We start from the raw sequence: 105,503 nt of genomic DNA on the forward strand, positions 1-105,503 counted from the left end.
CCGGCATGAAGCTCGGCTGCAACCATCCGATCGGGCCGCTGGCGCTCGCCGATCTCGTCGGGCTCGACACCATGCTCTCGGTGATGGAGGTCTTCTATAAGGGCTTCAATGACCCCAAATATCGTCCGGCCCCCTTGCTCAAGGAAATGGTCGATGCCGGCCATCTCGGCCGCAAGACCGGCCAGGGCTTCTACACTTACGGTGCCTGATGGCGCCGGCGGCGGGTGCCCAGCATCCGCCGCCCGATCCCCGCAATTTGCGCTGCGACAAAGACGCCGCGCGCAATTGGCCCGACAATGTCGAACGGGCGGCCCGCGGGAACAAATGAACGGATAACGAAGGACATGTCGGATCGACTGAAGGCCGAGCGCGAGGCGGCGGCCGCGCGGCGGAACCTGCTGACCCAGGATGCGATCGAGCGCACCGGGATCACCGAGGAGATGATCGGGGAGCTCGTCACCCGCTTCTACGGACGCGTGCGCGAGGATGCGCTGCTGGGGCCGGTCTTTGCGATCGTGCAGAATTGGGACGAGCATCTCGCCAAACTCAAGGATTTCTGGTCGTCGGTCGTGCTGATGAGCGGCCGCTACCATGGTTCGCCGATGCGGGCGCATGTGCCGCTCAGCCTGGTCGGCGATCATTTCGACCGCTGGCTCGATCTGTTCGAGCAGACCGCGCGCGAGGTCTGTCCGCCGCCGGCGGCCGCGCTCTTCATCGACAAGGCGCGACGCATCGCCGACAGTTTTGAGATGGCGTCGGCGACCATCGCCGGCCGTATCGCTGCGCCGCGTCACGTGCTCCGGTCCTGACGACAGCAAATCTGCCTGTAAAACGTGCAGTTGTGTCGCTCTGAGGTTGCGCTGCGCGGCTAATAACGCGTTGCACCAATTCCCGCATCATCGGTCTGATCTGCAAAATCATCATGCCGATCGCGCGACGCGACGTTGCAATTGCAAATATGCGCTGGAACGCATTCATTTGCGTTCAACCAAAGCGAGCAAAGACACATTGATGCGCTGCGGCGCCAACTCTCCGCCTTTTTTTCGGCAGAGTTCCAGCGCCTGCTAACGTGCATGTCGCGCGCATCATTCAACACCACTCCCTCATCGTCCGAGAGCACCGCGGAGTCTGAAGTCGACGCGGGTACAGAACAGACGCGGCGAACGCTGCTGCTTGGCGCGCTCGCCACGACCGCCTGCCTTGGTTGTTCCACGCAGACGCGCGCGGGCGAGGATCCGCCAGGCTCCGATGAACGTCCGCAGAAGGGTGATCTGCTCGTCTTCTCCGAAGGCGACCAGGAGGGAAAGCTCATCACTGCGGCCGATCTCCCGGCCGGTGGACCGCCGGTCCATGCGTGGCCGAAGGATCCCAACACATCGGTGGTGCGCAGCGCATCGCGCCTCAACGAAATCCTGATCATCCGGCTCGATCCCGCCGAGCTCGACGAGAAGACCCGCGCGCGGGCCGTCGATGGCATCCTGGCCTATTCGGCGATCTGCTCGCATGCAGGCTGTCCCGTCACTGCCTGGGTCAAGAGCGATGTCGGCGACAAGGACGTGTTCAAGTGCATGTGTCACAACTCCGAATACGATCCCCGCGAGGGCGCGCAGGTCGTGTTCGGACCGGCGCCGCGGCGGCTTGCCGCGCTGCCGCTCGCGCTCGCTGACGGTTCGCTCAGCGTCGCCGGCAACTTCATCGGAAAGGTAGGTGGCGTGCAGCCAGGATGACGGACGGTGCGGGTTGTGCCCGCGTCACGAGAGGCCGCATCCGCCGATGGGCGGACGACGGGACGAACGACAAGAATGCAAAACAAGAATTCAAACGGATGAAAAAGGGGAACGTTCATGACCAGGAAGCAATGGTTACTGTCCGGCTTCGTCGCCTTCACGTGCCTTGTCTCGACCGTCGCCGTCGCCGGCCCGATCGAGAACTACGCGCCGGTCACCCAGCAGCGGCTGGAAAATCCGGAACCCGGCAACTGGATGCTCTATCGGCGCACCTATGACGGACAGGGCTACAGCCCGCTCGACCAGATCAACACCTCGAACGTCAAGAATCTCACACCGGTCTGGACCTTTGCCACCGGCGTGGTCGAAGGCCACGAGGCGCCGCCGATCGTCAACAATGGCGTGATGTTCGTAACGACCCCGATGGGGCAGGTGATCGCGCTGAACGCGAAGACCGGCGACGAATATTGGCGCTACAAGCGGCAGCTTCCCGACGACCTCTTTCAGCTGCATCCGACCAACCGCGGCGTCGGTCTCTGGGAGGACAAGCTTTATCTCGCCACCACCGACGACCATGTCGTCGCGCTCGACGCCAAGACCGGCAAGGTGGTGTGGGACACCAAGGTGCAGGACTACAAGAAGGGCCAGTACATGACCCTGATGCCGCTTGTCGTCGAGGGCAAGGTCATCGTCGGAGGCTCCGGCGGTGAACTCGGCGTGCGCGGTTACGTCGCCGCATACGATGCCAAGGACGGCAAGGAGTTGTGGCGCACCTTCACCATCCCCGGCGAGGGCGAGCCCGGTCACGATACCTGGCAGGGCGACGACTGGAAGACCGGCGGTGGCTCCGCCTGGATGACCGGCAATTACGACAAGGACACCAAGACGATCTATTGGGGCGTCGGTAACGCCGCGCCATGGCCTGGCGAGACGCATCCCGGCGACAATCTCTACACCTCCTCGGTGCTCGCGCTCGATCCCAGCAATGGGAAGATCAAGACCTACCACCAGTACCACCAGAACGATTCCTGGGACTGGGACGAGGTCGAAGCACCGATCCTGGTCGACCTGCAACGCGACGGTCGCACCATCAAGAGCCTGATCCATCCGGGCCGCGACGCGATCTTCTGGGTGCTCGAGCGCACCCCGACCAAGATCAACTACGTCGCAGGCTGGCCCTTCGTCGCGACCGATGTCTGGAAGGGCATCGACGCCGAGAGCGGCAAGCCGATCGTCGATCCTGCGCACAAGCCGGTCATCGGCAAGCGGGTCGAGTTCTGTCCGTCGCTGTGGGGTGGCAAGGACTGGCCGTCGGCGGCCTACAGCCAGAGGACCGGCCTCGTCTACGTGCCCGCCAACGAGAATTTCTGCGGCGGCTTCACCGGAGAGAAGGTTCCGCTCAAGGCGGGCGAACTCTGGCTCGGCACCAAGCCGGAGGACATCGGCCTAACGACGAAGCCCGGCGCCGATCATTTCGGCGAACTCCAGGCTTGGGATCCCGCCACCGGCAAGAAGGTGTGGCAGCACAATTTCCCGAAATCGCAGTTGTTCGGTTCGGTAACGGCGACGGCAGGCGATCTCGTCTTCGTCGGCGGCACCAACGACCGCAACTTCCGCGCCTTCCACGCCAAGACCGGCGAACTCTTGTGGGAGCAGAAGACCAACTCCGGCATCATGGGCATGCCGGTGTCCTATGAGATCGACGGCACGCAATACATCTCGATCCAGTCGGGGTGGGGCGTGGACGCGCAACGCATCCAGGATGCGCTCGCGACCAACAATATCGGCATCGAATCCAATGTGCCGCAGGGCGGCGTGATCTGGGTGTTCGCGCTGAAGAAATAAGCTCCGCGGGCGAATCGAAGGAAGCGGAGCGTCAGGGGGCAAATGCGGCGGACGGCGCGTCCGCCGCATTTTGCGTGTGCGGTGCTCGCGCCACGAACCCGTCATGCCCGGGCTTGTCCCGGGCATCCACGTTCTTCGTGCCGCGGCAGAGGTCGTGGATGGCCGGGACAAGCCCGGCCATGACGGCGAGCGGCGGTTTGTGGGCGCAGGCGCTGGACCGCTACTTCCCCTGCCGATCAACCTTGTCCTTTTCCTTCTGGTTCATCTCCTGAACCTTCGGATCGGAGCTGGTCTGCCCGGTGGTCTGTGTGGTCGAAGGCGGCGGGGCTCCGGCGTTGGGAAGCGAGTTCTGCTCCGGCGCGGTGGGGCGCGTGGCGGTGGTCGGCGGGGTGGTGTTGCTTTGAGCGAACGCAGCCGTGGTCGTCATGAAAAAGGCGCCCGACAGCAACGAGACTGCGAGCGCCTTTGAGATGTTGGTCATCGATCTGCTCCTGTCAGATCGATGGAAACGGCGCGAGGCCGCTCAATGTTCCGCCTTAAGCCTCCAATTGCTTACCGAGCGGAAGGCTGCGGATACGCTTTCCGGTCGCGGCGAAGATCGCGTTCGTCAGCGCGGGTGCGAACGGCGGAACACCGGGCTCGCCGACGCCGCTCGGCGGCGTGTCGGGTCCGGGCGGGACGATGTAGACGTTGGTTACAAGAGGAGATTCATCCATCCTGAGGACCTGGAAGTCGTCGAAGTTCTTCTGCTCCACCTTGCCGTCCTTGAAGGTGATCGCGCCGTATTTGGCGACGCTCAGCCCCATGATCGCCGCGCCCTCCATCTGCGAGGCGATGCGCTCGGGATTGACATAAGTGCCGCAGTCGATCGCGGTGTCGACCCGCGGCACCGTCAGCTTGCCCTTCTCGTCGACGGCCACCTCGACGATGGTCGCGATGTAGCTGACGAAGCTGCGGTGCACGGCAATGCCGAGGCCATGGCCTTTCGGTACCTGACGGCCCCATTCGCCCTTCTCGGCGACCAGCTCGACCACCTTGCGGAGACGCGCGGTGTCGATCGGGTAGCTGTCATAGGGCTCGCCGTAGTTCCACATGTCCTTCACCGCCGGCTTGACGATGCGGGGACTGCCGATCAGCGCGAGCAACGTCTCCTTCTGGTCGCGCCCGGTCGCCTGCGCGATCTCGCCGACCATCGACTGCACCGCAAAGGCCCGCGGGATGTTCGAGACCGAACGGAACCAGCCGATGCGGGTGAACGCCGCGGCTTCCGGGTTCTCGCAGGAGATGTTGGCGATCTCGAACGGCATGTCGACGAGGCCCATGCCGAGCTCGAAGGGTGCCTGGTGGTTTGCACCCGCGGCGAAGGTCGAGGCGATGCTCGGGGCCACGCTGCGGTGGCGCCAGGCGATCACCTTGCCGTTCTTGTCGAGCCCTGCCTCGATCCGCTCGACCGAGACGGTGTGCAGGAAGTCGTGACGGACGTCGTCCTCGCGCGTCCATTGCACCTTCACCGGCGCGCCGAGCTCCTTCGACAGCAGCGCGGCCTCGAGCGCGAAGTCGCATTTCGACTTGCGGCCGAAACCGCCGCCGAGCAGCGTGACATTCACCGTGACGTTGTCCTCGGGAATGCCGAGCGTCTTGGCGACGTCCTCGCGGGTGCCGCCGGGACTCTGCACCGGCGCCCAGATCTCCGCTTTGTCACCCTTGACGTCGGCGACCGCCACCGGCGGCTCCATGCTGACATGGGCGAGGTGCGGCAGATAGTATTCGCCGACGACGACCTTGTCGGCGCTCTTCAGCGCAGCGTCTGCGTCACCCTCCTGGCGTACGACGAGGCCCGGTTTGCGCGAGGCTTCCTCGAGCTCCTTGCGATAGGCGACCGAGTCGTATTTGCCGTTGGCGCCGTCGTCCCAGGTCAGCTTCAGCGCGTCACGGCCCTTGATCGCCGCGCCGGTGTTGCGCGCGATCACCGCGACGCCGCCGAGCGGCTGGAATTTCGACGGCCACGGCCAGCCGCGCACCTGCATCACCTTCTCGACGCCGGGGACCTTCAGCGCCGCGTCCGGATCGAACGAGACCAGCTTGCCGCCGGTCACCGGCGGGCGTGCGATGACCGCATATTTCATGCCTGGCAGGCGTACGTCGGCGCCGTAGCGCGCCTTGCCGGTGGTGATGTCGTGGAGATCGACGATGCTGATCTGGCCCTTGCCGAGATAACGGAAGTCCTTGGGGTCCTTCAGCTTGAGGCCTTCGATGCTCGGCACCGATTCTTTGGCTGCGTCCGCGGCGAGTTCGCCGAAGCCGAGCTTGCGGCCGCTGGCGCTGTGGACGACCTCGTGGTTGACGGCCTTGACCTCGGTCGCCGGCACGCCCCAGCGCTTGGCCGCGGCCTGCTCCAGCATGGTGCGGGCGGAGGCACCGATCTGGCGCATCGGGATCAGATAATGCCGCGTGCTGCGGGAGCCATCGGTGTCCTGGTTGCCGAACTTGACCTCGTCGCCATGGGCCTGCTGCACTTTGACCCTGGACCAGTCAGCCTCCATCTCCTCGGCGACGATCAGCGGAAGGCTGGTGCGCACGCCGGTGCCCATTTCGGCACGATGGGCGAGGATGGTGACGGTGCCGTCGGGCGCAACCGCGACGAAGACGCGGGGATCGACCACGACGCCGTGCGGCATCTTGCCGGCGCCGGTCTCGTAGGCAAACGCCTGGCGCGACATCACGGGGGCGGCGAGCACGAAGCCGCCGGTGATGCCGAGCCCCTTCAGGATGCTGCGGCGCGAGACCTTCTCGACCCGAATGTTCTTCTCGAAGCCACGAAGCTTCCCGGGTTTATCGATGAAATTCATGTCACACTCCCGTCGATGCGAGATGGACTGCGTTCTCGATGCGCTGGTAGCAGCCGCAACGGCAGATGTTGCCGGCCATCGCTTCGCGGATCTGGTCGTGTGACGGCTTGGGATTCTCCATCAACAGCGCGGCGGCCTGCATGATCTGGCCAGCCTGGCAGAAGCCGCATTGGGGCACGTTGACCTGGCGCCAGGCCTTCTGGACGGGGTGGTCGCCGTTCGGATGCAGCCCTTCGATGGTGGTCACCTCGCGCCCGGCGACGTCGTTGATCGACGTGATGCAGGAACGCACGGCCTCCTTGTCGACGATGACGGTGCAGGCGCCGCACAGGGCCTGGCCGCAGCCGAACTTGGTGCCGGTCAGGCCGGCCTCGTCACGCAAGAACCAGAGTAGCGGGAGATCCGGGTCGCCGTCCCAGCTCTGTTCCTGGCCGTTGATCTTCACCTTGATCATGATGGTCCCTCGCTCTTCATAAGCTTGTCGATTGAACATTGCCGACACAGGTCGGCGCACTGCCCGTTTCGTCGTGTCGTCGCATCCCGGCCTGTTCTCCTGCGCGGGCAGATCCCGGCAGCAAGCAGGAATGCGAATCGTGATGTCCGGATGTGCTCGATACCTCCCGTCTTATTCTTGATTGATTGAATTCGCGCGGCATCGTGACGACGCGACCGTAGCAGAGACCGCGCCGGCCCGGCGTTCACAGCCGGGTGTTGTTGAAGGGAAAAGTTGCAACGAAGGTTTGTCAAAAGCAGGGCGCGGCATCACGCCCCTGCGCCTGCGAAATGTGCACGACGAAAAAAGCTTCGTCCGGCAGAGACTGCGCGGACGAAGCAGGATGCCTCAGTCGAGGGAGGGAGAACGCAGCGGCGCGGACTTCGAGGGGGAAGTGGGCGGCACTGCGCAGTCATTCAGAGACCAGGACTGAGGAGCTCATCTGAGGAGCTCATGGCGCTCGCGTCTGCCTCGTGCGATGCGGCGGCATCGCAGCGATTTGGTCGAGGGCCGGACCGTCCGGCTCGCTGGCGATGGTCGGGGCCAGCGAGCGGACGGGCACGGCGAAGGTCTGACGGCCTTGTTCAGGCGGCCTTGTCAGGCAGCCTTGTCAGGCAGCCTTGGCTTTCGCCACGTGGGTCGCGATCGCGTCCATCAGCGCCGGCGATAGGCAGTCATAGGGCTCGAGCCCGATTTCCTTCAGCCGCGAGCGGATGCCTGCCATCTGTTCCGGCTTCACGCCGGATTCAATCACGGAGGAGACGAAGGCGGCGAATTGCGGCGCCTGCGAGCCCTGCTCCTGGAACAGCTCGGGATGGATGAAGTCGAGGCCGTAGAACGGATGGCCCTTGTTCTCGATGCGGCCGTACATGTGGGTGCCGCAAGCCTTGCAGGCGTGCCGCTGGATCACCGCCGAGGGATCGACGATCTGGAGCTTGTCGCCGTTCTCGGTCACGCTGACGTTCTGGCGCGGCACCACGGCGACCACCGAGAAATTCGCGCCTTGCGGCTTCCAGCACTTGGTGCAGCCGCAGGCGTGGTTGTGGGCGACGTCGCCCTTCACGGCGACCTTGACCGGGTGGTCCGTGCATTTGCAAACCAGTGTGCCGCCGGCAAAGCTGCCGCTGCCCTGTTTGACGCCGTTATCGATCGAGGGATGGAGTGCAACAGTCATGGGTCGATCCTCCTTGGGTGTGACGCTTTCGAGCTAGAACACAACGACTGAACGGATGGATTTGCCCTCGTGCATGAGGTCAAAACCCTTGTTGATCTCCTCGAGCTTGAGCACGTGGGTGATCATCGGATCGATCTGGATCTTTCCGTTCATGTACCAGTCGACGATCTTGGGCACGTCGGTGCGGCCGCGCGCGCCGCCGAAGGCCGTGCCGCGCCAGTTGCGCCCGGTGACGAGCTGGAACGGGCGGGTGGCGATCTCCTTGCCGGATTCGGCAACGCCGATGATGATCGAGGTGCCCCAGCCGCGATGGCAGGCTTCCAGCGCCTGGCGCATCACGGTGGTGTTGCCGGTGCAATCGAAGGTGTAGTCGGCACCACCGTCGGTCAGGTTGACCAGATGCGCGACGATGTCGCCGGTGATCTTCTTGGGGTTGACGAACTCGGTCATGCCGAACCGGCGGCCCCAATCCTCCTTGGAGTCGTTGATGTCGACGCCGATGATCTTGTCGGCGCCGGCCATCTTGGCGCCCTGGATCACGTTGAGGCCGATGCCGCCGAGGCCGAACACGACCACGTTGGAGCCCGGCGTGACCTTGGCGGTGTTGACGACGGCGCCGACGCCGGTGGTGACGCCGCAGCCGATGTAGCAGCTCTTGTCGAACGGCGCGTCCTCGCGGATCTTGGCGACGGCGATCTCCGGCAGCACGGTGAAGTTCGAGAAGGTCGAGCAGCCCATGTAGTGGTAGACCGGCTTGCCCTTGTAGGAGAAGCGGCTGGTGCCATCAGGCATCACGCCCTTGCCCTGCGTCGCGCGAATCGCGGTGCAGAGATTGGTCTTCTGGCTCAGGCAGCTTTTGCACTGCCGGCACTCCGGCGTGTAGAGCGGGATGACGTGGTCGCCCGGTTTCACCGAGGTCACGCCCGGTCCGATCTCGCGGATGATACCGGCGCCCTCATGACCCAGGATCGACGGGAAGATTCCTTCGCTGTCGAAGCCGTCGAGCGTGTAGGCGTCGGTATGGCAGATGCCCGTCGCCTTGATCTCGACCAGGACTTCGCCGGCCTTCGGTCCTTCCAGATCGACTTCGACGATCTCGAGTGGTTTCTTGGCTTCGAAAGCAACGGCGGCACGTGTCTTCATCGTAAACTCCTCAAATTCTCGCAGGACGCCACGAGGTGGTATCGGTCCTGGTAACCTTCATTTCTTGCCCATGCAGGCGTCTTCCGCCTTGGTGTAGGTCTCGTTCTTCTCATCCTTCTTGGAGGGACGTTGACGGCCCCACGCCTCGTCGGAGCGGGCGCGCAGATAGACGTAGAGATCGTCCATGTAGCAGGCGACGTTCGGGTTGTCGCCGAAGGCAGGCATGACGTTCTCCTGCGCGGTCGAGATGTTCTTGCGACCGGAGGCGACGACGCCGAGGAAGTCGCCGTAGCTCATGGTCTTGACCGAATCCTTCAACGCCGGTGCGTAGGTGGATCCCATGCCGTCGGGGCCATGGCAGACGTGGCAGTCGGAGTGATAGCGGCGATATCCGGAATAGGTGAACCAGTCCACGGTGCCGTCGGCCGAAATCTTGTAGGTCGGGTTTCCTTCCTTATCGAGCCACTTTCCGTCGTCTTCCTTCTTGACGGCGGCCGGGTCGCCCGGACCGTCCGCAACGGCAATTCCCCCCGAGGTCACGAAGATGGTCGCAGCGATGACAAAGCAGATTTTACGCAAGAGATGATCCTCGAAGGCGTTCGGTGGAGACGAGCCGGCGCGTGGAGTTGATCCACGCGCCGGAGCGACACGAAGGTGAGGCTAGTTCGCCGCTGGCAGCGAGAACACGGTCAGCGTACCGCCGAGTGCCGTGTAGTTGCTGAGAGCCGCGTAGCCACCGACTGCGCCGAGACCGGCGGTCGGATCGGTCAGACCAGCTGCCAGACCGATACCGGCCCAGCCGCCCACGCCGGAGAGCACTGCGACATACTGCTTGCCGCCGTTCTCATAGGTGGTGACGTTGCCGATGATGCCGGAGGGAGTCTTGAACTTGTAGAGCTCCTTACCGGTCTTGGCGTCGACCGCCTTCAGGTAGCCTTCGAGCGTGCCGTAGAACACCACGCCGCCGGCGGTTGCGAGCGCACCCGACCAGACCGAGAACTGCTCCTTGTTCGACCAGACGATCTTGCCGGTCTTGCCGTCCCAGGCGATGAAATTACCCATATGGGTTTCACCCTGCGGCGGATACATCGAGAGCGTCGCACCCACATAGGGCTGGCCCGCGGTGTAGCTCACCTTGAACGGCTCGTAGTCCATGCAGACGTGGTTGGTCGGAACGTAGAACAGCTGCGTGTCCGGCGAGTAGGCTGCCGGCTGCTCGTCCTTGGTACCGAGCGCGGCCGGGCAGATGCCCTTGGTGTTGTGATCCTCGCCGCCCTTTTCAGTCGAGGCCGCGTCGAGAACCTTCGGGCGGCCATAGGTCGGTGAGTTCTTGTCCATGTCGACGCCGGAGGTCCAGTTCACCTTCGGGTCGTATTTCTCGGCGACCAGCAGTTCGCCGGTGACACGATCCATCGTGTAGGCGAGGCCGTTGCGGTCGAAATGGGTCAGCAGCTTGCGCGGTTGGCCGTTGATCGACTGATCCGAGAGGATCATTTCGTTGACGCCGTCATAATCCCACTCATCGTGCGGCGTCATCTGGTAGACCCACTTGGCCACGCCGGTGTCGGCATTGCGGGCCCAGATCGTCATCGACCATTTGTTGTCGCCTGGACGTTGCTTCGGGTTCCAGGTCGAGGGATTGCCTGATCCGTAATAGATCAGGTTCAGCTCAGGATCAAAGGAGATCCAGCCCCAGGTGGCGCCGCCGCCAATCTTCCACTGATCGCCCTGCCAGGTCTTGAGGCTGGAGTCCTTGCCGACCGGCTTGCCGAGAGCGGTGGTCTTCTCGGCATCGACCAGGATTTGATCATCAGGCCCTCCCGAGTAACCGCGCCAAGCCAACTTGCCCGTTTTGAGATCGTAAGCCGTCATGTGAGCCTGGACGCCAAACTCGCCACCGGAAATGCCAACCAGGACCTTGTCCTTGACGACGAGCGCCGCAGAGGTTCCGGTCTCGCCCTTAGTGGGATCGCCGTTCTTCACAGACCAGGCGACCTGGCCGGTCTTGGCGTCGAGCGCAACCAGTGTGGTGTCAGCCTGATGCAGGATGATCTTGCCGTCGCCGTAAGACAGGCCGCGGTTGACCGTGTCGCAGCACATCACCGGGATGACGTTCGGATCCTGCTTCGGCTCGTACTTCCAGATGATCTTGTTCTCGTTGGAAAGGTCAAGAGCATAGACCTTGTTCGGGAACGGTGTATGGACGTACATCACGTTGCCGATGATCAGCGGGCCGCCTTCGTGGCCGCGCAGCACGCCGGTGGAGAAGGTCCAGGCGACCTGGAGCTTGCCTACGTTTTGTGCGTTGATCTGGTTCAGCTTGGAATAGCGGGTATTGGCGTAGTCGCCCGCCGGCATGACCCAGTCTTTGGGATTCTGCGACATCTTGATCAGCTCGTCATTGGCTGACGCGCTGCCGACGGCGAGCATCGCCGCGGAGCCAAGATAGGTCGCCATTAGCACCTTGCGCATAGTCATTCCTCCGTTGGTCTCGTTTATTGTTTCCGAAGCATTGCTTAATCACCGGGCTTCTCGTCCGGCGTCTGCTCGTGCAGGGCGGTCACGTTTGGGACCAGAAACGATGCTGTGCTGTTTCCTCCTCCGGATGAGAGCTACGGGTCCACGTGCAGGAGAGGCCCGTTTTTGTTGTTCCTGCCGCAATCCCTAACGACTTCGTCATCGGGAAACTTGCCCAAGAGGGAAGCCGGTTTGCTTGACAGCGCACGGACGCAAAGTTTTTGATTTTGCAGTAGCGAATTCAGCGGCTTCCGCGCGCCTTCGCGGCGCCTTCGGCGCTCAGGTTCCCCTTGACGGCGCTGCAACTAAGGCGGAGGATTAACCGTCAAGGGTGGCAATGGAACGATCGCGCTCGTTGCAAGAGACCGCTCAAATTCGAGGTAAACGTCACGCAATCATGGCTGAGGGCTCCAGCAGCGCTGGTTGCGATTCGCGTCGAATCTGCAGATGAAACCAGCGGCTGGATTAATGTCCGACACCATTCACACGCTCTCGACGACCGGCCTGACGCCGAAGCGGCAGATCCAGAGCTGGATCGACGGGCTGACAAGCCTGTGTGGGCATTTCGACGTCGATCCGCTCGAGGCGTCCTCGCTCGAGGGCCGCATCGACTACACGAGCGTCTCGCGCCTGAAGCTCTGCCAGATCGAGGTCAGCCAGCATCGCATCGCGCACACGCTGGCGCGCGCCAAGGCCAACGAACACCCGTACATCAAGATCCACTTCCAGACCTACGGCGTGTCCTATTTCGAGCAGGAAGGCCGCCACATCGAGCTGAACCCGGGCGACATCATCGCCTATGACGTCTCGTGTCCGCATTCCATCATCAGCCCCGCCTTCACCCGCCACGACGTGGTGATCGTGCCGAAGGCCTTGCTGCGCGACCGTGGATTCCCGTCGCAGCGGATGCCGGCCTGCAAATTGTCGGCGAAGACCGGGACGGGGAGGATCGCCCATGATTTCGTCCATGCCACCTTCGACGAGGCGGCCAAGCTGTCGGCGAACAGCGCGGTCGGTGTCGCCGATTCGCTGATCGACCTCTTGCTGTTGCCGTTGCGCGAAGCGGACACGATGTTCGATCGCGTCGGGCCCGAGGCAATGTACGTGCGCGCACAATTCTTCATCCGCGAGCACCTGCGCGATCCGGATCTGTGCATCGACCAGATCTCCGCCGAGCTCGGCTGCTCCAAGCGCTATCTGCACATGCTGTTCTCCGAGCGCGGCACCACGGTGAGCGACTACATCTGGCAGGCGCGCTTGCAGAATTGTCGCCAGGAGCTCGAGGCGCACGGCGGCAAGACCATCACCGATGTCGCCTTCTCCTGGGGCTTCTCCAGCTCATCGCATTTCAGCCGCGTGTTCCGGAAATATTTTGGCGTGGTGCCGTCCTCGATCCACAAGGCCCAGCAGGGCGCCGCGGCCTCGGGCGAGCATTAGGCGAGCGCCGCAGCCGACGCAGGCCGCGCGGCGATATCTCTCAGGCCGATATGGCGACGTAGGGAATGCTGGTCACGAGAGCGACCAGCAGCACCGCGTTGCCCAGCATGCCGCTCCAATGCAGCCGGCGCAGCCGGTGCGGGGCCTCAGCATCACCTGCGTCCCTCGCGCGGAGCTGGTCGTCGATCCGTTGCATGAACCAGCGGCGTCCCCAGATCGCCAGGGCCGCGAGCAGGCCGACGCCCATCGCGGCGACCAGGCGACCGTCGAGCAGGAAAGCCAGCGCCCCGATCACGCCGGCGACGCGCATCACCAGAAAATGGGCGTTGAACATCCCACGCAATAGCTGGGCGACGGGCTGGATATCGAGCTTCACCAGCAGGAAGGCGGGCGAGGCCAGCGTGAAGTAGCCCATCGGAAAGAGCAGAGTGATCATGACGGCAACGGCGACGCCATCCGGTGTCATGCGATCGGCCTTTCTTGTCCGCCGGTGAGGGGGCCGGCACCGGCGCACAATCATAGCGGGAAAATGCGCTTCCGACACTAGGCTTTGGTCGGATGCCGGGCTCCGATGGGACAGCCCCGTGCGCCGCGGAAGGTTCAGGCCGGCTCGAGGCCGAGCGACCGCGCGCTCTCGATCCAGATCGGCAACTCGTGCTGATACAGGGCATTGGTCTCCTTGAAGCCGATGGCCGGCTCGAGCACGAAGGTCGCGAGAACCTCCTTCACCTTCGGATCGCTGTTGGCGGCGACGCAGAGCGCCGCCAGGCGGTCGACCACCGGCTGCGGCGTCGCCTTCGGCACGGCCCAGCCGGAGAAGCCGCTCACGGTGAAGAATTTCGACGTTGCGCCCTGCTCCGGGAGGGTCTTGATGGCTGGGATCGCGTCGACCTTCTTCGAATGCACGGCGAACACGGTGCCACGGTCGCTTTGCAGGACGGACTGCGCCGCCGTGTAGCTGCCCATTGCGGCATCGAGCGTGCCTTCCAGCATCCCCGTCCACATCGGCGCTTCGCCGCGGTAGTGAACCGGCTCGATGGAAAGACCGTACTGCTTGTTGAGCTCGTTGATCGTCATGTGCGGGGCCGAGCCCGCGCTATAGGTGCCGAAGTTGACCTTGCCGCTCTTGCGCGCGAAGGCGACGAAATCCTCCAGCGTCTTGACCCCGGTCTTGGGGTTTGCGACCAGCAACAGGCCGGCGCCCGGAATGACGCTGACCAGCGTCAGATCCTTGTCCATGTCGTAGCCGGGATTCTTCATCACGACCCGGTTCATGATGTAGGTGGTCGAGATCGAGCACAGGATGGTGTGGCCGTCGGGCTCGGCGCGGGCGACCTCTGCGGTGCCGATCGCGCCGGAGGCGCCGGGCTTGTTCTCGACCACGACGGTCTTACCGACCTGCTTGGAGATGAATTCGCCATAGGCGCGCGCGAGCAAAGCGGTCTGTCCGCCGGCGGGATAGCTGCAAATCATGCGGATCTGCCGCGAGGGCCAACTGCCTTGCGCCGAGGCGCCGCGCGCGACGAAGGGCATCGCGATTGCACTGGTACCGGCGGCGATGAAGTGGCGGCGATCGAATTTTGCGGGCATGATTCCCTCCTGATTTTTGCCGACCCTACTGCATCAGGCTGGGGTGGTAGGCGAGACAGATTGGCGCATTCGACAAGGCCGCGCGGTGCCCATTTGCGCGTCATCCGGGCGATCGGGTCTTCCGCATCACCCGCAGCCAGACGATCTCGGTCAGGGCCACCGCAATCAGGCCGAACGTGCCGCCGATCAGCACGTTGACGATGCGCTCCTCGGCGATGCCGCTGGCGCCGCCGGCAAAGGATGCGGCGAGCGCGATGAAGCAGCAGCGCAGGCCGAAGCCGACGATGTAGCGGGAGAACGAGATCAGGGTGAGGGTGGCCGCGAGAATCGCGATGGCGTAGCCGACGCGGCTTTGCGGCAGTGCAAGGCCCGCGAGAAAGCCGAGCGGCGCGCCGATGAAGGCGCCGATCGCCCGCTGCTTCAGCTTGCCGGTGGACGCCGTGAGGTCGCCGACCACGACGCTTGCGGCCGACCACATCACCCATTGCCCCTGCGCGAGGTTGAAGATCTCGACCAGGGCGGCTGCGGCAAAGACCGCCATAGCGGTTGCCGCGGCGGGCAGAAACCAGTCGGTCGCGGGCGGTCCGAACGAGGTCGCGGCATTGCCGCGCTGCCGCTGGTCGTAAATCTGGATCGCGCAGACGAGCGCCAGCGCGATCGGAGAGGAGGCGATGACCACGCCGGCATGACGTATCGCTTCCTCGGCGCTCACGCCCTCCCGCACCTCGCAGGCGAGATAGACGGCGGGGATGAAAACCCAATTGCCGAGCGTGCGGAAATGTTCGCCATAGCGCGTTCCCGCCACCGCAAGGAAGCCGGCGAGCGCCGTCAGCACCACGAATAGCGGCTTGACCGGAGCTGCAAGGAAAAGCGCGGCAAAGGTGACGAGGATGGCGAGATAATGCCACGCGACGACTTTTGGCGGAAAGTGCTGCCTGAGCGCCGGAATCAGCAGCGAGACCGCGACGAGCCCCAGGTTCAGCAGCGCCGTCTCGCGCGAGATGAAATAGGCGGCGACCATCGGACCGACGACGATCAGCGCGCGCAGCAGTTCGCTGGTCTTGACTTCGCGGGAGAGGAGATCACGCAAGTTGGTGGCGGAGGGAGTCGTGGGGGGATTCACGGGGCACCAAAGGGGCGAACGAAACACGATGCATACCACGGAAATGTGGTCGGCACTTTGGCGTGTGGAGCGACGGTCGCGCCACACCCTCGCTGTCATCGCCCGGCTTGACCAGGCGATCCAGTATTCCAGAGGCGCTTGCGATTGAATCGAGAGGCCGCAGCGTACTGGATGCCCCGCCTTCGCGGGGCATGACACCGGTGATGTGACGGCACGTGTGGCTACCTCACCGCTGAATGATCTTCGTCCAGACATCGCCGAGGATCGCAGGCTCGCGCGGTGGCAGATAGGTGAGGCCGGCCTGCTTGCCGAATTCGGCGATCTTGCCCTCGGCGGCAAGGCTGGTCAGCGTCTTGTTGACCGCGTCGATCAGTGCGCCGTCGCTGGCGAGCCCGACATAGCCGCGATTGGCGCCGATCGGATAATAATAGCCCGACGCGGTGATCGTCGTGTCGGGATGCGCGGCGCGGTGGGCATCGAAGCGGCCGAGGTCGATCAGCGTCGCGTCATAGTCGCCGCGCTGGAGCGCGCCGAGGAGATCGTCGCGGCCGGGGACGAGATGGGTGATGCTGTCGATCAGGCGGCCCTTTTCGAAGGTCATCAGGATGGCATCGCCCAGCGAGCCGCTCTCGATCGCAAGGCGAAGGCCGCCGAGATCGCCGATGTCGCCGATCTTGCGGCCCTGCGCTTTCGGCCCGAGTACCACCGTCATCGGCGAATAGACGTAAGGCTGGCTGGGCACAAGCACGCCGAGCGCGACGCGGCGGCGCCGGTCGTCGCGCGTGGCCCCGGCGAAGTCGGGCAAGCGTGCCGTCTTCATGCCGGGCTTGACGAGGGAATCCGTCGTCAACGCATAGCCGCCGACCAGCGAGCAGCGCCCATCGGAGAGCAAGGCGTTGGCCTCGAGCTGCGGGCTCGAATCCTCGTCCAGCTTGCTCTCGAACCACTGGATCTTCAGCGGCCGGCCGATCCGGTCCGCGATCGCCTGCGCCAGCAGCACGTCGAAGCCTGAATCCGGCTTGCCCTTGTGATGCACCGAGAGCGGAGGCCGGTCCTCATCGAGGCAAACCTTCAGCGGCTCCTCGGCCGCGCGCGAGGCGGTAGTCGCCGCCGCGAGGATCGCGGCAACGCTCCATGCGGCGAGCCAGGGTCTCATGGCTTTCTCCTGCTCGAGACGAAGGCCCAGAGATTGCCGATCTCGTCGTCGCTCAAAATGTCGGCCCAGGGCGGCATCTTGTTGTTCTTGCCGTTCTTCACCGTCGTGACGAAGCGCGTCTTGTCGTCGGGAAAGGCGCGCAGGTCCGGCGTGATGGTGCCAGAATTCATCATGTTGGGGCCGTGGCAGTGCGAGCATTTCGAAGTATAGGTCGACTTGCCATAGTCGATCTGTGCCTGCACGGGATTGCCGGTTGCATCGTCCGCGGCACGAACGGTCGCCGCAAGCGCGACCGTCAGCACCGCGACGGTGGCGATCGTCGCCACCGTCTTGTGAGATATGTCCTTCAGCATCGGGCCGTGGTTATTGCTTGACCGCAAAAACCCACAGCGAGCCGCCGGGCGGCACCTTGGCAAGCCGCTCGTCGCCGGAGAACAGCGAGTAGACGCCGCCATAGCCGGAGGTGACGGCAACGTACTGCACGCCATCCTGCTGCCAGGTCACCGGTTGTCCCTCGATGCCGGAACCGGTCTGGAACTGCCAGAGCTTCTTGCCGGTGTCGGCGTCGAAGGCCTCGAACTCGCCTGTCAGTGCGCCCGAGAACACGATGCCGCCTGCGGTCGACAGCACGCCCGAGAAGCGCGGGATGTCGCTTGGCGCTTCCCACTTGGCCTTGCCGGTCATGGGATCGATCGCCTTCAGATGACCGCGCGGGCCGTCACCCCACTCCCAGAGGTCGGTGAGGTCCATGCCGAGATACCATTCGCCCTGCTTGAAGGTGACGGGCTCGGTCTTGTACCTGCCGCCGAAGGCGAGCGTGTTGGCATAGGCCAATCCGGTCTGCGGATTGAACGACATCGGCTCCCAGTTCTTGCCGCCGAGGATCGACGGATAGACGGTGACCTTCTTACCGTCGCGCGCGTCCTTCGAGACGTCGGTCTCGATCGGCTTGCCGGTCTTCATGTCGATGCCGGTTGCCCAATTCACCTTCACGTAAGGATTGGCCGCGAGCAGCTTTCCGTTGGTGCGGTCGAGCACATAGAAGAAGCCGTTGCGGTTGGCGTCCATCAGCACCTTGGTCGGCTTGCCCTCGACATTCATGTCGGCGAGGACCATCTCGGCCACCGAGTCATAGTCGAACGGATTGTTCGGCGAGAACTGGTAGTGCCACTTGATCTTGCCGGTCTTGGGATCCATCGCCAGCACGGAGCAGGTGTAGAGGTTGTCGCCGGGACGCACCGCCGAGTTGAACGGTCCGGGATTGCCGATGCCCCAATAGACCGTGTTGAGCTCGGGATCGTAGGACCCGGTGATCCAGGTCGAGCCGCCGCCGAGCTTCCAGGTGTCGCCCTTCCAGGTGTCGCCGCCGGGCTCGTCCGGCGAGGGGATCGAATGGGTACGCCAGAGATGCTTGCCCGTCGCCGGGTCCCAGCCGTCGATGAAGCCGCGGGTGCCGAACTCGGCGCCGGAGATGCCGGTGATGACGACACCGTCGGCGACCAGCGGCGCCACCGTCATCGAATAGCCTTCCTTGATGTCGGCCGCCTTCTGCCGCCACAGCTCCTTGCCGTCCTTGGCATCGAGCGCGATCACGTTGGCGTCGAGCGTGGTACGGAAGACCTTGCCGTCATAGAGCGCGGCGCCGCGGTTGATGATGCCGCAGCAGACGATGCGCGGCGTCTCGGTGGGATACTCGACCTTGGATTTCCAGATCTGCTTGCCGGTCTTGGCGTCGACCGCCATGGTGGCGTTGTGCGAGGTCACGTAGATCACGCCCTGGTACACCAGCGGCTGCGATTCCTCGCTGCGATCGTCGTTGAAACTGTAGTTCCAGACCGGGACGAGATTCTTGACGGTGTCCTTGTTGACCTGGTTCAGCGTCGAGAAGCGCTGCAGATTGTAGCCCATCCCGTAATTGAGAACGTTCGATGTATCGGTCGCACCCTTGACCAGCTGCTCGGTGGTCTGGGCGTTTGCACACGTCGATGCAAGCATGACGAGGCTCGCGGCCATCGCAAAGCGTTTCATCCGTTCCTCCCAATATGCGCGCCTTTTGACGCTGCGGCAGCAACACTCCGCCCGAACGCAAAACACGTCAATACGAAAGTGGTAAGTGCGTCGCCGATATGTTGGATGCCAGATGCCGGTCACCTGACAGAAACCTGACAACCCACTTTCACTTGTGCGCAGACGCTGAAAAAATTCCGTGGCATGAAGCGGAGGCGGCTTCGGCCGCTCTGCTCGGGCCGTCGGGTTCCGCGAGTTGTGCAGTGCGCAGGTTGCAATTCCGGACTTGAACCGGGGCTCGCTTGTAGACTTATGTCGTTTCGATCCCCTGCGAATCGGGGGGCTGGTCAGGAGGGTTTGATGATTTCACGTCGCTCAGTTGCGCTTGCGCTCACGATTGCAGTGCTGTCCGGTCCAGCTTGGGCTGCTTCCGGCAACGCCGTAAAGATGTTCGACACCGACAATGACGGCACGCTCGATCTCGCCGAGGTGAAGAAGGCGGCCGCCGCGCTGTTCGCAAAGCTCGATCCCGATCACGACGGCACGCTTGACGCGCGCGAATTGCGCGGACGGTTAACGGCGAAGGAACTCGCCGCCGCCGATCCCGATCGCGACGGGACTCTCACGCTCGACGAATATCTCGCGGTGGTGGAGCAGCGCTTCAACGCAGCGAATCCCGACAAGGACGGAACGCTGGATGCGAAGGAGCTGAACTCGCGCGCCGGCCGCGCGCTGCTGCGCTTGTTGCGGTGAGAGACGCGGCGCTTGACTGGGAGCGAAGGCGATTTGCCCGAGAGGGAAATTCGCGAGCATAATGCGACAGTTCGCTGTGTTTGCGCTTCGATTCCAGGCTTGCGCTGCACCTGACGCAGCCCTAGGTTTTGCCCCGCGCGATGTCGCGCTCAATACCCTTGGGAGACCCGAATGGCTTGGAAAGCTCCGAAGATCGTGGAAGTGCCGGTCGGCATGGAAATCAACATGTACGCCTGCGCTGCGCGCAAGTAAGACTGACGACCTGCCGCGGCTTCGATGGCGAACGCCGTCGAAGCCGTGGTAGTGTTCGCAATGCGCCTTGGAGCCCACACGATCTGGACGGCAATTGCGTTCGGTGTTGCGCTTGCACCGGCGTGTGTCAGTGCCGAAGAGAGCTTCGATACCGAGCACATCTTCGGCTTCATGATCGGCACCGACGTCGGCAATCCCGGCGAGCGCGAATTCCAGACTCAGACCACGGGACGCTTCGGCAAGGGCGGCACCTATCGCGCCCTCCAGCAGGAGGTCGAGATCGAAGTCGTGCCGCTGCCGAACTTCCGTATCGAGGTCGGCGGCACCGCCACGCTGCATGACATCACCGGCGTTCCCGATATCGACGACCGCCGCCAGTTCAATTTCCAGGGCGCCTCGCTCGACCTGCGTTACCGCCTGCTCGACCGCGGGCGCGCACCATTCGGATTGACTGTCGCCGCCGAACTCCATGGCGATCGCATCGACGAGACCAGCGGCGCGAAGGGGCGGATGTACGGCACCGATTTCACGCTCGCTTTCGACCGCGAGCTGGTCCCGAACTTCGTCATCGGCGCGCTCAATTTGATCTATCAGCCGGAATGGGCGCGCTTCGAGGTGGCAGGTCTGTCCGAGAAGAGTTCGACGATCGGGGCGGCGTTTGGCGGCTTGGTGCGCGTGCGCCCCAATTTTCTGCTCGGTGGGGAGATGCGCTACTTCCGCCAGTATGAGGGCATCGGCCTCGGTGAGCTCTCGGGGCAGGCGCTGTTTGTCGGTCCGACCGCCTATTTCCAGCTATCGGAGAAGTCGCGGCTCACCCTGAGCTGGAGCATGCAGGCCTGGGGCCGCCCGGCCGGATCGGGCGGCAATCTCGACCTCGTCAATTTCGAGCGTCATCAGGCGCGATTGGTGTTCGGGGTAAACTTCTAGGTGTTTGTTCCGCCTCTGCCCGCGCGCTGGGAGAGGGAACATCCCGTCCGTTCGAAACTTCCCGCTCCTCGGAACGTAATCTTTCGTGCTAATCTCGATTGTCCCCTTGCGACAGGATTCCGGCATGAACCCGATTGACCTGGTGGTGACTGTGTGTGCGGTGCTCTCGCCTGCGACCTGCGAGGAGCAGCATCTGGTGTTCAACTTTGCGGGGTCGCCGAGGCAATGCGTGATGGCTGCGCCGCCCTATATCGCGCAATGGGTCGGCGACCATCCGAAGTGGCAGGCGGTGCGGTGGCGCTGCGAATATCCGCACCCGAACGACAAGGCGTGAGCCGCCTTCGTTATTTCGAGCAGTCCTTCAGGTCTTTGTCGGCGATCGAGAACACCGCGTCCGCCTTGATCTCGATGTCGCGGACGATGCACTGCCGCGCATTGGGATAGCTGACCCTGGCGTCATAGCGGCCGGGTTCGACGCCGGTGATGCGCAGCCGCTCGTCGTGGTCGACCTCCTTGTCCTTGTCGTTCAGGCACTGGTTCGGGCCCCACTCGGTCTTGCCGGCGGGCGAGAGCTGGAAGCCGGAGATCGTCTCCGTCGTCAAATTCCAGAGCCGGATGCCCTTGCCCTTGCTTTGGGCGGCGGCTTCGCCGGCCAACGTCAACAACGCGATCAAAGCCAGAAACCAACGCATCAGCCGATCCTCCCAAAGGCGACCTGTTATTCCCTGATCAGGCGCTCGCGGTTCTTTGCCTTGTCGAAATTCCTGGCGCGGTCAAGGCCGATCGGCGCGATCAGCTTCGCCGAGGCAAGATCAGCGCCCTCGAAATCGGCGTCAGTGACGGTGGCTCCGGTCAGGTCGGCGCCGCCGAGCTGAGCATTTTTGAGCGATGCGCCGGTCAGGTCGGCTCCCTTGAGGGAGGCAAATTCGAGATCGACGCGCGACAGGTCGGCATTGCGCGCGTTCAACCCTTCCAGATTGGCGGATCGCAGCACGGCGCGCATCAGCCCCATCGACTGGTTGCGCATATCGGCGCCAAGATGCGCGTTCGCAATCGAGGCGCCGATCAGGCTTGCGCCGGTGAGGTCGGCCGCGATGCGAGCACCGGTCAGGTCCGCGCCGTCCAGACGCGCGCGCGCCATCTGCGAGGCGAACAGATTGGCGCCCTTCAGGCTCGCGCCCGCGAGATCTGCGTCGAGCAGCCACGCCTGATCGAGGATCGCCTGATCAAGACGGGCACCGGCGAGTTTCGTCTTGTTGAGTCGTGCCGCACGGAGAATCGCCGTGGAAAGGTCAAGACCCGAGAGATCGAGCCCCGACAACCGCTTGCCGGTGAAATCGGCCGGCGCCCCGGGGCTGGCTTTGGCCAGGATGGCCTCGACCTCCTGCCGGCTCATTTCCGCGGAGACCATCGCGGGTGACGTGAGGTCGACGTCACGCATCATGTCCTGCGCGCTCGCCATGGTCGCGACGAGAGCGAGGCCAAGCGTCATGAGGGCGACCATTCGCGTCATCATCGGGCTCCGCTACGGGCCCTGTTTAGCACGCGCTTTGCGTGGCTGCCTATGAGGCATCACGCCCGGCGTGTTCGCCGCCATGTTCGCCTTGGATTCTCGCCACGAGGTCCGCCCTGATCGCGGCGATCTCTGCGTCGCCGCGTGCGCCACGCGGGATGCTGATGGGCACTTCTGCCAGAATTCGCGCCGGCTGCGGCGACAGGAAGAACAAGCGGTCGCCGAGGCGGATCGCATCGTCGAGGCTGTGGGTGACGAGCAGCGTCATCATGGGGCGGCTTGCGACCAGCGTCGCGATCTCGTCGCGCAGGCGGCCAGCGAGCGCGTCGTCGAGCGAGGCGAGGGGCTCGTCGAGCACGAGCAGATCGGGCTCGACCGCGAAGGCGCGGGCCAGCGCGACGCGCCGGGCAAGACCCAGGGACAATTCGCCGGGAAAGTGGCTGCGATGCGCTTCCAGCTCCAGGATCCTGAACAGCTCCGACAGCTTCGCCTCGGAGATATCAGGAGCCGCAAGCCGCACATTCTGCTCGACCGAGCGCCACGGCAACAGCCGCGGCTCCTGGAACACCATCCCGATCCGCGCTTCCGGTGGACGCGCGATGGTCCCGTGGAAATCGCGGTCGAGCCCGAGGATGATGCGCAGCATCGTGCTCTTGCCGCAGCCGGAGGGGCCGATCAAAACGCCGACCTCACCGGATTGAAGCGCGAAGCTGACCGGGGCCAGCACCTCGTGCGTTTCGCCCGCGGCACTCCTGAATGTCTTTCCGGAGATATCGACTTCAAGCCGCACGGGGCCGCCACCGTGTTGCGCGGGCTTCGAACGGCTGCACCAGCAAGGTTTCGATGACGAGTACGACGGCCGCGAAGGTGAGCGAATAGGCCAGCAGTCGCGGCGTGTCGAACAGCTGGAAGGCGACGCCGATCTCGAAGCCGACACCGTTCGGCCGTCCCAGCAGCTCGGCCACCAGCACGATCTTCCATACCAGCGACAATCCGGACCGGGCCGAGGCTGCGATATAGGGCGCAAGCTGCGGTAGCACGACGTGGCGGAACGCACGCCAGCGCGGCATCGCGAACACGGTGGCCATCTCGTCGAGCGAACGGTCGAGCGCGCGCGTGCCCTCGCGCAAGGTGACGATGGCGGTCGGCAGCTTGTTGATAGCGATCGCCGCGATCGCGGCCGCTTCGGTCAGGCCGGCCCAGATGTAGGCCAGCACGATCACGACCAGCGCCGGCAGGTTCAGCAGCAGGATCAGCCAGGGATCGCCGAGCCGGTCGGCAAGCTTCACCCGTCCCATCAAGTAGCCGATGGCGCTGCCGAGCGACATCGCTAGCACGAAGGCGAGCGCGACGCGCGCCAGCGTTGCGCCGAGATGCAGGAACAGGGCGCCGCTAGATGCTTCGGCGATGGTGACGTTGAGCACGGCAGGCGGGGAGGGCAGCTTTGCGCCGCCGACGAACAGCGCTGCAATCCACCAGGTCGCGAGGAACAGGGAAAACGAGAGAAGACGCAGCACCTCAGTCTCCGGGGACCGCGTGATAGAAGGTGCCGGGATCGAGCTCGGCCGCCGGCCCGACCAGGTCGCGTCCGCCGATCTCGGCGAGCACGCGATAGAGCACGCGCGCATCCGCCTCCTCGTCCACGATGCTTCGGCGCGGAATGCCGTCGCGATAGCGGTCGCGGTAGGTCTTGAGGATGGCCGGATCGCTCGCGCCGGTGAGCGGAGCGATTTTGTCCCAGGCGGCATCCGAGGTGACCAGCAGCTGCTTGGCCTTGCGGGTCATCGCAATGAAACGCGCCACCGCATCGCGATGGCTTGCGGCCCAGCTCTCGTCGAAGACATAGCCGACCGCGGATACCGCGCCTTTGGCCCCCAGCTTCGGCAAAATGTCCTCGATGCCGGCGAGGCGGCGAAAGCCCTTGGCCTCGAGCTGCGCACAGAAATTCCAGAAGTTGAGGCTTGCATCCATCTCGCCATCGAGCGCCTTGGCGGCGATCAAAGGCGGCGCGCCATAGACGATGCTCGCATCGGACTTCAGGTCGATGCCGTCCTGCTTCATCCGCGCCTGCAGCAGCAGCCAGCTCTTGTCGATCGCGCCGCCGCCGACGCCGAGCTTACGGCCCTTGAGGTCGGCGAGCGTCTTGAGCGGCGACGAGGCCGGCACCATCACCGCGCCGAGCGCGCTGGAATAGGGATAGAAGGTGAGCATGGCGCCGAGCACGCGCTCGCGCGACACCCACAGCCAGTCGGACAGGATGATGTCGGCACTCCCGGCGCGCAGGGCGATCTTGCCGGCCTCGGGGCTCGCGAGCTCGGTGACGTCGAGCGACAGATCGGCTTCCTTGTCGAGCCCGCCGGCGCGGATTGCAGCCAGCTCCCAGGAGAATGTTCCGGTCTTCTGCACTGCAAGGCGGATCGTATCCGCGGCGCGGCCGGGGGCGGCCAGCGACAGCGCCAGCGTCATCGCGAGCGCCAATGTTCGTCCAGGCGCTCTCAAACCAAGTGCTCTCATCACCTTGTGAGCCGTTTCCTCGAAGGGAGTGCTTTTCATGACAATACGCATAGCATAGCTTTCGTCGCAACCAGCGGGAGGACGCTCATGAATCTGGCGGGACAGCTACGACCGATTGTCGCCGCATTGGCGGTGTGGGCTGCGACCGTCTACGCCGCGCGTGCCGAGGAGGCCAATGATTATCCGACCTCAGCGCGTGCCGAGTACGTCTATGGCTGCATGAAGGCCAATGGCGAGAGCCGGCAGTCGATCGAGCAATGCTCCTGCTCGATCGACGTGGTGGCCTCGATCGTGTCCTATGACCGTTACGTCACCGCCGAGACGGCGCTGAGCATGTCCCAGGTGCGCGGCAATCTCGGCGTCCAGTTTCGTACATCCGAGCAGGCAAATTCGGCGGTGAATGATCTCAGGCGCGCGCAGGCGGAAGCCGAGGTGAGGTGTTTCTGACGGCTAGCTTCACGCCAACCGTAGCCGTCATGCCCGGGCTTGTCCCGGGCATCCACGTTCTTAGGATAGGCGCGAAGTCCGTGGATGGCCGGGACATAGGCGAGCAAAGCGACGCCGTCCTTCGGACGGCTATGCCCGGCCATGACGATCGAGAGCCTCACGTCCCCGGCTTCTCCACATCCCATTCATTGCGGAACACGTGCCCATCCGTGTCCTTCGCCTCCGCACGGAAGCGCTTGGCGCCATTGGAGACGTAGGTGAAGCGCAGATTGGGATCTTCCGAGATCGAGATGCCGCCCTCCACCGACAGCACGGGACTGTCGTCCTGCGTCAGCCTCAGTTGGTTGACGAAAAAGGCGGGGATGTAGAGCTGCGTGACCTGGTCCATTTGCAGGCCGGAATTGTTGGGATGGCCGATCATGATCTGCGCCTCGCGGACGCGGCTCGCAGGTGCCTCCTCGCGCGCGAATTGCCGGTAGCGCATCTGGCCGAGCCGGTTCCTGGCTTCCTCGATGTTCTTTCCTGCCGGCGCCGAGCAGCCGCCTGAGGCCTTCACATAGGTCTTGGCGACGTAAAGCTGGCCGTCGCTGAGCTCGGCAACCGCGTGGACGTCGGTATAGTTGTTGACGCGCACGCGCGTGGAGATCTCGGTGACGTTGGCATCTGCGCCGAGCTCGAACTTCGCTGCCATCGGCGCGGGGTTGCGGTCGATCACCAGCGTGATCGAACGGATGCGGCGGCTATCCGCGGGCGACAGTTTGCTGCGCAGGGTCACCGGCACGATCGCCGCGTCCTCGGCGCGATAGGGCATCTCGATGCCGATGACGTCGTTGCCGTCGTTGATCGGACGGTTGCTGAAGATGTCCTGCACCAGGCCCGGCCAGGGATCGTAAGCCTCCTCGGCGCTCGCCGGCACAGCGAAGGCGATGCCAAGCAATGCGGCGATCAGGGGCAGGCGGCGTGTGCATCCCGTCATGGTCGTGGTTCCGTGCGGACGAAGCAGTTTTCTCTGGGGCGGCGCAGCCGATCCCCCGTCCAGCGTAGCGCGTCCACTACTCCCATTCAATTTCCGAAAATGCTGCGGTTGCGTTGCGAGCATTGTAGTCGTCGAACAATTGCCAATGCGGCCGTTCCGATGCGGCCGCCTTGTCGGCGGCAGTCCGGATCGGCTCGCCCTTCTTGTTCGACGCCCGGACGTCCGCCAGCAGGGTCGTGAGATAACGCCGCTCGTCGCCGAGCGCGGCAGGCCAGTCGCTCACAGGCCCGTGACCCGGCACGACGCGCTGCGCCGGAATTTTATCGAGTTCCCCGAGCGTGCCGAGCCAGCCGCGGATGCTGCCGTCCATCACCGGAATATGGCGGAGGAAGACGAGATCGCCCGCGAACAGCGTCTTGCTGGTCTCGTCGAACACGGTCAGATCGTTGTCGCTGTGCCCGGCCGACCAGGCCCGCAAGGTGAGGCGGCGCGACCCGAGATCGAGCTTCAGGGTATCAACGACGAGCAGGGTGGGCGGCACGATCTTCACGGGATCGATCAATTCGCTACCCATGATGCGTCTAAAATTGTCGAGATAATACGGCCCGCGCGTCGCCAGCGCCTGCGGCAGCTTGCTGTGGCCGACGAAGCTGGTTCCTTCTGCGGCAAAGGCCGCATTGCCGAAGACATGGTCGGGATGGCCGTGGGTGTTGATGACGTAGCGGATCGGCTTGGATGTGCGAGCCCGCACCGCCGCCAGCAGCGCCTCGCCCTCACGGAGGCTGCCGCCGGTGTCGATCATGGCTACCGCATCCTCGCCGACGATAAAGCCGACATTGGCGATGTCGCCTTCGTTCTCGCGGGTCATGAGGGCGGTGGTCCCGGAGTGCACGAAGATTCCCGGTGCGACTTCGCTCACAGGCAATTCGGCTGCCCCGGCGCGTGCTAGCGTTGCTGTCCCCAGCAGGGACAGGGCTGCGATCAAGGAAGCGATGCGAGACACTTTTCCGCCTCAGTTCAGATGGCTTGCCGCACTGCACTGCAACAAACCAAAGCCAACACAAAGTTTGGCAAAGCATGGCGCGTCATGCGTTGCATGGCTAGCATTCAAACAAACCGAGGAGGAAGCGCGATGACGGAGGCCGGGCGACATCGTCGCTGGTTGTTTTCACTGTGGGTCCTGGTGGCATCCTGCGCATTCGGCGACGTCGCCATTGCGCAGACCAGCGAGACCGGCGACCTCTCGTTCGAGCTGGTCGATCCAAAAGTGCTGCGCGTCTGTGCAGACCCGCGCAATCTGCCGTTCTCGAACGAGAAGGGCGAGGGGTTCGAGAACAAGCTCGCCGAGCTGCTCGCGGACAAGCTCCAGAAGAAGCTCGACTACGTCTTCTTCCCGCAGGCCACCGGCTTCGTGCGCATGACGCTGGGCGCGCATCGCTGCGACGTCATCATGGGATTTCCGCAAGGCGATGACCTCGTGCAGGGCACCAATCCCTATTACCGCACGACCTATGCGCTGGTCGCCAAGACCGGCAGCGGGCTCGAGGACGTCGATACGCTCGAAGACGCGCGCCTGAAGGGCAAGCATGTCGGCATCGTCGCCGGCACGCCGCCGGCCACCAACATGGCGATCGCCGGCCTGATGGGCGATGCAAAACCCTATCCCCTGATGATCGACACGCGCTTCGATAACTCCGCGCAGGCGATGGTCGACGACCTCGTCGCCGGCAAGATCGACGCAGGCGTGCTGTGGGGTCCGATGGCCGGGTATTATGCGAAGAAGGCTGGCTCGCTTCATGTCACGCCGCTGGTGAAGGAAACCACCGGGCCGAAGCTGGTCTATCGCATCGGCATGGGCGTGCGGCCCGCCGACCAGAACTGGAAGCGGCAGCTCAACAAGCTGATCCAGGAGAACCAGGGCGAGATCAACAAGATCCTGATCGACTTTGGCGTGCCGCTGCTCGACGAGAGCGACAAGCCGCTCGGCGCGGAGACGGCCAAGAAGACGCCATGAGGCGGCGCGTTGCCGCTGCGCTGGTTGCCGCCATTCTGGTGGCGCCGGCGTTGGCGCAGCAGCAGGAGCCGTTCGAGCCCGAGGAATATCGCTCCGACAATTACCGCGCGCCGGTGCCGGCGACGCTCACTGGCGCGCGCGTGCTGACGACTGCGGAGGCCGAAGCAATCTGGCGTGCGAAGAGCGGCGCCTTCATCGACGTGCTGCCGCGCGCGCCGAAGCCGAAGAACCTTCCCGAAGGCACCGTCTGGCGCGATATGCCGCGAAAAAACATACCGGGCAGCACCTGGCTGCCGGACACCGGCTACGGCGTGCTGCCGCCCGCCATGGACGATTATTTCCAGCGCGGCCTCGCCCGCGCCGCGCGCGGCGACAAGGCTGCGCTGCTCGTGATCTATTGCCTGGCCGACTGCTGGATGTCCTGGAACGCCGCCAAGCGCGCCTTGGCTTACGGTTATGCCAACGTCGCCTGGTACCCCGACGGCACAGATGGCTGGGAGCGCGCAAACCTTCCGCTGGACGATGCGCAACCCGAGCCGCGGCCGGAGCAATAGTTCTCTCCTCGTCATTGCGAGCGTAGCGAAGCAATCCGGAGTCCCTCCGTGGAAAGATTCTGGATTGCTTCGCTGCCCTCGCAATGACGGTGTGGGTCGAGCGTCCGCGCACATCGACTAGACGCCTCGCGGAAGCTCCCTTTCGCCGAGAGCGAGGCGGAAGCAAAGCCTACTGCTTCTGCAGCTTCGTCAGCGTGCCTGTACCATTGTTGTCGGTCGCCGAGTACGTCACCCTGTCGCCGGCATGGACGGCATCCAGCATCGCGGCGTCCTTGGCCTTGTACTCCTGAAGCGTGCCGGCGCCGCCTGCGCTGCCGCCGACCGTGCCCTTCTGTGTCTGCTGGATCGAGATCGTGCTGTTGAGCCGGTCGATTCTGGTGACCATCCCGGTCATGTCGTCAGCAAAAGCAGGGGACGCAAGCGTGCTGATGGCTGCAGCGCATGCGAAGATGAATTTTGTTGTTCCCATCGAGGCCTCCCGACGTCTTGGAGTTCACGTCGACAAGCCATCCTAGAGCGATTTGGTTCCGGCTGATAGCGCGGCAAAGGGTAACGATGGCGTTGATATCGCGGGAACCTTCCGAAAGTCGTCGTCAGCGAGGCTGACGCTATTCCATTTCCTGCTGGATCACGCGTCCGAGAGCGAACAGGCGCTGGTCAATCGCGGTCGGAACCTCGCAGACGAACCGCACCACCTTGTGGCGATCTTCGAAAATGCGGGTTTCCCAGATCAACTGGTTGCTGAGCGCATCGACCTTTGCGTCGTCGCGTGGTGTCGCGCTCTGGAGCGCCTGGAGCTGGATCGACTCCTCGCGGATCTTGTCGGCCGCCTCGCGCTGTTTGCGGCTGACGCGTTCGAGCCCGTTCATGACCTGCGAGCGCTGGGCGTTGAGCGTGTCGAACAAGCCGGCGAACAACAGCTTGGCGTTTGCCGTCTTGTCAGCGGCGGAGCCGGCCAAAAACTCCTTCACCGACTTCTCGGCCTCGTCCATCGGCGTCTTCCGCGCCGACAGTTTTGAGACCAGCGCGGTGACCTTTGCGTCGTCCTTCCATTTGGTCTCGGCGTCGTCGAGTGCGGGACCGGCCCAGACGGCGGCGAGCGAGATGTCCGGCACCTTGGCCTGCGTGCAAGGCCAGTTGGGATAGCGCGGATCGGCGGCGCACGCAGCCGTGCTCGCAACGGCGAGCGCAAAAGCGGCCATGGCCAGAACCTTCATCCTTCGCCTCCCGCAGGGCCCCGTCGCGCCAGCCCGCGCGAGGGATCATAGGCCAGAATCGCGCCGATCATGAAGACGATTGTGCAGGCCGCCACTACCGCCAGCGAGATCCAGTTGATTTGCCCGTAGAATGCAAAACGGATCAGTTCGACCGCATGGGTGAACGGGTTGGCCTGGCAGAGATAGTAGAGATAGGGGCTCCCCTCCTGCACGCGCCAGAGCGGGTAGAGCGCGGAGGAGGCGAAGAACATCGGAAAGATCACGAAGTTCATCACGCCGGCGAAGCTTTCAAGCTGCTTGATGCCCGAGGAGATCAGCATGCCGAGCGAGCCCAGCATCAGCCCCGACAGGATCAGCGCCGGCAGCACGGTGAGATAGCCGATCGCGGGAGGGGTGATGTCCCAGAACCAGGCGATCAGCAGGAACGCATAGACCTGGAGCAGCGACACCGCGGTGCCCGCCAGCAGCTTGCAGAACAAGAGGAACCCGCGCGGCAGCGGGCTCACCAGCAGCGTCCGCATATTGCCCATCTCGCGGTCATAGACCATCGAGAGCGAGGACTGCATGCCGTTGAAGAGCTGGATCATCGCCATCAGCCCGGGCGCGATATAGACCTCGTAGAGGATGTAGGTCTCGTAAGGCGGGATGATCGAGATGCCGAGCACCTGGCGGAAGCCGGCGGCGAAGATGAACAGCCACACCAGCGGGCGCACCAGCGCCGAGACGAAGCGCTCGCGCTGATGCAGGAAGCGCAGGCCCTCGCGCCAGACGATGCCGGTGAGGCAAGTCATGTATTCCGCGGCCGAGAAACCGCGCGGTGTATCCCGCGTCGTGATGCTGCTCATGCACCGCCTCCCGGCATCGTCTGCGCACCGGTCAGGCGCATGAAGGCGGTGTTGACGTCCTGTGCGCCGGCATCCGTGATGACGCGGCTCATCGGCCCCTGCGCCAGCACCTTGCCCTGGTGCAGCACCACGAGGTCGTCACCAGGCATGATCTCGTCGAACAGATGCGTGGCCCAGAGCACGCCGATGCCTTGCTCGGTGACGAGCTGGCGGACATGGCTGATGATGTCGGCGCGCGCCTTGACGTCGAGGCCGACGGTCGGCTCGTCCAGCAACAGCAGCCGCGGCCGGTGCAGCAGGGCGCGGGCAATCTCCAGCCGCCGCATCTGGCCGCCCGAGAGATCGCGCACCTTGCTGCCGGCACGCTCCGAGAGGCCGATGCGGCCGAGCAGCTCGCCGCTGCGCGCGGCCGCCTCGCGCCGGTTGATGCCGTGCAGGGCGGCGTGATAGAGCAGGTTCTGCGTCAGCGACAGGTCGAGATCGAGCGTGCGCGGCTGGAATACGACGCCGAGCAGCCGCAGCGCCTCGCCGGGGCTCTTGCTGATGTCGTGGCCGAAGATGCCGACGCGGCCGCTCTGGATGCCGAACAGGCGTGTGATCAGCGAGAACAGCGTGCTCTTGCCGGCGCCGTTGAGCCCGAGCAGCGCAGTGAAGCTCGCAGGCTGCACATTGAAGGAGACGTCCATCAACGCCCGGCGCGGCCCATAGGAATGGCTGACGCCGTCGATCGACAGCGCCGGCACCGCGGCCGCTTCCAGCCTCAGCATCTCCTGCGGCTCGGCGATGGGAGCAGGGCTGGTCATGGCGAGATCGTAATGCCCCAGGGCAGTTCGCCCACCTGAATGGTCTTGATCACCTTTTGCGCGGCGACGTCGATGACCGAGACGTCGTTCGACACGCCGTTGGTGGTGAGCAGGTATTTCTCGTCCGGCGTGAACGCCATGTGCCAGACCCGCTGTCCCACCAGCAGGTATTTCGTCACCTTGCGCGAGGCGACGTCGACCACGGCGACGCGGTTGGCCGGGCCGAGCGCGACGAAGGCGGTCTTGTCGTCTTTGGTCATGCCGATGCCGACCGGCTGGATCGCCTCTTTCCGCAACCCCGGAATCTCGAACGTAACCTTGCCGGTTACCTCGTGCTTTTTGGGATCGATGATCGAGATGGTGCCGCCGATCTCCGAGGACACCCACAGCTCCGAACTGTCGTGCTTGAATTCGGCAAAGCGCGGCCGCGCGTCGACCAGCACGTTGGCGACGATCTGGCGCGACGAGGTGTCGATGAAATGCGCCATGTTGGTCGTCTCGGACGTGTTGATCAATGTCTTGCCGTCGGGGCTGATGGTCATGCCCTCGGGCTCGACGCCGACCTGGATGTCGCCGAGCCGCGCGCGCTTCTCCAGATCGATCACGGTCACCGTGTTGTCGTTCTCGTTGGCGACATAGAGGATTTTTCCGGCCGCATCCTGCGCGAACAATTCCGGGTCGGGCCCGGAGGGCAGGCTGTCCACGATCGCTTGCGTCTTGGCATCGATCACCTGGATGGTGTCGTCGTCGCCGACCGCGACCATCACGAACTTGCCGTCGCGCGTGAAATCGATGCCGCGCGGGCGCTGGCCGACCTTGATGGTCTTGGTCACGGTCCAGCTGTCGGTGTCGATCACCGAGACCGTGTTGCTCTTCTCGTTCGAGACATAGGCGATGAACGCATGCGCGGGCGCGGCCGCAAGCGCCAGTCCGGACAGCAACCCCACACGCCACATGCGCAACATTCGCGTCCTCATTTCAGCTTGCATTTGCTCTCCGGGCGGTCGTAGCCGAGCGTGTCGAGCTCGGAGACCTGGTGCAGAAATCCCTCCTGCGGCGATACCGACACCACCATCCGGCCGTCGACCAGCAGGATCGGCTGGCGCAGCTGCAGGTTCCAGTCGCGCAGGGTCAGTTTCGTGCCCTTGAAGGCAGCGACCGAAAAATCCGGCCCCTTGATGAAGTCGGTGACCTTCTTGACGTCGCCGGAATTGGTGCGCGAGGTGGCCTCGCCGATCATGCGCACCGCCGTCCAGGCCTGCATGTCGAGCGCGGTCATGCGCCGCGAATTCAGCTTGATGAAGCGGTTCTGCATCTGGATCGCGCCCCACTGGTCCTGCGATGCGTCCCAGCTGCGCGGCACGAGGCCGGCCGAGCCCGCGACGGGGCGCGGATCCCAGGTGCGATAGGGCAGGTAGGCGCCGAACACTTCGCTCTCGTCGGCGGCGACCAGCACGTCATAGGCCGGCAACTGTTGCGTGAACACCGGCATCTGGCGCTGGATCAGCGTGACACCGCTATCGGTGCGGCGCGCGCCGCCCTTGTCCTCGAAGGTCTTCTCTTGCACGATCTTGGCGCCGAAGCGTGTGGCGGTACGCCGGAACGCGTCTGCAAACAGCTTGTCCTCGTCATGCGAGCCGACCACGAGCACCCAGCGCTTCCACTGCTTCCACACCAGATATTGGCCGAGCGCATCGGCCAGCATCGCGCGCGTCGGTGCGGTGTGGATGACGTTGGCGCGGCAATCGGCCTCGCGCAGGCGCTCGTCGATCGCGCCGGCGTTGAACAGCAGCGTGCCGCGCTCACGCAGGGCATCCGAGACCTTCAACAGCGCGTCGGCCGGCAGGTCGGCGATGATGAAGCCGTTCTTCTCGGCAAGCGCAGCCGCAGCCTCAACCGGATCTTCGCCTTCCTTGATGCGGCGCTCCTCCAGCGTGAAACGCTGGTTGAGGAATTTTCCCGTGGTGTTGTTGTCCTCGATGGCGAGGCGCGCGCCGGCGACGCCGTCATTCTCCGCGGGCTGCTCGACCAGCGACAGCGTCGATCTGGTGCCGGCGACGCCGAGATAGCCGACGCCGATCTGCACCGGGTCGGCCGCGAGCGCGCTCGTCGCGGCAAGACCCAGGCCGATCAGGCCGACCAACCATCGGATCATGTTTCCTCCAGATGTTCTCCCTGGCTTGACCGCCGGTGGAGAATTGTCTCTGCTAAAGCATGACCGATTTGGCCCGGCTTGCAACCCCGCATTTCGTCCCCGCGCGCGCGAGGCCGGGAATCACGATCATGCGAGCGCTGATCTATTTCGCAGCTTTGCTGTTGACGGGTTCGGTCGCGTTGGCCGATCCGCCCAAGCTCGCTGTGTTCGATTTCGAGCTGATCGACACCAGCCTTCCCGGCGAGTTCTACGGCTCCAGGCCGGAAGAGGCGCGGCTCGAGCGCATCAGCGACCAGCTGCGCAAGGAACTGGCGCTGTCAGGAAGGTTCCAGCTGCTCGACATCGCGCCGATCAGGGATGCCGCCCGTCACGCCAATTTGCAGGCCTGCGGCGGCTGCGACCTCAAGCTTGCCGGCCAGCTTGGCGCCGACCTCGAGATCACCGGCATGGTGCAGAAGGTCTCGAACCTGATCATCAATCTCAACATCTATCTGCGCGACGTGAAGACCGGCAACATGATCACCACCGCCAGCGCCGACATGCGCGGCAACACGGACGAATCGTGGTCGCGCACGATGAGCTACCTGATCCGCAATCGATTGCTGGCGCCGAACTACGGGAAGCCGGAGTAGATTTTCGCCTTTCCCCGCTAGCTCTGCTGCACCCTCGCCCCTTGTGGGAGAGGGTGGCTTCGCGAAGCGAAGACGGGTGAGCGACTGTGTTCGCTGTCAAGCGGGTTGCCATGGTGTTTTCGTCCTGATCATGACGTTGAGGATGGTAAGCAGCTTGCGGGCGACGGCGATCAGGGCAACGAGCTTCGGCTTTCCCTTGGCCACGAGGCGCTCAAAGAAGGCCTTGAGGACGGGGTTGTGACGTCTGGCGGTCATTGCTCCCATGAACAATACCGTTCGCACCGCTTGTCGCCCGCCACCAATGAAGCTTTTTCCGCGCCATTGGCCGGATTGGCGCGTGTAGGGCGCCAAGCCGGCCAGTGCCGCAATCTGCTTGCGGTTCAGGCGGCCGAGCTCTGGCAGTTCGGCCATCAAGGTCCGGGGAATGATGGGCCCAACGCCGGGAACGGAGGCGAGCAAATCCTCTGCTTCGCGCCAGGCCGGCGAAGATCGCACTGCATCGTCGATGTCCGTATCGACGCTGACGAGCTCCTTCTCCAGCGCCTTGATCAGCCGTGTGATGCTCTTTCTTAAATGCTGCGAGGTTGCGCGCTTTTCCCGTTGCCGCTCGGCACCTATCATGTCCACGATTTGACGCCGGCGCGTCACCAAATCCGACAAAAACCGTGTCGCCTCATCCGGCAAAGGCCGGGGTTCGGGCCGTGTCGCTGCGGCAAAGTGAGCGATTACAGAAGCATCGATCGGATCGGTCTTGGCGCGTTGTCCGAGTGCCTTGGCAAAGGCACGGACCTGCGCCGGATTGACAACGACGATAGGAAGGCCGGCGCCGCCAACTGCCGCTGCCGCAATGGTCTCGAAGCCGCCCGTCGCCTCGAGCGCCACAATAGTGGGTGCAAGCTGTTTCAGCCGAGCGGTCAGCTGCTCCAACCCCGCATCGTTGCGTTCTACGACGAACGCCTCACCACCGGGATGAACTGCAACGTCAAGACGGTCCTTCGATACGTCGATACCAACCGCGATGATATCCATGGTCACCCTTCCTTGCCTAATCGGGCTTCGCACTTTGCGGCCCAGGCGACTGTTCGGGTTCAATGGACTAACGGACGGGGCACCTCTCTCTCCCACGGCCTGCAACGACCTGGGGGTTTGCGGGCTCCCGTCCGTCACCGCAACGTCTACAATAGCAGACCTGCGGCGCTTCGACTTACAAGGGGTCTCTCTCCGCGAGTCTAACTCTCATTTGAACGCGCGGTGAGATACCCCTCATCCGGCGCCATAGCCGAAGCTTTGCTTCGGCGTTCTTAAGAACGGCGGCCGTGGGCCGCCTATGCCACCTTCTCCCACAAGGGGAGATTTTGACCCTCACAGGGGCTCATGATATCTCATGGTCTGTTCGTAACTCATTGAAACCCTTGGAATATACCTCATTGAGTGTTTTCTGACCTCATTGAGAAATACCCACACGTTGGGGACATTTTGAGGGACACCCGAGGGGATCATGGCACGCAGCATCTATTCCGACAAACTGAAGAACAGAACCAACAGGCTCAAGCTCGCGATCAGGAAGAAGCCCTACAAGGCGCTGATCGCTCCCGGCATCTTCCTTTGCTATCGGCGCAACGAAGGACCCGGCACGTGGAGCGTTCAAGCCGGATGGCTGAAGCGGTTCGCCATCGCCGACGACTTCGAGAATGCCAACAACAAAAGCGTCATGACGTTCTATCAGGCGCAGGCGCACGCGCTGAAGATGGTTCGCGGCAGTGAAGGCGACAGCGACAAGCCGGTCACCGTCGCCGAAGCGCTCGACGCCTATGAGACCGATCTCGCGGCGCGCGGCGGCAACAAGCACAATGCCATCAGCGTTCGCAAGCATCTGTCGTCATCGATGGCGGCGAAGGTGGTGATGCTGTTGGGCGAGACCGAATTGCGGGACTGGCGCAACGGGCTGGTCGCCAAGGGCCTCAAATTGTCATCCGCCAACAGGATCGGGAAATCGTTCAAGGCGGCGCTGGCGCTGGCCGCCAAGCGCGACAAGCGCATCACCAACGGCATCGCATGGAAGAACGGCCTGAAACCGCTGAAGGCGAAGGGCAGCAACGCCCCACCGCGCGACAATTACTATCTGCCGGACGGAACCATCCTCGCGATCGTCCGCGAATGCTACGTTGAGGACGCCGATTTCGGCGCGCTGATCGACACGCTGGCCGGGACCGGCGTTCGCGAGAGCCAAGCGCTGAAGCTGTGGCCCGATGACTTGCAGGACGACGACACCGAAGCGCCGCGCCTGATGATGTGGTGCAGCGCAAAGGGCCGGGACCGCGATCCCGAACAGCGCGCGTTGCCGGTCACGCCGAAGCTCGCACGGACGCTGCGCGCGCGGGCCATCGCACGCGGGCAGAACCGCCTGCTGTTCGACCGCATCTGGAACCTGTCGGCGCGCTTCCGTGTCGTGCTGGAGCGGCTCGATCTCGATCTGTCGCTGACGCCGTACACATTGCGGCATAGCTCGATCATCCGGCAAATCCGCAAGGGCACGCATCTGCGCATCATCGCCTTCACCCACGACACGTCTGTGGTTGAAATTGAAAAAACTTACGCTCGTTACTTGAACGTCGCAGCGGACGACGCGCGCAAGGGACTGCTCGCCGACGAGGCCGCGCCGCAACTGGACAACGTGGTGAAACTGGCGCGATAAAGGCGACCGGGCCCAGGTGTTGGAAGCACCCCGGCCCGGTCTGACCAACCCAGTGGGATGAACACATGGGCAAGGCTAACGGCGATCATACACCCGCGCGGGCGGCGGGGACGATCGAATTCGAGTTCTTCGCCTACACCGATCAGCAGTGGGATCGGATCAAGGTCGCCGTGGATAGGCTTGGCCTCGATGCCGACCAGATCGAGCGTATTGAGATTGAGCGGACGGTCGGCATCACCAGAGGGCTGCGGAACCACATCGAGACCGCGGCCAGCATGTATCTTTTCCAGAGTGCCAACGCCCGCCAGCGCCCGCGCCGCGCGGAACTGATCGCCCTTCGCAACGATGCCGAGAACCTGCGGAACAGCATCATTGCTGCGCTCGCCGTACAGGTCAAATATGGCGACACCGCGCGCCTGTTGCTGCGACAGGGCGTCGATGGCGACATGGAGACCGCAACCCGCGACTACTTCACCAAGCTGGTGCGCAACCTCGACCGGCAGATCGAGGGGGCTGGACAGCGCGGCGACAACGCACGCAAGACTGCCCGCGATCAGTGCTGGAGCGAATTGCTGGCGATCTGGTGCGATCTCGGCGGCAAACCGCGCGGGCGTGCCGCGGCGGAATTTCTGTGGGTCGCGAGCAAGCCGGTGATGGGCAAAGCAGTTCGTTCCTTCATGTCGGTCGTGCGGTGGCTCGAACGTCGCTTGTCAACCCCGTAGCCGCCGGGTTTCGCGCGACAAACGAGCCCCGAATTTTCGTTTTGTTTGTCGAGGTTTTTGGCCTCCCTAACTCGCCTGCCTCACTGGAATTTTCTACGGCGTGTCTGCATGCTTCTCTCCATCATTTGTCGAGGAGAAGCATCATGGTCTACCGATCGAAAGCCGAGAATGCCGCAGCCGCCGTCGCCGCCTCGATCCCGCGCGGGGCATATTCGCTCGATGAGTTCTGCGCCGCGCACAACCTCTCCATGGGTTTGTATCGAAAGATGCGCCAACTGGGTTTCGGCCCGAAAGAGACGCGCGTCCTGCGGCGCGTGCTTGTTACCGTCGAGGCCGCTGAAGTATGGCGTCGTGAGCGCGAGGCAGCGAGCGCCGCCGAGGCGGATGCGTCATGACCTTCCGTCGCACTCCCGCCTATCGCGCCGCGATCAAGCAACTCGCCGACGCCATCGCCACCATGCCCATCGAGGATTTGGCGGCGGTCCCGCTTGCGCAAGATCTGTACTTCGACTTCCGCGACGCGTTGGAGCGGCGACACCGCAGCTTCGTCACCGAGCTTCGTAAAGCGAGCGTGGCTGACGATAAGCAGCGCAGAGCTGAACGGCGCAAGGCCGGAGCGCGCAAGGCCGCAGCCACGAGAGCGAAGACCAAGGCCAGCGAGATGGCCAACACCTAACGAAAGCGCCAGCCGCGTTACCACGGCTGGCTTCATTTTGGGATGCATCGTCTCGCCTTGGAACGCGAGCGTTGTATCAGAAGCCGGGATTTCTACAATGCCCGCCGACAACGCCAGCCACGTCGCCGCCCGCGAAGATGAGCGTGGACCTCCGCGCGAGGTGACAACGTTCAAACTCCGCGACGAATGGGTGCGCCTCGCAGCAGTGCAGGAATTGTCGCCGATATTGCGCGTCGTCGGCATGAGGCTGGCTCATTTCCGCAACGGGGAAACCGGGCAACTGAACCCGTCCTACGCGACGCTCGCGAAGGAGTGCGGCACCACGGAACGGACAGCGCAAAAGGCGGTCGCCGAATATCGGAAGATCGGGATGATTGCCGACACGCGAGTTCCTGGCGGACGCCATGACGCCACCAACGATTTCACCTTGATCATACCCTATCGACGGGTGTCCAAGCGAACACCCGTGGGATCGAAGTCACGGGTGTCCAAACGAACACCCGTCAAACCGGCATCCGATGCGCCTACGGGTGTCCGTCCAGTTAGCGGACGGGTGTCCAGATCGGTAGCTGACGGGTGTCCACCCGTGCACCCAAATAAGTGTCAAGGAATAGGTGTCATGAATAGCGGGCTCGCCGCTCACGGCGAGCGCACCGCGGATGCGGATAGAGAGAGCGCAAAAACCACCCCCAATGACGCGCCAGTTCCCGCGACGGATAGACCTGTAGCGCGCACCGCTAGCGCGGCGCTCCAACAACCGCTGGCAGAGCAAGAGCAACCACCACCTTGCCGAGCCACTTCTAAAGAAATGGAGCGTCCCGTGAGCACGGACGCGGACCCCGCCTTCGCCGAAGTCTACCAGCGTGGCCGTGAAGTCCTTGGTGACGACGCCGACGCGGTGATCACCGAGTTGCTCGCGGCCCACGACGGCTACGTTGACGCCGCGCTCGACACGCTGGCCGTCGCCGAGGAGGAGAGCGATCCGCGCCAGTACGTCCAGATGGACATTGAGGCTGAGGCGGCTGCGCGCCGCCAAAGGCAGTGACAACAGCGAGAGGAGCGAGAGCATGACCAGCAGCATGATTAGACGAACCGTTGCCGCCGCAAGGCGCGCCGACATTGGGGCCGATGATCGGTTCGAGCATACTGTCCACAAGCCGGACCTGCGCGGCAAGCTGCCCGAGAGCTGGGCGTGCATCGACTGCGGGGTGAACACCGCGCCGGGGTTCTTCAACCGGGAGCAGATGGAGCAGGCGATGGCGCTCGACTGGAATGATCAGGGCGTCAAGCAAACCGTCGATGCCTCGTCGGAGGTCTACACTGTCAAGCCGAAGATTTGGAAAGCTGCGGGCATGGAGGAGATGAGCGGCTGCCTTTGCATCGGGTGCCTTGAACGGCGGATCGGACGGATGCTGGCGGCGGAAGATTTCCCTCGCAACGATCCGTTCAACGCGATGCCGGGAACGGAGCGGCTGCGGTCGCGGCGTTGGCGCAGGGGCCAGAGGCCGAAAGGCTTGAGGCCTTGAAAGCGAGCATCGCCATGAGCGACCGTCAACCAACCAAGCGAGGACACCATGACGAACAACAGCACGAAGAAGGAGCCGCAACCCTGTTTCGCCCCCGGCTGCACCAAGGTCGGACTGATCAAGGTCGAAAACGACAACTGGCTGTGCAGCGAACATATCCAAGAGCGCATCCACAACCCAACGAACATGGCATTGACGCAGGCCGACGAGGACCTTGAGACCTTCCGCGAGGAAGGAGGCAAGCCATCGTAACCTCAAGCCCGATGTGATGTGAGCCAATGCAACCAGCGGCACCAAAGCCGCGCCGATCATCAGCACGATGGAGTATCCGCATGGTTAAATGTGAAGAACTGAAGCAAGCCTATGAAGCAATCTTTCTTGCCGAGTTTCGCGGCAAGATTGATCGGACTGAACGCATCGCTCGCATCATCGCCTTGCGTGACAGCCCGTTAGCTGCCGGGTTCTCTTTCGAGGAACGCGACGCTATCGCAAACGGAGCTGTGAGCACGGTCAGGCGCGCAGGACCGGCAGGCAATGAGGACCGAACGAGAACCGAGAGACACCACCGGCCCGTCTCACGGAGAGCGGGCCGATGATGCCAGCACAGAAGGCGGACTAGCCATCGCTGGACCAGGCCACCACGATCAGACATGATCGCATGAGCAACGCGACTGGGAGGTGGTGACATGAGCGCCCGTCACGAACGTCGCCGTTACCGGCGCGAGGCGTCCGGTGCGCTGTTGACCTATCTGGTCGATATCAATGATCCGCTCGATGCTCATCCACTGTTGCAACGCGCTGCGCGCTACTGGTGTGATGGTCTCTCGACGCCCCCACATAGAGAATGCGTCACCTGCGGCGTTCAGATGTCAGGCAGGAAGTATGTCGGAGCATTGCTGCTCACCAAGCCAGCAATCATTCAACCGACTACCGCCAGCGTCTTCGGGGTCTGTCGCGAGTGCTGGGTTATTCGTGATCTGTCACTGGAGGCGATAGAACGAAAGGCGACGGAGGTGCTGCAGCCGGTGGTGCCCAACGGAAGGTTCGAGCCTCTTCGAGACACGCGGCGATGAAGCCGGTTCGACCATCAGCTTTCGATGCCGCGCCTGCCGATTATCGAGGCAAGCGCTATAATCACACACTGCGGCTGATCCGGGCGCGCGATATTCTGCTGGTCATGGCGGCGGCATACTTTCCCAGTTCGTCTAATCGTGAGACCGCGCGGCTGCTGCTCGACGCGTTGACAATATACGCCGCCGGTCGATGGCAAAGAGATCGCGCCATTGAGGCGTGTCCGCCGCAATATGCTGGCACCTACCGGCTGCTCTTTTGGGCGATCCTCAAGCTGCATGATCGCCTGCCGTGCGACCGGATCGTGAGGGCTGCGGTCGCACGCGCGCGTCAGTGATCTTCCGTTATTCGTTGCCCAACGAAGGGGTCATGCTTGCTCGATCAGTCATCGCGACGATGGAGGAGAGCCATGGCCAACCGCGACCCCAACCAGAGCTGGCGTGAACACGTTCTCGGCATGCTTCCGCGAATGGAAGCGACCAGCGAACAAATAACAGACGGCTTTCAACCAGCAACACCGAGCGACTTTGGGCCGATCATCTTTCGCGGCGACCGAACGCCGGACGATGCGGTGGCGCTGCTGCCCGATGCAGCCGCCACGAAAGCGATAGCGATAGAACAGCGAGCGGCCGATCTTTTCGCGGCGGTGCCGACGTTCGAGGAGGTGCAGGAAGTGCGGCTCGAAGTAATCGGCTACAAAAATCGCATCTCCGATCTCACCCGGCACCGAAGCGAAGGAGGGTTCGAGCAAGACCCGTCAGCGCCTCAGGTGCTTTCTGAAACGCGCAAGCTAGAGCGCGCCGAAAAAGAACTCGCGCGGCGGACCGAGTTGAAGGAAGTCCGCATGGTCAGATCGACTGCTGCCGGTCAACTGCGTCAATCCGTCAATGATTGGGTTTTGCGAGGCGTTCCCGGCGACTGCACGCTCGACGTGGTCGAGGATCAGCCGCTCAGCGAACTGCTGACGAAGGCTGACGGTGGTCGCATCGAGGCGGCGGTCGAGCGTTGCCGGTTGAAGTTGCGAGAAGGCGCTGCAGATTTGCACCGAGTGCACTCCAGCCCTTGGCCATCATCGGTGACGAAGGCCGCAGCGAAAGGACTTATCGACCGGCTCGCCGACCAAGGCCAACCCAATCTTGACGCCGCTATCGAACATGGGATGGACATCGTCTTCGCGACGACGAGGTTGCAGTCGCTAGTCTACAACGCGCGGCCGGGAGCCGTGGCTTACGCGGAAGTCCCCGACGTGCTTGGTCTACTCGCGTGGCTGTTCCGCGATCAGCTACTGGCGAAGATCAACGCCGGGTTCGATGAGATTGCTGATGAAAAGTCGGCGCTGAGCCAGCAGCAGCGCGAAGAAGCGGAGGCGCAGATCGGCGCTGACATGCTGGCTGCTGAGAGAGCCGAGTGCGCGCTGATTTGGCACGCCGATGACAAGGGCGAAGTGATCGATTTCCGCTGCACGACTTCACCTCAAGCGGCGCTTGGCGTGGCGCTTCGAACCGTACCGCGCGCGCCCAGCGGACCATCGTCGCCGAGTGTTGCTGGCTACAACCTGATCGGCGGGCGATGAGCGAGATGCGCGTTCTTCCTCTCGGCTCGTGCCAACGGCTTGGGGACGAATGCGCGGCGGCGGGGATGGATCGGTCAAGCAGTCGATCCCCGTCGCCACACCTATCACGAACCGCGCTTTCGGGCACGCAGCATGCCCGATGGCGCGCATGGCGAGGCACCCGCTGGCGCAGGTGTCTGGCTCCGGGCGGAGCGGTTGCTCCTTGGCCTGCTTCGCCCGATCCAACGCGATGGCGCACCCATCCGGTGTCGAGACCGTCGTGTCGGGCGGCGTGGCCATAGGTCGGGGGCTACGTCGCCCGCCCCATCCAAACCGGAGTGAACAAGATGGATCAACCCGCACCGCCTGCGCGCCCATCAGGACGGCGACGACGAGGGCATCCTGTTGCGGACGCGGATGCCGAACGCGGATGAGGCGGCGACCCTTCGCGGTTATGTGGGCCTCCGCCAGACGCGGAATGTCGGGGCGGACCATGACCACTGGAAGCGGTCGGCCCAGTCGTGGCCGCCCTTGGTGATGAGGCGCACGCGCTTGCTCTCCCGCACCAGTCGAATGCGGCAGCCGTCATGCTTGATCTCGTGGAGCCAATCGGGGCCGGTCGGAACCTTGATGCCTTTGACCGGGATGGCGAACTCGATACGCGGTGCCATGAGCCGCGATCTATCTACGAGGGCAGGAAATCGCAATCGAAGAGCAGGTTAGTCCACGCCCGCCATGGTGGAGGCTCCAGACCTCCCCCAGGGTACCGCGTGATATCCAGCTTGCGCTGTTCTGACGCGGGCCAGGAACCATCGCGACTTTTGCCAAGTTTGCCCAATGCCCAAGCTCGTGAGGGCAAACTCAAGGGTCCCAGCTCATCGCCCCATTTGGGCTGGGGTCTCTCTTATTAATGAGGCGTGATTTCAAGCTCTTGGCGAGTTCCCGCTAACGTTGTATTGAACCAACACTTATGGTGGCGCGTGCAACTTTTTCCCTAAAGCCGGAGGTCGGAAGTAGTGGAGGTGAAGCTCGGTCCGAGGTTCGTGCATATTGTCGATGACAATGCGACCTTCTGCAAAACGATAGGAGATCGCCTAAAGGAATTCGGTTACGAGGTTTCGACCTATCCTTCGGCTCAACACCTACTGGATCACTTGCCGAGCAACGCGGTGCCGAGTTGCATCCTTCTTGACGTGCGGTTGCCGGGAATGAGCGGTCCAGAGCTGCAAGAGCGCCTAATCGAACTTGGCTTAACGCTGCCCATTATATTCCTGACTGGTTACCCTGATTTTCCAGTTACGGTGCGGACCATCAAGGCAGGTGCGCAAGATTTTCTGATCAAGCCGATATCTTCGGACCAGCTTCTTCAAGCGGTCGAACGAGCCTTGGCGCAACACGACGCGGCGCGCCCCCTGAAGAGCATGCGCGAAGCCTTTCTTTCTCATCTTGCGACCTTGAGCCCACGCGAGCGGCAAGTCTTTGAACTGGTCATTCGCGGCAAAATCAACAAGCAGATCGCCAGCGCTCTGGGCACGACCGAGCGCACGATCAAGGCCCATCGTTCTAATGTAATGACAAAAATGCAGGTTCGGTCGTTGCCGGAACTTGTTTCTCTTTCGGAACGGGCTGGCATTCTTGCATCGGGCGGGCCAGACCAGTTAGCAGAATAGGAAGTAGGCCGGATCCCAAGCCGAGCTCGCGCTCACAGGGCACCGAGCAGCACGAGCCAGCCCATCATGACGACTATGCCGCGCGCGAACCGGCTCTTCACCTCACCGCGCCGAGGAGTTCGGGCCGTGACACCAGCACTGCAGCCGCGCCAACCAGCAGCAGCATCGACGAGACCATGATGGCGATCCACTTCCTATCATCCATGGACGCCAATGCACTCGCCGTCTCGTCGTTCCAGTTACAGTGCGGACCATCAAGGCAGGTGCGCAAGTCCACCAGAATAGGAGGTAGGACCTAATCACCAGCCGATCCGCGCCCACATGGCACCGAGCAGCAAGAGCAGGGCGAGCCAGACCAGCATGAGGACCGTCCCGCGGGCGCGTCCGATAAAGGCGACCCGTCCGGCGGGCGTCGCCAGCGTGACGACAAACAGCGTGACGATGACCGCGACGATGACGAGGCCGAAAGGGGTCATTTCCGCTCAAAGCAGGGATAGCTGGATGTCGATCCCGCGCCCGTGGGTTTCGAGGAACGCCTCCAGGGATGCCGGAACCTCGCCGCGCGTGGCGAACCGCTGCTGCAGTTCCTCGGCGATGTCCTCGGAGGCGTCCCGCGACAAGCCTTCGCCAGTGTTGAAACTGACGATGCGCACCGGGTTGCTGTATTGGCCCTCCATCAGGTGCCGCAGCAGCGTTTCGCGATCGGTATGTTCCTCGTCCGTCTCGGTCCATGCCCGGCCCAGGTGGTCGCCGAAATCATCGAACACGAGATAGATTTCCCGGTCGGAGCCAGGAACGATTGACGGGGAAGAACGCATAACACCACTCCACCGAGCCAGAGCATCAATCCAACCGGGGCGCAGCAAGGGCGTCAAGCTCGGCTGCGGTGATGGGCGTTATGCGCAATGGATTGGAACGGCCCCGCCCACAAGGGCTGGAGAAAATGTGGGTCGGGGCCGCCCTTTGCTGGCCCATGCAGCGGCCAGCGGATGCAAACGCGCCCTGTCATCCGTCGTTCCTATGTCCGGCGAGCAGCTCTTCGCTCGACGTCAGCAGGCGCACATAGGTGCTAGGCAACCTCAGTCGAAGAATGCCGAGCGCGGCACGTATCTTCGCCCACTCAGCGTCGGTGCGCTCCGCGCTGCTTTGGAATATCCGTGACGAAAGCGAGATTGCTGCCGTCACGTATAGCAATTCTGCCTGTTCGACATCGTTCGGGTCGCATGCGCGAAATGCGCGAGGTGTGGATCACCTAAGTTCAAAAATGAACCGAGCCACGGCTTCGCTACGGTTTGTTCACCTTGATGTAGGGAACAGCCGAAGCGGCAATAGCCGGGCCTCATTTCGCGCGCTGAGTATAGACCGCTGCTGCTGGGGGCCAAACGGAGATGTCCGATGGGTGTGGCAGGCTTGCGCTTCGCGCAATTGAAAAGATCGCTCCGTGTTCGAGCGGTCCTTGTCGGCCTGGAGTTGCCGTTTGTCTGCGCCGTGGTGGTTGCAGTCGGCTCGACGGTCATGATCCTGATCAAGCTCTGCGAGGATTTGCCGCAGTGAGGCGGGCCGACGGCCAAGGCGCGCTCATGCAGCCCGTACGCCGGTCGTCCGGTCGGCGCGATCAGACAATTTCGATAGCGATATCGTTGCCCGGCCCCACACAATCGAGTGTGGTCTCACTTACATGAATGCGACGCTCCACCACACCTGAAACAATAAGCCAAACCTCGGGCATTTGGCCTTCGCCAATGACCACCATCGCATCATGATTTGGGAGTGCCTTCAACGTCTCAATTAATTCTCGTACGTTCATGACGACCCCCGTGCTTCAACTTCGCTGGGGCACAATCACCATTCGTCCATGCTGGCACTTTGATCGCCCACTAAAGCGGGAGGTCTGCACGTTGCAATTGATCTGCGTCAATTTCGGAGGGGCGGCCTGCACTGGTATGCTAGTCGGTTCGGGTCTCTACCAAACAGGGGAAATTGGGAGCGGGTTCGACCGGCCACCGGAATTTCAGTGACTGCCGGTGGCCCACTGGGATATGCTCGGTCCCGTGCTATTGCAGAGGTCAAAGTGATCAACGGTAGCGTTCCTATTTTGAGCCCGCGTGAGAAGCGCATCTTGCGGCGTCTAGCCCGAGGCTACTCTGATCGTGCCATTGCGGTTCAGATCGGCGGAAGACCAGAACAAGTTGGCGAACAGCGGAAACGCCTGCTGCAGAAACTGCAAATCAGTTCCCAGTCTGAAATTGCAGAAGCCGCCGCGCAGTGGGCGTCTTGGCCATCTTACAAATTCACTACGGCCGTTGACGAGCTGCATGCTTGGCCGAAGCATAGGGAGAACGGCGGCTGCGAACCGCCGTCCTGAACTTCGGCTGCATCAATACCAGTAAGTTTGCTCCGGACAAATGTACTGTCCGTAGCTGTCATGTCCGGCCGGTCCTGCAACTGCAACCACGGATTTTCTAGCAGCAGATATTCTCGACAATCACGGTCGCGCGGTCCCCGCATAAACCCGCGCCCTCAGAAGGACCCGTAGAGGGCCAAGCCGCGCTATCACGCGTCGCCACGTATTAATAGGCGCAAATATAGTTTCCGTACGCATCGTAGCAACTGCGGCGGTACGCAGCAGCGCCAACGGCAGCCGCGCCTACCGCTGCCGCTCCGACACCGTAGCCCCGATAGCCGCCCCGATAGCCGTAGCCCCGGTAGCCTGCGCCGCGCACTGCAACAGCGCCGCCGCCCCGCGGTCCTCGAACTGCGACCGCACCGCCGCGGTAACCGCCGCCACCCCGATAGGCACCTCCGCCGCGCCGAGCCTCGGCATCATCGGGGATCAAGCAGGCGATGAGCAAAACGAAAGCGGCAAGAGGAGCGAGAATATAGCGGAGCATGACAGACATCCTTCCTTAAGCCCCGCTCGCGAGATTGCGGCTCTCTCCGCGCAGGAGGTTGATGTAAATCAATCGAACCCGCGCACTGCGGCGCCTACGCTATGTTCCCGCACCTGAGGCGGCTTCTGCCACCTTTCGGTGACGCAAAGCGAACAGGGAGGTCCGCCATGCATTCGAGGAAGCATTTTTCGATTAAGGCAGCGACTGTTGCCGGGATTGCTGCTAGCGCCCTGTTGGGCCTTACAGGTCTCACTCTCAATTCAGAGCCCGCCAATGCGGTCATATATTGCCAGTACACGGCATACCCGGCGGGCTGCGTTGCCCGGGCAGGCGTCGTGCTGAGGCCTCGTCCGGTGGCGCGCGCTGCGGTTCGGCATAACGCCGGTGGCAACTTAAATGGTGGCGTCAATCGCGTCGGGGTGCGGCGCTAAAGGTTTGTTTCGTGGGTCACGAGCGCGAAAGAAGCCGTTCACCGCTTTGTCCCGGTGGCGGCTTTTTCGTCGCCGATAGCGGACGCCATCACGTCATCGCATCATTCACCAGGCGAACGGCAGGCGACGGACAGGCGTCAGGCGAGGCCGCTGGAACGTCCTAAGCGCCGCAGCGCGCTGGGCTACAGGACACCGGGCAGGCCGCGCCAGCGCACAGGCGGCGACGCGGCGCATGGCAAGCAACGAACGCGCGGCATCGGCATGATGGTGCCGACATAGCGGTTGTTCTCGCGCGATTTGCTGCCCGCCGGGCAGCGATGGACAGGCAAGCCGTTACAGATTGCGGTGGTTGACGTGGCGGGCACAACTGAGGCGGCGGGCACACCCGGCACGGGCGCGGCAAGCGCACAGCGCTCAGACGCGCACCAGGGGTCACCCTATTCGATTTTCGGGTCCCTCGGGGGCCAGGGCTAAACGCACCACTTCGGTATATTTGCAGTTTCCGTTTTTCGGGTTTCGTATGCTGAATTTCGCTTTGGAGGTTCACGCGAGATGCGGCGCACTGATCTGACCGAGGCGACAATGCTGGGCTGGGCGCGGCTCGACGCAGCGCAGCGCGAGAGGTTTTTCCAGGCGTTCCTGGCGGCGGCGCTTCGGCTCGACAGGCTAGAGTTGCGGGCTTGGCTCCGGCGTCGGCTCCGAGAGCCGCCGCTCGTCGCGATTGATCTGGCTCGCTTCACGATTTCGGACAGCGACATTGCCCATCTTCTGAGGGCGGCTGGCGAAGCTGATCCCGCCGCCGACGGCCGCTGACCCTAAGAGGACGAAGCCTACCGGCTGTGGGCCATCAAGCAGCGCGGCAATGGGGGTGATCTAGGTCGTGTACTCCTAAAGGCGAGTGGCCACCGCGCCGGGCCCCTCCCCATTTTGGGTGTACGGGACGAGCAGGTCCTCGTGTGCCATCGGAGATGGGCAATGACCATAAGAACCTTCTGCACACTTGCCGCAGCCATCTTTGCCCTCATCGCGCTTCTGCAGTTGATCCGGATTGTGATGGGTTGGTCCGTCACGTTGAATGGCGTCGATATACCGTTCTGGCCGAGCTGGATTGCCGTCATTGTGGCGGGCGCGTTGAGCTTCGTCGGCTTCCGCGCCGCCGTGCGCAGCTAAAGGTTGGCAGAGAGCCCGCGCCAATCTGTCGCCGGGTCGCGGAGCCGCTTCTCTACTCGCGGGCGCCGAGCCGTCGTGCTCTTCCGCGGTAGCGGTCTGGTGAACGTCTTTACAGGCGTCTCCGGTTGCTCAAATATCTTCTACGGTGGGTCAGGGTATCCTGGAGCCCCCCTCCACATCTGTCACAGATAGGGAGGCTTCTATGATCCTATTCAGGATAGTCTTCGCAGTAACCGCTATCTTGCTAAGCAGAGATGCATTTGCGGAGCCAGGGATGTGGATCGGGACAGCACCAGTTTGCTTTGCGTCGCCAGCAGACTGCACTGATCTGGGAATGACATACGTGAAGAGTGATACAAAAGGGGACGACGGTGGCAAATGCTGGACTGGAACGAAAGTGTATTGTTCAGGTTATCCCGCCCCTGAAATTGCATTCATGGGTTATGATGCTTGTGACGGTTTTCAATGTCATCGAACGATGTGCGGTTACAATCCAAGTCCAGGTCCGAGGGTAATCGCAAGTGAGTATTGGTACTTCTGTCCTGTCTGCGGCAGTGCAAATATTAGAAGGATCATAAGATTGAATAAAGTTCCTAACGCACAGATTGCGCGTGCCTGTCCTTGGCGATATTTCTAGGTTCGTGAGGCAGTGCGTAGGCGCATTCCGGCCCGAACCGTTCGCAGGATGGCCTGACCATTCCGCCTCGACGGCGGCGGCCTCGACCAGTTCGCCGCGCATCTTCGCGCCCTTGACCTCGGCAAGATTGCCTTCGCAACGCAACCCGGAAAACCGCCGGGGCAAATATCTTGAAAGGGGGCCGTTGCGCGGTCCCCCCATCCTTTTCCCTCTCTCAGAGGACCCCAGCCCCGACCTCTCTTAAGACAGTCTCTGGGGCGTGTCTGAGCGTTGCGCCCCCCTTGTGGAGGGACCGCCATCCTTCAGCGGTCAGACCTATGCCGCCGCATTCAACCGCGATACGCTTCATGGTGGCCATCGGAAATTCGGCTTCGATCCAGTAACGGGCCGGGCGATGCGCGGGGGCGAACTCAGATGATACGATTGCTCTTTGCCGCGCTGATAGTCAGCGTGATGACGGCGCCTGCAAGTGCAGCCGAAACCTACGTGTGCGTCGGCGAACAATCGACGGGCTTCAAGTTAACCGGATCGACTTGGGAACGGGCAGGCTTTCTCGCCAATGAGAAGTTTGTGATTTCGCAGGGCGAGACGCAGAACGACTACATAGTAAAGCAAACTGGGTCAGAAAAAATTGTTCATTACTGTCAACGCAAGGCATTGGCCCTTCCGGGAGGAACATTGGCTGACCCGGAAATGATCTGCGGCGGACTGGTATACAATTTTACTTTCAATTTTGACACGCTTCGTTTTCAGCAATTTCACGGCATCGGATATACTAGGGGCGACTTTCCCGGCAACACCCCGTACATCATGATCGGCAAGTGTACGAAGCTGTAACCGGACGGGCGGGCGCGCCAGCGTCGAGGGCCGCAGGAAGGCTCTACAGCCCGCCGCCAGCTCGGATTTAGCGAAGTTTTAGGAGTTTGGGCGCTATCGTTCGGGAGCTTGCGTGCTTTGGTCGCAATCGGTGTCTCGCAGCGCACTGGGCATGTCTCGTCCAACATGCATCGCAAAACAATCATCCATTGCTGAAGGGGGAACGCGATGTTCGCGCTCGAACCCGCCGCGATGCATGCTCTATCCGAGTTGTTCATCGCCTTAGCCGTCCTCGTTGGCTCTATTTGGCCGAATGGCGTTTTCAAGTAAGCGATTGGGGCGGGCAACAACAGCGTTGCCCGCTTCATACTAACCGGGTCGCAGCGCCGAACGGGCGAAGGCGGGGGATAATCGCATCCGTCTATTGCTCATCGCCCGCAATGAACTCTCTAGTGTGACCGACAATTGGGGGAGCGCGCGCACCATGTTCACGCTGATCGGCATTGGCATGATAGTCGTAGTGGCCTTCCTCGCGAACAGAGAGCAGCGCAAGGACACTGGCAGCACCGACGACTACATCCGACATACGCGGCAGGACATCAGAGCGGTGATGTGGCTGCTCGCAGCCGTAGTTGTTATGCTCGGCATCGTCGCCGACCGCATCCAATGATCGCGACGGCAGGTGACAGGATGTCGAGAGACCGCAGGGGACGCTCGTGGTGCGCGTCTGTCCCGTCGTCGCATTCGCCCGTAGACACATCTGAGCGCTCGTGGGAACGTCGCTGGTGGGCGTTCTGCCCGGTCGTGCATGCGATGATCCCGCCCCTTGAACGCACTATCGCCCGTCCCTGCGAACCCCTCGCGGGGGAACCCTGCGATGGGGACACTGTTGGGACACTACTTTTGGTTTCCCGTGCCCGATCAACAGGTTAGATAGAGCCTCATTCTCTCACAAGGGGAGAAGGAAGAAGTCATCACCCCTTCAATCTTTCCGCATGCCAGTGCAGATGATCGCCCATGAAGGTCGAGATGAAATAATAGCTGTGGTCATATCCCGCCTGCCGCCGCAGCGTCAGCGGGATGCCCGCCTTGGTGCAGGCGGCCTGCAGCAGCTCAGGCTTGAGCTGTTCTTTCAGGAAATTGTCGGCCTCGCCGACGTCGACGAGGAAGCCGGAATATTTCGCGCCGTCCTCGATCAGCGCAACGGTGTCGTGGTTGCGCCAGGTCTCCTTGTTCGGTCCGAGATAGCCGGTCAGCGCCTTGATGCCCCAGGGCACGAGCGAGGGCGCCACGATCGGCGCGAATGCGCTGGCGGCGCGATAGCGGTGCGGATTGCGCAGCGCGACCGTCAGTGCGCCGTGGCCGCCCATCGAATGGCCCATCACCGATTGCCGCTTGGCGTCGACCGGAAAATTCTCCGCCACGAGCTTGGGCAGCTCGTCGGTGACATAGCTCCACATGCGATAGTTGCGCGCAAACGGCTCCTGCGTCGCGTCGACATAGAAGCCGGCGCCGAGGCCGAAATCATAGGCATTGTTGGCGTCGCCCGGCACGTCGGGCCCGCGCGGGCTGGTGTCCGGCGCGACGAAGATCAGGCCGAGCTCGGCGCAGGCTTTGCGGAATTCGCCCTTCTCGGTGACGTTGGCATGCGTGCAGGTGAGGCCGGAGAGATACCAGACCACGGGAAGCTTTGCGCCGGCGGAATGTGGGGGAACATAGACCGAGAACACCATGTCGGTTCCGGTCGCCTGGCTGGCATGGCGGTACACGCCCTGCACGCCGCCATAGGATGTGTTGGTCGAGACAGTCTGGATCGTCATGCCGTTATGCTCCGTGGCATCTAACCACATCAAGATTGCAACGCTTGTGTGACTGAATTCGTGGCGGTGTTTGTCAGGCGACGCCGCTGTCGATCGCCAGCCGCACCAGCTCGACCGAGGTCTTCACGCCGAGCTTCTGTCGCATGATCGAGGAGGTGTTGGCGACAGTCTTGTAGGACGACTGCACCAGCCACGCGATCTCGGACAGGCTCTTTCCGGCGCTGAGCAGCCGCAGGATTTCCATCTCGCGTGCGTTCAGCTTCGACAGCGGGCTTTGCGCCAGCGTCGGTCCTGCAAACGCGATGCTGCGCGCGATCGCGGTGGGCAGATAGGTGCCGCCGCCCCCGACGGCGCGGATCGCCTCGACGAGGTCGTCGGGGTCGCCGGTCTTGGAGACGTAGCCCTTGGCCCCGCACTCGATCGCGCGCGCGGCGAATGCAGGGTCGTCGTTCATGCTGAACATGATGATGCGGGCCTCGGGCGCACGTTCGAGGATGCGGCGCGCGAGCTCGAAGCCGGAGACGGTCGGCAGGTTGATGTCGATGATGCAGAGGTCGGGGCGCTCGACAATGAAGACGCATTCGCCGTCCTCGGCGTCGGCGGCCTCCAAAATCTCGATCTCGCCCTCGTCGGCCAGCACGGCACGGCAGCCGGAGGCGACAATGGGATGATCGTCGACGATCAGAATGCGCATAGGCGTTCCCCGTGACAGCCTCGGCCTGCTTTTCCGCCGCATGATCCGAACAAGAACGCTGCGCGCGTCTCATGTCGCCTCATGCAACCCGGCCGGGATTGCTGTACGCTTTCGATTAGATATCGGGCGCTTCGCCTCTGTCAACGTCATCGGACAGGCGCGGGCCAACCTTCGCGAGGCACGGGCAGCACCAATGTGGCAAAATCTATCGTTGCGCGCGCGCATCAACCTTCTGCTGGCGCTGCTGCTGGCGCTGGGGCTCGCCGTCAATATCGGCCGCCAGGTGGCGGAAGCCGGGCCGCGCGTGCAGGCCGAGGACCAGAGCGTGATCCGGCTTGCGCGCGAATTCATCGAGATGATCGTTGCGGATCTGAACGAGGCGCCCGATCCGGATGCCAGGCTGAACCAGATCGCACGCGATCTGAGCCGCCTGCGCCATGTCAGCATCGCGCTTCAGGACGCCGGCGGTAACCCGCTGACGCCGCCCCGGCCTGCCGACGACGACGCGCGCGGACCGCCGGCCTGGTTCGTCGGCCTGGTTCATCCCGAGCAGACCACGGTGAGCGTGCCGGTCTCGGTCCATGGCAAGCCGGGCTCGCTGGTGATCACCGCACATCCCGATGACGAGATCGCAGAGATCTGGGACGCCATCGTGACTCAGCTCGAGGTCGGCTCGGTGATCGCGCTCGCGTTGTTCCTGGTGATGATGACGGTGGTCGGCCGCGCGCTCGCGCCGCTGCAGTCGCTGGCGCAGACGATGACCGCGATCGAGGGCGGGCATTATGACGCGCGCGCCACGCCGGGCGGTGCGCCCGAGCTGGCCGCGATCTGCGGCAAGCTCAATCATCTCGCGGCGGCGCTCGGCGAGGCGGTGGAGGAAAAGCGGCTCCTGGCCGAGCGCGCGGTGTCGCTCCAGGATGTCGAGCGCAAGGAGATCGCGCGCGAGCTGCACGACGAATTCGGGCCGTATCTGTTCTCGCTGCGCGCGCATGCGAGCGCGCTGGCGAAGCTCGCGGACGGGCGCGCGCCGAATGCCGACTCGGTCCGAAAGCACGGCAGCGCCTTGCTGGAACAGATCAACCAGCTCCAGCAGTTCACCCGCCGGGTGCTGGAGCGGCTCCGGCCCGTCGGCCTTGCCGAGCTCGGCCTGCGCCAGGCGCTGGAATCGCTCTCGCGGCTGTGGCGGGAGTCGCATCCCGACGTCGCGATCGAAACCGTGATCTCCGCCACGCTCGGGGTCACCGGCGAGACGGCCGACCTCACCATCTACCGCATCGTGCAGGAGGCGCTCACCAACGTGTTCCGCCACGCCGGCGCGACGTCGGTCAATGTCGTGATCGAGCCCGTCGAGCAGGCCGGCGGCCGCGGCTATGCGCGCGTGCGGGTCAGCGACAACGGCCGCGGCATGGAGCCGGGCCAGAAGCTCGGCTTCGGCCTCGTCGGCATGCGCGAGCGCATTCTGGCGCTGGGCGGCACGCTCAACGTCGTCTCCGGCGACGGCGGCTTGACCGTGGAGGCGCTGGTTCCGACGGCGGCGTCCTGATTGCATCGGGAAAAATTCCCGATTTGGTCGGGAAAACGGGTGCGGATAGTGCCAGACCTTTTGTGGCTGGCGGACTCACTGCCGCCGAATACACTCATCTCAACCAAACGGCGAAAATCAAAACAGCCGGTGGTCACGGATGGGAAGGCAGGGATGGGCAAGCCTCTTTGGTTCAAGCGTCGTTTGTTGATAGCCTCGGTGTCGACGGGGCTGGTGTCGGGCTTGGTCCTTGCAGGCCCCGCCGCAGCCGCGCAGGATGAGGAAACCAACGTCCAGAATCTGCCGGCGGTCGAGATCGCGGCACCACCGCCGTCGGCCGTGAGGCGCAGTGCGCCAACGCGGCCGGTCGCACGGGTAGGGGCGCCGGCGTCCGCCGCTCCGAAGACACGCCTTTACGTCTACCCGACCTCACCGGGCACCGGCCGAGGTCTCGATGTCGACAAGGTGCCGTCCGCGATCAATGCGGTTGATGCCAGCCAGATCAGGCGTACCGCCTCGCCAGATATCGCCGTTGCCCTGCAGCAGTACGTGCCTGGTCTCAGCATCAATGAAGTGACCGGCAATCCATTCCAGCCCGATGTGCAGTTTCGCGGCTTCGTCGCTTCACCTCTGGCCGGCACGCCGCAGGGCCTCGCCGTCTACCAGAACGGCGTGCGCATCAACGAGGCGTTTTCCGACACTGTTAATTGGGATCTGATCCCGACGGCCGCGATCCGATCGGCGCTGGTCGTAACTAACAATCCGGCATACGGCCTTAACGCGCTCGGCGGCGCCATCGATCTGCAGATGAAGAACGGCTTTAACTATCAAGGTGCCGAAATCGACATCATGGGCGGCTCATTCGGCCGCATCCAGGGCTCTGCACAATGGGGCAAGCAGGTCGACAACAATTGGTCGGTCTACGGAGCGCTCGAAGGCGTTCACGACAATGGTTTCCGCAATTTCTCGCAATCGGATGTCCGGCGGTTCTATGGCGATGTCGGGTATCGCTTCGAAGGCAACGAGTTTCACCTCAATGGCGGCGTCGCCAACAATTCCCTGGCAGGACCCAGCACTGTTCCGGCCGAATTGCTCCAGCAATATTGGGGGGCGACCTACACAACGCCGCAAACCATCTCCAACAAGGTCGGCTATCTCAACCTGACCGGCAAGGTGGAGGCGACGCCGACCTGGACCTTTGAGGGCACGGCGCATGTGCGGAGCTTCAAACAGAGCACCGTGGACGGAAACCCGACCGACGCCCAGGCATGTGCCGATCCAACGCTCCTGTGCTTTGGCAATGATACGGTCCCGGCTTTTGGCCTGAATGGCGTTCAGCTCGCCAATACCTTTGCGCCAGACGCCATCCTCAGCGAGATCGATCGCACCAGCACGAAATCGACCACATTTGGCGTATCCGGTCAGGCAACCAACACCGACCAGCTGTTCGGTCATGAGAACCGCTTCGTAGTTGGCGCGAGCTATGATGTCAGCAGCACGCGCTTCACCGGCAGCGCTGAATTAGGAACCATAGGCACGAACTATGTCGTCACGGGCAGCGGCATATTCCTAGGTCCCTCCGGTGATCCGACATCGGTTGGTCCCGTGTCGCTTCGCACCGTCAACCAATATCACGGGCTCTATGCGCTCGACACGTTCAACGTGGACGATCGCTTTGCGGTGACGGCAGGCGGGCGATTCAACGCGGCCCGTGTCACGCTGATGGACCAGCTCGGCACCGCACTCAATGGCGATCATACCTATGATCGGTTCAATCCGATCATCGGCGGCACCTACAAGATCACCTCTGAAGTGACTGCCTATGCCGGCTATTCCGAAGCCAACCGGGTGCCCACGCCACTCGAGCTCGGCTGCGCCGATCCGGCGAGGCCGTGCATCATCGGGCAGTTTCTGATCGCTGACCCCCCACTTCAGCAAGTCGTATCCAAGACGTTCGAAGCGGGCTTCCGCGGTACCAAGGAATTGAACATCGGCTCGCTCGGCTGGAAAATCGGTGCCTACCGTGCCACCAACTACGACGACATCCTCGCGACCCCAATTCCGGGCCTGACTGGCTTCGGCTTCTTCCAGAACGTCGGCCGGACGCGCAGGCAGGGTATCGAAGCCGAGGTGAGCCTGAAGTCGAATGTGCTTCAGTTCCAGGCGAGCTATGCGTTCCTGGACGCGCGCTTCCTCGACGCGCTGACGCTTGGATCAGAGAGCCCGTTCGCCGACGCCGGCAACATCCAGGTCTTGCCGGGCAATCACATTCCGCGCCTCCCTAGCCACCTTATTAAGGCAAGCATCGAATATGCGGTTACCGATGTCTGGAAGGTCGGGGGTGACGCGCTCTTTGTCTCGAGCCAGTATTTCGTCGGCGACGAGTCCAACCAGTTTCCGCAGCTGCCGTCCTACGCGGTGTTCAATCTCCACACCTCCTACCAGATCACCAAGAACCTGCAGATTTACGGTCGCGTCGCCAACATCTTCGACAACCGCTACTCGACCCTTGGCACCTTCTTCGACAGGGAAGCCTTGCCCAACTTCACCAATGGCGGTGCGGAATTTAACGACCCGCGATCGCTGAGCCCGGCAAGGCCCCGTGCGTTCTATGCGGGCATGCGGATGACGTTCTGAGTGTGGCTCCGTTGAGCCACTAGCGTCGGGCACCGGCGCAGGTTTTGCCCTCTCCCCCTTCTTGTGGGAGAGGGCTGATAAGCCATAGGCGACCTAGGAGTTGGGCGGCCCCCAAACCGTTTCCTCCGTCCAGCCCAGATCGGCAAACTCGGATGCCCTCAACGGCGCTTCGGCAGCTGAAAAGAACTCGTCGAGCTGCGGCGGCTTGACGCGTGTTCCCGATAACATCGTATGCACCTGCCCACGGTGGTGAATTTGATGCTGAATGAGATGCATCAGCAGCCGGTCGCGTCGCTCTATCTGGACACCAGGATCTCGATTGATCCGCACGTCTTCGTTCAACGAGGCGGGTGTCAGAGCATCGCAGACGCCGATGAAGCGCCGGTCCATCGATGCTTGAGCTTCCGAGAGCCCTGCAAGAGCTGGAAATGGGATCGGATCCTCCCAGGCCTTCGGCCCAAGCCATCCGTCCTCGAGTGCATCGACGTAAAAGAGGTCGACGACGTAAATGTGGTTCAACGTCCGCTGTAGGCTCGGGAAGAAGCCCGTCCGCTCGACCTCAAATTCGCCTTGGCTCAGCTCGGCGCACGCGCGGAGCAACCGGTGGTTCGCCCAGGCATTATTGTAGGCGAAGGCGCGATAGCTTTGAACGATCGACATTGCAAACCCCGTACACCGACCTGCTTGGCGCCGCGTTCCTTTACCGATCAGAAACCATAGCGAATGATCTGAAAATTGTAACGAAACGACTTGGCTGTTTCCGGGTAGGTTTGCCGGAGGGCCCGTCCGATGACAGAGCACCAGTTGCGAGAGCGGGAATTCCAGATCGCGCGTTACAGGCTTCTGGAGCGCGAAGTCACCGATCCGCTTGCCGCGTGCCTGCTTCACAGCATCATCGAGGAACTGGAAGCCGAGTTGCGAAGGGACAGACCGGATTCGCACGGGCCGCGCGATTAACCGTTTCTTAGCGCTAATCATGCGGATTATTCGCGAGGGAATGTCAAGGGAGACTGCTCCCATGCTGAAGGACGGCACCTACGCGGCGTGGTACAAGACGCCACTGGACCAGGGTACCGGGATCGTCCATGTCGCAGACGGACAAATCTGGGGCTGCGACAGCCTGATGACCTATCACGGCTCCTGCAAGGTCGACGGCGATCGCTTCACCGCCACCGTGTCGACGAAGCGTCACACCGACGGACGTGCAACGGTCTTCGGCATCGACGACGAGCTCACGCTGGACATCGAGGGAAACTGCCCCGGCAAGGTCGCGACCTACACGGCGAAGGCAGCGCAGATGCCGGGAATGATCCTCCAGGGTACGCTCATTCTCACGGAACAGCAGCCGCCCGCGCGTGAGCGAACCGAGCAGGCATCGGCGTTCAATCCCGAGAAGCTTCCGAAATTGCCCAAGCGCTCGCGCTGATCGAGCGAGCCGGGTCGCTCGGCGTGCTCGGTTCAATACAGCATCATGTCGGACAAGGCTTCGCGTTGCCAGCTTGCCAGGCTGGCGCGACGGCCGCAGCAGGACTCGCAATCACTCGGGACCGCGTTTGTGAACGGACGTATGCGTTCTTGCCATCGATGGTGGAGCGTCGGATCGTTCTATCGATGGTTTCGGACGGTCGCTCCTGCATTCGCAGCGCGAAGCTGAAGATCATACCGCCCAACGGCAAGGACCGCGACTTCGTGGTGGATGGTCTGGGCTCGCGAGCCGTGATCAATTCGCTGTTGGCGTGCTTCGACGCGGCTCAGGGCGTGAAGGGCAAAAAGCAGGGCAGGGGGTAAATCCGGGCGTTCTTCTGCATTTTTGCATCCGCAAGTCCCGGAACTCCCGCTTTTCAAGCAGCTTCCGACACGCCATTGTGCCGCCGCAACAATCGTCTCAAGGGGCAGTATCAATGTCGGACAAGGTTTCGCGTCGCCAGTTTGCCAAGCTAGCGGGATTGTCCGCAGCCGGAATCGCAAATCCGCTGGAGGCCGCCGAGGTTAAGCCGGCACCGGCGCCGCGAGGCATGGACGGCTTTCCGGCGGGCTTTGTCTGGGGCACGGCGACCTCGTCCTATCAGGTCGAGGGTGCGGTCGACGTCGACGGGCGGGGGGCTTCGATCTGGGACAAGTTCGTGCGCATCCCCGGCAAGATCGAGGACGGCACCACCGGCGATCGCGCCGTCGAGCATTATCAGCGCTACAAGGAGGACATCGCGCTCATCAAGGAGCTCGGCTGCAAGGCCTACCGCTTCTCGGTGGCATGGCCGCGGGTGTTTCCGGACGGCGACGGCAAGCCGAACCCGAAGGGGCTCGACTTCTACAATCGTCTCGTCGACGAGCTCCTCAAGAACGGCATAGAGCCGTGGCTGACGCTTTATCACTGGGACCTGCCGCAATCGCTCCAGGATCGCTTCGGCGGCTGGCGCTCGACCGAGACGTGCAAGATCTTTGGCGACTATGCGGGCTATGTCGCCGAGCGCCTGACCGATCGCGTCAAGAACGTGTTCACGCTGAACGAGAGCGGACGTTTCGTCCAGTTCGGCTATGGCCTCGGCATCGACGCGCCCGGCGTGACGCTGCCGCAAGCGGAGGTCAACCAGGTCAGGCATAACAGCGCGCTCGCGCACGGGCTCGCGGTGCAGGCGGTGCGGGCGCACGGCCGCCCCGGCACCAGGGTCGGGCCGGCCGAGAATATCGACGTCTGCGTTCCCGCAATCGACACGCCCGAGCATGTCCGTGCGGCCGAGATCGCGCTACGCGAGATGAATGCCGGTTATCTCAACGTCATCATGACCGGCCGGTATACCGACGCCTTCCTGAAATACGCGGGCGCCGATGCGCCGAAATACACCGACGCCGAGCTGAAGATCATCTCCTCGCCGGTCGACTTCCTCGGCCTCAACATCTACGCGCCGCAGAACTATGTGGTGCCTTCCGACCAGGGCGCGGGCTTCATGCCGCTGCCGATCCCGAAATCGTTCCCGCACATGAACTCGAACTGGCTCCGCGTCGCGCCGGAGACGATCTACTGGGTGCCGAAGCTGGCCGCAAAGATCTGGAAGACGGATGCGATCTACATCAGCGAGAACGGCACCTCCGGCGACGACGTGGTGACGCCCGACGGCAAGATCTACGATACCGACCGCATCATGTACCTGCGCAACTATCTCGCGCAGCTCCAGCGCGCCACCGCCGAGGGCGTGCCGGTGCGCGGCTACTTCCTCTGGAGCCTGCTGGACAACTTTGAATGGGTGTTCGGGCTCAACAAGCGTTTCGGGCTCTATCACGTCAATTTCGACACGCAGGTGCGCACGCCAAAGCTCAGCGCGACCTTCTACCGCAACGTGATCGCGAAGAACGCGGCGGGGGCATAGCTTTCTCTCCCTCTCCCGGATTTTCCGCCGCGCGTAAAATCCGACCTCTTCCCGCAGGCGGGGCGAGGTGACGCAAGATCGCGCGGCCACGGCCGTTTAGCCTGACAGGCCAATCGCTTCACCGGTATCACCGCGCCCCATGCGGAACCCGCGCTTCTACTGTGCATGGGGTTGTTTTTCAGTTTTTTGCAAGGAGGCCGCGCGGCACCGCACGTTGACTCCACTCTTCCCCTTATTCAGAAACGACATCAACACCCATAAACAAGAGGACAACGCCAATGGCTGACGCGCTGATCATCGATGCCTGCCGGACCCCGCGGGGCGTCGGCAAGGCCGGCAAGGGAGCACTCTCGGGCATTCATCCGCAGCAGCTCGGCGCGACCGTGCTGCGCGCGCTCGCCGACCGCACCGGCATCGACACCGCCGACGTCGACGACATCGTCTGGGGCTGCAGCGCGCAGGTCGCGACCCAAAGCGGCGACCTCGGCCGCATGTCGGCGCTCGATGCCGGCTACGACGTGCGCGCCAGCGCGGTGACGCTCGACCGCTTCTGCGGAAGCGGCATCACCAGCGCCGCCATGGCGGCGGCCTCGATCATGTCGGGCACCGAAGACCTCGTCATCGCCGGCGGCTGCGAGATGATGTCGATGGAAGGACGCCGCGGCGGCGGTCCGATGATGATGGACAGCGGCAATCTGCGCCTGCGCGCGCGGCATCCGCAGTCGCATCAGGGCGTCTGCGCCGACGCGATCGCGACGCTGGAAGGCATCACGCGAAGCGACGTCGACGCGCTCGGTCTCGAAAGCCAGAAGCGCGCAGCGCAGGCGATTGCCGGCGGTCACTTCAAGAAGAGCCTCGTGCCCGTGCATCGCGAGGACGGCAGCCTCGCGCTCGATCATGAAGAGTATCCGCGGCCGCAGACCACGATGGAAGGGCTGAGCGCATTGAAGCCAGCATTCCCCGCGATCGCCGACTATGCGCTCGACGACAAGGGCACGACCTATCGCGGGCTGATCCTGCAGAAATATCCGGACCTGAACATCGACTTCATGCATCACGCCGGCAATTCCTCCGGCGTCGTCGACGGTGCCGCCGCGATATTGCTCGCATCGCCCGCTTATGCCAGGGCGCGCGGCCTGAAGCCGCGCGCTCGCGTCGTCGCGATGGCCAACATGGGGGACTCGCCGACCCTGATGCTGAACGCGCCGGTGCCGGCGACGCGCAAGGTGCTGGCGAAGGCGGGGCTCTCCATCGACGACATCGACCTGTTCGAGATCAACGAGGCCTTTGCGGTGGTGGCGGAAAAGTACATCCGCGACCTCAAGCTCGACCGCACCAAGGTCAACGTCAATGGCGGCTCGATCGCACTCGGCCATCCCATCGGCGCCACCGGCTCGATCCTGATCGGCACCGTGCTCGACGAGCTCGAACGGCGCGACCTGAAGCGCGGTCTCGTCACCATGTGCGCCGCCGGCGGCATGGCTCCCGCGGTCATCATCGAGCGCGTCTAGCCTTATTTTTCAGGGTGAATCGCGACCGGCCTCTCACAAAGAGGCCGGTCGTCGCTTGTCGAAAGCAGCGAATCAGCTTTAGCAAGGCGGCGTGCGGGCCTTTGAAACAAGGCAAAAACCGCTGCCGGAGGCTCCTTCCGCTCTGGAAGCCGCTGAAAAGCAGGGTTTTTTGCCTCAGAGGGCCAAAAAAGCCCGTAAAATCGCGACAAAACTGTGCAGAAGGCTCTGGGCCTTCAACGGTTGGTCTAATATGCAACCGGCAACGAATCAGAGGAGACACGATGCCAACCCAAATGTCCAAATCGCAGCTGATCGAAAAGATTGCGACCGCCACCGAGCTTTCCAAGCGCGACGTCAAGAGCGTCATGGAGACGCTGACCGACGTCGGTCACAAGGAGCTCAAGAAGAACGGCCTGTTCCTGGTGCCGGGCTTCGCCAAGTTCGTGGTCATCAAGAAGCCCGCGACCAAGGCGCGCAAGGGTACCAACCCGTTCACGGGTGAAGAGATGATGTTCAAGGCCAAGCCGGCCCGGAAGATCGTCCGCGCCCGCCCGGTCAAGGCCGCCAAGGACGCGGTGGGCTAACAACGCAAAGGCCCCCTCAGCTAGGAGGGGGCCTTTTGTTTGGGGCTGCCGCGAGGGCTTGAGACGGAGGGCTCAACCCTTGCGGCGCTTCACCCGGACCGGAACGGGCTGAAGCCGCGGCCCTGGTGCCGCCAGCGCATCGCGAACCCGGTCGATCGCACGATCGAGCAGCTGACGCAGCCGCTGCGTCCTCCGTGATCGCCTCGCTTTTTCCAGCAGTTTCTTCATCGTCTTCACTCCGCCGCTTCGACCTTGGCATCAGCCGGCTCGAGCGCTGCGGCGATGGCCTCGTCGACGCGCTCCAGCCAGATGAATTCGAGGTTGTCCCGCGCGCTCTTCGGGATGTCGTCGTAGTCCCGCTTGTTGCGCGCCGGCAGCATCACCCGCTTCAGTCCGGCGGCGGCCGCAGCCACCACCTTCTCCTTGATGCCGCCGACCGGCAGGACCAGACCGCGCAGCGAGATCTCGCCGGTCATCGCAGTGTCGCTGCGCACCGTGCGATTGGTGAGCAGGGACGTCAACGCCGTGAACATCGCAACGCCCGCGCTCGGTCCGTCCTTCGGGGTTGCGCCCGCCGGCACGTGAACGTGGATGTCGCTCTTCTCGAACACCGACGGATCGATGCCGAGCTGCGTGGCCTTGCTCTTCACCAGCGTCATCGCAGCCTGCACGCTCTCGCGCATGACGTCGCCGAGCTGGCCGGTCAGGATCATGCCGCCCCGGCCGGGCACGCGCGAAGCCTCGATGAACAGGATGTCACCGCCGACCGGCGTCCAGGCAAGGCCGGTGGCCACGCCCGGAATGCTGGTGCGCTGCGCAATCTCGCCCTCGAAGCGCGGCTGGCCGAGCACGATAGCGATGTCCTTCGGGCTCACCACGACCTTGGCAGCGGTGCCCTCGGCGACCTGCACCGCGGCATGGCGGAACAGCTTGCCGATCTCGCGCTCGAGGTTACGCACACCGGCCTCGCGGGTGTAGCCCTTGACCACCAGCTTCAGCGCCTCCGGTTCGATCTCGGCCTGCTCGGCCGTCAGGCCGTTGGCCTCGAGCTGACGCCGCACCAGGTAGCGGCGCGCGATCTCCAGCTTCTCCTCCTCGGTGTAGCCGGCGAGGCTGATCAGCTCCATGCGATCCAGCAGCGGACCTGGAATCTGGTCCAGCATGTTGGCGGTCGCGATGAACACCACGCGTGACAGGTCGAACGGCACGGCCAGGTAGTTGTCCCGGAACGTCCCGTTCTGCTCGGGGTCGAGCACCTCCAGCATGGCGGCCGAGGGATCGCCCTGCACGCCACGGCCCATCTTGTCGATCTCGTCCAGCATCATGACGCAGTTCCGCGTGCCGGCTTTCTTGATGCCCTGGATGATGTTGCCGGGCAGTGCGCCGATATAGGTGCGCCGGTGACCGCGGATCTCGGCCTCGTCATGCACGCCGCCGAGGCTGACGCGCACGAAGGGGCGATCCATTGCGCGTGCGATGGACTGGCCGAGCGAGGTCTTGCCGACACCGGGCGGGCCGACGAAGCACAGGATCGGCGCCTTGCCATGCGGAGCGAGCTTGCGCACCGCCAGATATTCGATGATCCGGCCCTTGATCTTCTCCAGGCCGAAATGGTCGGCATCCAGGATGCGGCGTGCTTCCTTGATGTCGATCGGCTTCTCCGCGGGCAGCGCCCACGGCAGCTCGATCAGCCAGTCGAGATAGGTGCGGACCATGCCGGACTCACCGGCAGCCTCCGGCATGCGCTCGTAGCGCCGCAGCTCCTTCTTGGCGTGCGCCTCCGCTTCCGGCGGCATGTTAGCCTTGGCGATGGCAGCCGTCAGCTCGGCGACCTCGGCCGCCTTGCCGTCGCCTTCGCCGAGCTGGCGCTGGATGGTCGCCATCTGCTCGCGCAGGATCGCCTCGCGCTGCCGCTCGTCGAAGGAGGCCTTGGTCTTCTGGCCGATCTCGTTGGAGATGCGCAGCACCTCCAGCCGCTCGGCCAGATGCTTCGACACCTTCTCGACGCGCAAAGCGAGGTCGATGGTCTCCAGCACCTCCTGCTTGTCCTGCGGCTTGATGTCCATGAACGAGGTCGCCAGGTCCGCCAGCGCGCCGGGCGCGGTGGTGCTCTGGAACATCGCGACCAGCTCGGGCGGCGCCTGCGGCAGCAGCTCGACCGCCTCGATGGCCTGGCGCTGCAGATTCAGCGCGCGCGCCTCGATCTCGGGCGAGCTCGTGGTCGGCTCGGGGATCTGCTGGAAACGTGCGGCCAGGAACGGCGTCCCCGGCAGGAAGTCGAGGATGCGGGCGCGCTGCACGCCCTGGCAGACGATATGATGCGTGCCGTCGGGTGCGGTGATGTAGCGCACGATGTTGGCAATGGTCGCGACCCGGTAGAGATCATCAGGTCCGGGCTCCTCGATCTCGGGGCTGCGCTGCAGGACGATGCCGACCGGCCGCTGCTCGCGCAGCGCCTGCTGCGCGGCGGCGATGGACTTCGCCCGGCCGATCGCGATCGGCGCGATGGCGCCGGGAAACAGCACCATCTCGCGCACCGGGATGACGATCAGCGCGTCTTCGGGAATCTTCACGTCGGGATTATTCTGGGAATTGGTTTGTGCGGTATTCATCTGTTCGGTGGCCATGATCGACCTCAGGATTTGGCGAGGCGCAGCGCGACGCAGCCGTCCATCACGAAGCGGCTGATGGCGTAGCGGCCAACGGGAAGCGCGATGCGCCGCTCGAAGCGGCCCTGCGGCAGCTCGAGCCGGTGGATGCGGGCGTTGCGAAGCTCCGGCGGAAGCGTGCGCTGGCCGGAGATGACGAGCACGCCGTCGAGGATCACCGTCTCGACATTGTCAGGATTGACGCCGGGAAGCGCGACCAGGATCAAAAGCTCATGCTCGGTTTCGAGCACGTCGATAGGCGGCTCCCAGCAGGCTTCCTGGCGGCCGAACTGCTGGCGCAGCCGTTCGGCGCGGGTCAGCGAGTCCAGGGCTTCGGACAGCATCCAGTCGAGGGGATTTTTGGGTTGCATGGCAAAACTCGGGGAAGGCGCTGCGGTTGGAAAACGAGCATATGGGGACGGTTCCCCAAAATTCCAGCATCGCGCGTTTGGAGCATGCCTGGCCTCTCCAACCGGAAGAGGCCCTTGTCGTCGCACGCTTCGACGCCGCGGGGATATTCCGCGGCATCGAAGGCAACAGTAGGGCGCGTCGCGCCGATCAGGCCGCGGCGCGGTACTCCTCTTCCGCTTCGAGGTTGATGACCGACGTCGCGAGCTCGGTCAGCGAGTGATCGGTCGCCTCTTCCTCGTCCAGCGTCTCCTGGAGCAGCCTTGCCGCGTCCGGCATGCCGAGCTCCTCGGCCCAGGTGCGCAGCGTGCCGTAGCGGGAGATCTCGTAGTGCTCGACGGCCTGAGCGGCCGCGAGCAGGCCGGCGTCGAGGGCAGGGGCGTTCTTGAAATCCTTCATGATCTCGGCGCCCTCGTCGGTGATGCCGTTGATCGCTTCGCAGGGCTTGCCGCGGGCCGGCTTGCCCAGCATCTTGAAGATCTGGTCGAGCCGTTTGACCTGGCCCTGCGTCTCGCGCAGATGCTTGTTGAAGGCGGCGGCAAGGTTCTTGGAATGCGCGGCCTTGGCCATCTTCGGCAGCGTCTTGATGATCTTGTTCTCGGCGTAATAGATGTCCTTCAGCGTCTCCAGGAACAGGTCGCTCAACATCTTCGGTGCCTGACGCGGACGGCGCGTCGCGGTCTTTTTCGCGTTCGCACGTTTCTTCGCTCGTTTAGCCATAAATCCTCCTCTTGAGGCGACACGGGAAGGGCGATGCCTTCCTCAATCCTCGCGCGACCAAGACTCTGCGAGGGCAAATGTTCCTCGCGAAGGCCTCCTCCAGCGGTTATGGATTGCGGCTGCACCTCGCGCGAGACCCACCCGCATGCTCGACTTCGCCCTGTCCGCCTTCGTGACGCTGCTGCTGGTGGTCGATCCCGTCGGCCTTGCGCCGGCCTTCCTGGCCGCGACCGGAGGCATGCCCGACAAGGTCAAGCGCACGATCGCGCTGCGCGCGCCGCTGATCGCGGCCTTGATCCTGGTGGTGATCTCGCTGGCCGGAAACTGGCTGTTGCGCCAACTCGGGATCGGCATCCCCGCCTTCCAGATCGCCGGCGGGCTGCTGCTGTTCGGCGTCTCCTACCAGATGATCTTCGGCGACCGTCCGCATCGCGAGGCGCGCGAGGCCGACAAGGCGACCTCGGAGCATGCCTCCGACGTCGCGGTGTTTCCCTTGGCCATCCCGATGATGGCCGGTCCCGGCGCGATCGCGACCACTCTGCTGCTGACGGGCAATGCCGGCTATGGGGCCAAGCTCGCGATCATCATCGCGGTCGTCGTCTCCGTCTGCCTGCTCTGCATGCTGTGCTTCGTCTCCGCGAGCCTGATCGCGCGCACCCTCGGGCGGACCGGAAATGCCGTGCTCTCACGCGTGCTCGGCATGCTGCTCGCGGCCTATTCGGTGCAGTTCGTGATCAACGGAATTGCGGCCGTCCGGGCGAGCTTTTCGTAAACCTGCGACAATCTGCTAATATACTGATTTTACAGCTGGTTTCTTGATGTAACGGTACAGCCGGCAAGGCAGCGGCCAATCCCGGCCGCTTTCTCTTGCGCTGCCACATTGCTTTGACGTACTCCCGGTCTAACAAACGCCCATCGCCAAAAAGTCGAGATGAAATCGGGATGTCGATGACAGCGGACGAGCTCGCAAAGCGACAGGCCATAATCGACGCGTGCCGCCGCATGAACGCGCTCGGCATCAACCAGGGCACCTCGGGCAATATCAGCGTCCGGCATGTGGACGGGCTTCTGGTCACGCCGACCAGCGTGCCCTATGACGCCATGACGCCCGACCAGATCGTGTTCATGGCGATGGACGGCTCGCATGCCCCCAGTCAGAAGCCGTCCAGTGAATGGCGCTTCCACCGCGACATCCTGAAATCGCGGCCCGACGTCAACGCCGTCGTCCACGCTCATCCCACCTATTGCACCATCCTGGCGATCATGGGCATGGAGATTCCGCCCGTGCACTACATGATCGCGGCCGCCGGCGGTGACAGTATCCGTTGCGCACCCTATGCCACCTTCGGAACGGCGGAGCTGTCCGAGCATGCGCTGCGGGCGCTGGAGGGCCGGCTCGCCTGCCTGCTCGACCATCACGGCATGATTGCGGTCGGCAAGACGCTGGACAAGGCGATGTGGCTCGCCGTCGAGGTCGAGACGCTGGCGCGGCAGTATCACGGCTGCCTCCAGATCGGAAAACCGCCGCTGCTGTCGAGTGCCGAGATCGAACGTGTCAGCCAGCGCATGGCCGGCTACGGCATGTCGGAAGGTTAGGGCGGGCAAAAAGGTGTTCGCGCGGATCAGACACATCGCCGATCGCAAGGGATCGAACCGCGTCATGGTTCGCCTGCGCGCGCTCTTGCGCAGCAACGAGTTCTACCTGATCCCGCTGGCGCTCGTGATCGGCACGTTTACCGGTGCCATCGTGACGCTGATGGCCGAGATCGCGCAGATTGCCCATATGATGATCTACGGCATTCCCGTCGACGTTCGCCTATCCGCGCACGCCCGGGTCAGCCCCTGGGCGGCCCTGATCGCGCCCGCGCTCGGCGGATTGGCGCTCGGTATCATGGAGTGGTGGCGGCGGCGGCTGAAGATCTCCAACGCGGTCGACCCGATCGAGGCGAACGCGCTACGCGGCGGCAATCTGTCGATGCGCGACAGCATGGTGGTGTCGAGCCAGACGCTGATCTCGAACGGCTGCGGCGCCTCGGTCGGCCTCGAGGCCGGCTACACCCAGATCGGCTCGGGTATCGCCTCACTGCTCGGCAAGTTCTTCAATCTGCGCCGCAACGATTTGCGCCTGATCGTCGGTTGCGGCGCCGCCGCTGCGATCGCAGCGGCGTTTGGCGCGCCGATCACCGGCGCGTTCTATGCCTGCGAGCTGATCGTCGGCGTCTATTCGGTCGGCAGCGCCGCGCCGATCCTGGCGGCCTCGCTTGCTGGCGCGCTGACCGCGCAATGGCTCGGCGGCGCGCCGTACTCTATCGAGATACCGAAGGTCAGCGCGGTCGGCGTCGAGCAATATCTGGCATTGATCGGGCTTGCGCTCATTACCAGCGGCGTCGGCATCGCCGTGATGCGGTCGTCTTCGATGTTCGAGCGCCTGTTTGTCTGGCTGCCGGTCTGGCTGCGCCCGGTGATCGGCGGCCTTATCGTCGGCAGCTTTGCCATCGTCACGCCGCAGGTGCTCGCGGCCGGCCACGGCGCCATGGTGCTCGATCTCTTTCACGACATGACGATCGGCCTGATCGCGCTGATCATCGCCCTGAAGGTGACGGCCTGCCTGATCTCGCTCGCCTCGGGCTTCCGCGGCGGACTGTTCTTCGCCTCGCTGTTCGTCGGCAGCCTGATCGGAAAATTCTTCGCTGCGGTTCTTTTGCTCATCAGCCCGGAATTCGTGATCGACCCGCTGGTCGCGATGCTGACGGGTATGGCGACGCTCGGCGTCGCCATCGTTGGCGGCCCCTTGACCATGTCGTTCCTCGTGCTGGAAATGACCCGCAATGTCGACGTTACCGCCGTGGTGCTGGCCGGCTGCATCGTCACCTCGATCTGCGTCCGCTTCATGTTCGGTCATTCCTTCTCGACATGGCGCCTGCATCTGCGCGGCGAGACCATCCGCAGCGCCAACGACGTCGGCTGGCTGCGCAACCTCACGGTCGAGCGGCTGATGCGCTCCGACGTCGGCAAGGTGCCATCAACCACGACGATCGCCGCCGTGCGCGGTGAATTCGCGCTGGGCTCGCGGCCCGGCATCGTCATCGTCAACAATGCGGACGAATATGTCGGCCTCGTCCTGCTGCCCGACCTGTTCTCCAGCGACCTCGACAGCATCGCCGACGACATCCAGGTGATCGAGCTCGCCCGCCTGACCGAGATCGTGCTGATCCCGGAAATGAATGTGAAGTCGGCGATGGCCGTGTTCGACGAAGCGGAAGCCGAGATGCTGGCGGTGGTCGATTCCACCGACAGCCGCAAGGTGGTCGGCTTCCTCACCGAGACGTTTGCCCGCCGCCGCTATGTCGAGGAGATCGACAAGGCAACGCGCGGCGTGCTCGGAGCGCTGTCGTAGGATCACTCCCGCAGGCGCAATCATGGAAGCGGGACGGCGTGCTTCGTGTGCCGCCGTCCGCGCCGGCTATCGGCCTGGTTGAGATGGGGAAGCGACGACGCACGCCACGATCCGTCGGACCAGTGGCAGCACCATCAGCAGCGTGGGAAAGGCGACGAGCCATGACAGCGCCCAGGCGCCCGGCCAGGTCGCGAGGAACGCCGGCGTCGCGCCGAGGCTCCGGAGCGTCGAAATGACCGACACCACGGCCGTCATGAGGATGGACAGCACAAATGGCATCACGATCGGCGCATAGCGCGCCGGCAGTTTGCGAACCGCAATCATCTGATTTCTCTTGAGGAAAAGGACGCGTCAGTCACGTTGAACCTGCGAAAATGCATCGATCCCGACGGCGTCGGTTGATGCGTTGGTTCACGTGAAACGCTTACGGCGACCGAAAAACGGCGCGGCTGTTCATTATCCGCTCAGGTTGAGTAGTTCAAGCTGCATCTGGTCGTTCGGTTTACAATCGTTCGAAGCGTGGCAGATTGCCGCGATCACGAAACTTTTCAATGGTTTGCACGTTGTGGATCGTTTCATATTTTGACTTTGAGCGAGAGCAAAGGACGGTGAGATGAGCGATAGGCCCGTAAATTCCAGGTTTGGCCGCAACACCGCATTGGCTGCGTTTGCGAGTCTGGCTCTGGCGACAGCTTCCGTCTCGCCCTCGTCTGCGGCAGCGGCCGGTTCGCCGACCGTCAGCGCGAACTCTGCGACGTCTAGCAGATCCGTTGCGACCGATTTCAGCGCCGCCCGCCGCCACCGCTACTATCGCCGGGGTCCAAATGCGGCAGGGCTTGCCTTCATGGGCGTGGCGGCAGGTCTGATCGGAGGTGCGATCGCAGAGAGCCGGCGCCAGGAGTACTACGAGAATCGCTATTATGACGGCCCGGGTCCTTACTATGGTGGTCAGGGATATTATGGCGGCGGTCCCTATTACGGTCCGCGTGGCTACTATCAGCCTTATTAGGCGCCTGTTCTCGCCGTAGCCCGGATTGCACGGAGCGTGTCATCGTGCGGCGGCTTCGCGCCGACCCGTTGGCTCCGTCCGGGCTACGCGTCTCTGTGTTGCCCGACGGCAAAATACCCGAGAGGGCGTCAACCCGCGCGCTATGAGACGAGCTAGCGACATTGAACGGCATGCTCGGGCTGTCGGAACAAGTTCGTTCGGTGTAGGATGGTGTCGCGAAGGAGAATTCACCCACGTATGGGATGAATGAGCCGCGCCATGGAAGACGCGCCATGGAAGAGAAATCTCCTCAAATGAGATTGGCACAGCCGCGGGGGACTGTGCTGACGAATATGGCCGTCGCAGCGTTGATAATTGCTGCGCTCTATTTCGGTCGTGAAATTTTTGTTCCCTTCGCGTTAGCAGTTCTCCTGAGTTTCGTTATGGCGCCCTTCGTGATGCGCTTACGTTCCTGGCGAATTCCGCGCACGATTTCTGTGCTGGTGGTCGTCTTCATCGGATTCTCGATCATATTTAGTCTAGGCGGTCTTATGGTTTCGCAGGCGACCCGGCTCGCCACCAAGCTGCCAGGCTATCAACAAACATTGAGTGACAAGATCGAAAGCCTGCGCGGCTTAATGGGCGGCGGCTCTGGAACATTGGAGCAGGCGTCGACAGTTCTGAAAGAATTGAAGACAGAGTTGCAGAATCGAGATGGGGCCGGTCGACCTACTGACGGCGAACTCACCAGACAGCCCTCAGACAAGCCGATACCCATACCCGTTGAGGTAAGGCAACCCGATCCTGGTGCTCTGTCGACGTTTGGCGCAATCATCCAGCCACTGATTTCACCTTTAACGACGACAGGGATCGTCGTGATCTTTGTTGTCTTTGTCCTGCTGCAACGGGAAGATCTGAGGAATCGGCTTGTCCGACTGGCCGGATCCGCGGATATTCAACGCACGACTGCGGCCCTGGACGACGCCGGTAAGCGTCTGAGCAAGCTCTTTCTTACCCAGATCGCGTTCAATGGCGTGTTCGGTCTTGCAATAGGCTTAGGTCTTGAATTCATCGGTGTCCCCTCGGCTCCGCTATGGGGTCTGATCGCGATGATTATGCGATTTGTACCGTATATCGGTGCATTGATATCTGCGGTATTCCCTCTCATTCTCGCGGCGGCGGTGGGCACGGGCTGGCAGATGCTGATACTTACGGCGGCATTGTTCGTCGTGCTTGAGTTGCTCGCAGGACAGGTCCTCGAACCCTTGATTTTTGGGCATAGCTCGGGTCTTTCCCCGATTGCAATTATCCTGTCAGCGTCATTCTGGACGTGGCTTTGGGGGCCGGTCGGACTGGTGTTGGCCACGCCATTAACAATTTGTCTCGTCGTCCTTGGGCGGCATGTCGATCGCCTCAAATTTCTTGACGTTATGCTTGGCGACCGACCACCGCTGACGCCGCCGCAACTGGCTTATCAACGAATGCTGGCGGGAGATCCCATTGAAGCGGTGGAACAGGCACATGAATACCTGAATGACTCGTCGCTTGAGAATTATTATGACGACATCCTCTTGAAAGGCCTGAGACTCGCGGAGGCCGACCGTCAATTGGGTCACCTCGATCAGGACCGATTAAATCGGGTAGTCTCAACGGTGGAAGAATTGGTCGCTGAGCTGGGGGCACACCATGACGTGGAAGCAACAGGACCCAGTTCCCCGGATCTAAGCTCAAGCCCCGGAGCTGCCATTACATTCGAGCGAGCAGGCTCCGAGCATGCTTTGATTCCGGAGCCGCCGACCTCGTCTATTTCGGTCGTTTGCATCCCTGGTGCCGGGCGACTCGATGAGGCGACGGCGCTTGTGCTGGCGCAGCTTCTGCGGTACCGCGGGATTCAGGCAATGCGGAAAAGGCTGATGCTTCATCAATGTCGAAATTGCTTTCGCTCGAATTGGCGAACACCGCGCTTGTATGTGTCTGCTATCTGAGTCAGCCGTCCACCGCCAAGATTCAGCACGTCGTTCGAGGGCTCAGTAAAAGGATTGGCGCAACCCGTATCCTGTTCGCTTTGCTGGGAACGGGAGCCGCAGAAACGGTGGGAAACGCTTCCAACGCGTTGGTAGCAAGCGGGTCGTTCGGTGCAGCCTTGGAAGCAGTCGTTCACGTGACCTCCGCGCAACCTGATGCGTCGGATCAGGCGAAGGCAGCTGCTCCGGCGTAAAAACGAATCTTTTGCTCCTCTGGATTGCCGGGCGTCGCTGAGCGACCATCCGCATCGGTCACCGGGTCCTGCGGAGAGCAAAAGGATGGGCGGGGACCGCGCGACGGTGACACTTGCGAATATTTGCCATCGCGCACCGCACATTTGGCCGGACCCAAAAGCTTCAGCAGGGACAATAGCGATCATTGCGACACGCGCGTGGAATGTCCACTCACGCCTCACAAGCAAAACATTCAGTTTGCACGGCCGCCATGACCCTTTGACCTAGGTCAATACTCTCAACGTGGGTTTACCTTGGAAGTAGCAACTATCGGAGCGACTGCACTCTTCGCCTGTATCTTGTGCGTAACGCCGATATCGCTCTTATGTCGCGCAAGCGAAACGTGTCGTGGTCTGTGGCAAGCAGCCTGAGCTAATCACGCAAGGAGGAGCTGTACATGGGTATCCTTGACGAGTTAATGGGCGGTGGGCAACGCCAGAAAGAGTATCGGGATTTCGTTGATCGATACGAACAAGGAAATCCGTCGGAGGGTTATTCCGATCAAGAGGTTCTCAAACGGTATGGTAATGTGTCACACGCCGTGCCGTCTGACCAGTACGCGCAGGCAGCGATAGAAGCGTTGGGCAAGCTTTCGCCGGAAGAACGGGCGGCGTTCGTGAAGATGCTGCAGGAGCGAGCCGCCGCGCGCGGCGTGGCGCTACCGGGACAAGTGGCCCCCGAACCGAAGGAACTGGGCGAGGTGCTCACCGATCTGCATGGGAGGCCCGGTCAGCTCCGGGATATCCTCGCCAGTGGCGATGCCCAGCCTCACGAGCAAGCCCAACCGTCGAACCCGATCATCGACATACTTGCGTCCCCGCAGGCAAAGGCCGTGCTCGCGGGGATCGCGGCCATGGTGGTCAAGCGTGTCATGCAGGGTTCATCCCGAACCGCGTAGCGCATGCGAGGCCCGCAGCCAAAGTCCGGTTGGGGTCATTCGGTTGACCTACCGGCAAGTCCGGGCAAGGTTCGCTATGCCGCCAAAAAAGCGGAAGCGAGTTATCCTGTCGCGACGCAACAGGAATGAACACGATGACCGAGAGCGACGGCCCGCCCATCGCCAAAGGGTCTGCGACTGTCAGCGCGTCGGCCATTGGTGCGTCTGCAGCACTCGCTGTCATCGCCCGGCTTGACCGGGCGATCTAGCATTCCAGAGACGGCTGTGATTGAGCCGAGAGGCCGCGGCGTACTGGATTCCCCGCCTGCGCGGGGAATGACAATGGCACTTGGAGGACGCCGCCGCTGCCTCATACTCCGTCTCGTGCCCCGGACGCAGCGCAGCGCTCTTGCGGTGTGCTGCAGAGCCGCAGCCCATGTCTCCGCATTCTACCGTGTCGCTTTCTCGGTCCCGGCTCTGCGCAGCAACGCTTGCGCGTTGCAGCGCGTCCGGGACACGAGAGACGTCGCAGCAACCGCGTTCTACGCCCGTATCACCGTCCCGCCGGTGCCGACAGCGCGCCGTTGGCGTAGCGCTGCCAGTCGGGTGTGGTCGGCTGCGACGGCCAGAACGCGTTGGAGTCGCGGACCGACTGGGTGATCGGGGCGGGGTGTGCCTTGCTTCTGTGGTGGCGGTCGCTCGCGGCGGCGGTCTGGATGGTGGCGGCGGCAATCAGGGGGGCGCCGAGAATGGCAAAGGTCTTTCGCATGGTTGTTTCTCCCGTGACGGCGATTCAGGCTGCGAGAAAAATGTCGCCTGTGTTCGCGGTCGTGGCTGACATGGCGATGTGTCCTGCCGAATATCAGCCGGGCCGGTTTCACGATCCGACGCGCGGCCATCACGTTGGGGCGATCAAATTTTCTAGCGCCGGTCAAATATTCGGCAATCGCGCCCGCGGCGCCGGTGGACTTGCCCCGGGCAATCCGGTTCAATGAGGCGAATTGACTCCTCAGGCGACAACGATGTCGAAATATCTGCTGGTCCTTCTCCTGATCGCCTCGCCGGCGGCCGCGCAGGTTAAGCTCACGCCAAAGACCTCGGCAGCGCATCCAGATCCCTGCGCCCCGATCGGGCGGACCGCAGACGGCAAGCTGGTCTACTCCATGAGATGCGAGAATCTGCCGGCGCCACCTCCGCCACAGGCGGAACTGAAGGAGGCGCCCCCTTCGGCCGCGCCCGCCGCCGAGCCCGAGCCGGAGGTGCGGCGGAGCGGTATTTTCGGCTGGTCCTACGACCGCAGATGACGGGCCGCGCCACTTGCGCGAAGCCCGATGGAATGCTCTTTGCTTGAAAATTCCCCGTGGGCCTTTGGCCCCCGATCCAGAGAGATGAGATGAGCAAACTCGTTATCCGCGCCGGCGACTTCACCTTCGATGCCCGCTTCGAGGAGCAACTGGCACCCAAGACCGTCGCTGCGTTCCGCAAGGCGCTGCCGTTCGAAAGCCACATCATCCATGTGCGCTGGAGCGGCGAGGGCGTCTGGATGCCGCTCGGCGATCTCGATTTCGGCGTCGGCTACGAGAACCACACCAGCTATCCCGCGCCGGGTCAGATCATCCTCTATCCCGGCGGCATCAGCGAGACCGAGATCCTGCTCGCTTATGGCGGCGTACACTTCGCCAGCAAAATGGGCCAGCTCGCCGGCAACCATTTCATCACGCTGACCTCGGGCCTCGAGAATCTTGCGACCCTCGGCAAGAGCGTGCTCTGGAAGGGTGCCCTGCCGATCCGCTTCGAGGAAGTCTGAGTGACGGATACTCGCTACCCGCGCGATCTCCGCGGTTACGGCCGCAACCCGCCGCATCCGCAATGGCCTGACAACGCGCGGGTCGCGGTGCAGTTCGTCGTCAATTTCGAGGAAGGCGGCGAGAACAACATCTTGCACGGCGATCGCGCCTCCGAAGCGTTTCTGTCCGACGTCCTCGGCGCGCAGCCCTGGCCGGGCCAGCGCCACGCCAATATCGAGTCGATGTTCGAATATGGCTCGCGCGCCGGCTTCTGGCGGCTGTGGCGGATGTTCAACGAGCGGAAGTGGCCGACCACCGTGTTCGGCGTTGCCACCGCGCTGAAGCGGAATCCCGAGATCGTTGCGGCGATGAAGGAGTCGGGCTGGGACATCGCGAGCCACAGCCTAAAATGGATCGAGCATAAGGACATGACCGAGGCGCAAGAGCGCGCCGAGATCGCAGAGTCCATTCGCGTCCATACCGAGGCGACGGGCTCGCGGCCGCTCGGCTGGTACACCGGGCGCTCCTCGATCAACACCAACCGCCTCCTGATGGAGGAGGGCGGCTTCCTCTATCTCTGCGACTCCTATGCCGACGATCTGCCCTACTGGGTCAGGGGCGCGAGCGGCAAGCAGCTCATCATTCCCTATACGCTTGACGCCAACGACATGCGCTTCATCAACCCGCAGGGGTTTGCCGAAGGCGAGCAGTTCTTCACCTATCTGAAGGACGCCTTCGACGTGCTCTATGCCGAGGGCGAGACCGCGCCGAAGATGATGTCGGTGGGGCTGCACTGCCGTCTTGCCGGCCGGCCCGGCCGTGCCGCAGGACTGATCCGCTTCCTCGACTATATCGGCAAGCACGATCGCGTCTGGGTGCCGACGCGGCTCCAGATCGCGCAGCACTGGCACGACAAGCATGCGCATCTTGCCGCCGACGCATTCGAGATCGGGTGAGGACGATGGCGCAAATCTCGCTCGCCGATCTCAATGCTGCTGATCAGGCCGGCTTTGTCGCGGTCCTTGCCAACGTCGTCGAATATTCACCGTGGATTGCGGAGAAACTTGCCGGGCAGCGGCCGTTCGCCGGTATCAACCAGTTGCACTCAGCGCTGATGGCGGCGATCCAGGCTGCCGAGCCCGACGTGCAGCTCGCGCTGATCCGGGCGCATCCCGATCTCGCCAACAAGACCCAGCGTGCAGCGGGGCTCACCGCAGAATCGACCGACGAGCAGAACAGCGCCGGCCTCGACCGTCTCTCAGATGCAGAATACGCCGCGTTCGAGCGCGTCAACTATGCCTACCGCGATAAGTTCGGCTTCCCCTATATCGTTTGCGTGCGCCGTCACACCAGGGATTCCGTGCTGCGCGACTTCGAGACGCGGTTGCGCAATATCGCCAAGACAGAGACGCGGCGTGCGATCGAGGAGATCGGCCGCATCTCCGCGTTGCGGCTCGATCAGCTCGTCGTGGCTGACGACAAGCTGAAAGTGCATGGCCGGCTTTCCACGCATGTGCTCGACAATCACGTCGGAAAGCCTGCAGCCGGCATCCCGGTGGAGCTCGTCGAGCTCGCGAGCCTCGGTGAGAGCCGCATCATCGCGCGCGCCGTGACCAACGCGGATGGCCGCACCGACCAGCCGCTGATCGGCGGCCGTCCGCTGCCGATCGGCCGCTACGAGCTCAAATTCAGCGTCGCCAAATATTACGCCGAGCGCAACGTGCCGCTGTCAGACCCGCCGTTCCTCGACGAGATCCCGCTGCGCTTTGCGATCAGCGAGCCGGAAAGCCACTACCACGTGCCGCTGCTGGTCACGCCGTGGAGCTACTCGACCTATCGTGGCAGTTAATTCCCAAACTTCTCGTGCAGCGCCGGAAACAGCCGGTCCGGCTTGAACGGCGGCGCGGTGAAGCGGATGCCGGTGGCATCCGCGATCGCATTGCCGAGCGCGGCGGTGACCGGATTGTACGGGCTCTCGCTCATCGATTTGGCGCCCAGCGGCCCGATCGTGTCGGACGTCTCGGCAAAGAAGACCTCCGTGCGCGGAACGTCTGCGAAGGAGGGCAGGTGGTAGTCGCGGAATTTCGGGTTGGTGACGCGGCCGGTAGCGTCGATCACCATCTCCTCGTAGAGCGCCGCCCCGATCGCCTGCGCGACGCCGCCCTCGACCTGGCCGCGGCACTGCATGGGATTGGCGACGACGCCGGCGTCCGCCGCCTGCACGCTCCGGAGAATCTTGATCTCGCCGGTGCCCTTGTTCACGGCAACGCGAAAGCCCTGGACGTTGAAGCCGACTGAGCGCGGCGTCCCCTCGGAATTGCCGGTGCCTGCGAACGGCTGCCCGCGTTCGCGCGCAAGCTTCGCCAGCTCGGCAAAGGACATGCGCCGCACGCCGCTGACGACCGCTTCGTCGTCGAGCGTGCAGCTCGCGGCGTCGCACAGCCAGGCGCTGGCGGCCACAGCGATCAGTTCGGTCGCGAGCTGCATCGCGGCCGCATGCGTTGCCTTGCCCGCAACGAAGGTGCCCGCACTGCCATAGGCGCCGGTGTCGTGGCCACCATGGGCGGTGTCGGACTGGCGCAGGCGGATGCGGTCGACGGTGGTTGCGAGCGTCGTCGCCGCGATCTGCCGGTGCACGGTGCTGGTGCCGTTACCGAACTCGGCGGTGCCGACGGTGAGGTCGAAGCCGCCGTCATCATTGAGCGCGATCATCGCATCCGCGAGATGGCCGGCCGGCGGCACCGTGTCGATCATGGTCAGCGCGACGCCGTCGCCGATCAGCCACTCCGGCGTCAGGTCCGGCTGCGGGCCGTCCGCCTGCATGGCGCGTTCGACGAGGTCGAGGCATTGGTCGAGCCCGTAGGAGCCAAAGAGCACGTCGTGAAATTCGGACGGCGGCGGCGACAGCATGGGATCGCCTGGTTTGACGACGTTGCGCCGGCGCATGTCGTAGGGGCTGATGCCGAGCTGCCGTGCCAGCTCGTCAATCGCGGCTTCGATCGCGATCTGCGTTTGGGGCAGGCCGTAGCCGCGAAACGCGCCCGACGGCACCGTGTTGGTGTAGACGGCGAAGCCGTCGACCTTCTTGTTAGGACAGTTGTAGACCGCGATGGACTCGGACAGCGAGTGGAACATCACGGGGCCGGCATGATTGCCGTAGGCGCCGGTGTTGGAGAGCACCTCGAGCTGGAGCGCGGTGAGCCGGCCGTCAGCATCGGCGCCAGCCTTGATGTGAACCCGCATGGGATGCCGCGTCGAGGTCGCGATGAACTGCTCCTCGCGGGTCAGCTCCAGCTTGACCGGTCGTCCGGTCTTGAGCGTAGCCAGCGCCAGAATGTCCTCGACGAACATCTCCTGCTTGCCGCCAAAGCCGCCGCCGACGCGCTCGCAGAACACGCGGACCTTGTCCAAGGGGAGCCCAAAGATGTCCGACAGCGCGCGGCGGGTCAGGAACGGCACCTGCGTCGAGGTGCGGACATTGAGCACGCCTGAAGCGTCGAGCCAGGCGAGGCCGCCATGGGTCTCCAGCGCGGCGTGCTGCACGCGGTGACTGTGGAAGGTCGCCCCATAGGTGACGGCAGACGTCGCGAGTGCCGCCGCCACGTCGCCGTATTCGCCATGGGTCTCGGCTGCGAGGTTACGCTGGGGATCGGCGATGCGGTTCGCGGTGGTGCGGTCAGGATGAATGACAGGTGCACCCGGCGCCATCGCCTGCTCCGGATCGATCAGCGCAGGCAGGATTTCGTAATCGACCTTCAGCCGCCGGCACGCCTCCTCGGCGGCGGCCTCGCTCTCGGCGACGACGGCGGCGACCTTCTGGCCGATGAAGCGGACGACGTCATCGAGGATGCGGGTATCCTCCGGATCCATCCAGTCCTTCTCATGCCGCGCGGTCGAGATCAGAACCGACGGTGCATCCTCATGCGTCATGACCGCGTGCACGCCGGGCACGCGTAGCGCGTCCGACTTGTCGATCGCGACGATCTTCGCGTGGGCGTGCGGCGAGCGGAGCAGCTTGATATGCAGCAGGCCGTCGATCTGGGTGTCGAAGGTGTAGCGCGCCTTGCCGCGCACGACGTCGGGGCCTGCTGGGGCCGGAAGGCTGCGGCCGAAGGCAGCGCCGGCCTCGACGCTCTCCTCGACATTGGTCTTGCCGAGCAGCGCGTCCTCGATCGAGCGATAGCCGGTGCAGCGACAGATATTGCCCTTCAGCGCCGATCCGAGATCAGTGCGCTGCGCCTGGTTCAGCGAGGCGCAGGTCAGGATCATGCCGGCGGTGCAGAAGCCGCATTGAAAGCCTTGCGCCTCGAGGAAGGCCTGCTGCATCGGATGCGCGCCATGGTCGCCACCGAGCCCTTCGATCGTGGTGACGGCGCGCCCCTCGGCGCGGAACGCCGGGATCAGGCAGCTGTGCACCGGCTCGCCGTCGAGCAGCACGGTGCAGGCACCGCAATCGCCGGCATCGCAGCCCTTCTTCACGCCGAAATGGCCGAGCTCGCGCAAGAACGTGCGCAGGCACTGGCCGGCGCGCGGCTCTTGCGGGAACGTCTTGCCGTTGACCTCGAAGCTCATGACGGCATCGCCCCCAGGAGCTCGCCGCGAATCTCCTCGGCGAGCCGTAGCGTCATATGCTTGCGCCAGAGCGGCTTGCCGTGGATGTCGGTGTGGTACAGATCATCCGGGATCTGCTCTGCGATCGCGTCGCGAAGCGCGCCCGCGTCCGGAGCCTTGCGAAAGGACAGCTGGATCGGTCGCACCGTCGATGCGGTCACCGACAGCGTCAGCGTGCCATCGCTATCCAGGCTGCCGATCAGAAGCGCCGCAGAGCGGCCGACAGGGGCTAGCGAGATCTGGCGAAAGGCCGTGCGGCGCTTCAGCGCGGCAATCGGGATATCGATCTGCCGGATCAGGTCGCCCGGCGTCAGGCGGTTGCGCTGGTTGCCAATGACGAAGTCGACGACGGGTATCTTCTCTTCACCGCCGCCGGCCTTCCAGATGGTGCAGACGCCGTCCAGCGCTGATGTGAGCGAGATCATCGGTCCCGCCGGCAGCGACATGCAGAGATTGCCGCCGACGGTCGCGGTCTTCCAGATCTTGAATGAAGCAAGGAAAGCCCGGCAGCACTGGCCGACCAGCGGTGCTGCGAGCCAGTCGGGCGGGCAGGCGAAACCGTCGAGCTGCGTGATGGTGCAGGTGGCGGAGATGGTGAGATGGGTGTCGGTGATCGTGAGCGCCGGCCATTTCAGGTCAGTGAGATCGATCAGTCGCTTCAGGTGGACCTGGGGCTCCGAGAACAGCCAGGTGCCGCCCGCGAGCCAAGCATCACCTTCCGTCCAGGCGGGCAGCTGCGCGCGCGTTTGCGGATGGGCCACCGTCGTGATGGTATTCAAATCCATGGCTGCGCCAAAGCTTCCGCCCGATGAATCGTACAGATGAGTCTTGCAAGACCGGAGCCAAGTCGCAACAAGCAAGTCGTAGCATGAAGGTGATCGGGCCGGCGGCCGCCTTGCCGGCCTTGTCATCAGCGGAGGTGAGGAGACCACGATCATGAGCGATGCAAAGCCGATCTGGATCAGGGATCCCCTCGCCATCCTCGCTGATGGTGCCGAGCGCGGGATCGTGGTGAGTGATGGCCGGATTGTCGAGCTCGTGCCGGCCGGTGGCAGGCCTGCGACGGCGGATGTCGCGGTGTTCGACGCGGGCGAGCATGTCGTCCTGCCGGGCCTGATCAACACACATCATCATTTCTACCAGACGCTGACGCGGGCGCTGCCGGCGGCGATGGACCGCGAGCTGTTTCCCTGGCTCCAGGCGCTCTATCCGGTGTGGGCGAAGATGACGCCGGAATCGCTCGAGCTCGGCGTCACCGTGGCGATGTCCGAGCTCCTGCTCTCGGGCTGCACCACCACAACGGATCACCACTATGTGTTCCCGGCGGGACTCGAGGAGTCCGTCGATATCGAGGTCGCAGTCGCAAAACGGCTCGGTGTCCGGGTGCTACTCACGCGCGGCTCGATGAACCTGTCGCAGCGCGACGGGGGCCTGCCGCCTGACAGCGTCGTGCAGGACGAGGACACCATCCTCGCCGACAGCGCGCGGGTGGTTGCAAAGCATCACCAGCGCGGCACGGATGCGATGGTGCAGATCGCGCTGGCGCCATGTTCACCATTCTCGGTGACGACGTCTTTGATGCGTGCCACCGCCGATCTCGCCGCCAAGCTCGGCGTCCGCCTGCACACCCATCTCGCCGAGACCGAGGACGAGAACAACTTCTGCCAGCAGATGTATGGCTGCCGCCCGCTCGACTATCTCGAGCAATGCGGCTGGCTCAATGCGCGGACCTGGCTCGCCCATGGCATCTTCTTCAATGCGGAGGAAATGAAGCGGCTCGGCAAGGCGAAGACGACCATCAGCCATTGCGCGTGCAGCAACCAGATTCTGGCGTCGGGCTGCTGCCCGGTGTGCGAGATGGAGGAGGCCGGTGTCGGTATCGGCATCGGCGTCGACGGCTCGGCCTCGAACGACGGATCGAATTTGATGCAGGAGGTGCGGGCGGCGTTCCTGCTGCAGCGGGCGCGCTACGGAGTGGCCAAGGTCAGCCACAAGGATGCGCTGCGCTGGGCCACCAAGGGCTCGGCGGCCTGCGTCGGCCGGCCGGAGCTGGGCGAGATCGCCGTCGGCAAGGCCGCCGATCTCGCCCTGTTCAGGCTCGACGAGCTACGCTTCTCCGGTCACGGCGATCCGCTGGCCGCGCTGGTGCTGTGCGGGGCGCATCGGGCCGACAGGGTGATGGTGGCGGGACAATGGGCCGTGATCGACGGCGCGATCCCGGGACTGGATGTTCCCGATCTCATTCGCCGCCACGGTTCCGCGGCGCGGGCGATGCAGGCGGGATAATCCGGGCAAAAAAGAAAGAGGGGGCGACCACAAGTGCCGGGTGCTTCTGGCCACCCCCTCCGAACCTCCTCCGGGAGGAGCAGGTGATCTAGGCAATGCAAGAAGCGTGCTACTTGCCCGGAAGCTTGTCGTCGATGCCCTTGACGTAGAAATTCATGCCGAGGATCTGGCCGTCATCGAGGTGATCGCCACCTTTGCACTCGACCGGCTTGCCGTCCTGCCCAATGACCGGGCACTTGAACGGATGCAGCTTGCCCGCTGTGATCGCGGCCTGGGCATCCTCGGCGAGCTTCTTCACGTCGTCGGGCATGTTGGTGTAGGGCGCCATCGCGAACATGTGGCTGTCGAGGCCACCCCAGCTGTCCTCGGACTTCCAGGTGCCGGCGAGCTCGGCCTTGACGCGCTCGATGTAGTAAGGGCCCCAGGTGTCCAGGATCGAGGTGAGCTGGGTCTTCGGCCCGAACTTGATCATCTCGGAATCCTGGCCGAAGGCGAGCTTGCCGCGTTCGCTGGCAATCTGCATCGCCGCAGGCGAATCGGTGTGCTGCATGATCACGTCGGCGCCCTGGTCGATCAGCGCCTTGGCGGCGTCGGCCTCCTTGCCCGGGTCGAACCAGGTGTTGGCCCAGATGATCTTGACCTTGATGTTCGGATTGATGGTCTGCGCCGCCAGGATCGTCGCGTTGATGCCGGAGACGACCTCCGGAATCGGGAACGAGCCGATATAGCCGAGCACGCCGGACTTCGACATCTTGGCCGCGATCAGGCCCTGGATGTAGCGGCCCTGCCACCATTTGGCCGAGTAGGTCGACATGTTCGGGTTGCGCTTGTAGCCAGTGGCGTGCTCGAAATGCACGTTCGGATATTTCTTGGCAACCTTCAGCGTCGGGTCCATGTAGCCGAACGAGGTCGTGAAGATCAGCTTGTTGCCGGCGCGGACGAGTTGCTCGATGGAGCGCTCGGCGTCGGGACCTTCGGGCACGTTCTCGAGATAGGTGGTCTCGATCTTGTCGTCCAGCTCCTTCACCAGGGCCTGGCGCGCGAGGTCGTGCTGGTAGGTCCAGCCCAAGTCTCCGATCGGACCCAGATAGATGAAGCCGACTTTCAGCTTGTCGGCGGCGGAGGCTGCGCTGACGCTTCCGGCAAGCAAAAGCCCGGCAGCCAGCGCAAGAAGTGATTTCCTCATCATCAATCTCCAAACATCAGGGGACAGCCACGATCCGCAACGTACGCGCCCCATCGCGTACGCTGCGGAAATGAAATTCAGCGGTCGGGCACGAACACGGTGCCGAGCGCGGCCGGCGCGGTCGAGCCGCCGGTGCGCGCGCGGGAGAGCAGGACCAGGACGATGACGGTTGCGAGGTAAGGCAGCGCCGACATGAATTGCGATGGAATGCCGACGCCCCAGCCCTGCGCGTGCAATTGCAGGATCGTCACCGCGCCGAACAGATAGGCGCCGACCACGAGACGTCCCGGCCGCCAGGACGAAAACACGACCAGTGCCAGCGCGATCCAGCCGCGCCCCGCGGTCATGCCGGGAATGAAGAACGGCGTGTAGGCGAGCGGCAGATAGGCGCCGGCGAGGCCTGCGCAGGCGCCGCCGAACATCACGGCGAAGGTACGGATGCGCAGCACGGGGTAGCCGAGCGCATGCGCGGAGACATGGTTGTCGCCGCAGGCGCGGAGGATCAAACCCGCCCGCGTGCGGTACAGGAACCACCAGACGCCGACGACGAGTGCGATGGAGAAATAGACGAAGGCGTCCTCGCCGAACAACACCCGGCCAATCAGCGGCATGTCCGTGAGGCGGGGAATAGTGAGGTGCATCGCGGGCGTGATGCGCTCGCCGACGAAGCCGGCGCCGATCAGGCCGGACAGGCCGACGCCGAGGATGGTCAGCGCGAGACCCGTTGCAACCTGGTTGACGGCGAGCCCGAGCGTCATCAGCGCGAACACCAGCGACATCAGCGCGCCCGCGACGATGCCGAACAGCGCGCCGATGAAGATCGAGCCGGTGAGCCACGCACCCGCAAAGCCGCAGGCCGCACCGACGATCATCATGCCCTCGACGCCGAGATTGAGCACGCCGGAGCGCTCGGTCACGAGCTCGCCGGTCGCCGCGATCAGCAGCGGCGTCGATGCGGCGAGCACCGCGAGGATGATGGCTTCAACCAGTTCCACGGGCCACCTGTCGGTTCGGGAAAACCTGCTTGAAGCGATAGAGAATGAGCGAATCGCAGGCGAGGACGTAGAACAGGAGGATGCCCTGGAAAACCTTGGTGACGTCCAACGGGATCTTCATCGCGATCTGCGCCTGCTCGCCGCCGATAAAGGTCAATGCGAGAAAAAGGCCTGCAATTAATATTCCAAGCGGGTTCAGCCGGCCGAGGAAGGCGACGATGATCGCGGTGAAGCCGTAGCCGGGCGAGATGCCGGGCTGAAGATGCCCGACCGGACCCGCGACCTCGATGATGCCGGCAAGGCCTGCGAGCGCGCCTGACACAGCGAAAGTCAGGATGACCAACTGGTTGGCGTTAAAGCCGCCGAACCGTGCGGCGCGCGGCGCCGCGCCGACCACGCGGATCTCGAAGCCCTTGATGGTTCGGCCTAGCAGGATCGCGGCTGCCGCGACGACGAGCAGGGCGATGATCGAGCCGAGATGCAGCCGGCCGCCTTCGATCAGCAGCGGGACTGTCGCCACAGGATCGAATTCCGCCGTGGTCGGGAAGTTGAATCCATGCGGATCGCGCCAGGGGCCGCGCACGAGATAGTCGAGGAAGAGGTCGGCGACATAGACCAGCATCAGGCTGGTCAGGATTTCGCTGGCGCCGAACTTCACCTTGCAGATCGCCGGGATCAGCGCATAGAGCGCACCTGCGGCGGCGGCGAGCACGAGCATCGCCGGCAGCACCCAGGCGCCGGCATCGGTGCCCTGCGTCTTCACCGCGATCCAGCTTCCGGCCACCGCGCCGATCAGGAATTGGCCCTCGGCGCCGATGTTCCATGCGTTGGCGAGATAGCAGAGCGACAACCCGATCGCGATCATCACCAGCGGCGTCGCCTTCACCGCGATCTCCTGCAGCGAATAGCCGTCGGTCAAAGGCGCGATGAAATAGGCATGCAGGGCGAGCAGCGGATTCTTGCCGAGGATCGCGAACAGGATGATCATGGTCACGATCGTCAGCCCGATCGCGATCAGCGGCGAGACCAGCGCGATCGTGTTGGAACGCTCGACGCGCTTCTCAAGCACCAATTGCATGCGCGGCCTCCTTCGGCTCCAGGCTGCTGCCCCCCATCAACAGGCCGAGTTTTTCGCGCGTGGCTTCGCTTGTTGCAAGCGGCGCCGAGAGCCGGCCGTGGAACATCACGGTGATCCGATCGGCGATCTCCGCGAGCTCGTCGAGATCCTGGCTGGTGACGAGCACGGCGGCGCCCGCGGTTGCGAGATCAAGCAGCGCCTGGCGGATCACGGCGGCGGCGCCGGCATCGACGCCCCAGGTCGGCTGGCTCACCACCAGCACCGCGGGGTTGCGCAGGATCTCGCGGCCGACGATGAACTTCTGCAGATTGCCGCCGGACAGGCTCGCCGCTTCCGGATCCCGCTTGGCCTTGCGCACGTCGAACGTTTCGGTGGCGCGGTCCACGGTCTTTAGTGTCGCCGCGGTGTCGATGAAGCCGTGATGGACCATGCCGCTGGCGGCGTGCCCGGTCAGTAGCGCGTTCTCCGACAGCTTCATGCGCGGCGCGGTGCCGTGGCCGAGCCGTTCCTCCGGGACGAAGGCCGCGCCCAGCTTGCGGCGCCGGGTGATCGAGAGGTGGCCGGCGGCGATGCCTTCGATCACGACGGTGCCGGGGTCGTTCGACAGGCGCTCGCCGGAGAGCGCGGCGAACAACTCGTCCTGGCCGTTGCCGGCGACGCCGGCGATGCCGAGGATCTCGCCGCCCTTCAGCTCGAACGAGATGTGCTCGAGCCGCACGCCATGCGCCTCGCTCGGCGCGAGTGAAAGGTCGTTGACGACTAGCCGCGGCACGGTGGTCTTCCGGCCTGCCGGTGCTCTCACTTCCCTGATCTCGCCGCCGACCATCATCCGCGCGAGCGAGGCCGCGGTCTCGAGCCGGGGATTGCAGGTCTCGACCTTCTTGCCGCCGCGCAGGATCGTGGCGGTGTCGCAGAGCCGCTTCACCTCCTCCAGCTTGTGGCTGATGTAGAGGATGGCGCGGCCTTCGGCCTTGAGGCGTTCCAGCACGATGAAGAGCTGGTCGGCTTCCTGCGGTGTCAGCACGGCGGTCGGCTCGTCCAGGATCAGGAATTTCGGATCCTGCATCAGCGCGCGGACGATCTCGATGCGCTGGCGCTCGCCGACCGAGAGTTGCCAGACCTCGCGCCTGGGATCGAGCGGCAGTCCATAGGTCTTCGACACCTGCTCCAGCCGCGCCGACATGTCCTTGAAGGATTCCCTGCCGTCGAGGCCGAGCGCGACGTTCTCGGCGACCGTGAGATTGTCGAACAGCGAGAAATGCTGGAACACCATGCCGATGCCGCGGCTGCGCGCCTCTGACGGACCCGACAGCACGATGGGGTGGCCCTGCCAGCGGATCTCGCCGGCGTTGGGCTGGATCAGCCCGTAGATCGCCTTGACCAGCGTCGACTTGCCAGCGCCGTTCTCGCCGAGCAGAGCGTGGATTTCCTTGGGCCAGATACCAATGTCGATGGAATCGTTGGCGAGGAAATCACCATAGCGCTTGGTGAGCCCGATCGTCTGAAGCAGAGGGGGCTCGCCGGAATGCAGGTCGTTGGACGTCTGGTCTAACATTCGCTGATGCGCTGGCACGGGGTGAAGTGCCTCAATTGTGGGCTAGTTTGAACCGTCGCGTAAGATGTGAAAAAGCGTCATCCCTTGCTCAACGCTTCGGCAGGCGGTCTGTGTCGCGAGTCGCGGCCCTTGTCAGTCGATGATCGTTTCCAACCGACATCAGGGAGAGCCATTGCGGCGGCCTCCTGCGAGAGACGCCTGTTGCAAATTTGTGACGGCTCAAACCAAATCGGAACCCGCTGTGCAGGTCTGACGTGAAGTTGAGCAAAGTCGCGCCTGCGCGCGTATGCAATTCCCGACCGGGCCAACGGTCGCTGTCGTCAATTGTGTCTGCATTCTTGCGCCGCCACAAAAGACAAATGAAATCAAACGGGAATCTTCGGCATCGCGTCACCGCACGCACGCAGCAGCGAAACGGAAAAAATCCTCGAATTCCTGGGTTGAAAGGCCGTTTCCTGCCGAAACAAGCGGCATGCCTTGAAAAAAGTTGAGGCTTCTCACTCCGGGAGATCGGCGCAAGTGTCGCACCCAAGGGGCGTTCATTTTTACGTGTCCAAACTTGGGGGTACTCAGGATGTCGTTTGGTTTCAAGGCAATCGCAGCCGCGGCGCTGTCGATTGCTACACTCGCTACCAGTGGCCTGGCTCAGGCAGCGGACCTGCCGGTCAAGGCTGCCAAGAAAGCGTCGGACGTCCCGTTCTTCCTGGTGATCGACAACCGCGTCACGTTCTCCTGGATGCCCAAGGGCACTGACCCCGGCATGTGGAGCGTCAATCCGAACGGCAGCATCAACGGTACGACCGCCAAGCAGGTTTATTCGTTCACGCACTTCGACCTCTGGGCCTACGGCACCAACTTCTTCACCATCTCCATGTTCAAGTCGGGTCATAACGACCCTGCTTCGCCCTGTATCGCACCTGGTCTGTCCTCCTCCTTCGGTGCAGCCGACTGCGCCGGCGCGACCGAGATCTACGGCCTATTCCGCTCGACCTTCGGCTGGAACCAGCTCTTCAACACCAAGGCCTTCACCACGGGGCCGCTGCAGAACATCTCGTTTGAAGTCGGTATGGATGGCAATTCCGAGAACACCTTCTTGGCGCCCGCGAAGCGGGACGTCGTTGCCGGTCTCCAGTTCGCCTTCGATCTTCCTTACAAGGGCTACATCAACGTCGCGCCCTTGATGTACTGGGAATTCTCCAACCACAACGCCTTCACTCAGTGCGGCAGCGGTTTTGCTGGCCCCCTCCCGGGTGTGAGCTGTAACTCCGATGGCAATGTCAGCTACAACCCGACCTGGGCCGTCGAAATCAACTACTACATGGACCTCGGCTTCCTGCCGCCGAACATGCAGTTCTGGTCGATCAGCGGCCGCGCCGGCTGGTATGGAGCGAAGGGCGACTCGAACGGCCTGCCTGCGCTCTCCGGCCCTGGCCGGTTCTCCACTGCTTCCAAGGTCGAGTTGAACAGCGAACCGATCCGTCTGACCTTCGACGCTTCGAAGGCCGCCTGGGGTGACAAGTACTCGCACTTCGTCGATCTCTGGGTTGCCTATCGCTACTGGCAGAACAAGTTCGGCCTCGACCACAACGCCATGCCCGGCGTCTGCACGGTCGCCGCGACCGGCCAGAGCACCAACAGCTGCACCGAATCCACGGTCTACGGCGGCGTCACTGTGAAGTTCTGATCGGCTGAGTCTCCAAGCTACAACGATGGCGCCGCGCATGTCCGCGCGGCTCCATCGGCGCTTGTGAGAGCGTAGGGTGGGCAAAGGCGCAACGCGCCGTGCCCACCATCTCTCCGGGCGGTTGGGATTGCTGGGCACGCTTCGCTTTGCCCGCCCTACGAAGGCTACGAAGCTGAGTATGTGGCGGCGCCTACTTCGTCCACACGCCGCCGTGGAGCGCCTCGGCCTCGTCCTCGAGCAGCGGCCCCACAACCTCCGTCGGCCGCTGGCCGCTGGCAAAGACCTGGCGGCACGGCAAATCGAGCGTGGGGTTGTCCGGATGGTTGCCGGTGACGCCGCGCAGGCGGTGCTCGCTGAGGCCGTAGACCACACGGCCGATGCCGGCCCAGTAGATGGCGCCGGCACACATCGCGCAGGGCTCTGCGGAGGAATAGAGCGTGGCCTTCGCCAGCACCTCGCGGTCCAGCCTACGGCAGGCCTGCGTGGCCGCGAGGCGCTCGGCATGCGCAGTGCCGTCATGGTCGGGCATGTAGCCGTTCTCGGTCTCGATCAGTACCTTGCCTGCGGCATCTACGACGACGCAGCCGAACGGATGATTGCCATGGGTGAGGGAGCGGCGCGCGACCACGAAAGACAGGCGGAGGAAGTGCTTGTCGCGCTCGGATCCGCCGCTCATCGCTCGTCCCTGGTCAATGCCCCGCCATATGCCGGCCGACCACGGTGAGATCGGCTTCGCTGGTTCGTGCTTCATACACGAATTCGCCGTGGAACATCACCACCAGCCGATCGGAGAGTTCGAGCAATTCGTCGAGATCCTCGCTGACGAGCAGCACGGCGGCGCCACGGTTGCGGGCCGCCATGATCTCGGCGTGGATCTGCGCCACCGCCGCGAAGTCGAGGCCGAAGCAGGGATTGGCCGCGATCAGCACCTCGACGTTGCCGCCAAGCTCGCGCGCCAGCACGGCACGCTGCACGTTGCCGCCCGACAGCGCCGCGATCGGCGTGTCCGGGGTGCGGGTCTTGATCTTGTACTGCGCGATTTTCTTCTTTGCATCGTCCCGGAAAGCGCTCCGATTGAGCCACCAGCCGCCGCTTGCGAAGGGCGCGCGGTCGAATTCACGGAAGGCGATGTTGTCGGCGACGCTCATGCCGCCGACGCAGGCGTTCTTCAGCGGCTCCTCGGGCAGCAGCGACATCTTGTGGCGCCGCATCTCTTCGCGGCTGGCGTGATAGGAATCGCCCGCGACGCGAATTTCACCACCCTCCGCCTCGCGCTGGCCGGCCAACACCTCGACCAGCTGGCGCTGGCCATTGCCGGAGACGCCGGCAATGCCCACGATCTCACCGGCGCGGACCGTGAGTGAGACGTCGTGCACGGCGATGGCGCCCGCGTCGTCGAGCGCGCGGACTTGTGCCAATTCCAGCCGGGCCTGGCCGGCTTCGCCGGTGCGCGGCGGCTGCACGGTCAGCTCCTCGGCGCCGATCATGGTTCGTGCCATCGCATCCGGTGTGAGTTCGGAAACCTTGCCGGCACCTGCGAGCTTGCCGCGGCGCAGGATGGTGACGTCGTCGGCGAAGGCCATGACCTCGCGGAATTTGTGCGTGATCATCAGGATGGTCAGTTCGCCCTTGACGACCATGTCGCGGAGCATGCCGAGCACTTCGTCGGCCTCCGCCGGCGTCAGCACCGAGGTCGGCTCGTCCAGGATCAGGAAGCGGCGCTTCAGATAGAGCTGCTTGAGGATCTCGCATTTCTGCCGCTCCCCGGCGGAGATGTCGGAGACCTTGGCGCCGAGCGGTATCTTGAACGGCATCCGCGCCAGAAAAGCCTCGAGCTCCTTCATCTCCTTTGGCCAGTTCACCACGGCCGGCACATCGTCGCGGGCCAGCACGAGATTTTCCGCGACCGTCATGGCCGGCACCAGGGTAAAATGCTGGTAGACCATGCCGAGGCCGAGCGCGTGGGCGTCCTTTGGATTCGCGATCGCCTGCTCGCGGCCGCCGACGAGGATGTCGCCTTCGGTCGCGTGGTAATAGCCCATGATGCATTTGACGAGCGTCGACTTGCCGGCGCCGTTCTCGCCGAGCAGCGCGTGGAACGAGCCCGGCCGCACCTTCAGCTCGACATTGTCGAGCGCGAGGAAGTCGCCGAAGCGCATGGTCATGGCGATGGCGTCGACGCCGAAGGCGCCTGCTGGCGGCGGTGTTTCGCCGATGATCACGAAATAGCTCCGATGAAGGCGTCCGACGTCGAGACCGCGCCGAACACGCCGCCCTGCATCTTGATCATCTTCAGCGCGTGCTCGTGGTTGCTCTTGTCGGTGGCGCCGCAGCAATCGTGCAGCAGGACGCATTCGAAGCCGCGGTCGTTGGCCTCGCGCATGGTGGTGTGGACGCAGACGTCGGTGGTGATCCCGGTCAGCACGATATTCTCGATGCCGCGCACGCGCAGGATCAGCTCCAGGTCGGTGGCGCAGAACGAGCCCTTGCCGGGCTTGTCGATGATCGGCTCGCCCGGCAGCGGCGCCAGCTCCTCGATGATGTCCCAGCCCGGCTCGCCGCGAACGAGGATACGCCCGCAGGGACCAGGATCGCCGATGCCGGCGCCGATCTGGCGCGAGCGCCAGCGCTTGTTGGCGGGAAGGTCGGAGAGATCGGGGCGATGGCCCTCGCGGGTATGGATGATGTGAAAGCCTTGGGCGCGCATGGCCGCGAGCAGCTTCTTGATCGGCTCGATCGGCGCCCGCGTCAGCGAGAGGTCGTAGCCCATCTTGTCGACATAGCCGCCGATGCCGCAGAAATCGGTCTGCATGTCGATGATGACGAGCGCGGTGTTTTGGGGGCGGAGATCGCCATTGTAGGGCCAGGCGTAGGGCTCGGACTTGATATAGCGCTCGGGCATGATTTCGTTCTCTAACGGGTGATCGACAATTCGGCCGGGGCTCCGGTCAGTGTGCGTTTCGGCGAGCAGGTGATGATCATGATCGCCAGCGTCAGGATGTAGGGGGCGGCGTTGAAGAGGTGATAGCCGGAGGTGACGCCGACCGATTGCAGTGACGGGCCCAGGGCCGCGGCACCGCCGAAGGCGAGCGAGGCCCACAGGCAGAGCAGGGGATCCCAGCGCGCGAAGATCACGAGGGCCACGGCCGTGATGCCCTGGCCGGAGGAGAGGCCCTCGTTCCAGCTTCCGGGATAGAACAGCGACAGGAACGAGCCGCCGATGCCGGCAAGGAAGCCGCCGACCATGGTCGCGCGCAGGCGGATCAGCAGCACGGAATGGCCCATCGCGCGCGCGGCGTCGGAGCTCTCGCCGGCGGTGCGGATCAAAAGGCCCCAGCGCGTGGTGCGGAAGGCCCAATAGAGGATCGGCGCGAGCGCGACGCCGATCAGGAACAGGACGTTGACGCGCAGCGCGGCGCGAACCTGCGGGACGTCGCTCCACCAGCCAAAATCGATCGCGGGCAGGCGCGGCGCGGTGGGCTCGATCAGCGGCTTGCCGAGATAGAAGGCAAGGCCGGTGCCAAGCAGCATCAGCGCGATGCCGACCGCGATATCGTTGACGCGCGGCAGCGAGCAGATACCGGCGTGCAATGCGCCCAGCAGTGCACCTGTGATGCCGGCGGCGAGCACGCCAAGCCAGGGCGATCCCGTGAGATACGAGATGCCGTAGGCGCTCATCGCCCCCATCACCAGCGTGCCCTCGAGGCCGAGATTGATGCGGCCGGAGCGCTCGGTGATGCATTCGCCCAGGCTCACGAACAGGAACGGCGTCGAGACGCGGATGGCGCCGCCGAGCACAGCGAGGGGGACAGTCCAGAGCCCGATCGATCCGTCTGCCATCTCAGGATTTTCCCTTCAACAATCCGATGCGGCCGTAGAGCGCGTCGCTGGCCAGCACGAAGACGAAGATGATGCCCTGAAGCACCAGAACGGATGCGTCGGGCAATCCGAGGCGGCGCTGCAAAAGGCCGCCGCTGGCGCTGATGCCGCCGAGCAGGATCGCGACGGGAATGATCGCGAGCGGATTCTGCCGGGCGAGGAACGCGACGAGGATGCCGGTGAATCCGTAGCCCGCCGCAAGGTTGGCGTTGGTGCGTCCCTGCACCGCGGCGACCTCGACCATGCCGGCAAGGCCCGCGGCGCCGCCGGCGAGGAAACAGATGGTCAGGATCAGCTTGCTGACGCCGAGACCGACGATCTTTGCGGCGCGGATGTTGCCGCCGGCGACCCGCGCGGCGAAGCCGAACACGGTGTGATAGATCAGGACGTAGGCAGCGATCGCGGCGATCAGGCCGAAGACGAGGCCCCAATGCACGTCGGTGCCGGGAATGCTGCCGATCATGTTGGCGGCGCCGATCTCGCGCGTCGACGGCTTGTTGAGGCTGGCGGGGTCGCGCATCAGCCCCTCAACGAGATGGTTGAGGATCGCGAGCGCGATGTAGACGAGCAGCAGGCTCGAGATGGTCTCGTTGACGCCGCGATACTGGCGCAAGCCGCCCGACAGCATGATCCACAGGCCGCCCCCGATCACGCCGCCGATAACCATGGCAATTTGGACGACGAGCGGCGGCATGCCCTGAAGCGCCAGCGCGGCGCTGGTCGCCGACAGCGCGCCGATCAGGAGCGCGCCTTCGCCGCCGATGATGACCATGCCGAGCTGTGCCGGCAGTGCGGTGCAGAGCGCGGTGAGGATCAGCGGCGCGGCACGCGTCAACGTGTTTTGCCAGGAGAACCAGGTGCCGAAAGCGCCGTAGTACATGTAGAAATAGAGGTCGAGCGGGTTCTTGCCGAACATCGCGACGAAGATGCCGAAGACCACGAGCGCGCCGGCCAGCGCCGCGCCCGGGATCAGGATGTATTCGATTGTCGCGCCATGGCGCTGGAGAAAGCCGGGACCGGCGGCCGGGGCGATTGTCCCGGCCGCTTCAGTGGAATCCGCGGCTTCCGTTGTCACGAAGTCGCTCCGATCACACCGTCGACCAGGTAGTCCATCTTCTCCAGCTCAGGATCCTTCTGGCCGCGATCGGTGCCGGCTGCGATCACCGTCTTGCCCTTGTTGTCGACCAAGCCGCCCTTGAAGATGGCGTAGCCCTCCGCCGACAGGAATTTGGCCTTGACCTCGTCGGCGTGCTTGCGCGCTTCGGCGGAGACTGCCTCACCGTAGGGCGAGGTCTTGACGATCTCTTCCTTGAGGCCGCCGCGATAGAAGTTCGGGATGCTTTCGCCGGCGGCGATCATCTTCACGAACTTCGGATAGAGCGCTTCCCAATTCCACTCGGCACCGGTGAGATACGCCTTCGGCGCCAGCGGCGACTGGTTGGTGTGATAGCCGCAGACGAAGGCGCCGCGGCGTGCGGCGTTCTCGACCATGGTCTTCGGACCGTCGACATGGCAGGTGAGCACGTCGACGCTCTGATCGATCAGGCTGTTGGTGGCTTCGGCCTCCTTGACCGGCATCGACCAATCGCCAGTGAAAATAACCTGCGTGGTGGCCTTGGGATTGGCGAGCCTGGCGCCGAGCGCGAAGGCGTTGATGTTACGCAGCACCTGCGGGATCGGCTTGGCGGCAACGAAGCCGAGCTTGCCGCTCTTGGAGGTGTAGCCGGCAACGATGCCCGAAATGTACTGGGCCTCGTCGATATAGCCAAAATAGCTGCCGGCGTTCTTTGGATCCTTGTCGCTCCACAGGCCGCCGCAGTGCTCGAAGCGCAGCTTCGGGAACTTGGTGGCCATCTTGATCATGTGCGGGTTGTAGTAGCCGAACGAGGTCGGGAAGAGCAGGGTGGCGCCGTCGAGGTTGATCATGGACTCGATCGTCTTCTCGACCGCGTCGGTCTCCGGCACCTTCTCTTCCTCGACGACCTTCAGCCCCGGAATTTTCTTCAGTGCCGCCGCGCCCTGCGCATGCGCCTGGTTGTAGCCGTAGTCGTCGCGCGAGCCGACATAGATGAAGCCGATGGTGGTATCGGCCGCGAAGGCGGGACGGACGCCCGCTGCCGCACCGAGGGTCAGGGCCGCGCCGCCCTGCAACAAATGACGTCGTGAAATCTTGCCGAAATCCATTGCTCGCTCCCCTTGGCGGATGTCCCGCCTTAATCTCGCGGCCGCGCCAGTCTGGCGGAGCCCGGGGATAAGATGTCGCAAGCTTCGTGCCAGAGGCCACGGAGTGGTCAATTGACATGAAGCCATTGAAAAGTATTGCTTTTACAAATTTTCAGAATCCTGCTGAGTAAGTCGTCAGATTAATTTTTGAGCAAAATATAGAAGTTGTATGCAATGGAGTTGAGCAGGCAGGCCAGGTCGCGTGTGTGCGTGACGGGAGCTACGAACTGCCGGCAACCCGCATTCATGCTACCCACGCGCGGATCGGGACCGCGGTCGTGATTTTTTTGCTGACACCGAACTTGTATCGATCGCCGCCAGGACCGCCGCCGCGGTCCCAAGAGATGGGAAGCTCGTCGAGATGGTTGCTGGTAACGCCGTTCAGAATGCATCGCTCGGCGAGGAGATCGTGCGACGGATCGACGAGCTCGCCGCGATCTCGGAAGACGGCGACAAGCTCACCCGCATCTATCTCACCAGCGAGCTGCGCAAGGCCGCTGACCTCATCCTGAGCTGGATGCGCGAAGCCGGCATGAGTGCGCATCTCGATGCGATCGGGAATGTCTGCGGACGCTACGAAGGCGAGCAGCCGGGGGCGCCCTGCCTGATGCTCGGCTCGCACTACGACACGGTGCGCGATGCCGGCAAATGGGACGGGCCGCTGGGGGTGATCACCGCGATCGCCTGCGTCGCCGATCTCAACCGCCGCGGCAAGCGCCTGCCGTTCGCGATCGAGGTGATCGGCTTTGCCGATGAAGAGGGGGTACGTTTCGCCTCGACGCTGCTCGGAAGCCGGGCGGTGGCCGGCACCTTCGACGAGAGCGTCCTGAACACGCGCGACCGCGACGGCGTGTCGATGCGCGATGCGCTCGTCGCGTTCGGCCTCGATCCCGATCACATCGGCGCAGCCGCGCGGGCCCGGCGCGAACTGCTGGCCTATCTCGAATTGCACATCGAGCAGGGTCCGGTGCTGGAAGCACAGAATCTGCCCGTCGGTGTCGTCACCGCGATTGCGGGCGCGACACGGCTCGCTGCGCGGCTGACCGGCATGGCCGGTCATGCCGGCACCGTGCCGATGGCGCTGCGCCGTGATGCGCTCGCCGGCGCGGCCGAATGCATCGGCGCGATCGAGCAGTTTTGCCGCACCGACGCGGGCGGGCTGGTCGGCACCGTCGGCTATATCCAGGCGAGGCCCGGGGCGACCAATGTCATCCCGGGCGACGTGTCGTTCACCATCGACATGCGGGCACCGACCGACATGCATCGCAAGCGCGCGGTCGCCGACGTCGTCTGGCAGATCGAGGCCATCGCCAAGTGCCGGCATTTGGCGCTTCAGCTCGACGTCACTCACGAGAATCGCACCGCGCCTTGCGCACCCTGGCTGAAGGATCAGATCGCGCAGGCGATCGCTGCCGAAGGCGCGTCGGTGTTCGAGCTGCCGAGCGGGGCAGGGCACGACGGCATGGCGATGATCGATATCGCCGATGTCGGCATGATCTTCGTCCGCTGTCGCGGCGGCATCAGCCACCACCCGGACGAGCACGTCGAGCTCGCCGATGCCGACGCCGGCGCACGCGTGCTGCTGCGGGTGATCGAGAATTTCAGGCCGCGGGAGGGCCGCGCCGGCGCGAAGTGATTGCCTGAAGCCCGCAAGTCACCGGGTAGAGATACGAATCAGTCATGTTTAAAATGGTGGCCGCCATCACGGGGTCACGAGACATCAGCCGATTGACGCATATGAACAGCGACATCTCTTTTCCATCGCATCGTGAAAACCGGTTCTACCAGGGGATGGCTGCGACCTTCGTCGCCAACGCGCTTCAGGCGGTCAATTTTCTCGGTGATCGCTTCCTGAGACAATCGCATCATGCGTTGTCGGACATCGAGGATCTCTACCGGCACTCGATGGACAGCGCCTTTTCAGTGACCGAGGCCTTCCTCGTCACGGGGGCGCCACATGCTTCCGCCTATTACCCGCGCGACTTCGCCTGGTTTTATCCCGACGTTCTCGATCCCGAAACCATCATGGATTCGCAGGACGCAGTGCGCCGGGCGCGCCTGCTCGAAAAGAGCGTTCGCCTCTTGCTGCAGGCGGTTCGCGCCGACGTGGTCACGACGACCATCGTTCCTGCGGGACGCGGGCGGTACCTGGGCGTGAATTATTTCTCGCGGCCCTCGGACACGCTGCTCGGCATTCTCGCCGGTCTCCAGCAGATGATAGGTGCCGACGAGAGAGCGTCTTCCTATCTGGCGATGTCGCAATGCGCACATGCCGGCCGCCTGCTGCTGACCGAATATGGCGTCGACCTGAAGCGCGCGATCCTTCAGCTCGCGAGCGAACTGGAGCCAGTTGACACTGATGGCACCAGATATCTGCTATGCGATGCCGGCGGGCCTCGCTCTGCGGCAACGGATACGCGGGCCGAGCGCAGGCGCTTCGTCACCAACGCCTGCGTCTACACGACGTTCGTATGGGGTGTGCAGCTCGGGATCGTCGACGAGAACGAACTGAAGCGGCTGCTCGGTCGCGACCTTGCGCAGTACAAGCGAGATCTGCTCCGTTTGTTCGGCAAGGACGGCTATATCAGGCATTCGCTTGACGGCCCGGCGGGCGCACCGGTGTCCTTGGTGGCCCTGGATTTCGTCAGCGTGCATCGCGGCTTCTGGGACATGAACGATGCCGGCGAGCGGGCGCTGTTTGCGGCTACGACGAATCTGATCATCGCCGAGCCGCGCTTTCGCATCCCCAGCACGTTCCACTTCCTGGTGTCGGCGGATAATCCACGGAACAAGATGATCCACAAGATCGCGGCGCCGGCCTATCAGGGGCGTTCGTCGTGGCCGACATTCAATGTCGAATTCGCGGATCGGATGCTGGATTTTGATGAAGCCTCAGGGAGCGATACCTATCGGGCTTGCGCGCAGGGGATATTGAAGGACATTCGGACCGCGACCGAGGTCCATGGCGGCTATCAGGAGCTGATCTCGGAGCAGGGCCTGAAGTATCGCACCTGGGCGTATAAGGGCGCCGTGGCGCACTCCTGGTTTCCGCGCTTCCTGTCGGTCTGGAGGAGGGCGTATGGAACGCCGCTCCTCCAGTGGAATGATTGATCCGCGGCCTATCCCGCGGTCACGTCCACCAGTTCGCCGCCCTCCAGCACCTTGGCTGCCTTGGCGCGGTCGAGATCGCCTTCCCAGGCGGCCACCACCACCGTCGCCACGCAATTGCCGACGAGGTTGCCGACCGCGCGGGCCATGCCGATGAACCAATCGACCGACAGCACCAGCACGAGGCCGATGGCGGGAATGCTCGGCACCGCGTTGAGCGTCGCGGCCAGGATCACGATCGCCGAGCCCGGCACGCCGTGCGCGCCCTTCGACGTGATCAGCGAGACGCCGAGCACCAGCAGAAGGTCGCCGAAGGACAGCGGCGTGTTGGTCGCCTGCGCGATGAAGACGACGGCGAGCGTCAGGTAGATCGAGAAAGCGTCGAGGTTGAAGGAATAGCCGGTCGGGATGACGAGGCCGACGACGGAATCCTTCACGCCCATCCGCTCCAGTTTCTTCATGATCTGCGGCAGCACGGCATCGGAGGACGCGGTCGCGAGCACGATGGTCAACTCTTCGCGCAGGTAAGCGAGGAATTTGAGGATGTTGATTCCGGCGAGCGCCATCACGCCGCCGAGCACGCCCAGCACGAAGATGCCGACCGAGACGTAGAACAGCATCACCAGCGAGACGAGCTGCTTCAGCGAGCCGACGCCGTATTTGCCGACGGTATAGGCGACCGCGCCGAGCACGCCGAGCGGCGCGACCCGCACGATCAGCCCCATGACCCGAAACAGCACGGTGGAGGCCGCGTCGATGATCGATGTGACCAGCGCGCCCTTCTCGCCGCCGACGAGCGCAAGGCCAACACCGAACAGGACCGCGAAGAACAGCACCTGGAGCACGTCGTTGCGCGACAGCGCATCGAAGGAGGTGCTGGGGATCACATTCATCAGGAAGGCGCCGATGCCGCCGCCGGACAGCTTGTGCGCGTTGTCGGCATAGGTGTTGAGCGCCTTGGCGTCGAGCGTCGAGGGATCGATGTTCATGCCGTGGCCGGGACCGAAGAGATAGGCGAGCAGCAGACCGACCACGAGGGCGACCGTCGTCATCACCTCGAAATAGACCAGCGCCTTGACGCCGACCCGGCCGACCTTCTTGAGGTCGCCGGCACCGGCAATGCCGTGCACGACGACGCAGAACACGATCGGCGCTACGATCATCGAGATCAGCTTCAGGAAGGCGTCGCTGAGGATCTTGAGCCCGATGGCGAAGTCCGGAACGGCCATCCCCAGGATGACGCCAAGCACCAGCGCGGCGAGGACCTGGACGAACAGCGAGGTGTAGAGCGGCTTCGGCTCGGCGGTAGGTGCCGCGGTGATGGTCGACATGGTGGACTCCCCCGGTTTGACGCGTCTTGGACGTCAAAAAGGAGCAACAACCGTGCCAGATTGTCGCGGCCTGGTCTTGGAAGTGATCCAGGGCGCGCATAATCCGGGATTCTTGCGCGCGCTCTTCCGTTTGCAAGTCGGCATCGCAACAGCTATGTCCCGGCTTTCGCAAGAGCCTGATATGACAATCTCGAATGAGAACGATCTGATCTGCCTGAAAGAGGTCGGGCGTATCGTCGCCAATGCCCTTGAGGCGATGGGGAAGGCCCTCGAGCCCGGCATGACCACCGCGGAACTCGACCGGATCGGACGAGCGCTCCTTGAGGCCGCCGGAGCGCGTTCGGCGCCGGAACTGGCCTATGCCTTTCCTGGCGCAACCTGCATCAGCGTGAACGAAGAGATCGCTCATGGCATCCCGGGTGCCCGGCGGATCGAGCGTGGCGACCTCGTCAACATCGACGTCTCGGCCGAGAAGAGCGGCTTCTTTGCCGATACGGGAGCCTCGTTCGCCGTTCCGCCCGTGACCCGTTCGATCGAGCGTCTTTGCAGGGATGGTCGGCGGGCGATGTGGACGGGCTTGCGGCAGGTCGGCGCCGGCAAACCGATTGCCGGCATCGGTCAAGCCATCGGGACGTTTGCGCGGAAAAACGGCTACATGCTCGTCAAGAACCTAGCCAGTCACGGTGTCGGCTTGTCGCTCCACGAGGAGCCGACGGAGATCGCGACATGGCCCGATCGCTCCGAGCGACGCATCATGAGCGATGGCCTGGTGTTCACCGTCGAGCCGTTCCTGTCGCTTGGCGCGGAGTGGGCCGAGAACGGTGATGACGATCCATGGACGCTCTACAGCAGCCCCGAGGCGCCTACCGTTCAGTACGAGCACACGGTTGTCGCAACCCGCAATGGGCCTTTGATCGTTACGCTGGCGGATTGAGGTCGTTCCCGCGACGCGCTGTCAGCGGGAACGCAAGAGATTATTTTTCAGGCGATCATGCAGAGCTATTGCGCGCGGACAGTCCCGTCACGCCACGAGATCCAGTAGCCGGCACGATCCGCGCACCAGCACCTTGCGTCCGGTTGGCGTCATCGAAGGTACGCCGTCACTGACAACAACGAGACCGAGCTTGACGAGACCTTCGACGAGATAGGCCTTCGAGAGGCGACCATTCGACACGGGGTTGCGAAGCGCTTTCAGCGCTTCCCATTGGTCCGGCGAAAGATCGAAGTCGATGTCGTTGCTCATGTTGCCTCAAGCGATAGTCCAAGTTCGTGCGCCCCTGTTAGCGGCGCCGCATGAACACCATGCGACGACAATGAGTCGGGAATTCGGTAAGCTGTTTAGAACCTCTCTTCACGAATTGCCGCACGTCATTGCGCCACAACAGTTAAGATCGTTCGCGCACGAAAATCGTCCCGGTCTCCGATCACTAATTGATGATGTGCGCTTGATCGTGCGGCGAGAGTTACCGCAGTGCACGGGAAGCATCACTGTCCCATTGCGCGTCGCGATATGCACAGAAATCGTGAAGCGAGGGCGATTGGACTCTGACTGGACTCTGCTACGTTGATTCGCAGGGGATTGGCTTCACACGACAGGAGTGTGAGTGCATGAACAGGCTGATGGCAATTCGCAGTCAGGAATTCCTCTGCCGAGAGCGCGCGGCGCTGGATTCGGAGCGACGGGCGTTCTGGCTCGCGCAGGCCCAGGAATGGGAGCAGCGCGCGCTCGACGAAATTGCGCATCACTTTCGGGAGTGCAACCTCGTCCAGGCCGAGCTGACTGCCGCCTGACGCCAGCGGCGGACGTGATTGCCGTCTACTGATAAGTCGCCACGATGTCGGACACGGCGCGTTCGAGCTGCTGTGCGGTGGCGCATTGGCGCACGACAGTGCAGAAGGTCGCGTAGCGCGGCATCTCGGAATCACCGAAGCCCCAGGCGAGCCGTCCTTCGGGATTGAGCCAGACCACGCGCTTCGAGCGTTCGGAGATGCGGCGCAGGATGTCGGCGCGCGGGTCGAGATTGTTGCTGCGGGCGTCACCGAGCACGATCACCGTGGTCTGCGGCGTCAGCGTGCTCATAAACTCCTTCTCGAAATCGACGAGAGAGGAGCCGTAGTCGGATGAGCCGAAGCCGACCTTGGACATGATCTCGGCCATCGCCTCTTCGGGCGACTTCTTCTCCAGGATCTCGCTGACCTCGATCAGATGCGAGGAGAAGGCGAAGGAGTGGACGTCGTCGACCACCTCGTGCAGCGAGTGGATCAGGAGCAGGAAGAAATCGGAGACCTGCGCGACCGAGCCTGAGACGTCGCAGATTGCGACGATCTTGGGCCGGTCGCGGTGCTTGCGCTTCCACGCGGTGAGGAAGGGCACGCCGCCCCAGGCCGCGTTGCGGCGCAGTGTGCGGCGGACGTCGAGATGGCCGCGGCGCTGGCGCTTGCGCGGCTTCGAGTAGCGCTCGCGCAGGCGCCGCGCGATCTGGCGGATGAGCGCGCGCATCTCCGCGACTTGGCGCCGCTCGATGCGGGCGAGAGGCGCGTTGCGCAGGATCTCGTTGCGGAGGTTTTCGGCCTCTTCGCGGGCATAAAGCGCAAGGCCTTGCGAGACCGTGTCACGGACTGCTTCGCGCAACGCGTCCAGCGCGCCGCGCAGACGCTCGGCCAGCGACGGATTGGTCGCGGTGAGCGCGTCGAGATCGTCGCGCAGGCGCTGAAGGCCCATGGCGTCGAGGATGCGGCTGGAAAAGATCCCGCGCTGAGTCGAATAGCGGATGTCGGACAGCGAAGCCACACCGGAAGCGCTGGCGATCGCCGCTGCGATCGCGTTGCGATCCTGCGACAGCAGCATCTGCGCAAGCGGGCCCAATGCTTCGGAAGCCTGGCCTTCGCCTGCTTCACTGGCCGAGCTGGGTGAGGGGGTCTGATCCGCGTCCTGCGATGCGTCGTCGTTGTCGTCGGCCTCGGGTTGATCTTGCCGCGGCTCTGGTTGGCTGAAGAAGAGATCAAAGCAGTCGCCGAGGGCGAGCTTCTCGTCCTGCGACTTGGCGAGCGTCAGGAGCAGCGCATCGCGCAGGATGGCCCGGTCGGAAAAGCCGACCTGCTTGACCGCGCGCATCGCATCGATGCTTTCGGCGGGCGAGACATGCACGCCGGCACCGCGCGCCGCTCGAAAGAAACGATGGAGATTCTCGCGCATCGGCGTCAACCGAAGACGTTGGACCGTGCCGCCTTGGCAATGAAGGTCGTAACTTGCGGCGTTGCTGCCTCGATGTCGGCCTCGTACTTCAGGAGCACATTGAGCGTGTCCTTGACGATATCGGTGTCTAGCTCCGTGGCCTGAAGTAGAACCAGGACGCGCGCCCAGTCGATGGTCTCACTGACCGAGGGCAGTTTCTTCAGGTCGAGCGAGCGGATCTCGTGGATGAAGCCGACCATCTGCCGGCGCAGCGCCTGCGAGATGCCGGAGACGCGGCTCTCGACGATGCGTTCTTCGAGCCGCTGCTCGGGGAAGCCGATATGCAGATGCAGGCAGCGCCGCTTCAGGGCGTCGCCGAGGTCACGCTCGCTGTTCGAGGTGAGGATCACCGTCGGCGGCGTGATCGCCGCGACCGTGCCGAGCTCCGGGATCGTGACCTGGAAATCGGAGAGGATTTCCAGCAGCAGCGATTCGAATTCAGCGTCGGACTTGTCGATCTCGTCGATCAGGAGCACGCAGCCGCCCGGCTGCTCCAGCGCCTGCAGCAGAGGGCGCGGCTCGACGAACTCCTTGGAGAAGAACACGTCGCCGAAATCGTGGAGCTGATTGAGTGCGTCATGCAGCGTCTGCGCACCGCCGAGGACTTCGCCGAGCTTGTCCTTGAGGATCTGGGTGTAGAGAAGCTGTTTTGCGTATTTCCACTCGTAGAGCGCCTTGGCCTCGTCGAGGCCCTCGTAACACTGCAGGCGGATCATCTTCATGCCGCGCCAGGCGGCAATGGCCTTGGCAAGCTCGGTCTTGCCGACGCCCGCGGGGCCTTCGACCAGGATCGGTTTCTCGATCTGCTGCGACAAATAGACGGCGGTCGCGATCTGCCGGCTCGCGATATAGCCCTGCGCGGCGAGGCCGCTCTCCACTGCCTCGATCGAGGTCGAGGCCTTCTGTTCAGCCACGAAAGGGCGCTCCCAAAGGTCTTGCTTGAGGCTTGTTCTGCCTGCGTTCCCGGCAAAGAACAAGCCTCGTTTGGGACGGCCTGACCCGCGCTGAACGTCGCTTTTTCCGTTCAGCGCAAATACTTAAGCGATGGCTGATCGTGCGGTCAGTGCCGCAGCTCCGGCTTGCGGATGGTCTGCCGGACTTCCGCGCCGCAGTCCGCGCATTCATAGACGAAGTCGATCCTGGCAAGGCCCCAATGCGGTTCGACCTCGCGGACGTACATCGGCAGGAACCCCATGCAGGCGGGACAAATTACAGGCGCGATTTCGATATCCTGATGATGCTGTACATAAGCTGGCATCTCGGCTCTCCTTCGCAGGCGACCACCAAACCCCGCGAAAAGGCTACTGCCGGAACGCGCCGGTGCCGTCATCAACTCTTTCGAACAGAGGCGGAACGGCAGGCGTTTGTCGTTCGCTGTGACATTCTTGTTACGTCTCTGTACTGTAACGGGCCGACCGAATTCCTATTTCACAGGCCGATCCGTTTTCCACGGACCTTCACTGCAACAATAAGGGAGCAACGCCCATGACGCATGCCATTCGCTTTCACAAGACCGGCGGTCCTGAAGTCCTGGTCTGGGAGGAAGTCAGTGTCGGCAAGCCCGGGCCGGGCGAGGCGCGCATCCGCCACACGGCGGTCGGCCTCAACTTCGTCGACATCTACAATCGCTCCGGGGTGTATCCGGTACAATTGCCGAGCGGTCTCGGCAGCGAGGGTGCCGGCGTCGTCGAGGAAGTCGGGGCCGGTGTCACCGATTTGAAGCCCGGTGATCGCGTTGCCTACGGCGCCTCACCGCTCGGAGCCTATGCCGAGGCGCGGCTGATCCCGGCCGACCGGCTGTTGAAGCTGCCCGACGGTGTCGATGACAAGACCGCGGCGGCCATGATGCTGAAGGGGCTCACCACCCAATACCTGATCCGGCAGACCTATCGCGTGAAGGCCGGCGACACCATCCTGCTCCACGCCGCAGCCGGCGGCGTTGGTCTCATCTTGAGCCAGTGGGCAAAACATCTCGGCGCGACAGTGATCGGCACCGTCAGCAGCGACGAGAAGGCAAAGCTCGCCAAGGCACATGGCTGCGATCATGTGATCATCTATACGCGCGAGGATTTCGTGAAGCGCGTGGACGAGATCACGGGCGGCAAGAAGGTGCCGGTGGTCTATGATTCCGTCGGCAAGGATACGTTCCTGAAGTCGCTGGATTGTCTTGCGCCGCTCGGTGTTGCCGCGCTGTTCGGTGCGTCCTCCGGCGCTGTCGAGCCGCTCAACCTCGGCCTGCTCGCGCAGAAGGGCTCGCTCTACGTCACCCGTCCGACGCTGTTCACCTACGCTGCCAAGCGCGAGGCCCTGGTCGCCATGGCGAACGAGCTGTTCGACGTCGTGAAGTCCGGCGCAGTCAAGATCGAGGTGCACCAGACCTACCCGCTGAAGGATGCCGCCAAAGCGCATGCCGATCTCGCTGCGCGCAAGACCACGGGATCGACCGTTCTCACGGTGTGATATCCGGCCGGGCAGTGGCGGGGGGGGGGGGGGGGGGGGGGGGGGGGGGGGGGGGGGGTGGGTGGGGGGGGGGGGGGGGGGGGGGGGGGGGGGGGGGGGGGGGGGGGGGGGGGGGGGGGGGGGGGGGGGGGGGGGG

The 105,503-nt window shown here is 63.5% G+C and carries 113 protein-coding genes (1 of these 113 only partly in view); 56 read left to right on the forward strand and 57 right to left on the reverse strand.

The window, feature by feature from the left end; genetic code table 11:
- From AC0L3X_RS15575 to AC0L3X_RS15590, 4 genes are all read left to right on the forward strand, one after another.
- Window positions 1–209 carry the 3' end of a 3-hydroxybutyryl-CoA dehydrogenase gene (locus tag AC0L3X_RS15575; RefSeq protein ID WP_354102673.1) on the forward strand. The gene continues 703 nt to the left of window position 1, outside the view, so the window shows 209 of its 912 coding nt (coding positions 704–912); its start codon lies beyond the left edge, outside the window; it ends in the stop codon at window positions 207–209.
- A 135-nt stretch (window positions 210–344) separates the two neighbouring features.
- Window positions 345–809: a group III truncated hemoglobin gene (locus tag AC0L3X_RS15580; protein WP_063981973.1), complete on the forward strand. Its 465-nt coding sequence runs from the start codon at window positions 345–347 to the stop codon at window positions 807–809.
- A 264-nt stretch (window positions 810–1,073) separates the two neighbouring features.
- Window positions 1,074–1,727, forward strand: coding sequence for a QcrA and Rieske domain-containing protein (locus AC0L3X_RS15585; RefSeq protein ID WP_063981974.1), 654 nt, complete (start codon window positions 1,074–1,076; stop codon window positions 1,725–1,727).
- Window positions 1,728–1,844: 117 nt separating this feature from the next.
- The gene (locus tag AC0L3X_RS15590) at window positions 1,845–3,572 is read left to right on the forward strand and encodes a methanol/ethanol family PQQ-dependent dehydrogenase (protein ID WP_231142740.1); all 1,728 of its coding nucleotides are present in this window, start codon (window positions 1,845–1,847) and stop codon (window positions 3,570–3,572) included.
- Window positions 3,573–3,792: 220 nt separating this feature from the next.
- Here AC0L3X_RS15590 and AC0L3X_RS15595 read toward each other — a convergent pair whose 3' ends face one another.
- The 7 genes from AC0L3X_RS15595 to xoxF5 form a co-directional block, all read right to left on the reverse strand.
- Window positions 3,793–4,053 (reverse strand): hypothetical protein, encoded by a 261-nt coding sequence (locus tag AC0L3X_RS15595; protein ID WP_028151274.1) that lies wholly within the window; start codon window positions 4,051–4,053, stop codon window positions 3,793–3,795.
- Window positions 4,054–4,108: 55 nt separating this feature from the next.
- On the reverse strand, window positions 4,109–6,421 hold the full coding sequence (locus tag AC0L3X_RS15600) for a xanthine dehydrogenase family protein molybdopterin-binding subunit (RefSeq protein WP_063981976.1): 2,313 nt from the start codon (window positions 6,419–6,421) through the stop codon (window positions 4,109–4,111).
- A gap of 1 nt (window position 6,422) precedes the next feature.
- Window positions 6,423–6,875: a (2Fe-2S)-binding protein gene (locus tag AC0L3X_RS15605; RefSeq protein ID WP_014493612.1), complete on the reverse strand. Its 453-nt coding sequence runs from the start codon at window positions 6,873–6,875 to the stop codon at window positions 6,423–6,425.
- A gap of 649 nt (window positions 6,876–7,524) precedes the next feature.
- Window positions 7,525–8,088 carry an S-(hydroxymethyl)glutathione synthase gene (gene gfa, locus AC0L3X_RS15610; RefSeq protein ID WP_063981977.1) on the reverse strand — a complete coding sequence of 188 codons (564 nt, stop codon included), beginning with the start codon at window positions 8,086–8,088 and terminating at the stop codon, window positions 7,525–7,527.
- 33 nt (window positions 8,089–8,121) lie between these two features.
- The gene (locus AC0L3X_RS15615) at window positions 8,122–9,231 is read right to left on the reverse strand and encodes an S-(hydroxymethyl)glutathione dehydrogenase/class III alcohol dehydrogenase (RefSeq protein WP_014493614.1); all 1,110 of its coding nucleotides are present in this window, start codon (window positions 9,229–9,231) and stop codon (window positions 8,122–8,124) included.
- A gap of 57 nt (window positions 9,232–9,288) precedes the next feature.
- Window positions 9,289–9,810, reverse strand: a complete 522-nt coding sequence (locus AC0L3X_RS15620) for a c-type cytochrome, methanol metabolism-related (RefSeq protein WP_084795040.1) — start codon at window positions 9,808–9,810, stop codon at window positions 9,289–9,291.
- Window positions 9,811–9,891: 81 nt separating this feature from the next.
- Window positions 9,892–11,703, reverse strand: coding sequence for a lanthanide-dependent methanol dehydrogenase XoxF5 (xoxF5, locus tag AC0L3X_RS15625; protein ID WP_063981978.1), 1,812 nt, complete (start codon window positions 11,701–11,703; stop codon window positions 9,892–9,894).
- Between the two features lie 513 nt (window positions 11,704–12,216).
- Here xoxF5 and AC0L3X_RS15630 point away from each other — a divergent pair.
- Entirely contained in the window at window positions 12,217–13,185 is a 969-nt protein-coding gene (locus tag AC0L3X_RS15630) for a helix-turn-helix domain-containing protein (RefSeq protein WP_014493617.1), read from the forward strand.
- 40 nt (window positions 13,186–13,225) lie between these two features.
- On the opposite strand, the gene AC0L3X_RS15635 is transcribed toward AC0L3X_RS15630, so the two are convergent.
- The 6 genes from AC0L3X_RS15635 to AC0L3X_RS15660 form a co-directional block, all read right to left on the reverse strand.
- Window positions 13,226–13,651 (reverse strand): hypothetical protein, encoded by a 426-nt coding sequence (locus AC0L3X_RS15635; RefSeq protein ID WP_063981979.1) that lies wholly within the window; start codon window positions 13,649–13,651, stop codon window positions 13,226–13,228.
- 134 nt (window positions 13,652–13,785) lie between these two features.
- Complete coding sequence (locus AC0L3X_RS15640) at window positions 13,786–14,775, reverse strand: Bug family tripartite tricarboxylate transporter substrate binding protein (RefSeq protein ID WP_063981980.1); 990 nt, start codon at window positions 14,773–14,775, stop codon at window positions 13,786–13,788.
- Between the two features lie 100 nt (window positions 14,776–14,875).
- Window positions 14,876–15,865, reverse strand: a complete 990-nt coding sequence (locus AC0L3X_RS15645) for an FUSC family protein (protein ID WP_231142734.1) — start codon at window positions 15,863–15,865, stop codon at window positions 14,876–14,878.
- A 259-nt stretch (window positions 15,866–16,124) separates the two neighbouring features.
- Window positions 16,125–17,054, reverse strand: coding sequence for a substrate-binding periplasmic protein (locus AC0L3X_RS15650; protein WP_063981982.1), 930 nt, complete (start codon window positions 17,052–17,054; stop codon window positions 16,125–16,127).
- Window positions 17,051–17,407 (reverse strand): c-type cytochrome, encoded by a 357-nt coding sequence (locus AC0L3X_RS15655; RefSeq protein WP_063981983.1) that lies wholly within the window; start codon window positions 17,405–17,407, stop codon window positions 17,051–17,053. The genes AC0L3X_RS15650 and AC0L3X_RS15655 overlap by 4 nt, the downstream gene beginning before the upstream one ends.
- A 10-nt stretch (window positions 17,408–17,417) precedes the next feature.
- Window positions 17,418–19,082, reverse strand: coding sequence for a methanol/ethanol family PQQ-dependent dehydrogenase (locus AC0L3X_RS15660; protein ID WP_063981984.1), 1,665 nt, complete (start codon window positions 19,080–19,082; stop codon window positions 17,418–17,420).
- Between the two features lie 339 nt (window positions 19,083–19,421).
- Here AC0L3X_RS15660 and AC0L3X_RS15665 point away from each other — a divergent pair, with 339 nt between their 5' ends.
- From AC0L3X_RS15665 to AC0L3X_RS15680, 4 genes are all read left to right on the forward strand, one after another.
- Window positions 19,422–19,814 carry an EF-hand domain-containing protein gene (locus AC0L3X_RS15665; RefSeq protein WP_063981985.1) on the forward strand — a complete coding sequence of 131 codons (393 nt, stop codon included), beginning with the start codon at window positions 19,422–19,424 and terminating at the stop codon, window positions 19,812–19,814.
- 171 nt (window positions 19,815–19,985) lie between these two features.
- Window positions 19,986–20,066: a pyrroloquinoline quinone precursor peptide PqqA gene (gene pqqA / locus AC0L3X_RS15670; RefSeq protein WP_012029362.1), complete on the forward strand. Its 81-nt coding sequence runs from the start codon at window positions 19,986–19,988 to the stop codon at window positions 20,064–20,066.
- A 24-nt stretch (window positions 20,067–20,090) separates the two neighbouring features.
- Entirely contained in the window at window positions 20,091–20,993 is a 903-nt protein-coding gene (locus AC0L3X_RS15675; RefSeq protein WP_063981986.1) for a hypothetical protein, read from the forward strand.
- Between the two features lie 124 nt (window positions 20,994–21,117).
- A complete protein-coding gene (locus AC0L3X_RS15680) occupies window positions 21,118–21,327 on the forward strand; it encodes a hypothetical protein (RefSeq protein ID WP_014493627.1) in 210 nt (69 codons plus the stop codon).
- Between the two features lie 10 nt (window positions 21,328–21,337).
- On the opposite strand, the gene AC0L3X_RS15685 is transcribed toward AC0L3X_RS15680, so the two are convergent.
- From AC0L3X_RS15685 to AC0L3X_RS15705, 5 genes are read right to left on the reverse strand one after another with little or no spacing between them, the layout of a single operon-like run.
- Window positions 21,338–21,685 carry a hypothetical protein gene (locus AC0L3X_RS15685; RefSeq protein ID WP_187387988.1) on the reverse strand — a complete coding sequence of 116 codons (348 nt, stop codon included), beginning with the start codon at window positions 21,683–21,685 and terminating at the stop codon, window positions 21,338–21,340.
- A gap of 26 nt (window positions 21,686–21,711) precedes the next feature.
- Window positions 21,712–22,509, reverse strand: coding sequence for a pentapeptide repeat-containing protein (locus AC0L3X_RS15690; RefSeq protein ID WP_063981988.1), 798 nt, complete (start codon window positions 22,507–22,509; stop codon window positions 21,712–21,714).
- Between the two features lie 46 nt (window positions 22,510–22,555).
- Window positions 22,556–23,296 (reverse strand): ABC transporter ATP-binding protein, encoded by a 741-nt coding sequence (locus AC0L3X_RS15695; protein WP_063981989.1) that lies wholly within the window; start codon window positions 23,294–23,296, stop codon window positions 22,556–22,558.
- Window positions 23,286–24,023 carry an ABC transporter permease gene (locus AC0L3X_RS15700; RefSeq protein ID WP_063981990.1) on the reverse strand — a complete coding sequence of 246 codons (738 nt, stop codon included), beginning with the start codon at window positions 24,021–24,023 and terminating at the stop codon, window positions 23,286–23,288. The genes AC0L3X_RS15695 and AC0L3X_RS15700 overlap by 11 nt, the downstream gene beginning before the upstream one ends.
- A 1-nt stretch (window position 24,024) precedes the next feature.
- Complete coding sequence (locus tag AC0L3X_RS15705; protein ID WP_063986209.1) at window positions 24,025–24,972, reverse strand: ABC transporter substrate-binding protein; 948 nt, start codon at window positions 24,970–24,972, stop codon at window positions 24,025–24,027.
- A 135-nt stretch (window positions 24,973–25,107) separates the two neighbouring features.
- Between AC0L3X_RS15705 and AC0L3X_RS15710 the strand changes: the two genes are divergently transcribed.
- Window positions 25,108–25,467 carry a hypothetical protein gene (locus AC0L3X_RS15710; RefSeq protein ID WP_014493633.1) on the forward strand — a complete coding sequence of 120 codons (360 nt, stop codon included), beginning with the start codon at window positions 25,108–25,110 and terminating at the stop codon, window positions 25,465–25,467.
- Between the two features lie 157 nt (window positions 25,468–25,624).
- On the opposite strand, the gene AC0L3X_RS15715 is transcribed toward AC0L3X_RS15710, so the two are convergent.
- Window positions 25,625–26,443 carry a quinoprotein dehydrogenase-associated SoxYZ-like carrier gene (locus tag AC0L3X_RS15715; RefSeq protein ID WP_063981991.1) on the reverse strand — a complete coding sequence of 273 codons (819 nt, stop codon included), beginning with the start codon at window positions 26,441–26,443 and terminating at the stop codon, window positions 25,625–25,627.
- Window positions 26,444–26,519: 76 nt separating this feature from the next.
- Window positions 26,520–27,446: a quinoprotein relay system zinc metallohydrolase 2 gene (locus AC0L3X_RS15720; protein ID WP_063981992.1), complete on the reverse strand. Its 927-nt coding sequence runs from the start codon at window positions 27,444–27,446 to the stop codon at window positions 26,520–26,522.
- Window positions 27,447–27,575: 129 nt separating this feature from the next.
- Between AC0L3X_RS15720 and AC0L3X_RS15725 the strand changes: the two genes are divergently transcribed.
- The gene (locus AC0L3X_RS15725; RefSeq protein ID WP_063981993.1) at window positions 27,576–28,457 is read left to right on the forward strand and encodes a substrate-binding domain-containing protein; all 882 of its coding nucleotides are present in this window, start codon (window positions 27,576–27,578) and stop codon (window positions 28,455–28,457) included.
- On the forward strand, window positions 28,454–29,011 hold the full coding sequence (locus AC0L3X_RS15730; protein ID WP_063981994.1) for a PQQ-dependent catabolism-associated CXXCW motif protein: 558 nt from the start codon (window positions 28,454–28,456) through the stop codon (window positions 29,009–29,011). The genes AC0L3X_RS15725 and AC0L3X_RS15730 overlap by 4 nt, the downstream gene beginning before the upstream one ends.
- Window positions 29,012–29,180: 169 nt before the next feature.
- On the opposite strand, the gene AC0L3X_RS15735 is transcribed toward AC0L3X_RS15730, so the two are convergent.
- The 6 genes from AC0L3X_RS15735 to AC0L3X_RS15760 form a co-directional block, all read right to left on the reverse strand.
- Window positions 29,181–29,480 carry a copper-binding protein gene (locus tag AC0L3X_RS15735; RefSeq protein ID WP_063981995.1) on the reverse strand — a complete coding sequence of 100 codons (300 nt, stop codon included), beginning with the start codon at window positions 29,478–29,480 and terminating at the stop codon, window positions 29,181–29,183.
- Window positions 29,481–29,619: 139 nt separating this feature from the next.
- Window positions 29,620–30,228, reverse strand: coding sequence for a hypothetical protein (locus AC0L3X_RS15740; RefSeq protein WP_063981996.1), 609 nt, complete (start codon window positions 30,226–30,228; stop codon window positions 29,620–29,622).
- On the reverse strand, window positions 30,225–31,073 hold the full coding sequence (locus AC0L3X_RS15745; protein WP_063981997.1) for an ABC transporter permease: 849 nt from the start codon (window positions 31,071–31,073) through the stop codon (window positions 30,225–30,227). The genes AC0L3X_RS15740 and AC0L3X_RS15745 overlap by 4 nt, the downstream gene beginning before the upstream one ends.
- Entirely contained in the window at window positions 31,070–31,876 is an 807-nt protein-coding gene (locus tag AC0L3X_RS15750) for an ABC transporter ATP-binding protein (protein WP_063981998.1), read from the reverse strand. The genes AC0L3X_RS15745 and AC0L3X_RS15750 overlap by 4 nt, the downstream gene beginning before the upstream one ends.
- Complete coding sequence (locus tag AC0L3X_RS15755; RefSeq protein WP_063981999.1) at window positions 31,873–32,841, reverse strand: YVTN family beta-propeller repeat protein; 969 nt, start codon at window positions 32,839–32,841, stop codon at window positions 31,873–31,875. Before AC0L3X_RS15755 ends, AC0L3X_RS15750 begins: the two co-directional genes overlap by 4 nt.
- Window positions 32,842–32,849: 8 nt before the next feature.
- Window positions 32,850–34,031 (reverse strand): ABC transporter substrate-binding protein, encoded by a 1,182-nt coding sequence (locus AC0L3X_RS15760; RefSeq protein WP_063982000.1) that lies wholly within the window; start codon window positions 34,029–34,031, stop codon window positions 32,850–32,852.
- Between the two features lie 59 nt (window positions 34,032–34,090).
- Between AC0L3X_RS15760 and AC0L3X_RS15765 the strand changes: the two genes are divergently transcribed.
- Window positions 34,091–34,663, forward strand: a complete 573-nt coding sequence (locus tag AC0L3X_RS15765; RefSeq protein ID WP_187387989.1) for a DUF3280 domain-containing protein — start codon at window positions 34,091–34,093, stop codon at window positions 34,661–34,663.
- A gap of 96 nt (window positions 34,664–34,759) precedes the next feature.
- On the opposite strand, the gene AC0L3X_RS15770 is transcribed toward AC0L3X_RS15765, so the two are convergent.
- Window positions 34,760–35,692 (reverse strand): IS110 family RNA-guided transposase, encoded by a 933-nt coding sequence (locus tag AC0L3X_RS15770; protein ID WP_231142732.1) that lies wholly within the window; start codon window positions 35,690–35,692, stop codon window positions 34,760–34,762.
- A 469-nt stretch (window positions 35,693–36,161) separates the two neighbouring features.
- Here AC0L3X_RS15770 and AC0L3X_RS15775 point away from each other — a divergent pair, with 469 nt between their 5' ends.
- The 10 genes from AC0L3X_RS15775 (at window position 36,162) to AC0L3X_RS15820 (ending at window position 42,926) form a co-directional block, all read left to right on the forward strand.
- Entirely contained in the window at window positions 36,162–37,358 is a 1,197-nt protein-coding gene (locus tag AC0L3X_RS15775) for a site-specific integrase (RefSeq protein WP_283017797.1), read from the forward strand.
- A gap of 65 nt (window positions 37,359–37,423) precedes the next feature.
- Window positions 37,424–38,080 (forward strand): hypothetical protein, encoded by a 657-nt coding sequence (locus AC0L3X_RS15780; protein WP_283017798.1) that lies wholly within the window; start codon window positions 37,424–37,426, stop codon window positions 38,078–38,080.
- A gap of 143 nt (window positions 38,081–38,223) precedes the next feature.
- A complete protein-coding gene (locus tag AC0L3X_RS15785; RefSeq protein ID WP_283017799.1) occupies window positions 38,224–38,475 on the forward strand; it encodes a hypothetical protein in 252 nt (83 codons plus the stop codon).
- On the forward strand, window positions 38,472–38,756 hold the full coding sequence (locus tag AC0L3X_RS15790) for a hypothetical protein (protein ID WP_283017800.1): 285 nt from the start codon (window positions 38,472–38,474) through the stop codon (window positions 38,754–38,756). Before AC0L3X_RS15785 ends, AC0L3X_RS15790 begins: the two co-directional genes overlap by 4 nt.
- Before the next feature lie 97 nt (window positions 38,757–38,853).
- Window positions 38,854–39,801, forward strand: a complete 948-nt coding sequence (locus AC0L3X_RS15795) for a helix-turn-helix domain-containing protein (protein ID WP_283017801.1) — start codon at window positions 38,854–38,856, stop codon at window positions 39,799–39,801.
- Window positions 39,802–39,823: 22 nt separating this feature from the next.
- Entirely contained in the window at window positions 39,824–40,282 is a 459-nt protein-coding gene (locus tag AC0L3X_RS15800; protein WP_283017802.1) for a hypothetical protein, read from the forward strand.
- Between the two features lie 48 nt (window positions 40,283–40,330).
- On the forward strand, window positions 40,331–40,534 hold the full coding sequence (locus AC0L3X_RS15805; protein WP_283017803.1) for a hypothetical protein: 204 nt from the start codon (window positions 40,331–40,333) through the stop codon (window positions 40,532–40,534).
- Between the two features lie 434 nt (window positions 40,535–40,968).
- Window positions 40,969–41,355, forward strand: coding sequence for a hypothetical protein (locus AC0L3X_RS15810; RefSeq protein ID WP_354102330.1), 387 nt, complete (start codon window positions 40,969–40,971; stop codon window positions 41,353–41,355).
- Window positions 41,352–41,690, forward strand: a complete 339-nt coding sequence (locus AC0L3X_RS15815) for a hypothetical protein (protein WP_283017805.1) — start codon at window positions 41,352–41,354, stop codon at window positions 41,688–41,690. Before AC0L3X_RS15810 ends, AC0L3X_RS15815 begins: the two co-directional genes overlap by 4 nt.
- Window positions 41,691–41,762: 72 nt before the next feature.
- Window positions 41,763–42,926, forward strand: coding sequence for a hypothetical protein (locus AC0L3X_RS15820; RefSeq protein WP_473316499.1), 1,164 nt, complete (start codon window positions 41,763–41,765; stop codon window positions 42,924–42,926).
- 431 nt (window positions 42,927–43,357) lie between these two features.
- Here AC0L3X_RS15820 and AC0L3X_RS15825 read toward each other — a convergent pair whose 3' ends face one another.
- Window positions 43,358–43,576, reverse strand: coding sequence for a hypothetical protein (locus tag AC0L3X_RS15825; protein ID WP_283017807.1), 219 nt, complete (start codon window positions 43,574–43,576; stop codon window positions 43,358–43,360).
- Window positions 43,577–43,927: 351 nt separating this feature from the next.
- Here AC0L3X_RS15825 and AC0L3X_RS15830 point away from each other — a divergent pair, with 351 nt between their 5' ends.
- Window positions 43,928–44,575, forward strand: a complete 648-nt coding sequence (locus AC0L3X_RS15830; protein WP_283017808.1) for a response regulator transcription factor — start codon at window positions 43,928–43,930, stop codon at window positions 44,573–44,575.
- 299 nt (window positions 44,576–44,874) lie between these two features.
- Here the strand turns inward: AC0L3X_RS15830 and AC0L3X_RS15835 are convergent, their stop codons facing one another.
- Window positions 44,875–45,051 carry a hypothetical protein gene (locus AC0L3X_RS15835; protein WP_283017809.1) on the reverse strand — a complete coding sequence of 59 codons (177 nt, stop codon included), beginning with the start codon at window positions 45,049–45,051 and terminating at the stop codon, window positions 44,875–44,877.
- Window positions 45,052–45,057: 6 nt separating this feature from the next.
- Window positions 45,058–45,393 (reverse strand): hypothetical protein, encoded by a 336-nt coding sequence (locus AC0L3X_RS15840; protein ID WP_283017810.1) that lies wholly within the window; start codon window positions 45,391–45,393, stop codon window positions 45,058–45,060.
- 577 nt (window positions 45,394–45,970) lie between these two features.
- Between AC0L3X_RS15840 and AC0L3X_RS15845 the strand changes: the two genes are divergently transcribed.
- Window positions 45,971–46,129, forward strand: coding sequence for a hypothetical protein (locus AC0L3X_RS15845; RefSeq protein WP_283017811.1), 159 nt, complete (start codon window positions 45,971–45,973; stop codon window positions 46,127–46,129).
- Window positions 46,130–46,190: 61 nt separating this feature from the next.
- Here AC0L3X_RS15845 and AC0L3X_RS15850 read toward each other — a convergent pair whose 3' ends face one another.
- Window positions 46,191–46,382, reverse strand: coding sequence for a hypothetical protein (locus AC0L3X_RS15850; protein WP_283017812.1), 192 nt, complete (start codon window positions 46,380–46,382; stop codon window positions 46,191–46,193).
- A gap of 264 nt (window positions 46,383–46,646) precedes the next feature.
- Between AC0L3X_RS15850 and AC0L3X_RS15855 the strand changes: the two genes are divergently transcribed.
- The 6 genes from AC0L3X_RS15855 to AC0L3X_RS15880 all read left to right on the forward strand — a co-directional run bounded on the left by AC0L3X_RS15855 (window position 46,647) and on the right by AC0L3X_RS15880 (window position 51,190).
- On the forward strand, window positions 46,647–46,940 hold the full coding sequence (locus AC0L3X_RS15855) for a response regulator transcription factor (RefSeq protein ID WP_071910705.1): 294 nt from the start codon (window positions 46,647–46,649) through the stop codon (window positions 46,938–46,940).
- Window positions 46,941–47,633: 693 nt separating this feature from the next.
- Window positions 47,634–47,897 (forward strand): hypothetical protein, encoded by a 264-nt coding sequence (locus AC0L3X_RS15860; protein ID WP_283017813.1) that lies wholly within the window; start codon window positions 47,634–47,636, stop codon window positions 47,895–47,897.
- A 552-nt stretch (window positions 47,898–48,449) separates the two neighbouring features.
- Window positions 48,450–48,710, forward strand: coding sequence for a hypothetical protein (locus AC0L3X_RS15865; protein WP_354102332.1), 261 nt, complete (start codon window positions 48,450–48,452; stop codon window positions 48,708–48,710).
- Window positions 48,711–48,872: 162 nt separating this feature from the next.
- Entirely contained in the window at window positions 48,873–49,067 is a 195-nt protein-coding gene (locus tag AC0L3X_RS15870) for a hypothetical protein (RefSeq protein WP_283017815.1), read from the forward strand.
- Between the two features lie 1,051 nt (window positions 49,068–50,118).
- Entirely contained in the window at window positions 50,119–50,541 is a 423-nt protein-coding gene (locus AC0L3X_RS15875) for a hypothetical protein (protein ID WP_283017816.1), read from the forward strand.
- Between the two features lie 463 nt (window positions 50,542–51,004).
- Window positions 51,005–51,190 (forward strand): hypothetical protein, encoded by a 186-nt coding sequence (locus tag AC0L3X_RS15880; protein WP_283017817.1) that lies wholly within the window; start codon window positions 51,005–51,007, stop codon window positions 51,188–51,190.
- Window positions 51,191–51,494: 304 nt separating this feature from the next.
- Here AC0L3X_RS15880 and fghA read toward each other — a convergent pair whose 3' ends face one another.
- Together fghA and AC0L3X_RS15890 are read right to left on the reverse strand one after the other, a co-directional pair.
- Entirely contained in the window at window positions 51,495–52,340 is an 846-nt protein-coding gene (gene fghA, locus AC0L3X_RS15885) for an S-formylglutathione hydrolase (protein ID WP_063982001.1), read from the reverse strand.
- A gap of 73 nt (window positions 52,341–52,413) precedes the next feature.
- Entirely contained in the window at window positions 52,414–53,034 is a 621-nt protein-coding gene (locus AC0L3X_RS15890; RefSeq protein WP_014493646.1) for a response regulator, read from the reverse strand.
- A 193-nt stretch (window positions 53,035–53,227) separates the two neighbouring features.
- Here AC0L3X_RS15890 and AC0L3X_RS15895 point away from each other — a divergent pair, with 193 nt between their 5' ends.
- Window positions 53,228–54,577: a histidine kinase gene (locus tag AC0L3X_RS15895; protein WP_063982002.1), complete on the forward strand. Its 1,350-nt coding sequence runs from the start codon at window positions 53,228–53,230 to the stop codon at window positions 54,575–54,577.
- Between the two features lie 153 nt (window positions 54,578–54,730).
- A complete protein-coding gene (locus AC0L3X_RS15900; protein WP_231142730.1) occupies window positions 54,731–57,193 on the forward strand; it encodes a TonB-dependent receptor in 2,463 nt (820 codons plus the stop codon).
- Window positions 57,194–57,286: 93 nt separating this feature from the next.
- Here AC0L3X_RS15900 and AC0L3X_RS15905 read toward each other — a convergent pair whose 3' ends face one another.
- Window positions 57,287–57,853, reverse strand: coding sequence for a DinB family protein (locus tag AC0L3X_RS15905; protein WP_063982004.1), 567 nt, complete (start codon window positions 57,851–57,853; stop codon window positions 57,287–57,289).
- Window positions 57,854–57,982: 129 nt separating this feature from the next.
- Between AC0L3X_RS15905 and AC0L3X_RS15910 the strand changes: the two genes are divergently transcribed.
- The 6 genes from AC0L3X_RS15910 to AC0L3X_RS15935 all read left to right on the forward strand — a co-directional run bounded on the left by AC0L3X_RS15910 (window position 57,983) and on the right by AC0L3X_RS15935 (window position 62,653).
- On the forward strand, window positions 57,983–58,150 hold the full coding sequence (locus AC0L3X_RS15910; protein WP_166343176.1) for a hypothetical protein: 168 nt from the start codon (window positions 57,983–57,985) through the stop codon (window positions 58,148–58,150).
- Between the two features lie 61 nt (window positions 58,151–58,211).
- On the forward strand, window positions 58,212–58,619 hold the full coding sequence (locus tag AC0L3X_RS15915) for a hypothetical protein (RefSeq protein ID WP_439035383.1): 408 nt from the start codon (window positions 58,212–58,214) through the stop codon (window positions 58,617–58,619).
- A 149-nt stretch (window positions 58,620–58,768) separates the two neighbouring features.
- A complete protein-coding gene (locus AC0L3X_RS15920) occupies window positions 58,769–58,981 on the forward strand; it encodes a hypothetical protein (RefSeq protein ID WP_473316500.1) in 213 nt (70 codons plus the stop codon).
- Window positions 58,982–59,094: 113 nt separating this feature from the next.
- A complete protein-coding gene (locus tag AC0L3X_RS15925) occupies window positions 59,095–60,558 on the forward strand; it encodes a GH1 family beta-glucosidase (protein ID WP_166343174.1) in 1,464 nt (487 codons plus the stop codon).
- Between the two features lie 278 nt (window positions 60,559–60,836).
- Window positions 60,837–62,069, forward strand: a complete 1,233-nt coding sequence (locus AC0L3X_RS15930) for an acetyl-CoA C-acetyltransferase (protein ID WP_473316501.1) — start codon at window positions 60,837–60,839, stop codon at window positions 62,067–62,069.
- Between the two features lie 281 nt (window positions 62,070–62,350).
- Window positions 62,351–62,653 (forward strand): HU family DNA-binding protein, encoded by a 303-nt coding sequence (locus AC0L3X_RS15935; RefSeq protein ID WP_014493658.1) that lies wholly within the window; start codon window positions 62,351–62,353, stop codon window positions 62,651–62,653.
- Between the two features lie 72 nt (window positions 62,654–62,725).
- On the opposite strand, the gene AC0L3X_RS15940 is transcribed toward AC0L3X_RS15935, so the two are convergent.
- From AC0L3X_RS15940 to AC0L3X_RS15955, 4 genes are all read right to left on the reverse strand, one after another.
- The gene (locus tag AC0L3X_RS15940) at window positions 62,726–62,881 is read right to left on the reverse strand and encodes a hypothetical protein (protein ID WP_354114014.1); all 156 of its coding nucleotides are present in this window, start codon (window positions 62,879–62,881) and stop codon (window positions 62,726–62,728) included.
- A gap of 5 nt (window positions 62,882–62,886) precedes the next feature.
- Entirely contained in the window at window positions 62,887–65,280 is a 2,394-nt protein-coding gene (gene lon, locus AC0L3X_RS15945; protein ID WP_473316502.1) for an endopeptidase La, read from the reverse strand.
- A gap of 8 nt (window positions 65,281–65,288) precedes the next feature.
- A complete protein-coding gene (locus AC0L3X_RS15950; RefSeq protein ID WP_014493661.1) occupies window positions 65,289–65,672 on the reverse strand; it encodes an Hsp20/alpha crystallin family protein in 384 nt (127 codons plus the stop codon).
- 187 nt (window positions 65,673–65,859) lie between these two features.
- Window positions 65,860–66,429 carry a YciE/YciF ferroxidase family protein gene (locus tag AC0L3X_RS15955; RefSeq protein WP_473316503.1) on the reverse strand — a complete coding sequence of 190 codons (570 nt, stop codon included), beginning with the start codon at window positions 66,427–66,429 and terminating at the stop codon, window positions 65,860–65,862.
- A 145-nt stretch (window positions 66,430–66,574) separates the two neighbouring features.
- Between AC0L3X_RS15955 and AC0L3X_RS15960 the strand changes: the two genes are divergently transcribed.
- The 3 genes from AC0L3X_RS15960 to AC0L3X_RS15970 all read left to right on the forward strand — a co-directional run bounded on the left by AC0L3X_RS15960 (window position 66,575) and on the right by AC0L3X_RS15970 (window position 69,826).
- Window positions 66,575–67,201, forward strand: coding sequence for a MarC family protein (locus AC0L3X_RS15960; RefSeq protein ID WP_473316504.1), 627 nt, complete (start codon window positions 66,575–66,577; stop codon window positions 67,199–67,201).
- Window positions 67,202–67,371: 170 nt separating this feature from the next.
- Window positions 67,372–68,025, forward strand: coding sequence for an L-fuculose-phosphate aldolase (locus AC0L3X_RS15965; RefSeq protein WP_193560895.1), 654 nt, complete (start codon window positions 67,372–67,374; stop codon window positions 68,023–68,025).
- Window positions 68,026–68,038: 13 nt separating this feature from the next.
- Window positions 68,039–69,826, forward strand: a complete 1,788-nt coding sequence (locus AC0L3X_RS15970) for a chloride channel protein (protein WP_063982012.1) — start codon at window positions 68,039–68,041, stop codon at window positions 69,824–69,826.
- 66 nt (window positions 69,827–69,892) lie between these two features.
- Here AC0L3X_RS15970 and AC0L3X_RS15975 read toward each other — a convergent pair whose 3' ends face one another.
- The gene (locus tag AC0L3X_RS15975) at window positions 69,893–70,150 is read right to left on the reverse strand and encodes a DUF2798 domain-containing protein (protein ID WP_014493668.1); all 258 of its coding nucleotides are present in this window, start codon (window positions 70,148–70,150) and stop codon (window positions 69,893–69,895) included.
- 289 nt (window positions 70,151–70,439) lie between these two features.
- Here AC0L3X_RS15975 and AC0L3X_RS15980 point away from each other — a divergent pair, with 289 nt between their 5' ends.
- The 3 genes from AC0L3X_RS15980 (at window position 70,440) to AC0L3X_RS15990 (ending at window position 73,970) form a co-directional block, all read left to right on the forward strand.
- Window positions 70,440–70,835, forward strand: a complete 396-nt coding sequence (locus AC0L3X_RS15980) for a hypothetical protein (protein ID WP_135215161.1) — start codon at window positions 70,440–70,442, stop codon at window positions 70,833–70,835.
- Window positions 70,836–71,107: 272 nt separating this feature from the next.
- Complete coding sequence (locus tag AC0L3X_RS15985) at window positions 71,108–72,799, forward strand: AI-2E family transporter (protein WP_473316505.1); 1,692 nt, start codon at window positions 71,108–71,110, stop codon at window positions 72,797–72,799.
- A gap of 670 nt (window positions 72,800–73,469) precedes the next feature.
- On the forward strand, window positions 73,470–73,970 hold the full coding sequence (locus AC0L3X_RS15990) for a hypothetical protein (RefSeq protein WP_473316506.1): 501 nt from the start codon (window positions 73,470–73,472) through the stop codon (window positions 73,968–73,970).
- A 532-nt stretch (window positions 73,971–74,502) separates the two neighbouring features.
- On the opposite strand, the gene AC0L3X_RS15995 is transcribed toward AC0L3X_RS15990, so the two are convergent.
- A complete protein-coding gene (locus AC0L3X_RS15995) occupies window positions 74,503–74,718 on the reverse strand; it encodes a hypothetical protein (protein WP_473316507.1) in 216 nt (71 codons plus the stop codon).
- 253 nt (window positions 74,719–74,971) lie between these two features.
- Here AC0L3X_RS15995 and AC0L3X_RS16000 point away from each other — a divergent pair, with 253 nt between their 5' ends.
- The 4 genes from AC0L3X_RS16000 to uraD all read left to right on the forward strand — a co-directional run bounded on the left by AC0L3X_RS16000 (window position 74,972) and on the right by uraD (window position 77,585).
- Window positions 74,972–75,253 (forward strand): hypothetical protein, encoded by a 282-nt coding sequence (locus tag AC0L3X_RS16000; RefSeq protein WP_473316508.1) that lies wholly within the window; start codon window positions 74,972–74,974, stop codon window positions 75,251–75,253.
- 89 nt (window positions 75,254–75,342) lie between these two features.
- Window positions 75,343–75,756 (forward strand): DUF3830 family protein, encoded by a 414-nt coding sequence (locus AC0L3X_RS16005; RefSeq protein WP_014493672.1) that lies wholly within the window; start codon window positions 75,343–75,345, stop codon window positions 75,754–75,756.
- The gene (gene puuE, locus AC0L3X_RS16010; protein WP_473316509.1) at window positions 75,757–76,692 is read left to right on the forward strand and encodes an allantoinase PuuE; all 936 of its coding nucleotides are present in this window, start codon (window positions 75,757–75,759) and stop codon (window positions 76,690–76,692) included.
- Between the two features lie 5 nt (window positions 76,693–76,697).
- The gene (gene uraD, locus AC0L3X_RS16015) at window positions 76,698–77,585 is read left to right on the forward strand and encodes a 2-oxo-4-hydroxy-4-carboxy-5-ureidoimidazoline decarboxylase (RefSeq protein WP_473316510.1); all 888 of its coding nucleotides are present in this window, start codon (window positions 76,698–76,700) and stop codon (window positions 77,583–77,585) included.
- On the opposite strand, the gene AC0L3X_RS16020 is transcribed toward uraD, so the two are convergent.
- Window positions 77,582–80,308, reverse strand: coding sequence for a molybdopterin-dependent oxidoreductase (locus AC0L3X_RS16020; protein ID WP_473316511.1), 2,727 nt, complete (start codon window positions 80,306–80,308; stop codon window positions 77,582–77,584). The genes uraD and AC0L3X_RS16020 overlap by 4 nt on opposite strands.
- Window positions 80,305–81,132, reverse strand: a complete 828-nt coding sequence (locus tag AC0L3X_RS16025) for an FAD binding domain-containing protein (RefSeq protein WP_473316512.1) — start codon at window positions 81,130–81,132, stop codon at window positions 80,305–80,307. Before AC0L3X_RS16025 ends, AC0L3X_RS16020 begins: the two co-directional genes overlap by 4 nt.
- Before the next feature lie 151 nt (window positions 81,133–81,283).
- On the opposite strand from AC0L3X_RS16025, the gene AC0L3X_RS16030 reads away from it, so the two are divergent.
- Window positions 81,284–82,633: an 8-oxoguanine deaminase gene (locus AC0L3X_RS16030; RefSeq protein ID WP_473316513.1), complete on the forward strand. Its 1,350-nt coding sequence runs from the start codon at window positions 81,284–81,286 to the stop codon at window positions 82,631–82,633.
- Between the two features lie 109 nt (window positions 82,634–82,742).
- On the opposite strand, the gene AC0L3X_RS16035 is transcribed toward AC0L3X_RS16030, so the two are convergent.
- The 4 genes from AC0L3X_RS16035 to AC0L3X_RS16050 form a co-directional block, all read right to left on the reverse strand.
- Complete coding sequence (locus AC0L3X_RS16035) at window positions 82,743–83,819, reverse strand: BMP family ABC transporter substrate-binding protein (protein ID WP_473316514.1); 1,077 nt, start codon at window positions 83,817–83,819, stop codon at window positions 82,743–82,745.
- Between the two features lie 77 nt (window positions 83,820–83,896).
- On the reverse strand, window positions 83,897–84,814 hold the full coding sequence (locus AC0L3X_RS16040) for an ABC transporter permease (protein WP_473316515.1): 918 nt from the start codon (window positions 84,812–84,814) through the stop codon (window positions 83,897–83,899).
- Window positions 84,801–85,892 carry an ABC transporter permease gene (locus AC0L3X_RS16045; protein ID WP_473316516.1) on the reverse strand — a complete coding sequence of 364 codons (1,092 nt, stop codon included), beginning with the start codon at window positions 85,890–85,892 and terminating at the stop codon, window positions 84,801–84,803. Before AC0L3X_RS16045 ends, AC0L3X_RS16040 begins: the two co-directional genes overlap by 14 nt.
- Window positions 85,876–87,447 carry an ABC transporter ATP-binding protein gene (locus AC0L3X_RS16050; protein ID WP_473316517.1) on the reverse strand — a complete coding sequence of 524 codons (1,572 nt, stop codon included), beginning with the start codon at window positions 87,445–87,447 and terminating at the stop codon, window positions 85,876–85,878. Before AC0L3X_RS16050 ends, AC0L3X_RS16045 begins: the two co-directional genes overlap by 17 nt.
- Before the next feature lie 574 nt (window positions 87,448–88,021).
- On the opposite strand from AC0L3X_RS16050, the gene AC0L3X_RS16055 reads away from it, so the two are divergent.
- A complete protein-coding gene (locus AC0L3X_RS16055) occupies window positions 88,022–89,131 on the forward strand; it encodes a hypothetical protein (RefSeq protein ID WP_085405721.1) in 1,110 nt (369 codons plus the stop codon).
- A 190-nt stretch (window positions 89,132–89,321) separates the two neighbouring features.
- Here AC0L3X_RS16055 and AC0L3X_RS16060 read toward each other — a convergent pair whose 3' ends face one another.
- From AC0L3X_RS16060 to AC0L3X_RS16085, 6 genes are read right to left on the reverse strand one after another with little or no spacing between them, the layout of a single operon-like run.
- Entirely contained in the window at window positions 89,322–89,807 is a 486-nt protein-coding gene (locus tag AC0L3X_RS16060; RefSeq protein ID WP_473316518.1) for a nucleoside deaminase, read from the reverse strand.
- 13 nt (window positions 89,808–89,820) lie between these two features.
- The gene (locus AC0L3X_RS16065) at window positions 89,821–91,353 is read right to left on the reverse strand and encodes an ABC transporter ATP-binding protein (RefSeq protein ID WP_473316519.1); all 1,533 of its coding nucleotides are present in this window, start codon (window positions 91,351–91,353) and stop codon (window positions 89,821–89,823) included.
- A complete protein-coding gene (biuH, locus tag AC0L3X_RS16070) occupies window positions 91,350–92,033 on the reverse strand; it encodes a biuret amidohydrolase (protein WP_473316520.1) in 684 nt (227 codons plus the stop codon). Before biuH ends, AC0L3X_RS16065 begins: the two co-directional genes overlap by 4 nt.
- An 11-nt stretch (window positions 92,034–92,044) precedes the next feature.
- A complete protein-coding gene (locus AC0L3X_RS16075; RefSeq protein ID WP_473316521.1) occupies window positions 92,045–92,971 on the reverse strand; it encodes an ABC transporter permease in 927 nt (308 codons plus the stop codon).
- 1 nt (window position 92,972) lies between these two features.
- Window positions 92,973–94,085: an ABC transporter permease gene (locus tag AC0L3X_RS16080; RefSeq protein WP_473316522.1), complete on the reverse strand. Its 1,113-nt coding sequence runs from the start codon at window positions 94,083–94,085 to the stop codon at window positions 92,973–92,975.
- Entirely contained in the window at window positions 94,082–95,194 is a 1,113-nt protein-coding gene (locus tag AC0L3X_RS16085) for a BMP family ABC transporter substrate-binding protein (protein ID WP_473316523.1), read from the reverse strand. Before AC0L3X_RS16085 ends, AC0L3X_RS16080 begins: the two co-directional genes overlap by 4 nt.
- Before the next feature lie 400 nt (window positions 95,195–95,594).
- Between AC0L3X_RS16085 and AC0L3X_RS16090 the strand changes: the two genes are divergently transcribed.
- The gene (locus AC0L3X_RS16090) at window positions 95,595–96,869 is read left to right on the forward strand and encodes an allantoate amidohydrolase (RefSeq protein WP_473316524.1); all 1,275 of its coding nucleotides are present in this window, start codon (window positions 95,595–95,597) and stop codon (window positions 96,867–96,869) included.
- Window positions 96,870–96,970: 101 nt separating this feature from the next.
- Complete coding sequence (locus AC0L3X_RS16095; RefSeq protein ID WP_473316525.1) at window positions 96,971–98,344, forward strand: hypothetical protein; 1,374 nt, start codon at window positions 96,971–96,973, stop codon at window positions 98,342–98,344.
- An 8-nt stretch (window positions 98,345–98,352) separates the two neighbouring features.
- On the opposite strand, the gene AC0L3X_RS16100 is transcribed toward AC0L3X_RS16095, so the two are convergent.
- Window positions 98,353–99,672 (reverse strand): dicarboxylate/amino acid:cation symporter, encoded by a 1,320-nt coding sequence (locus tag AC0L3X_RS16100; RefSeq protein ID WP_063982032.1) that lies wholly within the window; start codon window positions 99,670–99,672, stop codon window positions 98,353–98,355.
- A 181-nt stretch (window positions 99,673–99,853) separates the two neighbouring features.
- Here AC0L3X_RS16100 and map point away from each other — a divergent pair, with 181 nt between their 5' ends.
- Entirely contained in the window at window positions 99,854–100,606 is a 753-nt protein-coding gene (gene map / locus AC0L3X_RS16105; RefSeq protein WP_063982033.1) for a type I methionyl aminopeptidase, read from the forward strand.
- 87 nt (window positions 100,607–100,693) lie between these two features.
- Here the strand turns inward: map and AC0L3X_RS16110 are convergent, their stop codons facing one another.
- On the reverse strand, window positions 100,694–100,915 hold the full coding sequence (locus tag AC0L3X_RS16110) for a hypothetical protein (RefSeq protein ID WP_063982034.1): 222 nt from the start codon (window positions 100,913–100,915) through the stop codon (window positions 100,694–100,696).
- Between the two features lie 365 nt (window positions 100,916–101,280).
- Here AC0L3X_RS16110 and AC0L3X_RS16115 point away from each other — a divergent pair, with 365 nt between their 5' ends.
- Window positions 101,281–101,463 (forward strand): hypothetical protein, encoded by a 183-nt coding sequence (locus AC0L3X_RS16115; protein WP_028152900.1) that lies wholly within the window; start codon window positions 101,281–101,283, stop codon window positions 101,461–101,463.
- 25 nt (window positions 101,464–101,488) lie between these two features.
- Here AC0L3X_RS16115 and AC0L3X_RS16120 read toward each other — a convergent pair whose 3' ends face one another.
- The 3 genes from AC0L3X_RS16120 to AC0L3X_RS16130 form a co-directional block, all read right to left on the reverse strand.
- Window positions 101,489–102,868 (reverse strand): vWA domain-containing protein, encoded by a 1,380-nt coding sequence (locus AC0L3X_RS16120; protein ID WP_063986213.1) that lies wholly within the window; start codon window positions 102,866–102,868, stop codon window positions 101,489–101,491.
- A gap of 5 nt (window positions 102,869–102,873) precedes the next feature.
- Complete coding sequence (locus AC0L3X_RS16125; RefSeq protein ID WP_085405733.1) at window positions 102,874–103,821, reverse strand: AAA family ATPase; 948 nt, start codon at window positions 103,819–103,821, stop codon at window positions 102,874–102,876.
- A gap of 146 nt (window positions 103,822–103,967) precedes the next feature.
- Window positions 103,968–104,165, reverse strand: a complete 198-nt coding sequence (locus AC0L3X_RS16130) for a hypothetical protein (protein WP_028152902.1) — start codon at window positions 104,163–104,165, stop codon at window positions 103,968–103,970.
- A gap of 227 nt (window positions 104,166–104,392) precedes the next feature.
- Here AC0L3X_RS16130 and AC0L3X_RS16135 point away from each other — a divergent pair, with 227 nt between their 5' ends.
- On the forward strand, window positions 104,393–105,367 hold the full coding sequence (locus tag AC0L3X_RS16135; RefSeq protein WP_135215143.1) for a quinone oxidoreductase family protein: 975 nt from the start codon (window positions 104,393–104,395) through the stop codon (window positions 105,365–105,367).
- Window positions 105,368–105,503: the final 136 nt, after the last annotated feature.

The sequence above is a fragment of the Bradyrhizobium sp. MI1.7 genome (genome assembly GCF_055811795.1).

What these genes read in the sequence shown, in the direction of transcription:
- AC0L3X_RS15675 (WP_063981986.1), top strand. Translation starts at nt 20,091, where the DNA reads ATGGCGAACGCCGTCGAAGCCGTGGTAGTGTTCGCAATGCGCCTTGGA.
- AC0L3X_RS15840 (WP_283017810.1), bottom strand. Translation starts at nt 45,393, where the DNA reads ATGCGTTCTTCCCCGTCAATCGTTCCTGGCTCCGACCGGGAAATCTAT.
- AC0L3X_RS16090 (WP_473316524.1), top strand. Translation starts at nt 95,595, where the DNA reads ATGGTTGCTGGTAACGCCGTTCAGAATGCATCGCTCGGCGAGGAGATC.
- AC0L3X_RS15735 (WP_063981995.1), bottom strand. Translation starts at nt 29,480, where the DNA reads ATGGGAACAACAAAATTCATCTTCGCATGCGCTGCAGCCATCAGCACG.
- AC0L3X_RS15875 (WP_283017816.1), top strand. Translation starts at nt 50,119, where the DNA reads ATGATACGATTGCTCTTTGCCGCGCTGATAGTCAGCGTGATGACGGCG.
- AC0L3X_RS16060 (WP_473316518.1), bottom strand. Translation starts at nt 89,807, where the DNA reads ATGAGCGGCGGATCCGAGCGCGACAAGCACTTCCTCCGCCTGTCTTTC.
- AC0L3X_RS15745 (WP_063981997.1), bottom strand. Translation starts at nt 31,073, where the DNA reads ATGAGCAGCATCACGACGCGGGATACACCGCGCGGTTTCTCGGCCGCG.
- AC0L3X_RS15905 (WP_063982004.1), bottom strand. Translation starts at nt 57,853, where the DNA reads ATGTCGATCGTTCAAAGCTATCGCGCCTTCGCCTACAATAATGCCTGG.
- AC0L3X_RS15810 (WP_354102330.1), top strand. Translation starts at nt 40,969, where the DNA reads ATGAGCGCCCGTCACGAACGTCGCCGTTACCGGCGCGAGGCGTCCGGT.
- AC0L3X_RS15820 (WP_473316499.1), top strand. Translation starts at nt 41,763, where the DNA reads ATGGCCAACCGCGACCCCAACCAGAGCTGGCGTGAACACGTTCTCGGC.
- AC0L3X_RS15640 (WP_063981980.1), bottom strand. Translation starts at nt 14,775, where the DNA reads ATGCCCGCAAAATTCGATCGCCGCCACTTCATCGCCGCCGGTACCAGT.
- AC0L3X_RS16055 (WP_085405721.1), top strand. Translation starts at nt 88,022, where the DNA reads ATGTCGTTTGGTTTCAAGGCAATCGCAGCCGCGGCGCTGTCGATTGCT.
- AC0L3X_RS15585 (WP_063981974.1), top strand. Translation starts at nt 1,074, where the DNA reads ATGTCGCGCGCATCATTCAACACCACTCCCTCATCGTCCGAGAGCACC.
- AC0L3X_RS16100 (WP_063982032.1), bottom strand. Translation starts at nt 99,672, where the DNA reads ATGTCGACCATCACCGCGGCACCTACCGCCGAGCCGAAGCCGCTCTAC.
- AC0L3X_RS15930 (WP_473316501.1), top strand. Translation starts at nt 60,837, where the DNA reads ATGGCTGACGCGCTGATCATCGATGCCTGCCGGACCCCGCGGGGCGTC.
- AC0L3X_RS16050 (WP_473316517.1), bottom strand. Translation starts at nt 87,447, where the DNA reads ATGTTAGACCAGACGTCCAACGACCTGCATTCCGGCGAGCCCCCTCTG.
- AC0L3X_RS15730 (WP_063981994.1), top strand. Translation starts at nt 28,454, where the DNA reads ATGAGGCGGCGCGTTGCCGCTGCGCTGGTTGCCGCCATTCTGGTGGCG.
- uraD (WP_473316510.1), top strand. Translation starts at nt 76,698, where the DNA reads ATGGCGCAAATCTCGCTCGCCGATCTCAATGCTGCTGATCAGGCCGGC.
- AC0L3X_RS15980 (WP_135215161.1), top strand. Translation starts at nt 70,440, where the DNA reads ATGAGCGATAGGCCCGTAAATTCCAGGTTTGGCCGCAACACCGCATTG.
- AC0L3X_RS16025 (WP_473316512.1), bottom strand. Translation starts at nt 81,132, where the DNA reads ATGGATTTGAATACCATCACGACGGTGGCCCATCCGCAAACGCGCGCG.
- AC0L3X_RS16045 (WP_473316516.1), bottom strand. Translation starts at nt 85,892, where the DNA reads ATGCAATTGGTGCTTGAGAAGCGCGTCGAGCGTTCCAACACGATCGCG.
- AC0L3X_RS15790 (WP_283017800.1), top strand. Translation starts at nt 38,472, where the DNA reads ATGACCTTCCGTCGCACTCCCGCCTATCGCGCCGCGATCAAGCAACTC.
- gfa (WP_063981977.1), bottom strand. Translation starts at nt 8,088, where the DNA reads ATGACTGTTGCACTCCATCCCTCGATCGATAACGGCGTCAAACAGGGC.
- xoxF5 (WP_063981978.1), bottom strand. Translation starts at nt 11,703, where the DNA reads ATGCGCAAGGTGCTAATGGCGACCTATCTTGGCTCCGCGGCGATGCTC.
- AC0L3X_RS15690 (WP_063981988.1), bottom strand. Translation starts at nt 22,509, where the DNA reads ATGATGACGCGAATGGTCGCCCTCATGACGCTTGGCCTCGCTCTCGTC.
- AC0L3X_RS15965 (WP_193560895.1), top strand. Translation starts at nt 67,372, where the DNA reads ATGTCGATGACAGCGGACGAGCTCGCAAAGCGACAGGCCATAATCGAC.
- AC0L3X_RS15960 (WP_473316504.1), top strand. Translation starts at nt 66,575, where the DNA reads ATGCTCGACTTCGCCCTGTCCGCCTTCGTGACGCTGCTGCTGGTGGTC.
- AC0L3X_RS15780 (WP_283017798.1), top strand. Translation starts at nt 37,424, where the DNA reads ATGGGCAAGGCTAACGGCGATCATACACCCGCGCGGGCGGCGGGGACG.
- AC0L3X_RS15910 (WP_166343176.1), top strand. Translation starts at nt 57,983, where the DNA reads ATGACAGAGCACCAGTTGCGAGAGCGGGAATTCCAGATCGCGCGTTAC.
- fghA (WP_063982001.1), bottom strand. Translation starts at nt 52,340, where the DNA reads ATGACGATCCAGACTGTCTCGACCAACACATCCTATGGCGGCGTGCAG.
- AC0L3X_RS15850 (WP_283017812.1), bottom strand. Translation starts at nt 46,382, where the DNA reads ATGAACGTACGAGAATTAATTGAGACGTTGAAGGCACTCCCAAATCAT.
- AC0L3X_RS15815 (WP_283017805.1), top strand. Translation starts at nt 41,352, where the DNA reads ATGAAGCCGGTTCGACCATCAGCTTTCGATGCCGCGCCTGCCGATTAT.
- AC0L3X_RS15685 (WP_187387988.1), bottom strand. Translation starts at nt 21,685, where the DNA reads ATGCGTTGGTTTCTGGCTTTGATCGCGTTGTTGACGTTGGCCGGCGAA.
- AC0L3X_RS15710 (WP_014493633.1), top strand. Translation starts at nt 25,108, where the DNA reads ATGAATCTGGCGGGACAGCTACGACCGATTGTCGCCGCATTGGCGGTG.
- AC0L3X_RS15660 (WP_063981984.1), bottom strand. Translation starts at nt 19,082, where the DNA reads ATGAAACGCTTTGCGATGGCCGCGAGCCTCGTCATGCTTGCATCGACG.
- AC0L3X_RS15995 (WP_473316507.1), bottom strand. Translation starts at nt 74,718, where the DNA reads ATGCGAAAGACCTTTGCCATTCTCGGCGCCCCCCTGATTGCCGCCGCC.
- AC0L3X_RS15775 (WP_283017797.1), top strand. Translation starts at nt 36,162, where the DNA reads ATGGCACGCAGCATCTATTCCGACAAACTGAAGAACAGAACCAACAGG.
- map (WP_063982033.1), top strand. Translation starts at nt 99,854, where the DNA reads ATGACAATCTCGAATGAGAACGATCTGATCTGCCTGAAAGAGGTCGGG.
- AC0L3X_RS15785 (WP_283017799.1), top strand. Translation starts at nt 38,224, where the DNA reads ATGGTCTACCGATCGAAAGCCGAGAATGCCGCAGCCGCCGTCGCCGCC.
- AC0L3X_RS15985 (WP_473316505.1), top strand. Translation starts at nt 71,108, where the DNA reads ATGGAAGAGAAATCTCCTCAAATGAGATTGGCACAGCCGCGGGGGACT.
- AC0L3X_RS15770 (WP_231142732.1), bottom strand. Translation starts at nt 35,692, where the DNA reads ATGGATATCATCGCGGTTGGTATCGACGTATCGAAGGACCGTCTTGAC.
- AC0L3X_RS15825 (WP_283017807.1), bottom strand. Translation starts at nt 43,576, where the DNA reads ATGGCACCGCGTATCGAGTTCGCCATCCCGGTCAAAGGCATCAAGGTT.
- AC0L3X_RS15580 (WP_063981973.1), top strand. Translation starts at nt 345, where the DNA reads ATGTCGGATCGACTGAAGGCCGAGCGCGAGGCGGCGGCCGCGCGGCGG.
- AC0L3X_RS15600 (WP_063981976.1), bottom strand. Translation starts at nt 6,421, where the DNA reads ATGAATTTCATCGATAAACCCGGGAAGCTTCGTGGCTTCGAGAAGAAC.
- AC0L3X_RS15740 (WP_063981996.1), bottom strand. Translation starts at nt 30,228, where the DNA reads ATGAAGGTTCTGGCCATGGCCGCTTTTGCGCTCGCCGTTGCGAGCACG.
- AC0L3X_RS15925 (WP_166343174.1), top strand. Translation starts at nt 59,095, where the DNA reads ATGTCGGACAAGGTTTCGCGTCGCCAGTTTGCCAAGCTAGCGGGATTG.
- AC0L3X_RS15635 (WP_063981979.1), bottom strand. Translation starts at nt 13,651, where the DNA reads ATGACACCGGATGGCGTCGCCGTTGCCGTCATGATCACTCTGCTCTTT.
- AC0L3X_RS15615 (WP_014493614.1), bottom strand. Translation starts at nt 9,231, where the DNA reads ATGAAGACACGTGCCGCCGTTGCTTTCGAAGCCAAGAAACCACTCGAG.
- AC0L3X_RS15900 (WP_231142730.1), top strand. Translation starts at nt 54,731, where the DNA reads ATGGGCAAGCCTCTTTGGTTCAAGCGTCGTTTGTTGATAGCCTCGGTG.
- AC0L3X_RS15750 (WP_063981998.1), bottom strand. Translation starts at nt 31,876, where the DNA reads ATGACCAGCCCTGCTCCCATCGCCGAGCCGCAGGAGATGCTGAGGCTG.
- AC0L3X_RS15860 (WP_283017813.1), top strand. Translation starts at nt 47,634, where the DNA reads ATGCATTCGAGGAAGCATTTTTCGATTAAGGCAGCGACTGTTGCCGGG.
- biuH (WP_473316520.1), bottom strand. Translation starts at nt 92,033, where the DNA reads ATGCCCGAGCGCTATATCAAGTCCGAGCCCTACGCCTGGCCCTACAAT.
- AC0L3X_RS15705 (WP_063986209.1), bottom strand. Translation starts at nt 24,972, where the DNA reads ATGACGCTGGCGCTGTCGCTGGCCGCCCCCGGCCGCGCCGCGGATACG.
- AC0L3X_RS15950 (WP_014493661.1), bottom strand. Translation starts at nt 65,672, where the DNA reads ATGCAACCCAAAAATCCCCTCGACTGGATGCTGTCCGAAGCCCTGGAC.
- AC0L3X_RS16085 (WP_473316523.1), bottom strand. Translation starts at nt 95,194, where the DNA reads ATGGATTTCGGCAAGATTTCACGACGTCATTTGTTGCAGGGCGGCGCG.
- AC0L3X_RS15755 (WP_063981999.1), bottom strand. Translation starts at nt 32,841, where the DNA reads ATGTTGCGCATGTGGCGTGTGGGGTTGCTGTCCGGACTGGCGCTTGCG.
- AC0L3X_RS15935 (WP_014493658.1), top strand. Translation starts at nt 62,351, where the DNA reads ATGCCAACCCAAATGTCCAAATCGCAGCTGATCGAAAAGATTGCGACC.
- AC0L3X_RS15990 (WP_473316506.1), top strand. Translation starts at nt 73,470, where the DNA reads ATGGGTATCCTTGACGAGTTAATGGGCGGTGGGCAACGCCAGAAAGAG.
- AC0L3X_RS16035 (WP_473316514.1), bottom strand. Translation starts at nt 83,819, where the DNA reads ATGAGGAAATCACTTCTTGCGCTGGCTGCCGGGCTTTTGCTTGCCGGA.
- AC0L3X_RS15800 (WP_283017802.1), top strand. Translation starts at nt 39,824, where the DNA reads ATGACCAGCAGCATGATTAGACGAACCGTTGCCGCCGCAAGGCGCGCC.
- AC0L3X_RS16005 (WP_014493672.1), top strand. Translation starts at nt 75,343, where the DNA reads ATGAGCAAACTCGTTATCCGCGCCGGCGACTTCACCTTCGATGCCCGC.
- AC0L3X_RS15595 (WP_028151274.1), bottom strand. Translation starts at nt 4,053, where the DNA reads ATGACCAACATCTCAAAGGCGCTCGCAGTCTCGTTGCTGTCGGGCGCC.
- lon (WP_473316502.1), bottom strand. Translation starts at nt 65,280, where the DNA reads ATGGCCACCGAACAGATGAATACCGCACAAACCAATTCCCAGAATAAT.
- AC0L3X_RS15680 (WP_014493627.1), top strand. Translation starts at nt 21,118, where the DNA reads ATGAACCCGATTGACCTGGTGGTGACTGTGTGTGCGGTGCTCTCGCCT.
- AC0L3X_RS15890 (WP_014493646.1), bottom strand. Translation starts at nt 53,034, where the DNA reads ATGCGCATTCTGATCGTCGACGATCATCCCATTGTCGCCTCCGGCTGC.
- AC0L3X_RS15915 (WP_439035383.1), top strand. Translation starts at nt 58,212, where the DNA reads ATGCTGAAGGACGGCACCTACGCGGCGTGGTACAAGACGCCACTGGAC.
- AC0L3X_RS15725 (WP_063981993.1), top strand. Translation starts at nt 27,576, where the DNA reads ATGACGGAGGCCGGGCGACATCGTCGCTGGTTGTTTTCACTGTGGGTC.
- AC0L3X_RS16115 (WP_028152900.1), top strand. Translation starts at nt 101,281, where the DNA reads ATGAACAGGCTGATGGCAATTCGCAGTCAGGAATTCCTCTGCCGAGAG.
- AC0L3X_RS15870 (WP_283017815.1), top strand. Translation starts at nt 48,873, where the DNA reads ATGACCATAAGAACCTTCTGCACACTTGCCGCAGCCATCTTTGCCCTC.
- AC0L3X_RS15845 (WP_283017811.1), top strand. Translation starts at nt 45,971, where the DNA reads ATGGGTGTGGCAGGCTTGCGCTTCGCGCAATTGAAAAGATCGCTCCGT.
- AC0L3X_RS16030 (WP_473316513.1), top strand. Translation starts at nt 81,284, where the DNA reads ATGAGCGATGCAAAGCCGATCTGGATCAGGGATCCCCTCGCCATCCTC.
- AC0L3X_RS15880 (WP_283017817.1), top strand. Translation starts at nt 51,005, where the DNA reads ATGTTCACGCTGATCGGCATTGGCATGATAGTCGTAGTGGCCTTCCTC.
- AC0L3X_RS16120 (WP_063986213.1), bottom strand. Translation starts at nt 102,868, where the DNA reads ATGCGCGAGAATCTCCATCGTTTCTTTCGAGCGGCGCGCGGTGCCGGC.
- AC0L3X_RS16075 (WP_473316521.1), bottom strand. Translation starts at nt 92,971, where the DNA reads ATGGCAGACGGATCGATCGGGCTCTGGACTGTCCCCCTCGCTGTGCTC.
- AC0L3X_RS15760 (WP_063982000.1), bottom strand. Translation starts at nt 34,031, where the DNA reads ATGATCCGATGGTTGGTCGGCCTGATCGGCCTGGGTCTTGCCGCGACG.
- AC0L3X_RS15650 (WP_063981982.1), bottom strand. Translation starts at nt 17,054, where the DNA reads ATGAGACCCTGGCTCGCCGCATGGAGCGTTGCCGCGATCCTCGCGGCG.
- AC0L3X_RS15795 (WP_283017801.1), top strand. Translation starts at nt 38,854, where the DNA reads ATGCCCGCCGACAACGCCAGCCACGTCGCCGCCCGCGAAGATGAGCGT.
- AC0L3X_RS15835 (WP_283017809.1), bottom strand. Translation starts at nt 45,051, where the DNA reads ATGACCCCTTTCGGCCTCGTCATCGTCGCGGTCATCGTCACGCTGTTT.
- AC0L3X_RS16095 (WP_473316525.1), top strand. Translation starts at nt 96,971, where the DNA reads ATGAACAGCGACATCTCTTTTCCATCGCATCGTGAAAACCGGTTCTAC.
- AC0L3X_RS15715 (WP_063981991.1), bottom strand. Translation starts at nt 26,443, where the DNA reads ATGACGGGATGCACACGCCGCCTGCCCCTGATCGCCGCATTGCTTGGC.
- AC0L3X_RS15605 (WP_014493612.1), bottom strand. Translation starts at nt 6,875, where the DNA reads ATGATCAAGGTGAAGATCAACGGCCAGGAACAGAGCTGGGACGGCGAC.
- AC0L3X_RS16135 (WP_135215143.1), top strand. Translation starts at nt 104,393, where the DNA reads ATGACGCATGCCATTCGCTTTCACAAGACCGGCGGTCCTGAAGTCCTG.
- AC0L3X_RS15940 (WP_354114014.1), bottom strand. Translation starts at nt 62,881, where the DNA reads ATGAAGAAACTGCTGGAAAAAGCGAGGCGATCACGGAGGACGCAGCGG.
- pqqA (WP_012029362.1), top strand. Translation starts at nt 19,986, where the DNA reads ATGGCTTGGAAAGCTCCGAAGATCGTGGAAGTGCCGGTCGGCATGGAA.
- AC0L3X_RS16020 (WP_473316511.1), bottom strand. Translation starts at nt 80,308, where the DNA reads ATGAGCTTCGAGGTCAACGGCAAGACGTTCCCGCAAGAGCCGCGCGCC.
- AC0L3X_RS15630 (WP_014493617.1), top strand. Translation starts at nt 12,217, where the DNA reads ATGTCCGACACCATTCACACGCTCTCGACGACCGGCCTGACGCCGAAG.
- AC0L3X_RS15665 (WP_063981985.1), top strand. Translation starts at nt 19,422, where the DNA reads ATGATTTCACGTCGCTCAGTTGCGCTTGCGCTCACGATTGCAGTGCTG.
- AC0L3X_RS15765 (WP_187387989.1), top strand. Translation starts at nt 34,091, where the DNA reads ATGACCGATTTGGCCCGGCTTGCAACCCCGCATTTCGTCCCCGCGCGC.
- AC0L3X_RS15895 (WP_063982002.1), top strand. Translation starts at nt 53,228, where the DNA reads ATGTGGCAAAATCTATCGTTGCGCGCGCGCATCAACCTTCTGCTGGCG.
- AC0L3X_RS16110 (WP_063982034.1), bottom strand. Translation starts at nt 100,915, where the DNA reads ATGAGCAACGACATCGACTTCGATCTTTCGCCGGACCAATGGGAAGCG.
- AC0L3X_RS16000 (WP_473316508.1), top strand. Translation starts at nt 74,972, where the DNA reads ATGTCGAAATATCTGCTGGTCCTTCTCCTGATCGCCTCGCCGGCGGCC.
- AC0L3X_RS16130 (WP_028152902.1), bottom strand. Translation starts at nt 104,165, where the DNA reads ATGCCAGCTTATGTACAGCATCATCAGGATATCGAAATCGCGCCTGTA.
- AC0L3X_RS15655 (WP_063981983.1), bottom strand. Translation starts at nt 17,407, where the DNA reads ATGCTGAAGGACATATCTCACAAGACGGTGGCGACGATCGCCACCGTC.
- AC0L3X_RS15590 (WP_231142740.1), top strand. Translation starts at nt 1,845, where the DNA reads ATGACCAGGAAGCAATGGTTACTGTCCGGCTTCGTCGCCTTCACGTGC.
- AC0L3X_RS15805 (WP_283017803.1), top strand. Translation starts at nt 40,331, where the DNA reads ATGACGAACAACAGCACGAAGAAGGAGCCGCAACCCTGTTTCGCCCCC.
- AC0L3X_RS15975 (WP_014493668.1), bottom strand. Translation starts at nt 70,150, where the DNA reads ATGATTGCGGTTCGCAAACTGCCGGCGCGCTATGCGCCGATCGTGATG.
- AC0L3X_RS15955 (WP_473316503.1), bottom strand. Translation starts at nt 66,429, where the DNA reads ATGGCTAAACGAGCGAAGAAACGTGCGAACGCGAAAAAGACCGCGACG.
- AC0L3X_RS15865 (WP_354102332.1), top strand. Translation starts at nt 48,450, where the DNA reads ATGCGGCGCACTGATCTGACCGAGGCGACAATGCTGGGCTGGGCGCGG.